This is a genomic window from Corynebacterium sp. EPI-003-04-2554_SCH2473622 (assembly GCF_001665955.1).
In the GTDB taxonomy this organism is placed as follows: domain Bacteria; phylum Actinomycetota; class Actinomycetes; order Mycobacteriales; family Mycobacteriaceae; genus Corynebacterium; species Corynebacterium pseudodiphtheriticum.
The window spans coordinates 1-96549 of sequence record NZ_LZMN01000043.1 but is presented as its reverse complement, the minus strand read 5'-3'; the positions used below and the strand labels follow the sequence as shown (position 1 = coordinate 96549).

Below are 96549 nucleotides of genomic sequence, written 5' to 3'. Positions count from 1 at the left end.
AATTTTGGGGAAAAATCCTGACCTACAAAAACCCACCGGGGTTGTGTTCCCGGCGGGGTTGGTTACCGGTTGGCCAGGTAGTTGTACACGGTGGCGCGTGTCACACCGTATTCTTTGGCTAGCGCTGTAACCGTTTCCCCTCCGGTTTTGCGTGCCCTGAGTTCTGCAACCTGTTGGTCGCTGAGTTTTGGTTTGCCCCCTTTGTATTTGCCCTGTTGTTGGGCAATTTTTATTCCCTCACGTTGACGTTCCAGAATCATGGACCGTTCAAACTCTGCAACCGCACCAAGCATAGACAACAGCATGGTGTTCATTGGGGAATCTTCACCCGTGAACGTTAGTGATTCTTTGACGAAACGTACACGAACACCGTCGGTGGTGAGCTGTTTTACGATGCTGCGCAAATCGTCAAGGTTTCTGGCCAACCGGTCCATGCTGTGCACAACCAGAGTGTCACCGTCTCGCACGTAGTCCAAGGCTGCTTGCAGCTGTGGCCGGTGACTGTTTTTGCCACTGGCCTTGTCGATGAACACCTTGTCAATGTGTTCCCCGTCCAACTGTCGGTTGGTGTTTTGTTCAACCGTTGAAACTCGTTTGTATCCGACGATAGCCATAGCGGTGGTGTTCCTTTGCTTGTTCCGACGCTGTGTGTTTAAACAAAGTCTAAGACCCGGGTGTACACGTGTCAAAACGGGTTGTTAACCACCCTGTTTTTACGGTGTTTTGTTTACCCGGTGAGTGTGCATTCTGGGTATACCCTGATTGGACACACGGTTAGACACTGGACAACCGTGGTTGGGTTGGTTCCCCGGCGCGCCGGGGTTGTAAGGCAATGGGGTCTCGTTGGTACCGCTGCTACCGGTTGCCGGACACACGCGGGGTGCTGTGGCCTCCGGTGCCCCGTGCACCGGCGGGTGCTGGGGTGCTGGGTGGGTACACGCTCCGGTGGCCTCGGTTGGGCTGTGGCGTGCACAGGCTTCGGGGTTGCCGGGTGCAGGTGCACCGGCTTGGTCCGGTTGGCTAGGCGGGTGCTACCGCCGGGGTACAGCCCCGGCTACCGGGTACAGGCACAGGGTTACCGGTTGGTGGGTTGTACCTGTTGGTCCAGCCGTTTTTAGCTGTTTTTGCGAGGCTGTGACCGGGTGTTTTGCAAAGCCGTTTTGGCTGTACGCTCGTTTAAGCGATTTTAGGTAAGCGGTTGGGGGATTGCCTTGCCACGGTGGTTTAACGCCTCAGACGGGCCTGTAGCGGGTGTTGTTGGTGTACCCCACGGGGTATACCCTCACCCCGGGTTCCAGACCGCAAGGTAATGCGGGTCTCCGGTCTTGTACAGGTTTCTAAGGTGACAAACACCACAAGCGGTTATCTTGCTTTCGCCTTCGGCTAAGAGTAACTTGGAGGGGCTAGCCTTGTCCACGGTCATGCAACGCAGCAAACGGATCAGATGGACCGGGGCAGCAAACAGCAGCCAACAGGCTGTGCTCATTGTTCAAACAACAGCGGTGTTCACGGGGTGCAAGCCCGTGGAAAAACAAACCGCTCCACAACCAAGAAAGAGGTTAACACTTGCACAAGTCAGACTACAACACCGAACGCGAACAGCTCGCACAACAGGGTAAACGCCGGTGCAGAACGTGCAACGAGGTCAAACCCGAAACACAGATGGCACCCAACAAGTCCAACTACCGCGGCTACGAAAACCGTTGCCGCGATTGCAAGCTGGCAGCCAACCGTTCAGGTGGCAAAGATCGAACCCCGCTGCAAAGCCGCCTGTACAACGGTGCAAGACAGGCTAGGCAGCTTGGACGCCGGAACTACCGGGTTACACAGGAACAGGTGCTGAAAGAGTGGACGCGCCGGGGCTTGGATCCCAACAGCTGTGCGTACTGTGGTGTTGTCCTGAGCATGGACAAAGACGCACCTGAGTTTTTCAACATTGACCATTTGGAACCGTTGTGTCTGAAAGGGTCCAAAGGCCACGCCAAAACCAATCTGATCCCGTGCTGTGCCAGCTGCAACAAGCAAAAACACAGCAAACACCTTGTCCAATTCCTGGCCAGCCGTGAACACCCGGCTGACCCAGCGACGGTGGAACAGCTCACAAAAGCGTGTTGGACACAACCAGTCAAACAGTCTAAACCTGTGGGTGAACCTGTTGAGATGCTGTTTTGCCAGTACATGCACACGTTCATGCGTGAACCAGAGTTTGAGGCCGTCGGTTAGGCCCGTCTGAGCTGTGCCAACCCCGTTGTGGCATGTTTTACGGCTGCTTCGGGGTGGCTGTGTCCATTGTTGTTGTGTGAAAGGATTTTTGTGTTAACCGCTGAAAAGCAGTCTTGTGTCTACTTTGACGATTCCACCGGCGAACTCACCAACGCCGGGGTGGCGTCGTTGGCTAAGCATCGTTTGGGGCTTAAAACATTGGCAGAGTTGGCTGATGAACCAGATGACCCGGCGCGGTTTTTTCTGATCCCTGGCCTTGTGTCCAGTTCGTTGACGTACCTTTACGGACAGTCGAAGGTGGGTAAATCGTTTGTTGTGGCCAATATTGTGGCCAGTGTGTTGGACGGTAAGCCGTTTTTGGGTAGGCAACCGCTAAAGACGGTTGACGGGGTAGTGATTGTCACAACAGACGCGGGTGATGCCTACGCGTACCATCAACGCCTGAACGATTTGGGTGTTGCCGATGATGACCGGGTGGGGTTGGTTCCGGTTGGGATTGCCCCGGAGCCTGAACAGCTTGCAGAGGTTGCAGACCTGTTTGTTAACGGTGACTACGGGTTCGCTGTGTTCGACCACGCCACCGGGCTTGTACCCGCGGATCAAAACATTAACGTGCGTGAACCGTGGGTTGGTTTGTGGCGGTTTTTGGACTCGTTGGGTGTTCCGGCGCTGCTGGTTGGTCACTCGTCGGATTCCAAATTCGAGGGGAAACCCGTTCACAGGCCCGCCGGAAACAGTGCTGCCACACAGTTCGCACGCACCCGTGTTGAGGTGCACAGGCCGGATGAGCGCAACCTGTCCAACCCGTTGCGTGAGATTGTGATGTTGGGCAACCACGGGGAAGGCGAACGGTTGCAGGCGATGCTTGCCCCGGAGGGGTTGACGCTGGTTGATGACAGCGACGATAAGCCGGAGGCTGGCAGGCAAAGGGATAGCCAAACCCTTGACAACAACGCTGCAATAGCGCGGCTGGCTGTAGGCTCCAAAGCAACCACCGTTACCGCTGTGGCTAAGGATATTGCTAGCGATGCAGGGCTAAGTGCTAAAACGTTGAGTGGCAAAAGGTTGCCTGAACTGGTTAGGTCTGGCCTGTTGGTTAAGTCCAGTAATCCACGGGCTAAAGGCTGCTACGAGGCAGGCGACAAGCTTAGAATGTGATGCACCTCATAGGTTGCACTGTTTTGTAAAAGTGCAGGTCACAGGCTTTTCGGTGCAACCCGGCGCGGTTGCACTCTCTAGCGTTTATGCAGGTCACAGCGATGCACCTGCAACCTGCACCCCCCCCCTTATATATCCCCCCACTGAGTGAACCCCTACGGCGGCTTCGCGCCGATTCTCCGGAGGGGTGAACGATACCAAGCGAAAGACTTTGGCAGCCCGCCGGGGCTGCTAAACGTCTGAGCTGTTGGACCGAAGAATACGCCTGAACCAACAGGCGTGTTCGTAGGTGAACAACCAACTGTTGTTATGGCGGCCTTCGGAGGCCGCCTAAACCATTTCTAAAGTGAGTAGCATCACAGCCGTTGGGGCTGTGGTGATACGACCACCGTAAGGCCGTATCAACGGCCGGTAGGTGGATTGGTTTGGGTGAAACCCCAACAAAGGGGTTGAACCATGTTAGAGGCAACCGGAGGGTTGCCGATGGTGTAACCAACAAGCGAACCCTGTGGTTCGCTGTGTAAACAGTTTTTCTTCGGCCGTGGACCAACACGGCCTGTGGTTGTTTATGGTTAGCCCGAAGCCACAAGAGCGTAGGGCTTACGGTTGTTTTTGATTGGTCCACAGGGGATACCAACCCCTGTGTCTGATAAGCCAACAGCGGGCCAAACAGGCCCGCGTTACACAACATTGGTTGTCCACCGTTGCCGAAGCCAACAGTGTCCAACACCCAACCGTGTGCTACGGCTGTCACCGTAGCCCAATGTGTTTTATGTCACTTGTAGTTGCTACTCATTTTTGAGTAGCTACCTGACTAACAGCCCGGTGGATTGCACCACCGGGGTTGTTGATGGTTGCCCCGTGCACAAGCCACGGGGCTTGTCTTAAAACATTCGACGGGTGCACAAGCTACCCGGCGCGGTGGTGGTCTGTGGATTCTATGCTCACAGCAGCCATAAGCTCACCCGGCCTGTGCTCTCGCACGCGCATGTACGTGTGCAAAATGGTGGACAGATCCGATTGACCAAGGATTCTGCCTATTTCGGTGGGTGTTGCCTGTTGTTCTGCCAACCGGGTGATAAGCCAGTTGCGTCCGTAGTGCGGGGTGATTTCGCTGCTAACCCCGGCTTTGCTTTTGGCACGGTGAAACACTGATCTGAAACTTGTGTCCATCACGGTGCCACCGGTGGCTGTGGTGGTTACCAGAGCCTCAGGACGGGGTTCGACGTATTCGGCCAGGTGCTTGACAACCAGGCTCCGGTGTTCTTTGAGTATCGGAACATCACGGTACCCTGCCTGTGTTTTGGGTGGTTGCCGTTTCATCACCATGCGGCCCGTGTGATCGGGAACACGAACCAGGGTTGCTTCAACCCTGACAACCCAACCGTTTGCCACGCGCACCACGTGGCGACGCTGCAACGCCAAACATTCACCCACGCGCAACCCGTGGAACAGGCACAAAGCCACGGCAAGCCGGTAGCGCGCCGGGGTGTTGTTGAGTATCGCCAACAGTTCCTGATCGGTGGGTAGCTGCTTGTGTTTTAGCGGCGCTGTACGCCTGTGTGAGGCTTTGATAACCACCGGGTTGGTTTCCAGTACCCCGGCGTCTACAGCCGCGTCTACGGCTGTTCTGAGCAGCTTGTAGGCCTTGTTGTTGCGGTTGCCTGTTTCGGGGGTGAGTGCCACCATCGCCTGCCACCACGTGCGTACGTGGTCTTTGGATAGTTTGCTGATCCTGAGCTTGTGGAACGGGGGATAGCCCTCTATTCGGGTTCTCAGAACCGTTTGGTACGTGGTGTGAGATGAATCCCGTAGCCGTGGCCTGTGGCTGGCTAGCCACTGTTGGCACCACTGCACAACGCTGAGGTCGCCGGTCGGTTGTTTGGCCGGTTTCGGTGGTTCCCACAGGTTCAGACGTATTTTGGCCTGTTGGGTTTCCACGTAGTCTATGGCTAGCGCTTTGCTCGCAAAAGTGTTTGGGGCTGTGTAGCGTAGCCCGTCCGGTCCGGTGTATCTGGCCTGCCAGTTGCCGGAGGATAGTTGCCTCACGTTTCCCGTGTTTTTTGTGCCCAATTTGTGCCCAATCCGGTGCAGAAACGGGTTCAAACCACACCCGGCGCTTGGTGGTGTGGTAAATTTTCCCCGTAAGGTGTTTTCGCCTTATCACCGGGTTAAACAACTGAAAAACAGGGTGTTAGGTTATCCTAAAAACCTGCTCTGAGCAGGGCTTTTGTCGGACTGACAGGATTTGAACCTGCGACCCCCACACCCCCAGTGTGGTGCGCTACCAAACTGCGCTACAGCCCGTTGTTGCCCAGAAATCCGATCAAGGGCTCTGCGGCAACGTTTTCACTATAGCGTTTGCTCGATATATCGCGCCAAACTTCCAGCTCACTACGGTTATTAATAAACCGTGGCGACTGCTAAACTGGCTGGTCGTGATTGTTAGCCAAGACCTCGAAGTCCGCGCCGGTGCCCGTACCTTATTGCATGCTCCTGGCCAGCATCTTCGGGTGCAGCCAGGGGATCGCATCGGATTAATCGGCCGCAATGGTGCGGGAAAAACCACCACCATGCGCATTCTTTCTGGCGAAACCCAACCCTATGCTGGTGAAGTACGCATTTCGGGAGATATCGGCTACCTTCCGCAAGATTCTCGTGAGGGAAACATCGAGCAAACTGCTCGCGACCGCGTCCTGTCAGCACGCGGGCTTGACGAGCTGCGCAAGTCCTTGGATAAGCAACAGCAGATTATGGAAACCACCTTAGATGATGACAAGCGAGACAAAGCCATCACCAAGTTCTCCAAATTGGAAGAGCGATACCACAGCCTTGGTGGTTATGAAGCGGACTCGGAAGCAGCCACGATCTGCGACAACTTAGGGCTCGAACAACGAATTTTGGACCAGCCACTCAAGACGTTGTCGGGTGGTCAGCGTCGTCGTGTAGAGCTGGCACAGATTTTGTTTGCTGCCACCAGCGGGGCAGGAAAGTCACAAACCACGTTGTTGCTCGATGAGCCAACCAACCACTTGGATGCTGACTCCATTTCCTGGTTGCGTTCGTTTTTGGCGAAGCACGAAGGCGGCTTGGTCATGATTAGTCACGACGTTGAGCTGCTTCGCGACGTCTGCAACAAAGTGTGGTTTTTGGATGCCGTGCGCTCGGAAGCCGATGTGTACAACATGGGCTATGAGAAATACCTCGACGCGCGTGCCACCGATGAAGCACGCCGTCGACGCGAACGGGCGAATGCCGAAAAGAAAGCATCGGCGCTGCAAAAGCAAGCAGCGAAATTGGGTGCCAAAGCTACGAAAGCGGCCGCTGCAAAACAAATGCTTGCTCGTGCAGAGCGAATGATGGGCAATCTGGATGAGGTCCGCCAAGACGATAAGGTCGCATCCATTAAGTTCCCAGAGCCAGCTCCGTGCGGCAAGACCCCGATGCATGCGACGGGACTGACCAAAATGTATGGTTCGTTGGAAGTTTTCGCTGGTGTCGATCTGGCGATTGATAAAGGCTCCCGCGTCGTCGTTCTTGGGTACAACGGCGCCGGTAAAACTACATTGTTGAAATTGCTTGCCGGCGAGGAACGCACCGACGGCGAAGGCGGCATCGTCACCGGCCATGGCTTACGCATTGGCTATTTCGCCCAAGAACACGACACCATCGATCCTGATCGGACAGTCTGGGAAAACACAATTTCTGCCTGCCCTGACGCCCATGAGCAGGAGCTTCGCAGTCTGCTCGGTGCTTTCATGTTCTCTGGTGACAAACTGGAACAACCCGCAGGTACACTTTCCGGCGGTGAGAAAACGCGTTTATCGCTTGCTACCTTAGTTTCTTCCCGGGCGAATGTTTTGTTGTTGGATGAGCCCACCAACAACCTGGACCCGATATCGCGGGAACAGGTATTGGATGCTTTGGCGACCTATACTGGTGCCGTCGTCTTGGTTACCCACGACCCCGGCGCGGTCAAAGCACTGGAACCGGAGCGGGTCATCATCATGCCAGACGGTGATGAAGATATGTGGAGCGACGAATATATGGAGATCGTGGAATTGGCCTAAGCTGGCACAACCACGCGGGATGTGTCTGTGTGATTTTGTGGTCGTGGAACCACAGCCTGGTGCGCACAGTCTATTGGGATAGGACACGAGAAAGGACTATCCATTGAGCCTCGATAAATATCGGAACCGTATTAAGAACTTGCTGGACCGTGCTGCTGCCTGTGAAGGCACACCGGAAGGCGATTTGTGCCGGGTGAAAGCTTTTGAGTTGGCAGCAAAATACGCCTTAGATCCCGATGATGTACGCAATCAAGCAGATGCGGACTCGGCAGGACAGACCACGTGGGAATGGGAATTAACTGGTAGCTACAAGCCGCAGCAGCGAGAGCTGCTTGCACATATCGCTAGTGCTCTGCATTGTCGGGTCCTTTATGAGCGTAGCGGCACCGGTCGGCACAACTCTTTCGGATTGGTTTTTGGTGTGCCCCGGCATCTCGAGAGGGTGAAAATGCTCTTTCCCATGCTTAACTTGCACATGTCGGCGGGATCAACAAAATACGCTGCGAATCACGGCGCGCGTGATGCCGCGCATACGAAACGCTTGAAAACTTCCTGGATGATGGGGTTTTCAAATAGCGTCTTTGATTTGCTTGAGCAGGCGGACCAGGACACCGCGTCCCAAGTTGGCCAGGGAGCAGAGGTCGCATTGCTTGATGACGCCAGCGCTGCAGAAAAACTCATGCACGACTATGTTCACGAGGCAGGTTTGGTACTGCGAAACGGCCGACAGAATTCGCGGGCGGTCGATCCAGAAGCGATGCACGCGGGCAGTGAAGAAGGTCGCCGCGTCGACCTAGGCAACTCCCGGCTTCCACAACGCAAGGAACTGTCTGCATAGTTGGCTAGTTCTGTAGTGGCGTAAGGGCCTGCCAATCTGACAGGCCCGATAAACCAACTATTAATTGCGGAATCCGTGTACCGGGGCTGGGATGAACCCACCGCGGTGGATGAACTCGCGATTGCCGACGGTGTTGACAGGAATGATCGGTGCGTAGCCGAGAAGACCACCAAAATCGACTTCATCGCCTACTGCGGCACCGGGCACAGGAATAACACGCACCGCCGTGGTCTTATGGTTCATCACACCAATTGCGGCCTCATCTGCGATCATCCCTGCGATAGTTTCTGCAGATGTGGCACCAGGAAGTGCAATCATATCGAAACCGACCGAACAAATTGCGGTCATTGCTTCCAATTTGTCCATGCTGATGCTGCCAGCACGCACAGCATCGATCATTCCTTTGTCCTCAGAGACAGGAATGAACGACCCTGATAAGCCGCCGACACGCGAGCATGCCATCATGCCGCCTTTTTTCACCGCGTCGTTCAGCAATGCCAGAGCAGCAGTTGTGCCGTGGGTTCCGACTTGTTCTAATCCCATGTGTTCGAGGATATGAGCGACGCTGTCACCGAGTTCGGCAGTCGGTGCAAGCGAAAGATCGACGATGCCAAACGGAACACCCAACCGTTGTGAAGCCAAATTGCCAACTAGTTGACCAGCGCGGGTGATCTTGAAAGCTGCTTTCTTGATTTCTTCCGCAACTTGATCCAGGCTTGCCCCCTCCAGGCTGCCCAATGCCCGATCGACGACACCAGGGCCAGATACACCGACGGAAACCACACAATCAGGTTCTTCCACGCCATGGAAAGCACCTGCCATAAACGGGTTATCGCCAACAGCGTTGGCGAACACCACTAATTTGGCGCAGGCGATCGCAGAATCGTCCTTGCTTAATTCGGCGGCGGTTTTAATAACCTCGCCCATGTGTCGGGCAGCATCCATATTGATGCCCGCGCGGGAGGATGCAATGTTCACTGAGCCGCATACCACTTCCGATTGCGACAGAGCTTCCGGGATGGACTCGATGAGTCGACGGTCTGCTTCGGTGGTACCTTTTTCAACGAGTGCAGAGTATCCACCTATAAAGTTAACCCCGACTTCATTGGCTGCTTTGTTAAGCGCGTGGGCTATATCGGCGGGGTTGCCTTCAACACCGGCTGCAATCAAAGAAATTGGCGTAACTGAAATCCGCTTGTTTACGATCGGAATTCCGAGTTCAGCTTCGATTCCTTCGCATACTTCAACTAGCCGTGACGCACGGGTAACGATTCGGTCATACACCGCATCACAGGTGGCAGACATCGTCGGACGTGTGCAACCGAGTAATGAAATACCCATGGTCACAGTACGAATATCAAGACGATATTTTTCGATCATCTCGATCGTATCGACGATCTGAGCATTCTTAAAAGAAAATGGCATAGTGTAGTTTTCCTGCGCTAGGTGGTGCTAAATTTCGTTGATCGCGGTAAACAGCGATTCAGCCTGAATGCGAATAACTTGGTGGGTTTCTTTTTCTACGGCTTCCATACGCTTTTGAATCTGCGGTATCGACAAGGCTTCATCATCGAATTCCACGCGCAGAATCATCGTGAAATAACCAGACATAAGGGTTTGTGAAACGTCGACAATATTAACGTTTAACTCCGCGAGAGCAGTACTAACAGAAGCGATAATTCCGGTGTTGTCCGCGCCGGTCACGGTCATGATGGCATACATATTACTCATCTTAACTGCCTATCCAGCATTCTTATTAGCCGGGGCAAAAAGCTTTCAACGAAGCGTAGAATTGTGTACATGACAGCAACTCAGTCGCAAGAGAACGTAACTGCCACAAACACACGAGTATTGGTTATCGGCGGATCTGGCAAAGTTGCCAGCATTGCCATTCCCCAATACGCGAACGATTACGAGATCACCGCGATGCTGCGTCGTGAAGAAAAAGCAGAGGAGGCGCGGGAGAACGGCGCAACGCCGTTGGTCCAAGACGTAACTACTGTGTCTGCGGATCAGTGGGCAGCGCTGGTCCATGATTTTGATGTTGTGGTGTGGACCGCAGGTAACGGCGGGCGTGCCGGTGCCGACGTCACCTATGCCGTGGACCGCGATGCTGCCTTGGAATGCATCAAGGGCTTGGAAAAAGTCCAGGATGAGGTTGGTAAAGATCGCGCGCCTCGGCTCATCATGGTGTCCTATATGGGGTCGTTGGACAACGAAACCGACGATCAAGGCGCATGGCTGGCATACGTGGAGTCGAAAAAGACCGTCGACAAGCGCCTGCTTGATTCTGATTTAAACTACATCATCCTGGCCCCCACGTTGCTGACCCTGGATCCGGCGCAGGGCATTGCCGTCACCGAAAACACACCAGAAAAAGCCGGGGAAAAAACGTCCCGTGAGCTCGTCGGTCAGGTCATCTTCGAGCTGGCTGGGCGGGCGGAACTGCCAAACCAGGATTTCATTGCCTTCCATGATGGCAACGATCCAGTGAGCACCATTTAGCTGGTAGCTGCGCGTGTTGCGCAGTACCGCACGAAGATAGCGAGCAACTCATTGCTCCATTTCGTGTCAATTGATGGCAAGCTGTTGACGATATCCAGGTAATCTTCGGGGGAGAAATAGCCGTAGTCATAGAAAAAATCCATGCGTTTTTTCATGGCCACGGCATCCATCTCTGCATGAAACTGGCTCGCCCATGTCGAATTACCTACTCGAATTAGCTGCACAGGGCAGGTTGGCCCGTCGGCAAGAATCGTCACCTCCCTGCTGTCGGACGCAGCTAAATCTTCGACGGCTTCAGTGTGTCCAGTCAGAGACGTGAATTCCTGTGGGAGATGACGGGCGAGCACATCCTCGGAGGCATCTGAGGTCAGCCGAACCACGGTTTGTCCAGAGGTTTCTGCGTGCGTGTGACCAACAATTCCACCTACATGATGCGCAAGCCAGGAAGCTCCGAAGCAAATTAAAAAGACTGGTATCTCTGAAGCCGTGAGAATTTCCAGCTGACGATGAATATGAAGTTGCCAGCTGTTCCAATTTTGGTTCGTGATGTTCAATGAGCTGCCGCCCACGATGACGCCATCAAAATTGCTTAGATCAGGAAGCACAACATCTGTGGAATCAATGACTAGGTGCGTAGTCTGCTCCTGGCTCAGCCCTGTGGCTTCACAGATGTCACGATACTCAGCGGCAGCAACTGCCGGTGCGGTCTCTCCATAGCGCAATGAGACCAATAGAAGATTAACCATAGTGGCTACTGTTATACCTTATGCCTTAAACATCATTGCCATCGCGTCGGATAGCTTGTTCTGCAATATCAAGGACGGCTTCATCGGTGGCCATTCCCATGGCATTACGCGTGATCAAACCGTCCATCACCATTTCCAAAAAATATTGCAAGGTATCGATTGGTACGTCGACCCGCATGCGGCCTTCCGCAGCATTTTTTGCTAAACGATCGTGCACTGCTTGATCAAGGACTGCTTGATGTTCTTCCCAGCGTGCACGAAAAGAGGCATCAGTACGCAGCATCTTGGAAATCTCTAAGCGAGTAGCCAGCCAATCGTATTTCTCAGGATTCCGAATAATATCACGCATTACCTCGACCAGCCCTTCACGGGCAACTACTTCCGCTTGCCGTGCGGCATCCTCCCGCGCTAGAGCGAGAAACAAGTTTTCTTTATCAGAAAAGTGATGAAAAATCGCACCCCGAGATTTTCCTGTTGCTTGTTCGAGACGGCGAACAGTCGCCCCTTCGTAACCATATTCAGCGAAGCACTTTCGCGCGCCGACCAAAATTTCTTGGCGACGACGGTTGAGTTCATTTTCACTTACTACTGGCATAGAGGAAGCGACCTTTCAGTCCGGAAATACGAAAACGGGGCTGCTAAGCCCCTGCCACGATCGATTTCTCCGTAACTGGGATCAATAGTCGTAGCGAGAGGTTATGCAGCCCCGCGAATCCTAATGGTTAGGGCTAGCTAGTACTAGCTAGGATTTAACCATCTGACGGAGAACGTACTGCAGAATACCGCCGTGGCGGTAATACTCGGCCTCACCAGGGGTATCGATGCGTACTTTGGCATCGAACTCGATGGTTTCGCCGTCTTCTTTGTGTGCGGTCACCTTAACAGTTTTCGGAATCGAACCGTTGTTGAACTCAGTCAGCCCCTCAATATCGAAGGACTCATGACCAGTCAATCCAAGGGATTCGTGTGACTCACCCTCGGGGAACTGCAATGGCGCAACGCCCATACCGATCAAGTTCGAACGGTGGATACGCTCGAAGGACTCAGTAATTACGGCGCGGACACCCAGCAACAAGGTTCCCTTCGCAGCCCAGTCACGCGAAGATCCGGTGCCGTATTCTTTACCACCTAGCACTACCAAAGGAGTTTCTGCTTCCTTGTAGTTCTGTGCAGCATCGTAGATGAATGCTTGTGGCTTGTCGTCCTTGGTGAAGTCCAGGGTATAGCCACCGGATTCTTCTACGAGCTGGTTGCGCATACGGATGTTCGCGAAGGTACCGCGAACCATTACCTCGTGGTTACCACGACGGGAACCGAGCGAGTTAAAGTCCTGGCGTTCGACGCCATTTTCTTCCAGGTATTGAGCCGCTGGGGTACCAGGTTTGATGGCAGAAGCAGGGGAGATGTGGTCGGTTGTGACTGAGTCACCCAACTTAACCAGTACACGTGCACCCTTGATGTCCTCAACGTCTGCTGGCTCATTCGGCATGTCGTCGAAGTATGGAGCCTTGCGGATATAGGTGGAGGCATCATCCCATTCGAAGGTCTTACCCTGCGGGATATCCAGGTTCTGCCACTGTTCATCGCCCTTGAAAACATCGGCGTAGTCAGCTTCGTACATTTCGCGCGAGATGGAAGACTGGATGGTCTCTTCAATCTCTTCTGGGGAAGGCCAGATGTCCTTCAAGAAGACATCATTGCCATCTTTGTCCTGACCCAATGGCTGTTCATTGAAGTCGAAGTCCATGGTGCCAGCAATGGCGTAGGCGATTACCATCATTGGCGATGCCAGGTAGTTCATCTTGACGTCCGGCGAAATACGGCCCTCAAAGTTACGGTTACCGGACAGAACCGCGGTCGCCGCTAGGTCTTCGGTGTTGATAGCATCGGAGATTTCTTCTGGCAGCGGGCCAGAGTTACCGATACACGAGGTACATCCGAATCCGGAGAGGTAGAAGCCCAGAGCCTCCAAGTCTTTCCACAGGTCAGCGCGTTTGTAGTAACCGTCGACAACCTGAGAACCAGGCGCGCAAATGGTCTTCACCCAAGGCTTGGAGGTCAGTCCCAGTTCGTTTGCCTTGCGGGCGATCAGACCTGCACCGATCATGACCGAAGGGTTGGAGGTGTTGGTACACGAGGTGATGGAAGCGATTGCGACCATGCCGTGGTCTAGGGTGTACTCGCCGCCGGCTGGTGACTGCACCAAGGTTGGGTGGGATGGACGACCTTCGGCACCTTCAGAGGCATCTTCGCCCTGCCCCTTACGGGAAACGTTGTGACCGTCGGTGATATCAGCATCGGCATAGCGTTGAACGCCGCCTTCGGCGTTCATGCGACGGACCTCAGGCTTCTTGCCGTCTTCTGAAACTTTGTCGTCTGTGTAGTTAACCAGGTCCTTACGGAACTGTTCCTTGGCTTTGTCCAGCTCAATGCGGTCCTGTGGACGCTTTGGTCCGGCGATGGAAGGCTTAACAGTAGACAGGTCAAGCTCGATGTACTCGGAGTACTCGGCTTCTTCGTCATCTTCTTCCAGCCACATGCCTTGAGCTTTGGCATAAGCTTCGACGCGGTCAATCTGCTCCTGTGGGCGACCGGTGAGCTCAAGGTACTTGGTGGTTTCTTCGTCGATAGGGAAGATCGCGGCGGTTGAGCCAAACTCCGGCGACATGTTGCCGATAGTTGCACGATTCGCCAGTGGAATTGACTTGACACCGTTGCCGTAGAATTCGACAAACTTCTGGACGACGCCGTGCTCACGCAGCATGTCGGTGATAGTCAACACAACGTCGGTGGCAGTAACGCCAACTGGAATTTCTCCAGTCAACTTGAAACCGACCACCTTCGGAATCAACATCGATACCGGCTGCCCCAACATGGCAGCCTCGGCCTCGATACCACCGACACCCCAGCCTAGGATTCCTAGGCCGTTCTCCATAGTGGTGTGGGAATCGGTACCGATACAGGTATCCGGGTATGCCAGACCATCGTTGTCGAAAACAACGCGACCCAGGTATTCGATATTTACCTGGTGAACGATACCGGTTCCTGGAGGAACTACCCGGAAGTTGGAGAAGTTTTCCGCACCCCAGCGTAAGAACTGGTAGCGCTCTTCGTTGCGCTCGTATTCGATAGCAACGTTCTTGGTCAAAGCGTCTGCGTCACCGAATGCTTCTGTAATGACCGAGTGGTCAATAACCATCTCGGCAGGATTCAGTGGGTTAACCTGGTCCGCGCTGCCGCCCAGGTTGGATACAGCTTCGCGCATAGTAGCCAAGTCGACGACGCAGGGAACACCAGTAAAGTCTTGCATCAACACGCGTGCAGGCGTGAACTGGATTTCGGTATCAGGTTCCGATTTTGGATCCCAGTTAGCGATGGCCTTGATGTGGTCTTTGTTGACGTTTTTTCCGTCTTCTGTGCGAAGAAGGTTTTCTGCCAGAACCTTAAGGGAATAAGGCAGCTTCTTCAGTCCGTCAACTGCATCGAGCGCGAAATAGTCGTATGACTTATCACCGACCTCGAGCTTCTTCTTAGCGTTGAAGGAGTTCAAGCTTTCAGTCACAGGGAGCTCCATTTCCTTGTTGTGCAAAATTGTAAGACCAAAAAGTCCTAGAACACGGGGTTCACTGCCCCAGTGTAGGTTGACGACCCCTCGTCCTGCCAAAAGTATAACAGTACAACTGTTCTGTTATTAGTCGGTAACCTATTCGCGTGGCTATATAACTGTAAGCTGGGCAAAACATGCCCAAGCCACTCACGTTCCGCCCACTTTGTTACCCCCGGAAAGATTAAACAGAAAGTAGCTATCATGATTCCAGCTGGCGTCGACCTAAGTGATCTCAGTGCACAGTTATCGCAAGGCAATGTGGCTATAGGGGAACATGCTGAATTCGCACGTGCGCAACAGTCACAATTGCGGCAAGCCATCGCAGAAATTAATAGCAACAGCGCGGAACTGGCGAACCAAGACACTGAAAACACAGATACTCTTACGGGCGATGGAAAATTTGGGATAGCGCTCATAGATACGCCTTATGACAAGGCTGCAGACTTGCGTGATGTGGCCCAGGAATTACAGTTGCGCACGGGAGTTGAGACAGTCATTGTGCGGACTCCACAAGGTGGAGCTGCCGTCAGCGATAGTTATTCGAGGGCAGATCTAGAGGCGGCAGAATCGGCGTTTGCAGGAGTATCGACCGATGTTGGTTTGCGTAATTACATAGAGGCGCTTTCGTCACCCAACCCCTCGTGGCTTGTGTTTGCAGTGGTGATCGCCGCAGTCATTGGTACAGCCTTGATTTTAACCTGGCACGCAGTAGCTAAATCGTTACATAATTGAGTCTATTTCCGGCGTGTCGTTACAAACTGTGACAAAAAGCACACTAAGGATTTACTTCCACCTTTCCCCAGGCCATGGCGTTAGTCCACGCTAAACACTTGACGTTACAGTCGGGAATATTGTGAATCGGTGTGTTCATGTTGCCCTTAGTGGCATATGGTTTGGCTATTGGCCCGCGGGTCATAACAGAAAATCCAGACATGGTAGTGGAACATCGCCGAGAGTCGAAAACTATGACTTTTAATCTTTGGACAACTGCAAACACGGGCATGTGGGGAAGCACGCCATGAGATTTGCAGGTACGGAGAATGGGTCATTTTGGGCGCTGCACGTATTGCGGCCGTTGATTTTCTGTGTGTCCTGCGTGTCGGTACCCACTGTCGTAGATTCTAATGTGCAGTCAAGCCATTCGGCTTGACTGCACCTGTCAGGAGCGTGTCGTGCCTTCATCGTCTCACCGGCGTACCTTTCGCGTACGCAGTTTTAGCGCAGCGATTGCCTGTACCGCATCGCTATCGTTATTTGGGTCCTCATCCATCGCGCAAGCGTCGCCAAATGGCTCACTACAGCCTGCAGTTTCCGAGCTAATTTCGACAATTACTGATGCGGAATCAGAGCTCAACAACTTGGATTTAAAGATCGGTGAACTCCGTGAATCCGTTAACGAAGCTTTGCTTATTCTGCAGGATTCTCGCACGGAGGCTTCACAAGCACAACGTGGCGTTAGCACCGCAAAAGAAGAACTTGCTGTTGCACAATCGGATATCGCAACAGCGCAGTCCGAACTAGATGAGCTCTCGCGTTCCAAGTATCGTCGTGCTGCTGGGGCCTCCGGTTTGAGGGAGATAAGCGGTGGGGATCACCGTGATGACGAGCTATTCCGGAAATCGATTCTGCGAACGCAGGCGGAAGAAAAGCTGTCTACTATTGACGAGCTCGACCGGGTGCGTACTGAAAAGGCCAACAAAGAATCACAGTTACGCAAAACTCACGAACTCGCCGAACAACGGGCTGAGCAGGCTGCCACTGCCGAGGAACAAGCCCGCAAATTATTGGAAGCAACCACTGCTAAAGTGGCCCAAGTTGAACAAGAACGTGCCGCAGTCGCACAAGACCGAGATGAAGCGCAGCAGGAACTTGCCGCAGTACGAAGCGGGGAAACCGCCTCTAGCTCGGGCTCCGTGAGTACAGAATTACGGCAAGACGACTTGTCCGTTCCAAACCACAATTCTGCTCCAAATACTGCAAGTCACGCACCAGAAAACAACAGCGGTTCAGAAACTGCGGATTCCGCGGTCGAATTAGACGAACAAAAACCATCCGGGACGACCGGAAACCGCGCCTCCAACTCAACAGAAGCTTCTCAGGACCCTGACGCAATTTCAGCTGAACTCCGTGAGTTAATTGACCAAGCTGCCGACGCTGTTGCTGAACACTTACCTGACCACACAGCCTTAGAAGCTACGCCGCGGGACACTCCCACATCGGAACAGGAATCTCAGGATCCACCTGGTCAAATCCCAGCACTACAAAGAAATACAACTAGAGAAGAAACCACAGCGGAGTCAATAACTGGCACCAATGCTGAAGCGGAAGGGGAAGCCGCTTCAGCATTGGAATCAGAGGATAGTGCCCCACAGAACAGTACTACCGTGGCAGAGACCGCGACAGACACCGCAGATTCAGTGTCTCCTGATAGCGATTCTTCGAACGCAGACGGTGTCTCAGCAACCGATAGCACACAAAGCGACGTTGTTGAGGAGCTCGGTGGCGTACTGGAAGAACTCGATACCAATGAATCTGTGACAGAAGATGCTTCAGCGGGTTTTGCTAACGTAGCTCCGTCACAGCAAGCGCAAGCCGTCTTATCTCGCGCACGGTCTCAACTCGGTGTGGATTACGCTTGGGGCGGTGGCAACGCGCAAGGTCCGACCGCTGGCATCCGTGACGGCGGCCACGCAGATAGCAACGGTGACTTTGGCAAAGTTGGTTTTGACTGCTCTGGTTTGGTCCAATATGCGTTCGCCGGTGCGGGAATTTCTTTGCCACACTACAGCGGAGGTCAATACCGGCACGGCACTCATGTATCAACAACTGATCTGCAACCAGGTGACCTGATTTTCTATGGACCTGGTGGATCACAGCATGTTGCTATCTATTCTGGCAATGGAATGATGATCGAGGCCCCACATTCCGGCTCGCACGTACGGGAAGTCCCAGTGCGACACACTGGAATGACCGAACACGCTGTTCGCCTCCTGGGATAACCAAGCAAAATAATTTATCAGGAAAATTCCCTTGCTAGGCTAAGGGCATGACTGATTTGCATCCCTTGACTGACTACGACGCGCTCCTCGTCCTTTCCTTTGGCGGCCCCGAGGGAACAGACGAGGTTGTGCCATTTCTAGAGAACGTGACTCGCGGACGGGGAATTCCACGCGAACGCCTAGAAGAAGTCGGTGAACACTATTTCAATTTTGGTGGAATTAGCCCCATCAACCAGCAAAACCGCGAGCTGATTGCAAATCTAGAGGAAGCACTTGCTCGGAGAGAGATTGATTTGCCGGTGTATTTCGGCAACCGCAACTGGCATCCATTCGCGGAAGATGCAGCTGAAAAAATCGCTCACGATGGGCATCGCAAAGTACTCGTGTTAGCAACCTCTGCTTGGGGTGGGTATTCAGCATGCCGCCAGTACAACGAAGATATCAAGCGAGTCCGCGAACATCTAGCAGCGAAGAACCTCCCGGAAATTCATTTCACCAAGATCCGCCAGTTCTTTTCGCACCCAACTTTCATAGCAGAGACCGCTGCTGCAATCGAAGCAGCCTATGAAAAAATCCCAAGTGAACGGCGTGATCACACTCGGATGTTGTTTACTGCGCATTCTGTGCCGAACCGGCACGATGACGTTGGTGGTGCTGACGGTGATAAAAACCTGTATTCACGACAGGTTACAGAAGCCGCCCGCTTGGCTGCGAACAAGGCTGGCATCCAGGATTATGATCTCGTATGGCAATCACGTTCCGGTGACCCTCGAGTGCCGTGGTTAGAACCAGACATCGTCGACCACACTGAGCACTTGGCGGACAGCCAAGGAACAAAAGCCGTCGTTGTTTGTGCAATCGGATTTATCACCGATCACATGGAGGTTTTGTGGGATCTGGACACAGAACTCGTAGAAGCTGCGCAAGAAAAAGACGTCCATGTTGAGCGTGCGCGGACTGCAGGGCTAACTCAAGAATTCGCAGAGATGGTGGTCGACATTGCTGCAGAGTCCGCTGCTGGTGAAATTATTGAAAAGCTTGGAAATGTGACGGTCCAAGGAAATACAGACAACGGGGAACCGTGTGCTCCCGGTTGCTGCGACATTTGGACAAAAGCGTAGCGCTTAACAAACTGAGTATGGCGACCCAGGTTCTAGGTTTGTCCGTTCTCGATTTTGGCGGATTAGCGCCAACTGCGCGCGAATTCTGCGCATGCCCGTTCAACCCCAGCCATGCGTGCATGCCGCAGATGACGAAACAGCCCGAATAGATAAGGATCAAGGCTGTGGTCGCCTAGTTTATCCGTCAGCATTTCGATGGTTGCGGCAACAGTATCCGCGCGTGCAAACAATTTTGCAACCCTGGGTGGAACAGAGCCGGGAAGCCCGGGGATATCATAAAAATCAGCCAGCGTACCAATGGTCATACGGGCATTGGGAAGATCTGCTGGGGCATGCCCAGATTTTTCAATTAGCTCAGCCGCAGTATTGGTTGCTTGGCTTAGATAATAATCCGCATCACCAGCAAGCAGGCCAGAGGTAGCTGGCAGTGGCAAGGCTTCACGAATCCAAGTCCATTCAGTGGTCCCGTTAATATAGCGTGGGATAAGAACGTGGTGTAGCTCTGGATCGTTGTCTTTAACCACAATTGCGCCAGGGGCAGGATCGCGCACTAGATTTTGGGCAGACTCTCCAGTAACGGGAAGAGCCGGTGGTCCACCAGGGCCTGCTAGTACAAGTTTAAGTACAGGCTCTGGCTCTGTAAGGATTGCCGAAGTGGCTGCACGTAGGCCAGACAGAAGCTCGATAATTGCGGTACCTTCCAGAGTATTAGTACCACCTAATTCTTGTAATGCATCGATCGTGGCGTCGCTTGATTCGTAGCCATAAAGCCAAGCGGCAAGCCAGACTGCGGTATTTTGCACGGGGGAATAAACTTCGGCGCGGATAGACATCGTTGGCCATCCTAATCGATACACTGACAGGCTATGAACAGTAAGCGGTATAGTGGCGATATTTTGCAGGGCCACAAGCGTAAACAAGCGCCAAGTTTCCCCGACCTAAAAGCACAACCAGGTATGGTCTTGGAAGTTGTTGGAGAAGATTTTGTTGGGGCACTTATCGATATAGACAAGACATTTTCCGGGCACTTAGCACGATTAGAAGATCGCCATGGTACCCGCCGGGTCTTCCCAATTATTCCCGGGGGTTTTCTATTTGAAGGTCAGCGGGTTAGTTTGTCGAAAAGTCTCCAGAAACCCACCCCGCAAATGCCGACCCATTCGAAGTCAGGATCTCGTCGCGTGCACAATATTAGCGCCAAGGTGGCCGCCCCATCGCGCATCTGGGTGGAAGGGATCCACGATGCAGCACTCGTCGAAAAGATTTGGGGCCATGATTTACGCGTCGAAGGCGTAGTCGTGGAGTACTTAGAAGGGCTAGACAACCTGGCAGAACGCCTTGCGGAATTTCAGCCGACGGAGCAACGCCGTATCGGAGTACTTGCGGACCACTTAATTGCTGGTACCAAGGAGGCTCGCTTAACAGAGGAGGTTGGCCCGCATGTTTTAGTTACGGGACACCCGTATGTGGATATTTGGGAAGCAGTAAAACCTGAGCGTGTCGGACTAGAAAATTGGCCGAAAGTTCCACGGGGGCAAGACTGGAAAACCGGCGTGTGTGAGGCTGTGGGCTGGTCTGACCCGAAAGAAGCCTGGCATCGGATTTATAACTCAGTGCATTCCTTCCGGGATATAGACATTTCACTAATCGGCGCAGTCGAGCGTTTGGTGGATTTCGTTACTAATCCTGAGCTGCAGAAATCTGATCTGCTTTAGACAATAGGTTGACGGCTAAACGCCAGCCTGCGGTCTCCGCAGCCCAGCCCGCGGCTTGCAAGCGCTGTGAAATTGCCTGTTTCGAAATCCCCAATTCTTCGGCTGCTTCATTCTGGCTTAACCCTCGCCGAACCAGTGCGGTAGCTTCTCTACCTTCATAGGTGCGCTTGTTGAGTACCTGCCCGAGCAATGCAAAACATGCCGCGACGTCTTCGGCAGTGGCAGGCGGTGCCGAAACCACTGCCACACGTACAGTTCCAGCGCGGGCATTCCTCGGCAGCGTGCGCTGTGCAGCAGACCGTGCGGCCTCGTGTTCTCGGGCAATCCCAATCCCCACTGACCATTCACCGTCGGCAAGCAAAGCCATGGTGATATCGCACACGGTGGATGGGTCAGTCATGGTGGAGACGATGTCTTCTATGCCCACGACGTCAAAGCCATCAACGCCATCCAAACTCGATAAAGCAGCAGCAGAGCGCTGAACCAAATCGGCACGACGGGATGCGCTCCCACGGTATCGGGCGTGGACAGCGAGCATAACGCCTCCTAGATAACAGCTAGACGGGCAACAAAACAATTAGCGGGAAGCGGGCTGGTGGCAATAAGCGTCGTGCTTTCCGAGATCAATCTGGAAGCTAGTCTATACCTCAGACTTGATTACCGTACGAGTCTGGACTGGCATGCGAGCATCTAGGATCAGCCCGCCGATACCAACAACTGCAATAGCTGCCAGCAATACAACCACGAGCGGGTTGGTACCAGCAATCAACGTATCCCCAAACAGCACCCCAACGACGGTTCCTGGTGCAGATCCGATGAGAGTCGCGATTACGAAAGGAATAAAAGGGATCGATGTTAGCGCGGCGGTGTAGTTGACGAGAGAAAACGGTACACCTGCGATGAGTCTTAAGGACGCAACTGCGAGCCATCCGCGTTTGCGCAACCGATAATTGATACCGGCAACCGCAGGGTGTTTGAGGCGAGGAGCCATCCAGTCGCCCAGTAGCCAACGAACAAGCAACAGCGAAATAGCTGCCGACGCCGTAAGAGCGGTCAATGCTATAAGCAAGCCTGTCCAGGGACCGTACAAGATTCCCGATGCCACGGTCCACACCGTCCGTGGCAAGGGAAATTGCGTGAAAAACACGTACCCCAACCAAAACAGCAGCATAAATCCATTTCCTGCAGAATCGGCAGATTCGCGTAACGAGCTCAGCGTAGGGAAATCGATCAGGATGAATAACACGAGCAAGCTGACAGCAATCGCACCAACGGTCAAGAAACGTGCCAGGGACCAGCGTCGAATGGAAGCCCATGCATCACGACGAATGGTGGTGCAAAAATGCATGAAGCTCTTGATCCACGGAGTGCGTCGTCGTGCGCGTCCGACTTTTTCTGACTGTTGCTGGAGCTGGTGCGTGTGGCTTCCTTCTGAATCCATGAGTATCCAGTCTAGTGGTTGTCCGTCAACTCTGGAGCAATGTGGGGTTGGTTTTAAGAGTGTTAACTGTGCTCAGAATGTTTAGGACACCTCTAATAATGCGTACGGGGGCGGGGGGCAGAGACAAGCCCTTAAACAGCTATATTTGTGATGTGCAACATATGGCAGGAAACATTCAAAAAGATATTGTTGAGACTCGCCTAAATAGGTAGTATAAGCCTGTCCTTATCATGATATTGGCTGAAATTTTAGTTCAAGGAGAAAAATGTCTCGCAATACCAGAAAAATCTTGACGACGATGGCGGCTGGTGTCGTGTCTGCAACGGTTCTTGTTGCCTGCAGTTCAGAAGAAGCCAAACAAGCAAATGGCGATTCTTCTACCGGTAACAACGATGGCGATAACTCTGGCGCTATCACGTTGACCGACATTGCCGGCCGGGAGGTTACCCTCGAAGAAGAACCCGAGCGCATCATCCTCGGCGAAGGACGCTCGCTATTTGCCACCGGTATTTTGAATACCGAAAACCCCTTGGACAAGATCGTCGGTATCGGCACTGACCTGAAACAGAATGTGCCAGACTACTACAACCGATTGGAAGAAAAGCTTCCAGAAGTCAGTGAAATTCCTGAAATCGGTGGCCTATCCAAAGGGGACGTCACCGTGGAAAACCTTTTGAGCATGGCGCCAGATTTGGTCGTTTTGTCAATGGATACCTACGAAGCTTCGGAAAAAGCTGGCTTGACCACAAAGATGGACGAAGCCGGTGTGGAATACGTCGTCACGGACTTCCGTGCGAAACCATTACAAAACACCACAAAATCGATGGAGCTGTTTGGCCAAATTTTTGGTCAAGAACAGCGCGCGGAAGAATTCAACAAGGACTGGCAAGAAATCGTGGACCTGGTGCAGGAACGCGCAGCCAAAGTTACTGAGAAGCCTAAGACCTTTGTGTGGCGAGCTGCGGGTGTCTTGGATTGCTGTGGCTCATGGAATGACTCAAATATCTCACAACTGGTTAATACCGCAGGCGGAGACAATGTTGGCGATCACGTGATTGAAGGTGAATCCGGTGCATTGACACCAGAAAAGGTCTTGGAATCCGACCCAGACATGATCATCGCTACCGGGGGAGATTGGTCTGAAAAGAAAGACGACCAAGGTAACCCAGTGGGCTATGCCGCTGTCGGCTACGGTATCGACGAATCCGAAGCAAAAGCTAGCATCGCTAAATTGCCGGAAGTACAGCCCGGTTTTGAAAGCCTACGCGCCGTCAAAGATAACCAGCTGCACGCATTGTGGCACCAGTTCTACAACTCTCCTTTCAACTACCTGGCTCTGCTACAGATTGCGCAGTGGATTAACCCAGAAGCCTACGAAGACATTGACGTCGAGCAGAAGTGGCTGGATTCACAAAAGAAGTACTCGCCAATCTCTGGCGAGGGTACTTTGTTTAGCACTAATTAATAATGATGAACGAGACACAGCGGATTGTGACACGAGGCATCTCTGCACCAAAGTCCCCAGCCAAACCACCTGCTGTCGACAAAATAGAGGTGGCAAACAAGGCAGTATTAGAGCTTGGTCGGCAGCATAGAAAGCTGACCTGGCAACGCATCGGTATTGTGTCTGGTCTTTGCGCAGTTGCAATCGCTGCCTTCGTTACGAGTAATTTCGTAGGTGCGATTGATATCAGCCCTGGCGAAGTCATCACTGGAATAGTTAACCCATCGAGTTTGGACGAACAAACCCACACTGTTCTCTGGCGGCTACGCCTGCCGATGGCAGTGATGGCGTTGTTAATTGGGGTTAGTTTGTCTCTCGCGGGCGCAGAGATGCAGACAATCCTCAACAACCCACTCGCAGAACCTTTTACTCTGGGAATTTCAGCTGCTGCAGCATTCGGTGGCGCCAGCGCAATTGTTCTGCACTGGCAGATTGTCGCGCAGCCGCAGCTCAACCTGGCGTTAGTAGCTTGGTTATCGTCGGTAGTCGCTACTGGCATCATTGTCGTTGCTGCCGTGCTGCGAGGCGTACGAGCAGAAACAATGGTGCTGTTAGGCATTGGGCTGGTATTTTTCTTCCAAGCCATGCTGGCATTAATTCAATACCGGTCATCAGCAGAAGCTCTGCAACAGATCGTATTTTGGTCAATGGGATCGCTGACCCGCGCCAGTTGGACCGGAAATGCGGTGTTAGCGGGGGTGTTGGTAATTGCGCTTCCCGTTCTTTGGGCTTTGTCATGGCAATTGACGGCGCTTCGGTTGGGAGATGCCCGAGCAGCAGCGATGGGCGTGAATACTTCCGCGCTAAGGGTGATCGTGTTGGTTGTGGTCTCTTTGGTGGCAGCAACCACCGTGGCCTTTGCAGGGATCATTGGCTTCATCGGGCTCGTGGGGCCACACATTGCCCGCATGCTGGTTGGAGAAGACCAACGGTATTTTATACCTGCCTCCATGGCTGCCGGTGCAGCAGTGATGTGTACCGCACATGCGTTGAGCTTGATCGTCAAACCTGGGCTAGCAATTCCAATTGGCATCGTAACTTCGCTGCTAGGTGTACCTTTCTTTATCGCGATCGTTATGGCTAAGAGGAGGGCGCTGTGGAGCTAAAAAATGCAACACCAACGCCTGCGAATCATGCGCCGATGGAAGTGAAACTCGCAATTACTGGACTGAGTGCTACCTACGGGGCACACCGAGTACTGCATAATGTCAATGTTGAAGCATTGACTGGAGGTCAAGTTGTTGGGCTGCTAGGACCAAATGCTTCGGGGAAAACAACGCTGATTAAAACACTTGCCGACGTTCACCGTAGTTATGCGGGCGACATAGATTTTCTAGTCGACGGAATCGCGCCACGTGGAAAGACCAAGAGACAGCTGACTGGCTACGTGCCACAGGATCTGCCAACCACCGCAGCCTTACGGGCATTCGAAGCCGTGCTTATCGCTGCACGACGAGAATCATGCGAAGATCCGGTACTCCGAACTGGAGAGGTGATGCACGAGCTAGGTCTCGACGACATCGCCACCCGGTACCTCAATGAGCTGTCGGGGGGCCAACGCCAGCTAGTTGCCCTCGCGCAAATGCTGGTGGGGCGGCCGGGGCTAATGCTTTTAGATGAGCCGACTTCCGCTTTGGACCTTCACCATCAACTATTTGTCCTTTCTCAGGTACGCGCAAAAGCACAGAAAGAGGGGAGTCTAGGCCTGATTGCCATCCATGACATCAACCTTGCTGCGCGAATGTGTGACACGCTTATGGTGCTTAAAGACGGGTGTATCCGCGCACAGGGAGTCCCGAAAGACGTGCTGAACCGGGAGTTAGTTGAATCCGTATATCACGTCGAGGCGGATATTCTACTCCACGGAGACGTTCCACTGATTGCACCATTGCAGGCTGTGCGTTACTAACTTCCTCACAGGAGGGCCCAAGATGGGCTCTCCGAAAAGCAAAGTGGAGTAGATAAAAAATCTCGAGGCATCCTAGAAAAAGATGCCTCGAGATTAAAAGTGTGCCCGGAGCGGGACTTGAACCCGCACGTCCGTTAATAGGACACTGACACCTCAAGCCAGCGCGTCTGCCATTCCGCCACCCGGGCAGGGTGCAGTAAAAACTCGAGAAATTGAACTTCCAGTTGAAGCTTCAACAGAAGTTAATATTTTCCCGATTTTTAACTCGGCAACGTTGACTTACTATAGTCATCCGGACAAACAAGCGCAAATAGGCAGGTTAAACCTACTAAATCACTGTTTATTTCCGGTCTGGATTCCGAAAAGGCGCTTGTGTCTGGCAGTGACTCACCCCGTTAGGTGCATGGCGGTTAGCCACCCCACAGAGATTTCTGCTGCATTCAGGTACAAATAGTGTCATGACCGATTACGCAAACGATTCCCGTTTTCCTGGACCTGACCCTTACGCACCGTTGAATGATCTTCCTTCATTCACCCTTACTTCCACTGATCTTGTCGACGGTGACGAGATTCCCGAGAAGTTTCGTGCGCCCAGCAGCGAATCACCGCAACTTGCATGGTCTAATCTGCCGGAAGGTACCAAATCATTGGCAGTTACCTGCTTTGATCCTGACGCACCGACTGCGTCCGGTTTTTGGCACTGGGCTGCATTCAACATTCCTGTTGACGTCAACGAGCTCCCAACCAATGCTGGGGCCGCGGAAGGTTTGGGGATTGCTGGTGTACAGTCGCTGATCAATGATTCTGGCGAGCGCACTCACTTCGGTGCACAGCCCCCAGAAGGCCACGGACCACACCGTTACCTCTACGCAGTACACGCGGTAGACACTGAAGAGCTAGACATCCCTGATGATGCAACACCTACCGTGCTGGGCTTCAATCTGCATTTCCATGCAATTGGGCGCGCAATCTTGTGGGGCTGGGCCGAAACTAAGTAAGAAGGGCACTATGCTGTTGATCTATGGCAGCAAAAAACTCTTCTTCAAAAGAATCTAACTCCGCTAAACGCGAAGTTACAGTGCCGCTGGCTTTAAGAGCTGGCGGCGCTTTTATTGCGTTGGCGGTGGCACTGGCGATCTTCGGTATCATCGCCTGGTTATCTGATGGTTGGGCAGTGCCATTCGCCATCACCCCCGCATTTTTAGGAATCTGTGTGGCGGCAGTATTATTTGGCGCTTTTGCCACTGTTAACCGCGCACAAAAGCCTAGTGTGGCTCAGGTCGTCGCACTGTCCATTGCGGTCGCATTCATTGTTGTCAGCCAGTTCCTGCCCAAAACACCGCTTGGTTTCATGGGGCAGCATTGGCTGTTCATGTATGCGATATTATGTGTCATTTGTGCACTGGTTTTAAGGCGTTCGGTCATGCCGAAAATTTAGTTTTCCCGCCACTCTAAACCAGATCCTACGGCCGCAGAGATATTGTCCAGTCCGTGTGCCTCAAGCTGATTTAGCAGCCCCCGGTGGATACTGGTAATCCAGCCCGGTCCACCATAAATCAAGCCAGTGTACCCTTGCAGAAGTGTCGCGCCCGCGGTAATCCGCTCCCAAGCTTGCTGTGGCGTGGTAATACCACCAACCGAAATCAACACCAACTCGTCACCAACGCGGTTATGCAGCCTGTGTAAGATCTCTAACGATCGCTGCGCGACAGGCGGACCAGATATGCCTCCTGCTCCTGCAGCCTCGACCTCAGAAGCTGGCGTCTGTAAACCTGCACGCGAGATTGTGGTATTCGTGGCAATGATCCCTGCCAGCCCAAGTTCCACCGCGAGATCCGCACAGGCATCGACATCAGCATTAGAAAGATCCGGTGCAATCTTTAACAACACCGGGCTGGTACATACCTCTTGTACAGCTTGCAATATCGGGCGCAGTGATTCCACGGCCTGCAGATCGCGCAGTCCAGGGGTGTTCGGCGAAGAGACATTAACCACTAAATAATCTGCCGCTGATCCAAGCACAGAAGCAGACCGTCTGTAGTCGTCGGCCGCATATTCAACGGGAGTTGTCTTCGTTTTTCCGATATTGATACCGATGATGCCGCGCTGTGCAGCATCTCCGCTAGTGATGTGCCCGCGGAGATTCTGTGCTGCCTGGGCTGCGCCGTCATTATTAAAGCCCATACGGTTCAGAATTGCACGATCTTTTTTCAAGCGGAATAAGCGCGGCTGTGGGTTTCCTGGTTGCGCGTCAGCGGTGACAGTTCCTAGTTCCGCGTAACCGAAGCCGATAGCCGACCAAGCTTTAGCAGCTCGCGCATTCTTATCAAACCCGGCTGCCAATCCGAGAGGACGTGGGAATCGCACACCGAACACTTCCTGAGCCAGTCGGGGATCATTAGTGCTCAGTACCGTTGCTAGCGCTTTTCGAAGCAGCCGGGAAGAATTCACTAAAGCCATCACGCTATCAGCGCCGTGGTGTACGCGCTCCGGATCGAGGCGAAACATCACGCGCAATGCCGCGCTATAAGCCTTGTTGTACGCGGTCGATCGGAAACTCGTGACCCCGGATCGCATGGTTTTCTGCGCTTGCCGAAACTCTGGTGCCATGATTATCCGTTCTCCTCGGGTTGTTCGGAAAGTTCTGAATTAGATAATTCCGGGTCAGTTATTACCTGAATACCGTGACCTGTTGCGGAGGCGAGCACGACCGTTCCATCATCAGCTACCACCAGCGACTGAGCATCGGGAATGGTCTTAAGCTGCCCTGTTTGCTGTGGGACACCACTAGAAATGCGGAAAGCTGTCAACAGATTTTCTTTTGTCGATGCCGTCCAAGCGACATCCCGTTTACTATCCCAGGCAACAGCCCACGGACCTGCAGGTGCTGGAACCGTCTGATGCAAACGGATGACGTCCAACGCAGTATAGACAGCTAGCTGTTCACCACGTGCGTCGGTGGCTAAAACAAGCCCCTCATCACCCACAGCAATTTCGCCGACTCCCAGTCCTACGCGCAAGGTTCCACCGCCGCGTTCATTGCGCCAGTCCAAGTTTTGAATGGTCGTGTCCTCACGCCAGGTGCGCACTAGCTGCTCGCCGTGCGATTTCGATTCCACATGTACTAACTGATCAGTCGGAGCAGCCGCAGTAAACCTGCTGATGACCTCTCCAGTTGGGGCCACCATTGCCACTTCTGCTGACTTTTCAGATGCGACCACTAGATCACCATTATTCATGCGGGTTGCAGCAGTAATTGGAAAATCAACCTTCGGGGTAATCCTCTCTGCTTTCGCCGCGCCAGCTGGAATAACTTGCAGAGAGTCACCACAGGCGAGGATAAAATGCTGCTCAGTAGCGGTCAGTTCACCGCATTCTGCAGCGATATCGATGACGCTGCCAGCGTCGGCAAGCTCATCAACAGTGCCCAGCCACAGAGAATCAGGCATGCGCAGGGCCAAATTTTTGCCCGTAACAGCCATGTCAGAAACCTCGCTGAACTCTGGCCGTGCAATCAGCTCGCCAACAAGCCCTGAAGCGTCTACCTGAGTCGAACTTGGGACCGGGGTAGCGTTTCCCATTTCTGGAACGTCTGCACCCGGTATCGCCGGATTGTCCGCGCAAGCAGCCAAAGCGGCACCGGTTACGAAAACAAGGGCAGGAATTGCGTATGGACGAAAATGCGTCGACCGAAATCGAATATTCACAACTACATAGCTTATCAGTGCAGGCTAGCGCCGCCGAACGCTACAACAAGCACGTAATGCTTGCCTATGGGTATATTCTAGTAGCCGTGATTACGACCGATTTAACCTCCGGTACCACAAGCTACGCCGCGGAAGTCACAGCGAGTGCAGATGCGTTGGACATGACGTGGATACAAGTGATCGTATTATCCATCGTTCAAGGTTTAACTGAGTTTCTTCCGGTTTCTTCGTCAGGGCACCTCCGGATTTTTTCTGAGTTCTTCTGGGATGCAGATGCCGGAGCGTCGTTTACCGCGGTAATTCAGCTCGGCACAGAGATTGCCGTGGTGATATTTTTCTGGCGCGAAATTGTGCAGATTGTGCGCGGTTGGTTACGCGGGCTCATGGACAAAAACTCGCGCGGTGCCGACTGGAAAATGGGCTGGATGATCATCGTGGGCTCTATCCCGATCGGCGTAGTTGGGTTTTTAGCAAAAGATTTCATCCGAGACTCCCTACGCAACCTGTGGATTACTGCAGCCGTGCTGATTTTGTTTTCCTTTGTTTTCATCGCCGCAGAGCGCTGGGGGAAAAAGACTCGTGAGAGCGGTGAGCTGAATTTCCGTGATGCCATCATCATGGGACTGGCACAATGCTTGGCGCTGATTCCCGGGGTGTCGCGTTCCGGTGGCACGATTTCGGCCGGCTTATTCTTAAACCTTGACCGAGAAGTGGCAACCCGTTTCAGCTTTCTACTGGCAATTCCGGCGGTGATGGCATCCGGGTTGTTTTCGCTTCCCGACGCCTTCGGTCCAGCTTCTGGGCAGGCTGCAAGTGCTGCGCAGCTAGCCGTAGGTACGTTAGTAGCGGGCTTGGTCGGTTATGCAGCGATTGCTTGGTTGCTGAAGTTCGTTGCTAATCATTCCTTTGCCTGGTTTGCGGCCTACCGAATCCCCCTCGGACTGCTGGTCATGCTGCTATTGGGGCTTGGAGTTCTACAACCAGTCTAAATGTCGTTACAGTAAGACATTATGAAATCTTGGCCTTCTCCAGTTGTCCCCACCATTCCAGCGCGCCACGGTAACCCAGTGCCTTTGCGGCTTTATGACACCGCTGATCAACGTATCCGCGAAGTCAGCTTTCAGAACTCAGAGGGCCCCGCGGGCATGTACGTCTGCGGGATCACTCCATATGATTCGACGCACCTGGGACACGCGGCCACCTATTTGACGTTTGACCTCGTGTATCGCGCACTATTGGACAATGGGCGCTCGGTACATTTTGTGCAAAACGTCACGGATGTCGATGATCCTCTATTTGAGCGTGCCGAACGCGACAACCAGGACTGGCGCGAACTGGGCACAGAGCAAACCGATTTATTCCGCTCTGATATGGAGCAACTAGGAGTTATCCCACCGCAGCATTTCATGTCGGTATCAGAAACCGTCGATGAAATCATAGATATTGTGGGGAGTTTATTAGACCAGGGCAAAGCTTATATCCTAGATGGTGAATATCCCGACATCTACGCCCCGATTACCGCAACCAAACAGTTTGGCTATGAATCAAACTTCACACGCGAAGAAATGCTAGAAGTCTTCGCAGAACGTGGCGGTGATCCTGAACGCCCAGGAAAACATGATGAGCTGGACGCTCTGATTTGGAAAGCAGAGCGGAAAGGCGAGCCGGCATGGGAGGCACCGTTTGGCCGTGGGCGACCGGGGTGGCATATCGAATGTGCAGCTATCGCTGCTAATCGTCTAGGCGCACGCTTTGATATCCAGGGTGGCGGATCGGATTTAGTTTTCCCGCACCATGAATTTTCTGCAGCCCACATCGAAGCAGCTTATGAGGTTGATCGCATGGCTGGGCATTATGTTCATGCGGGAATGATCGGTCTAGATGGCACCAAGATGTCGAAATCCCTAGGTAACCTAGTCTTCATCCACAAACTGACCGCCAATGGACACGAACCGTCGGCAATCCGCTTAGGCGTTTATTCCCAACATTACCGAAGCGACCGTGATTGGTCCGAGGAGCTTTTGGTTGAAAGTGAACAACGGCTTGCCCTTTGGCGAGCGGCTCTGCAACAGTCTGGCAGCCTGGGGAAGGCGGAAGAATTGGTGCGCAGCATCCGTGAATGCATCGCCGATGACTTAGATTCACCAGGAGCTTTGCAGGCTGTTGATACCTGGGCGAAACACCCACGCGGCGAGGATGATCCGGAGGCCGCTGCACTCGTCGTATGCGCACTAGATTCACTGTTTGGAATTTCTCTCCAGTGACCAGGGTTATGCCCTAGAATGGCGGTCGTGAAGAATTTTGACGAGTTGCATGCAGAATTAACCCAGAAAGTACAGCAGCGCCCCGAAAACTCGGGAACTGTGCAAGCCTTAGATTCGGGTGTACATCACATCGGCAAAAAAATCATTGAAGAGGCCGGGGAAGTTTGGATCGCTGCGGAATACCAATCGGATGAGGAACTCTCTGAAGAAATTTCGCAGTTGTTGTATTGGACCCAGGTCATGATGGTGGCCCGTGGCCTTAATCCAAATGACATTTACCGTTATCTCTAGACAACCGCTAAGCCAGGTATTTTTATGATTAAAATTGCCATCCCTAACAAGGGCTCACTCTCTGAAACCGCGCAGTCCATTCTCAAAGAAGCAGGGTATAAAACTCGCGGTTATAGCAAAGCACTGGCGGTTGCTGATACTGAGCATGACATTGAGTTTTTCTTTCTCCGGCCGAAAGACATCCCCATTTATGTGGCAAATGGCCAACTCGATCTCGGTATCACTGGCCGTGATCTGGCAGTAGATTCTCGAGCAGCCGTAGACGAAGTATTGCCACTGGGGTTCGGCGACTCACGCTTCTTTTTCGCAGCTCCGGCTGACGAGCATTGGGAGGTGGAGCAACTAGCGGGTAAACGAATTGCGACTTCGTACCCAAACTTGGTTCGCGACTATCTCGCGAAACGTGACATTTCCGCAGAAGTTATCCGCCTCGACGGAGCAGTAGAAATCTCCATTAAGCTCGGCGTAGCTGATGCTATCGCCGATGTTGTATCGACTGGCAATACCTTGCGCCAACAGGGGCTGCAAGCTTTCGGTGAGCCGATCATTGAATCTGAAGCAGTAGTGATTTCCCGTCGCGGGACCAGGGTCAGTGATGAGCAGCAAATCTTGCTCTCTCGCATTCAGGGAATTTTACACGCACAAAACTACGTGATGATCGACTACAACATTTGCCGGGAAAACCTAGATGCAGCCGCCAAGTTCACTCCGGGTCTAACCGGACCAACGGTGTCGCCATTGGCCCGCGATAATTGGGTAGCAGTACGTGCACTCGTCCCTAGAAAAGAAGCCAACAATCTCATGGATAAACTCTCCGCTGTTGGCGCAGAGGCCATTTTGGCTTCTGATCTTCGCATAGCCCGTATGTAGTAATCCAGGTATTCTGGAAAATGGAAACGATTAACGACCTCACGGTGCCGTTAGGCGCGAAGGAGTGACTTGTAGATGGCTAAAAAGACCGACGAGAATTCTGCGGATCAGACGCAAAATATCGACGCGAAAAAGAACGAGGATTCGAAGAAGACTACAGCTAGCAAGTCAACCAAGAAGACTCGCACTGAACGCGACCTGCTCGGCGAGATGGAAGTTCCAAATGACGTCTACTACGGTGTCCACACCATGCGCGCCATCGACAATTTCCAAATTTCCTGGGTGACCATCAACAACGTGCCTGAGTTTATTCGTGGCATGGTGATGGTGAAAAAAGCAGCAGCCATGGCCAATCGCCGTTTGCACACGCTGCCCAAGAAGAAAGCTGAAGCTATTATCTGGGCCTGCGACCAGATTTTGGAAAAAGGTCGCTGCATGGATCAGTTCCCACTGGACGTGTTCCAGGGTGGAGCGGGTACTTCGCTGAACATGAACACCAATGAGGTCGTGACAAACCTGGCATTGGAATACCTGGGCGAGGAAAAAGGCGCCTACCACGTCCTCAACCCCAATGATGACGTGAACATGTCTCAATCGACCAACGACGCATACCCAACCGGCTTCCGTCTTGGGCTGTATGCCGTCCTGGACCGCTTGATCGAACAAATCGGCAAGTTGGAACAGTCCTTCACCAAGAAAGCACACGAATTCGCCGACATTCTGAAGATGGGCCGTACACAGCTGCAGGATGCTGTGCCGATGACTCTTGGCGACGAATTCCGTGCATTCGGGGCTAACCTGGCCGAAGAGCTTTCGGTGCTGCGCGAAGCGCAGGAACGCCTGTTGGAAATCAACCTTGGCGCAACAGCGATCGGTACGGGAGTCAACACTCCTGCTGGCTACCGGCACCAGGTTACCGCAGCGCTATCGGAAGTCTCGGGCCTAGAGTTAAAGACCGCGCGTGACCTCATCGAAGCTACCTCTGATACCGGCGCCTACGTACTGGCACACTCGGCGGTTAAACGCGCGGCCTCCAAGCTGGGCAAGATCAGCAATGACTTACGTTTGTTGTCTTCCGGTCCTCGTACCGGGCTAAACGAGATCAATTTGCCGGAACGACAAGCTGGTTCGTCGATCATGCCGGCCAAGGTCAATCCGGTTATTCCCGAAGTTGTCAACCAGACAGTATTCAAGGTTTTCGGCAACGACTTGACCGTGTCCATGGCCTCAGAAGCCGGACAGCTGCAGCTTAACGTCATGGAACCTGCGATGGGTGAGGCCTTGTTCCAATCCGTTCGTATTTTGGGCAATGCTGTGGATGCTTTGCGTGAGAAGTGCGTCGACGGGATCACGGCAAACGCGGATGTCTGCCGGGAGTACGTAGAAAATTCCATCGGTATCGTCACCTATTTGAATCCACTCATCGGCCACCACCAAGGTGATCTCATCGGTAAGGAAGCGGCTAAAACCGGTAAATCTGTCCGCGAACTAGTGCTAGAAAAAGGCTTGCTGGATGAAGAAACCGTCGATCGTATTCTGTCCAAAGAAAACCTCATGCACCCAGAATTCCGCGGTAAACTTTACCTGGACGACTAATTAAGGTGTGCGCCCGTTAAGCTAGCTGTTCATCCTAGGGATGAACTATCGCACCAGACTATTAGTGCGAATATTATGCCCATCACTTAAGCCTAGAAGGGCTAAAGTGGTGGGCATGAGTTCTTTTCCTACTGACGTAGAAATCGCAAACAATCACCAGCTAGAGCCAATCGCAGAGATTGCACGCAAAGCTCAAATTCCCGCTGAGGCTCTGATTCCTTACGGTGAGAAGAAAGCCAAGATCGATACCAGTAAGCTCGACTGGAGCCGAAAAGACGGCAAGCTAGTGCTGGTCACTGGAGTATCGCCGACACCAGCTGGTGAAGGAAAATCCACCACGCTGATCGGATTGACTGATGCATTGGCACACGCCGGCAAGAACGCAATGGTGGCAATTCGGGAACCGTCGCTGGGCCCAGTCATGGGGATTAAAGGTGGGGCTGCTGGGGGAGGCTATTCACAAATCGTCCCCATGGATGAAATCAACTTACATTTCAATGGTGATTTCCACGCCATCACTTCAGCGAACAATACGCTCGCTGCGCTTATTGACAATCATATTCACCAGGGTAATGACTTGGCTATCGACCCACGTCGCGTGACTTGGCAACGTTGCGAAGACGTGAATGACCGTTCATTGCGCTCAGTAGTCACGGGCTTGGGAGGTCCAGGAAACGGGTCCCCGCGGGAGTCTGGTTTCACCATTACCGCAGCATCAGAAATCATGGCGATCGTTGGCTTGTCTACGGATCTCGCAGATTTGCGCAGGCGACTCGGTGACATCACCGTCGGGTACACCTACGACAAACAGCCGGTGACAGCACGCGAGTTGGGTGCTGATGGCGCTTTGACAGTGTTGCTGAAAGACGCTTTGCAACCAAACTTAGTGCAAACCTTAGGCGGTGTTCCGGCCCTTGTGCACACGGGCCCGTTCGGCAACATTGCTCACGGTTGCAACAGTGTACTGGCGACTAAAGTAGCGCTGAACCAAGCCGACATCGTGCTAACAGAAGCCGGCTTTGGTTCTGATCTGGGGGCGGAAAAATTCTTCGACATTAAGGCCCGCCACGCAGGCCTGAATGTTGATGCCGCTGTCGTCGTGGCAACCATTCGCTCCTTAAAGTTTAATGGCGGAGTAGCTAAAACAGACCTGGAAGAATCCAATGTTGACGCATTATCGGCTGGGGTCGCAAACCTGGAACAGCACGTCAACAACATTCGCCAGTTTGGCGTCACACCAGTTGTAGCACTCAATATTTTTGGTTCAGATTCACCTGCAGAAATCGATTTCATGCACGATTGGGCACAAAAATTCGGTGTAGAGCTGGCAGAATCCACTGTATTCGCAAATGGCGGCGCAGGTGCAAAAGACTTGGCCGACAAGGTCCTAGCGCATCTTGACGGGCAATCCACGACACTATATGACCCGTCCAAGGGAGTCGAAGATTCCATAGCAACGATCGCTTCCAAGGTCTATGGCGCAAGTAATGTGGAATATTCTGTTAGCGCACGGAAGGATCTGGATTATCTCCGCGAGTGCGGCTGGGATCAGCTCCCAGTATGTATCTCAAAGACACAATATTCGTTTAGTGATGATCCTTCCCGGCTCGGTGCACCGAAAGGCCACACCCTGCATGTGCGAAAGCTACTTCCGCGTACTGGCGCAGGATTCATCCTTGCCCTCACAGGTGACGTCATGACTATGCCAGGATTGCCAAAACGTCCTGCTGCAGAAGCAATCGACATCACTGACGACGGTGTTATCAGCGGGTTGTCTTAATCGCTGACGGGCCGAGACAGCATCGTCGATCCCGGCCCGTACGGTGTTTGTAAGCTTAGCTCTGCTAGCAGCCCATTGCGCTGAGAACACTATGCAGGATCTGCTGCCGAACCAGGCCACCCGGGGTACGGGGGAGGAGTTCCCCCAAACTCCGGGCATAATTTTTGGTGTGGGCACCATCCACATAATTTCGAGGTTTTTGTGGGGAAGTGCCCGGTTTGCCCGTCACGTTCGATCTTTGCCCATAGTTCGCCGAGATCTCGTTCAAAAAATTCCAGTTCTTCTTTGGACGGAGCCAGCACCATATCGTCAATCACTTTTATATACATCAACCTCAGCTGATGCGGAATGATTTCTTGTAAGCGCCAGTACACCAATGCGTAAAATAGCATTTGGAATCTTGCGTTATGGGAAAAACGCGGGATAGGTTTTTTGCCTGTTTTATAGTCGACAACCCGCACCTCTCCGGTGGGGGCTTTATCCACGCGGTCGATAAAGCCCCGCACAGGAACGCCGTTGGGCAGTACCGTATCAACGTACATTTCCACTGATTCGGCATCGAAACCCTGTGGATTTTCCATCTGGAAATAGCCCTTGACAAGGCTACGACACTGCACCAAGAAATCGTAGGTGTCGCTATCTGGGACTAACTCTATAAGTTCCTCGTCGTCGGAACGCATTTTTTCCCAGTTTGGTTTCAGCATTTTCACCGCGGCAGGGTATGTGCGTTCACGTGCTGGAAGTTTGTGCATTTCTTCGAGAACTGCGTGCACCAGTGTCCCGCGGATTTGCGCGAGAGTTTTCGGTTCCGGCAAACGATCTATGGCCCGAAACCGGTAGAGCAATGGACATTGTTGATAATCACCGGCACGCGAAGGGGAGAGGGCTAGCGGTTTCGGGCGCCGGGGAGCGTCGGTGTTTGAGGTATTGCGCGAAGTGCTCATAATGCTATCCAGCTTAAACGCCTCTACAGGGTTAGCACTAAGCTGGGTAGAACCGAGTTATCGATGAATTTGAGTGGGAAAGTGAGTTGTGATGAACGAAATTAACCAGTTCATGGATTTTTTGGACGCCGCTCCGAGTTCTTTCCATGCCGCACATGCCGTTGCTGATCGTTTGTTTGCCAGTGGTTTCCAAAAACAGGTAGAAGATCAACCGTGGGATGCCAGCCCCGGCGGGCATGTGATTGTCCGTGATGGTGCTGTATTGGCGTGGTTTGTGCCAGATGATGCTGGCCCACATTCTGGTTTCCGGATTATCGGCTCACACACTGATTCACCTGGCTTCAGCCTCAAGCCGCAGCCAGACAGCACGCAGCATGGCTGGCAGCAGTTGGGGGTGGAAATTTACGGTGGCCCGATCATTCCCTCATGGTTTGATCGTGAGCTTACTTTAGCCGGTCAGGTGATCTTTTCCGATGGTTCAGAGCGTTTACTCAATACCGGTCCGATTCTCCGGATTCCACACTTAGCTATTCATCTGGACAGTTCGAAGGAATTTTCCGTTGATAAGCAACAACATCTGCACCCAGTCATGGGACTTGCCGACGCCACCGCCGACGCTGTGAGAGCGCAAGCGCAGCAAGTAGGAATCGCATCGATAATTGCGGGGCAGCTTGGAGTTGCGGAATCTGACATTGCTTCCTGGAGCCTTATTACTGCACCGGCACAACCAGCCAGTTTGTTTGGCGTGAATGCGGACCTCTTGGCTTCTTCGCGCATGGATAATCTATCCAGCGTATTCGCCAGCATGGTCGCGCTCGAACGTGCTGTGGCATCGGGCGATTTTAGTTCTGATATTGCAGTTTTAGCTGCGTTTGACCACGAAGAGGTCGGATCTGCTTCCACGACGGGGGCACAAGGGCCGATTTTGGCCGAGACACTTGAGCGCACAGCAACTGCACTTGGAGCTGACCGCGAAAGCTACTTGCAAATGCTACGACGCTCATCATGTGTGTCTGCGGATGCAGCTCACTCGATCCACCCGAATTATGCCGAAAAACACGATCCACATAATCCACCAATCATTGGTGGTGGTCCTGTCACCAAGATCAATTCAAAACAGCGCTATGCCTCGAATGCGCGGACTATCGCTATGTGGGAAAACGCCTGTCGCGCAGCGATGGTTCCGATCCAGAATTACGTGAGTAAGAACTCGGTACCCTGTGGGTCTACGATCGGCCCGGCAACAGCTACAGCGCTAGGTATCGATACTGTTGACGTCGGAGTACCAATGCTATCGATGCATTCTGCCCGAGAAATGATTGGTGTCCACGACCAATTATGGCTCTCCCAAGCACTAGAGTCCTACCTGATCAATTAAGACTGCTAAGACCACGGGTTCATCTGTGACGAGACAGGTCGTGCATCCGCCCAGTCTAGTGTTGGTCAGACACCAGCGATTTTACGATAAGAAAGGCTATTTAATGGCATATTCTGGCCCGTTTCAGTACGGAGACCGCGTTCAGCTTACCGATGCAAAGCGTCGGCATTTCACTCTGTATCTCAAAGAGGGCAACAAGTTTCACTCTCACCATGGGATCGTCGAACACGATGACATCGTTGGTATGGAGGAAGGCTCCGTCGTTAATTCAAGTTTGGGCAGCCCCTTTCTTATGTTTCGTCACTTGATGGTTGATCACGTGCTTTCTATGCCGCGTGGTGCACAAGTGATTTATCCGAAGGATGCGGCCCAAATCTTGATCGAGGGCGATATTTTCCGTGGCGCCAAGGTTTTAGAGGCCGGAGCGGGATCAGGTGCTTTGTCAATGGCTTTGCTTCGGGCGGTAGGACCCGAAGGTCATGTCTATTCCTACGAACTTCGCGACGATCATATTGGCTATGCCATTGATAACGTCAAGGAATATTTTGGTGAGCAGCCGGAGTGGTGGAGCCCGCGGCTCGGCGATTTCCGGGAGCTTACACCGGAAGCAACCGACGGCCCAGTTGATCGAGTAATTCTGGACATGCTGGAGCCTTGGGAAATGCTCCAGACTGTGAAAAATATGCTGGTTCCCGGTGGAGTGTTTATTACCTATGTCGCCACGGTGCCCCAGCTAATGAAGGTGATGGAGGGCATCCGTGAGCAGAAGTGTTTTACGGAGCCACGTGCCTGGGAATCATTGGTGCGTGATTGGAAGGTAGAAGGGCTCGCAACGCGTCCGGAGCACCGAATGAATGCACACACGGCATTTTTGATCATGACGCGCCGACTTGCCGACGGCGTCGTCCCGCCACGCCCGAAGCGTAAAGCCCGTCGTTAAGGCTGTGCTTTATCCAGCGCTTTTACACTCGTGCTACACCGGTATAGTGTTCGGGTTTACTAGCCTGGCCTAACGTAGCTATCACCAGCCTTGTTTGTTAGCCTTAACTCAAACAATAACCGCGGGGTCACACACTAGAGTGGCCGCCGTTTTGCCATCTCGACAGCACAAACGCTGCTGATAAAAACACCCTGAACACGCAGAAGGGAGGTTCGGAGTTTTTTATGACTAAGACTACGCCGGACCCACAGCTACAGCTCCGACGCGACGTACGCGAATTACGTAAGCGCAATGAGCAATTGGCCACTCTGCTAAAGACTTCACGAGACAAACTCGCCCAGTTAACCTCTGAGATCAATGCTCTGCAAGAGCCAGTCTCTACCTACGGCGTGTTTCTGCGTTACGCACCAGGTAACCCCCGCGAAGCTGACGTGTTCACTTCAACTCGGCGATTGCGTGTCAGTGTCTCGCCATTAATAAGCCATGAGATCCCAGTTGGTGCGCAAGTGCGAATGGGCGACGGCAGCGTCATTGTCGAAGATTGCGGCTTCGCTTCCGATGGCGTATTAATGCGGGTCACTGAATTTGTGGAAGAGTCTGCACACGGTGATGTTCGTGTGCTTGCTTCCGCACCCCAAGGTGATACCCACGTGCTGCATTTGGCAGCGCCGCTGGTGGGACATGTTCGCGCGGGTGATAGCGTGCTGGCCGACGTGAAATCCGGCTTCGCATTCGAGCGGATTTCCCAAGCGGAAGTTACCCAGCTTGCACTCGAAGAAATCCCGGACGTCACTTACGACGACATCGGTGGCTTAGATGCGCAGATTGAACAAGTTCGCGATGCTGTCGAGATGCCGTTCGACCACCCCGAGCTCTACCACGATTACCAATTACATCCACCAAAGGGGGTATTGCTCTATGGGCCACCAGGTTGTGGGAAAACCCTGATCGCCAAAGCCGTAGCTCATTCACTGGCATCTCGCGTGGGGAACGGCTCAGCTTCCTATTTTTTGAATGTAAAGGGCCCGGAGCTACTGAATAAATACGTGGGCGAAACAGAACGCGTGATCCGCCTGATTTTTGAGCGCGCCCGAGAGCTTGCTTCTGAGGGTGCGCCCGTCATTGTATTTTTTGATGAGATGGAATCCATTTTCCGCACACGAGGTACCGGAGTCTCCTCAGACATCGAAACCACTGCAGTGCCACAGCTACTTACCGAAATTGATGGCGTAGAAGGCCTGGATAACGTCATAGTGGTCGGCGCGACCAACCGGGAAGAACTCATTGACCCCGCGTTGCTGCGTCCTGGGCGACTGGACATCAAGATCCGAATCTCTCGTCCCACCAAGCACGAAGCACCAGACATCATCAGTCGTTATCTCCACGAGGGGGTTCCACATACTGATCCACTCGAAGTACTTATTGACGGAGCGGTAGATGCGTTGTTTGCACCACGTCCATTCGTCGAGCTAACTCTTCGCGACGGCAGTACCGCTGTACTGCATTACGGTGATTTCGTCTCTGGCGCCCTGATTGCCAATGTGGTTGATCGGGCCAAAAAGCTCGCGATCAAAGACTATATAGCCGCTGGTTCTACCGGTGAGCACGGAATCTCATTGCGACACATCCAAGCTGCGGTGCGTACAGAGCAAGATGAGAGTGAAGACCTTCCAAACACTGCAAACCCAGAAGAATGGAACCGCATCGTCAAACTGTCTCAATCTGTAGTCTCAGCACGGAGCTTGGCGTAGTCGAAGCAATATCGAATCCGAATTTTTACCTAGCTGGGGCAGACTACAGTTTGGGATTACCAAACTGCATTAACGAGTTCATCGGAGTAGCGAAGATGAAGAGCACACAGAAATTTCGACGGTTCATGGGCACCGAAACAGAATTCGGCATTGCCACCCCAACTCAGCCGAAACTGAGCCCAATTGTCACTTCAACCCATGCTGTCGTGAGTTATGCACTCCGGAACATCGGTACCCGGTCGCGGTGGGATTTCGCGGCAGAGCACCCAACTCGAGATACTCGTGGCAGTGATCGGCGACGATACCGAACCGGGGCGATGGTGGATCCGGAAACTCTTGGTGTTGCCAATGCCGTTACCCATAATGGCGCACGGTTTTACGTGGATCACGCACACCCCGAATACTCTTCGCCTGAATGTGCAGATGCGTGGCAGGCAATGGTCTATGACCAGGCCGGAGACCGCATTGCGCTGCAAGCAATCAACGACGTCGCGACTTTTTCGCAAAGTGGTACCTCTGCTCTGGCTAATCACGGCGCGTGCCCACCTCTGAAAATCTACAAAAACAATGTGGATGGAAAGGGTGCCTCATATGGTTCGCACGAGAACTATCTGTACCCTCGCAGTACCGAGTTTGCTGATATTGCGGACGGGCTCATCCCGTTTTTCGTGACCCGAATCATCATGATCGGCGCCGGTCGAGTAGGTCTGGGGCAGCATGGCGAAACCCCAGGTTTCCAAATTTCACAACGCGCGGATTATATCGAACAGGAAATTTCGCTCGAAACCACGCTCAACCGAGGATTGATCAATACTCGTGATGAGCCGCACACGAACCCTGAAACACACGGTCGATTGCACGTAATCACTGGCGATGCCAACATGTCCCAGACCTCAACACTGCTGAAATTAGGTACCACAGCACTGGTTTTGGACGCGATTGACGCTGGCGTTCGCTTCGACGATTTGCGCCCCAAAGATCCGGTTTCTGAAATTTCGGCCGTAAGCCACGACCTGAGCTTGACGCATAAAATTACTCTCGCCAATGGATCCTCGGCTACGGCTATTGAGATTCAAAAAGAATACCTTCGACGCGTCACTGAAGCTGTCGTAAGTCTCACAGAGAGAGAGCAGAAGGTACTTGCACTGTGGGAGGAAGTTTTGGACTTGCTTGCCGACGACCCCCTCTCAACGGCTCACCTTTTAGACTGGACGGCAAAATATGCGTTGATCAAGGGCTTTCTGGACCGCGGTGTTGCGGTTAGTGACCCCAAAATCGCGTTAATCGATTTGCAATATACCGATGTTGATCCCTCGAAGTCGCTGTATCACGCCTTGGTACGCAAGGGCCGTATGCGGACGTTGGTGACAGACGAAGAAATCAACATGGCCATTGCTATGCCGCCTGCGGAGTCGCGGGCTTGGACTCGTGGACGCATGATTGAACGCTTCGCTGATGAGCTAGTGGCCGCGAACTGGCAAGAGCTACATTTTGCAGATCCAAATAGCCCAGGAGGTGAGATCTTTGTGGACCTAACCGAAGTCGATGGGTTGAATAAAGCAGCTGCGGAAGACATCATCGCTAGTTCACCAAGTGCAGCAGAAGCGGCTCGTAAATTCCTTGACGCAAAGTCCAGGACATAAACAACTCCAGAGTATAAACGCAGTAAACTGAAGAAATAAAGGCTTCACTCACTCGACTTACTCGATATCGAGCTCAAAAACTAGCCTAAAAATAATCCACGAACGATACCAAGGTAAGTGTTAATCATGGCGACTAATTCACCGTACAATTCCAGTTCGCAAGTCTCCCAGACGAACGGTGGAGCCGACAATGGCACCGCTGACGACGAATTTGCAAATGGACAGGCACAGATTTCTACTGCAGGCACTGACGACTTACTCGATGAAATCGACGGGCTGCTGGAATCGAACGCAGAAGAATTCGTCCGTTCCTACGTGCAGAAGGGTGGACAGTGACTGAAGTTTATACGCGCCGTATTATGGGCGTAGAAACTGAATACGGCATTACCGCGACATCTGCAAACGGGACGCATACCCTTGGTGCTGCCGATGTTGCTCGCTACCTGTTCGCTCCTGTAGTCGAGGAGCACGGCAGCTCCAATATTTTCAGCGATAATGGTTCACGGGTATACCTCGATATGGGAGCTCACCCGGAAATTGCCACCGCAGAATGCGACAGCATTACCCAGCTGTTGAATTATGAGCGAGCAGGGGATCGAATCCTCGATGCATTAGCGCGCCGCGCGGAACTAGTACTGGAGCGTGAGGGCGTCGGCAAGCATATCTACTTGTTTAAAAATAACCTGGATTCGCATGGTAATTCCTATGGTTGCCACGAAAATTACTTGATTTCACGGTCGATGGTATTGCGTGCGATCGGTCGCGCACTCGAGCCCTTACTGGTAACGCGCCAGTTGGTCTGCGGGGCTGGCCTCATTGAGCGAGAAACTGACGATCACCCTGCGCGGTTTGTGCTTTCACAACGTGCAGATCAAGTCTGGGAAGGCGTGTCTTCTGCAACCACAAGGGCACGTCCAATGATCAATTCACGCGATGAAGCGCACGCAGATTCCCAGCGGTACCGACGACTGCATGTAATCGGTGGAGATACTAATTTGTCTGAACCGACGTTCGCTGTGAAGGTGGGCTCTGCGTTGTTGGTATTGGAAATGATCGAGGCAGAGCGGGAGCTGCCTGATTTCGAGTTAGAAGACCCGATTGGACAGATCCGCGAGATCTCGCGTGACTTGAGCGGCAAAACACAGCTACGGCTTAAAAGCGGCGGCACCGTCACTGCGCTTGAAGTACAGCAGTCATTGTGCGAACACGCTGCCCGTTGGTTAGAGGTACGTGATAACTACCGTGTGAATGAACTGCATTCCGGATCATCAACTTCCGAAATGCATCGCGTAGTGGATTTGTGGCGCCGGACATTGCTCGCTATCGAGACTCAAGATTTTTCCCAGGTCAATCAGGAAATCGATTGGGTAATCAAAAAAGAGCTTTTCGAAAACTATCGTGACCGACTCGATGCAGAGTGGTCACATCCGAAGCTCGCGCAGATCGACCTCGCTATGCATGATATTCGTCCCGGTCGTGGTATCTTCCCGGTACTCGAAGCTAAAGGCAGGGTAAAGCGATGGACTACTGACGAAGCCATCGCTGCTGCGATGTCTACTCCTCCAGCTACCACTCGAGCACACCAGCGCGGGCAGTTTTTGGTACGGGCACGGCAAACCAATACTCAATTCGCTGTCGATTGGTCCCGAATGAAGATCACAGAACCGAAGCAACTGGAATATACTTTTGGAGACCCTTTCGCGACCGAGAGTCCTGAACTTGATGAGTTGCTTGCTCTGATGGACCGGGGCACCAACGATACGGAGTGAGCTTAATGGCGGCAGCCGCAACACCTGCACAGCGACCGAAAACCGGCCCACGCTATGATGCTGCTGTCGAACGGTTGACTAACCTCACGTTTGCGCTGCAAGGAGCTGCCCAATCGGGTGGTAATCCCAGCCGTAGCGCGGAGTGGATTCATGCCAACGTAGCGGGTTATCACGAAAACAAGCACAGTTTCCGCATGCAATTACAGCGTGATGTAGCAACGCTTGCTCGAGCGGGCGTACACATTGATAGTTCCGCGGGGGAGAATGGGGCGAGTTATCGGCTCAACCCGGAGTCCTATCGGCTGCCGGAAGTGTCGTTTACGCCAGAAGAAGCGACCGTCCTGGGAATCGCCAGTGAAGTCGGACGAAACAGTGGGTTAGGTGCGTTAAGTGCCGCTGGGTGGACGAAGCTTGCAGCATCTGGCGCTCGCCGCGAGATCACCCCGGGGGCCGGATACCTCGCAATTAACGACATCACAAGCTTGGACCCAGAGGTTTTACGGGCGATCTTGACTGGAGTGGCACACAAGCTGCGCATTTCTTTTAACTACCAGCACCATTCCGGTGCAGAAATTCAACGACGCACCATGGACTTATGGGGAATTGTCCCGCATCACAACCGGATATACGTCGTGGGATGGGATGTAGACCGGCAAGCTGAGCGGTCTTTTCGTTCTACGCGGATAAGCGACATCCGGCGCTCACGTGAAGTCGCTACACACACTGAACCGAGTGGCTCACTGCGCGAAATCGTCGAAAAGACCCTGGCTGTTCGCGACGTAGCCGACGCTACGATCCGCAGCCGTCGACAAGCAGCACCGCCGCTAGAAGAAGCCGCAGACGAAACCCAGGAAGTAGATGCCTCTGACGAAATCCGGTTGTTTATCAAAGGAGCCGACCGTGAATGGTTGATACGCACATGTGCCGCTTATGCTGCAGAAGCTGTCGTAGAACAACCAAAAGACATTCGTGAGCAGGTCAGCCGTTTGCTGCAGAAAGCAGGTGCCCGATGAATACAGATTCACCAGAAAAACTTGTGGCACTGGTCCAATCGCTCAACTTGGTGCCATACTTCAAAGCACATCCCGAGCGGAGTATCTTCGAAGCGGCGAAAGATCTCGGGCTCAGCCCAGACGAACTGGTACGAGCCTTAGAAAGGCTGCACTGCAGTGGAATTAGCACGCAAACACAGGATCTCATCGACCTAAGCTACGAACTGACCAAAGGCGTGGTGATTCACGATGACCAAGGGATGGATTCATCTTTGCGTCTCACACCGACCGAAGCGGGGGCCCTTCTGCTAACCGTTGAAGTGCTCGAAACAATGCCCGGGTTGGTGGACCGGTCAGCTGTCGCTTCAGCAGCAGAAAAATTGCGATCAATTATGGATGACCGTTCCCGTGCAATCTACGACGGTATTGCAGAACATTCTTCTGCAACAGAAGATGTACAATACCGCATCGCGCAAGCGCTACACACGAAAAGACGAGTGCAGTTTGATTATTGGTCAGCCTCGTCAAATAGTACGAGTACCAGAACAGTGGACCCAGCTCGGATTTTTATCCGAGGCGATGTTGCGTACCTGACGGCATTTGTAGAACAGTACGGTGAACATCGCAATTTCCGCGTGGACCGAATGAGAAACGTGGAAATTTTGGCAGAACCAGCCCGTCCACGCACGCGAAAGCTGCAGTTCTCTAGCGAAGACCCCTTCGGGTTTCGGGACAGCACTACAGCCACGCTTGCAGTTTCTCCAGACGCGCTGTGGATGCTCGATGAATACGATATGAAAAGACAAGACGAAACGCCCCCGTGCCCCGCTGCCGATGACCAGAAAGCTTGGGTGAAAGCCACCATGCCTATTGGCAGCACCTCGTGGTTTACGCGTTTCGCACTCAGCCACGCCGACCGAGTTCGAGTGCTAGGCCCGAAAGATCTTGTCGACGCAGTCCACGAACGCGCCCAGGTTGGAATACAGCGTTATAGTATGGTTGATACGAATAAATCTTAAATACTCGCCTGACTATCGCACGACGTTCAAGCGATAGTCGAGACGTTGAGAAAGGCGCGATTCATGACTATCAGCCCCACACAAATTTTGTTGATCCTGGTCATTATCCTGCTGCTTTTTGGCGCAAAAAAATTGCCTGACCTGGCGCGCTCGGTTGGCCGCTCTACACGCATTCTGAAATCAGAAATGCGCGAGATGAGTAATGACGACGCTCAGTACCAGAACACGCATAACGCGCAGCAACACCAGCAGCAGGCCATTAACCAGCAGAATTTCCAGCAACAACAGCCGCAGCAAAACTACCAGAATCAGTCCCAGCAGCAACCGAATACAAACGCTGAAGACTTTTGGAACAAGCCTGAAAACCAACCACGGTCGCAGAACTAGAACGGCACTAACTTTATCAGCGCCAACACAGCGCTGTTCAAATCATTCGACTCACATACGGGTCTCTTACTGGTGAGGTCATGACGTCTCCGCAATCTCAGCCACAACCGGCTCGCCCAAACACGCAGCCGCCGGCAGGCACTAGCCTGCCGGGGCGATCTCAGCGTGCCTCGCGCGCCAAACGCAGCGGATTGCTGCACGGCAGAGCTAGCTTGCTATCCCGAGTACGCGCGAAACGCAAGAAAAAGTCTCCGACGGGGGACATGTCGCTCGTGGAGCATCTCAAAGAGTTACGCCGGAGAGTGATTATTTCCACACTCGCGGTAATCGTCGGAGCCATCATCGGCTTTATCTGGTACCAAAACGCGCCGGGGCCGATACCAGCACTCGGCGAGATTTTACGCGGCCCATATTGTGGTGTTGACCCGGAGCTACGCGCAGATTTTACTGCTTCTGGCGAGTGTCGTCTTTTGGCAACAAGCGCGATGGAAATGTTCATGTTGCGTCTGAAAATTGGTGCGCTCGCAGGCACTGTTTTGGCTGCTCCGGTGTGGCTCTACCAGATTTGGAAATTCATTACTCCAGGGTTGCTGCGTAATGAACGGCGCTGGACTTTCAGCTTCGTGACCATCGCGGTTATTCTGTTTTTGGCTGGTACCGTGTTGGCTTATTTTTCTTTGTCCCTTGGCCTGAATTATCTTCTTACCATTGGATCAGACTTCCAGACAGCGGCACTGACCGGTCAAGAATATTTTAGTTTTGTAGTCGCAATCATGGTGATTTTTGGGGTTAGCTTCGAAATCCCGCTGGTCATCGTCATGCTGAACATTGTCGGCATTTTGCGCTATGAAGCAGTGCGGACGAAACGCCGCCATACCATCGTGCTGATCTTCATTTTTTCTGCGCTCATCACCCCTGCGCAGGATCCATATTCGCTGACGATTCTAGCGGTCGCGATTATTTTACTAGTTGAGATTTCCTTCCAGTTCTGCCGAATCAATGACAAACGGCGGGCAAAAAACGAGCCAGATTGGTCGCAGCTGGACGACGAAGAAGCTTCCCCGCTGGATTATCAGCCAGAACGCACCCCTGCAGCAGGTTCTGTTGCCACCCCGGAAGCAGTGGTTGATTCCAGCAGTCAATCACGGGGCAATCTGCAATACTCCCGGGGCCACGGTTCTAGTTTCGACGATATTTTGTAGCCTAGGTAATTATGACAAGCACCCATTTTGAAACCTTCCGCAGCCAACTCACTTATGAGCTCGATCCATTTCAAGTCCAGGGGTGCAGGGCAGTCGAAAACGGGCGCGGTGTCTTGGTATGCGCACCCACTGGTGCTGGCAAAACTATCGTCGGAGAATTTGCCGTCTCGTTGGCGTTGTCGCGCGGCACAAAATGCTTTTACACAACGCCGATTAAAGCCTTAAGCAACCAGAAATTTCACGATCTAGTAGCGATTCACGGTGAAGATGCGGTCGGTTTACTTACCGGCGATGTCTCTTTCCAACCGGATGCTGACATCGTCGTAATGACTACCGAAGTCCTGCGCAACATGATCTATGCGAAATCACCAGCGCTTGATCGACTCACGCATGTGGTGATGGACGAAATCCATTTTCTCGCAGATCAAGCCCGTGGTGCTGTCTGGGAAGAGGTGATCCTCAACCTTGAGGAGCATATCTCGATCATCGGATTATCAGCCACAGTATCGAATTCGGAAGAATTCGGTCGCTGGCTTTCTACCGTACGGGGCGATACCGAAGTCATCGTTTCTGAACACCGCCCAGTGCCCCTCGAGCAGTGGATGCTAATCGGACAAAAAGTCTATCCACTATTCGCCCCGGGAACACCAGCTATTGAGGGGCCGACGACGAGTGAACCAGCCGGAGTAAACCCTGAGCTACAGCGACGCGTTGCTCGCCTAGAAGCAGGCGATGCGGCCGACGGTCGTGATGATTTCCGCCCAGGACAGGGCTTTCGTTCTCGTTCTACGGCAGGCACGGGAAATTCTCGCAGCGGAAACGTCCGCCCACAAGACCGTTACCGCCCGTTGGGCCGACCAGAAGTACTCCGGATCCTGCAGGGTCAAAATATGCTACCCGCGATCATTTTCATCTTCTCTCGAGCCGGCTGTGATGGTGCTTTGCACCAGTGTTTGCGGTCCAAGATGGTTCTGACTGACGAAGACGAGCAGCGTATAATCGCCGAGGTCATCGATGCAGGCGTCGAGGGTATTCCACACGAAGATCTGGAAGTTCTCCGTTTCTCACAGTGGCGCAAAGCATTAATCCGAGGTTTTGCAGCTCATCACGCCGGCATGCTGCCAGCATTCCGGCATATCGTCGAGAAGCTATTCGTCCGAGGCTTAGTCCGCGCGGTTTTTGCCACAGAAACCCTTGCGCTAGGCATTAACATGCCCGCCCGCAGCGTCGTGCTTGAAAAACTCGTGAAGTTTAACGGTGAAGCACACGTCGATCTCACCCCAGGACAGTACACTCAGCTGACCGGTCGTGCTGGCCGGCGAGGCATCGACACCTTGGGTAATGCCATCGTGCAATGGGCCCCGGCAATGGATCCACAACGCGTAGCAGGGCTGGCATCTACACGTACGTACCCATTGATTTCCACGTTTGAGCCTGGCTACAACATGGCAATCAATTTGCTCAATAATCTGGGTATGGATGATTCTCTGCGGCTACTGGAGAAGTCTTTTGCGCAGTATCAGGCCGATGGCTCCGTAGTGGAAGAAACCCGCGAAATTGAGCGCGCTGTGCATCGCGTCGAAAAGCTACGCGAGCAACTTAATGAGGCAATCGCTGCCTTCGCGCCGCCGTCAACCAATGACCAAGATCCGGCGCAGTTGCTGTCTGAATATGTTGAGCTACGCAAGCGACTCAGTATAGAAGAAAAATCGCTGAAATCACGCGCCAAAGACGAACGAGGCGACGAAACCCGGGCTATTTTGGCAAAGCTGCAACCCGGCGATGTCATCGCACTACCGAGCAAAAAGCGTCCCGTTCTGGCGGTGGTCAACACCCCAGCTAACCAAACCGCAGACCCGCGCCCCTGGATCACCACAGAAAAGGGCTGGTCAGCTCGCATCGATGTGAGTGGCTTCGACAATCCTCCCGCACTAGTAGGAAAGATGAAGCTACCTGGCAAGGCTTTGAAAAATCCGCGACGCCACAACCACATCGTCGTCGACAAGTTCGCCAGGGAGGATTACCCGCGGCCAAAGAAAATGAAGCTACGCGCCCGGATCCGCGACACTGAGCGCATCAAGGATCTACGCACCCAGATGAAGAAACACCCAGCGCATGCGTGGCCGGCGATGGAACGCGAGCAACTCACGCAGTTGGCACAAAAATGCTTGCGCAGAAAAGGTGAGCTCGACAAACTACGAGCCACCGTAGACAAAGCCACAGAAACTTTGGGCGATATGCTTCGGCGCATTGTCGATTTGCTGACCGAACTCGACTACGTCGATATCGTCGACGGCGAGCCGGTGGTGAGTATTGAAGGCGAAAAACTGGCCCAGGTGCACAATGCTTCCGATTTGCTGATTGCGCAATGCCTTAAACGGGGCATTTGGCAAGAATTAGATCCAGCAGAATTAGCTGGCGTGGTTTCTCTGTGTACGTTCGAGAACCGGAGAGCCACCGGCGGCCAGCTTTTCGACGGCGTCACCGATGCCATGACCAACGCCATGGAGAACACCATGCGGTTGTGGGAAGAACTCATTAGCGACGAATCTCGGCATGGGCTCCCGCACACTCGCGAACCAGAACCAGGCTTTAGCATCGCCATCCACCAATGGTGTGCAGGAGCACCATTGGGATACTGTTTGGCTGCGGCTGCTGAATCCGGCGCAGAGCTAACCCCGGGTGACTTTGTACGATGGTGCCGGCAGGTCATCGACCTGCTTCAGCAGGTAGCGAAGACAGGTTATAGTTCCGAGATAAAGCGGACAGCGGGCCAAGCCATTGCCTCGATTAACCGCGGCGTGGTGGCTATTGGAAGTTAAGAACTTGCAGGTAGGGTAGTGAACATGCCATTCGTGATGTTCTTTTTCTACATGCTTGCCGAAATCTTTGCTTTTTGGGCAGTAGCGAGCCTAATTGGCTTTGGGTGGGCGTTGATCGCGTTGTTCGGCACCGTGGTGCTTGGAGTTATCATCACCCGGATCGAAATTCGCCGTATCGCAGCCACGCAAGCATCATTAGTGCAGCGTCTGCACGCTCAACGTGATGCTGTTACCGACGATGCGCAGAACATGAGTGCGCATGGTCAGAACCGAAAATCTGCCGGAGATATTGGCCTGACCTTAGCTGGTGCGTTATTGCTCAGCATTCCGGGGTTTGCTACTGCAATCCTAGGTTTATTACTGGTTTTTCCACTGACCCGACCAATTATCCGCGGCTTTTTGCTAGGCCGGATGTATCGCAGAGTGGAAAAACTCGGAGTGCGTTTTTTCCAAGCTTCGCCCACTGCTCGGAAACACTCTAGCTACGGTAGCTTCGGTTTTCCTAGGGGAGCTGCTGCTAGCAATCAACAATCAGCAGCTTCCTCCGGTGTCTCGTCGACTAGCAACGATGATGTGCTTGATGAAGATGAGCTTCGCAAATGGTCAGAGTCGATGAACCCAGAGGATTTTTCTGACCGCCGGGACGGTGGGGAAGAATCTAGTGCCTCCGGCGATAATAAGCCGAAATAAACCTTAACGTCCATCACTGTTAACACTGTTGACTAGGCCCGAAACTCACGATGCTCGCATTCGTTTTCCGCATATTGTTGGCCGCGCTATCCGGTGCCGTGGCTTATACGTCCTATGAACCACTTGGTTGGTGGACCGCCGGCATAATCGCTGCTAGCCTGTTTTATTTTGTGCTTATGCCCTGGCCGGGAAGTGCTAGTCGGGAAAACCCCGGCCGGTATCCAAGCCGCATACCCCAAGCGACAAGCCATCGATCACAACGCCCGAGCATGGCGCAAGGTGCATTGTTCGGTTTTGTGCACGCGATGGCCTGTTATTTGCTGCTATTGCCGTGGATCGGAGAATTTGTCGGCAGCCCACCGTATATCGCATTAGCCGTGGTGTGTTCGCTATACGCAATTCTTACTGGTCTTGGCGGTGTCGCTCTTGCACGTTCAACCTGGGGTTTTCTGGCATTCCCTTTTTGGTATTTGGCTATTGAATTTGCTCGCAGCTCATTTCCGTTTGGTGGGTTTGCCTGGGTACGTCTTGCCTGGGGGCAGGTCGCCGGCCCACTAGCCGGGCTGGCGCAGTGGGGTGGTCCGGCGTTAGTAACCGTCGCAACGTTGTTCATCGGTGTGGGAGCAACCCAGCTCACTTTCTCAGCGCGATTACGTACATCACCTAGTCGAACTACCTGGTTGCGCACCGTGAGCGTCGCTATGGTCATTGTGCCTTTATTTAGTGGTGCGATTGCCACCTTTAATTTGCACCGACCTGAAAATACTTTTGCTGAGATCAAAGTTGCAGCTGTGCAGGGAAACGTTCCTCGGTTAGGCCTTGATTTCGCGGCGCAGCGAAGCGCAGTTTTGCATAACCACGTGCGGGAAACCAAGAAGCTTGCAGAGCAGGCCGACCAACTTGATCTCGTGATCTGGCCAGAGAATTCTTCCGATGTCAATCCTTTTAGTGACCGGGAAGCTTACGAGGCGATTGCTAGCGCTGTTTCAGCTGTTGGCACACCTGTGGTCGTCGGCACTATTACTCATCGCGAAGGGCGCCCATATAACACGATGCAGACCTTTCTACCGGAATACGATCAATCACCGGAAGAGACTCGAGCAGATTCTTCAGAACCAACGCGCACGCATCAAGTACAAGGCATGAAGCCAGGGGAGTTCCACGATAAGGTTTATCTGCAGCCTTTCGGTGAGACATTGCCCATGCGTGGTTTCTTCGAAAAACTATCGGAATACGCCGAGATGGCCGGCAACTTCGCCCCTGGTGATGGCAATGGTGTGTTGCAAATCCCTACTGGCGGCGCTGATATCACGACGGACCACGGCGATGTAGCGGTAGGTGTGGCCACCTGCTACGAAGTAGCTTTTGACGAAGCTTTTCGTCGGTCCATAAATAACGGTGCAAGTATTCTGACGTCTCCGACAAACAACGCGACTTTCGGTTTTACGGATATGACTTATCAGCAATTGGCGATGTCGCGAATGCGAGCAATTGAAACCGACCGGGCGATGGTTGTACCCGCCACTAGCGGAGTTTCCGCATTAGTAGATCCAGCGGGAAACGTGCTGGCTGACACGGAGATTTTCGAAGCGAATCATCTCGTCGCTACTTTACCGTTACGCTCAGGGATAACGCCAGCAGTGCGCGTGGGGCAGATGCTTGAACTGGCGATGGTTCTCATGGGAGTAGTATTGGGTATTCTTGCTGTGATACGTCGTCGCGTGAAGGAGTAAACCCGCCATGGCTGAGTCCGCCGCACCGTCTGCGAAGACTCTCGTAATCATTCCGACCTATAACGAAAAAGAAAATTTACCTCGGATTGTCGGTCGATTACGCAAGGCACAGTCTAGCGTCAACGTGCTTGTAGTCGACGATAATTCGCCGGATGGAACGGGCGAGCTTGCAGACAAACTCGCCAGCACTGATGAACAAGTGCATGTGCTGCACCGCGCAGGCAAAGGCGGCTTATGCGGTGCCTATGTGGCGGGATTTATCTGGGGCTTAGAGCGTGATTACCAGGTTCTGTGTGAAATGGATGCAGACGGCTCGCACGCTCCAGAGCAACTTCATCTACTTCTGGATGCAATCGATAATGGGGAAGACGCAGTCATCGGTTCTCGCTATGTTCCAGGCGGGAAAGTAGTTAATTGGCCGAAAAATCGGGAATGGCTTTCTCGCGGTGGCAATGCGTACATTTCTCTGGCGCTCGGCGCCGGCTTATCTGACATGACAGCTGGCTACCGCGCATATCGCCGCGAAGTGCTCGAGGCTATAGACCTAGAAGAGCTCTCGAATGCCGGTTATATTTTCCAAGTGGATCTCGCTCGTCGTGCTATCCAAGCTGGCTTCGTGATTGCTGAAGTTCCTATTACTTTTACTGAGCGTGAATATGGCGAATCCAAGTTGGATGGCTCGTTTGTCACGGATTCCCTAGCCGAGGTCACGAAATGGGGTCTTGCGCACCGCAGCAAACAAGTGAAAGAGATGAGCTCGACACTGGTCTCTTTTGGGTCGCACAGCCTACGGGACTCTGCTCTGGCAGAACTACCGGAGCGGGTTTCCTCCACAGCAAGTAGTTTTTCTACAGTTTTACGCGATCTGGCCAAGCAAATAAAGAAATAGCTCCGCTAGCTAGACTAGCTAGCGGACTACCACGCTATAAACGAAAGGTGCCAGCCCCACATTCTTTAGTGGGAGACTGGCACCTTAAGAAAAACTTTAAACAGTTAAGCCTTAGCCAAGAAATTTATTTTCCTTCGGCTTCTTGCTGTTCTTTTTGCTCTTTGAGCAGTTTCGCAGCGGTACGACGGCGCTTACGCAAATTTTCGATACGCTCTTCAAGCAACTTATCAAGCTCTTCGATGCTACGGCGTTCGCACAGCATATCCCAGTGGGTACGAGGCGGCTTCACCGGCTTCGATTCAACGCCTTCGCCTTCTACTAGCGTTCCCCATTTACCGTTTTTGCACAGCCACTCTTCTGGAATCTCCGCATCATCGGCAAAAGGTACCTCGTAAACTTCACCGTCTTCGGTGCGGTATTTCACCATTTGGCGTGGTGCCAGGTCATGGTCGCGGTCAGTTTCGTAGCTGACAGCACCCATGCGGCTGCCGCGCAATACGCGATCTGCCATAAGTGGGACACATCCTTATATTATTCCGGGGGCATCGATAACATTCATGGCGCTAATTAAGCACCAAAAATTCATCGGGGATAACGATCTACCACTATAACGCACGAACCCACTGTTTTGTTCCCGATCATCCTATAAGGATTCTCGATTTGGGCTTCGCCATCTGCTTCCTCGCGTTCTTAGACCCACGCTAAGAACATTTCACGGAACATTTCACGACTTTTCGTCAATAGACTAAAGTCACTAGAGTGTCTGCCTACCAACAAAACCGCCCCAAACCGTGCCAATGGTGTGGTACAGCAGTCGCAACCCAAGGACGTGGGCGCCCACGCAAGTACTGCAGTACGTCGTGCAAGCAACGAGCTTATGAGCAACGCCAAAATTTATCAGGAACGGAAATTTCTCCCGATGCCGTAATATTGAGCAAAGCTAAAGCCGATATGCTGCATGATTCATTATTCCAGTTGCGCTGCGCAGCCGAGGACATTGCATGGGCAGCAGCCGAAGAAGCTTCAGCGGAGGAGCTGGGGCAGTTGTGCACGGAATTAATTGATTTGGCGCGCTCCATAGAGAAGTTGAGGTAATGATGAAAAAATCCCCCATGAAACGCCGTAAATCTGTCATCGCGGTTTTCGTCGTACTCATTGTTCTTTTGGCACTGCTTAGCATCGTTCCTTTGTTATACCGGCTCATCACTGGGCCAGGCGTCAAGACTGAAGCCTTGAATGATTCAGGCGCGGCAGCAGCCTCGGTTCCAGTGGATGGCGCTTGGGAAATCGTCGAAGGAAAGAATCCAAATATCACCTCGGTAGGCTTTACTTTTTCGGAGATTTTGCCTGGTGACGAACGCGTAACTTCCGGCTCTACAGGTTATGTCACGGGAGCGGCACAAATTAGTGATGACACATTAACTTCTGCAACCGTTGAGGTAGACATGAATCAGCTGACCACGGATCGTGATGTCCGCGATGTCAACATGAAAGACAAGCTCTTTGAGACCAGCAAGTTTCCGATATCCACATTTATTCTTACTGAACCAGTAGACGTCTCACAGCTACCAGAAGATGGCACTGCGGGAGAGATCGATGTCGCCGGCAAACTAACAATCAAAGATCACTCCGAACCTGTTGAGGCACGATTCCAAGCTCTGCGCGATGGCGAGCTGCTCGTCGTTTCTGGCACGGTAGAGATCAACCGCGAAGACTTTGGCGTGCATTCACCAGATTTGATCGCTGCGAAGATTGCGGAAACAGGCACGGTGGATATTCGATTGAGTTTCGCAAAAACGGGCAAATAAATAAACGTCCCACTAGACAGCGGACGATTTGGTTGCGGTCCGCAATAGTTCGGCTCGCAACCTGCGGGTAAAGCCCGCTTCTACAATTGTCCGATAATTGACATTATGTCACTTTAGCGATCGATACTCTCCTTCACTCCCGACTATTTTCGGCAGTCTTCGGCATCATTGGTGGTTCAGCTACCACGGGTATGATGACAAACATGGCTGAACGAAAGATTGACGCACTTGCCCTGTCCGATGCCTCCAGTTACGAGGATTACCTCTCTAAAGCCCAAGCTCGTGGCTTTGATTTCGAACTCAAGAAATCTGGTTTACAGGATGAAATGCTACGCCGCGGCTGGTCAGTCGTCGCTCCATATTTCTTGCGTCCCAACATCGCTCCGGATGGACCTTTGCCAGCCATGCCGAAAATTGAGCGTGACGAAGAAGGCAACATCATCAAGGCGACCGCAAACCCGCAGCTCGCACAATTTTTATCGAAGGCCTGGAACATTAATAGCCGTGAAGATCTGCTGAAATCAGCGCAACAAGCCTCTCAGCGCACCCACGACCGTGCTTATGAAGTGGCTCGAAGCACTTTGCAACAGATCCGCGATTTGCCTTTAAGCCAGCGTTCCGGGCAAAGCAGTGTGCTCGTTAACGAATTATCCGGTGCACTTCCCGAAGTTCCCTTCGCCACTTTGGAAACCGAGGCGCAGCGTCTATTAAAACCCCTGCTTAACCCCGAGGCCGAACTCTTAATTCCGCAGCAACTACCTCGCACCTTAGCCGGGTTCTATTTCGCTGCTGCGGTGCGCCAGCTCAACTTGGGCGCAGGTGCCGGCTTAATTAAACCCGATGAGGTTCGGCCAATCATCGTGAAATGCGTACTCGGTATCGCGCGCGCTTACGACACCTGGGAAGAATACGTCGCTGCCCTCGTTTATGGCGAAGCCATGATGGCCAGCAAAATTGGTGAGCACTTCCGCTTCATTTTCCATAATGCAGCTGCGATGCTTACCGACCCGGGTTCGCCATGGGTGGAACTCCCCTTGCACACTGAGTCTTTCCCACCGATTAAATCCAACAGCTATGAAGAGATCTTCTCGTCAATGCAAGCTAATGCGCAACAGCTTCCTGTCGCAGTTATGGGTAAGCTTGCCGACGATTTGCGCCTGGGCTGGTCGCTACAAGCACCGTATTTGCTTGGCAGCAAGATTCCCCTGGATGCCCCGGCTAGCTACGGTGAGCAACGCGTACAGGAGATTTGGAAGCACTTAGAAAACCAGCACCAAGTCTCGGATGCCCCGAGCTTGCGCGCTGCTATTGGCAAATATCTCAATGATCCAGATCATGAGGCTTACCGGGCAGTGCGTACTGTGTTGCAAGAAATCCGAGGCTGGGAACTCGACAAACGACAGGCACATGGATTAGAAAAAATTACCACTGCCCTGCGAGACGAATATGCCCACGCCGCAGACCCGCAGAGCGCCGACAAGGAGATTAGCGCAGCCGCTGGACAGTTGGCCGTCTTATTATCACTCGAAGACATCGACCTTTTCCTGCCGAAAAATCTACCCACCTCGCTAGCAGGCTGGCGAATTGCACAGGGGGTACGTCTAGCAGCTATGGGCTATGCCACCGAATTGTTCACAGAGGACGAAGCCAATGCATTCGCCGCAGAAGGTGCAAAACTAGCGAAGGCGCATCACACCAACTGGCGTGATTATGGCGATGGTTTCTTAGTTGGCCGTTTATGTGAAAGTGGCCAGGTGGACGGTCTACAACAACGCATGATGGCTTCCACCGCTGGAGCATTAGCGTCAAAGCAATCACCGTGGAGTGAATTACCGCTACACTAATGCCAACCGCAACCAGTGGCCGATGCGCCAAATATTTAGCGTCGACCACGGCGATGCCGGTGGGTTGCGGTTAACTGCACAGCGTCAAGCATGCCCAAGTCCAGCAATGTTTCACGCAGAGCTAGCTGGAATATCCACAACCGCCGGTATACGGCATCGAATCCACTTGCCGCCGCTTCACGCACATGCCCTTCAAAAAAGCTGCGCTGCAGCTGTAATGACTTCCGGTAGTGTGAGCCAAAATGGCTTTGCTTAATGATGCGCAAACCAGACTTTTGATCGAAGAGTTTGTGATGACCATTGATATCGAAATAACTCAAACCTGGCCAAATATAGGCCCGCAAGGCCAATAAGGCATTGCGTGCAGATGCGGTCATACCATCAGTCGCCACCAAGGTTTGTATCCCCAGCTTTCCGCCAGGAGCCAGTAGCCTGCCCGCATGCCGCAAGAAATATACCCGATCTGCAGGTGCCAAGAATTCGAATGCTTCCATGGATACAATAGCGTCATAACGCCCTTGCCAGTCACTCGGCGTCGGTAAGGGATGCGCGATATGTTGTGTGTGCACAAAGTCTTCTACCCCGGCAAGAACCAAATCTTCGCGCACCGCCGCCAAGTGTTCCGCGTCATTGCTGAGGGCATCGACGACTGCTTTACGTCGGCCAGCAACTTCCGCCGTGACGGATCCATTAGCAGGAAACTCCAGCACGTGGCTGGAGGCAGTCACGCCAAGATCGTCAAGCAAAAACCGTGCGGCGCGTGCCTGGGCGTCCTGGAAGTCATCGCGTTCCACATTCTGCGGCTCGGAAATCTCTGTAACATCCACAAAGTGCTGCTTTGACTCACTCCCGCGGTGCTGGGAAGGAACATAACTGGGTACGGACTCCCGGACCGTCGTCGCCACGCCCGTCGAAAAGATTCCGGCGAAACCACTACTCTTTTCATCGGAATATAACCGAACTAGCTCCGCCGGAATTTGCCCGCCGTCAAACAACGTAACCGGGATTTTTTGCTTTGCACGTGGGGCATAGCCAGTGGCGAGCAGACGAGTGAGCACCCGAACCAAGGCGGCTGAGTCTGGGGTCCGCCACTCTCCTGCCATATAGGATTCTGCAAAGCCCAACCAACCAGCGTGCGCGATACGATGAAACAAAAGCTCGTGGTCAATAATTAAATCCGGTGAAGCATCTGGATCGAGCTCAAGGCCGGCGATCCGGCAGGCACGAGCAAGGTGCGCTTCCGCGACACGTGCGCGTAGCGACAGTAAGGCCCCACCAGGCGCAGAGGCGATTGACGGCCACGCCTGTGCATCGATCGCTGCAAGATGAGCCCAATGTTGCTCGTGCACACTTACTCCTTGCCAACGATTCGGGACGGTAGGCGGAACTGTTCAGCCCCAATGATTTTAGCAAAGTGTTTCTGGCCACTAGAGTGTGTAGGCGTATATTTAACTGTGTACTTAATCAAATAGACCACACATTTTCTACGAAGAGGTATCTATGTCTCAAGCACACCGCCCCGCAGGTGATCGTCACCATGTCGTCGTCATTGGATCCGGCTTCGGTGGCCTGAACACGGTCCAAGGTTTGGCCAACGCTGACGTCGATATCACCTTGATCGACCGCACCAACAGCCACTTGTTCCAGCCGATGCTCTACCAAGTTGCCACCGGCCTCGTCTCCGCGGGTGAGATCGCCCCGTCAACTCGCCAACTGTTGCGTAAGCAGAACAATGTTGATGTAGTGCGCGGTGAGGTGACTGCAATCGATATTGCGAAACAGACCGTGAGCGCATCCCAGGGTGACATCAAGAAAGATTTCGCTTATGACTCCCTGGTTATCGCCGCTGGTTCCAAGCAGGGATACTTCGGTAACAACCACTTTGCACAGTACGCACCAGGCATGAAGAGCATCGACGACGCTCTGGAGATCCGCTCACGCCTTTTGGGAGCATTCGAACGCGCAGAATTGACCGATGATCCCGAAGAGCGCGCGCGTTTGCTGACTTTCGTAATCATTGGTGCAGGACCAACCGGCGTAGAACTGGCTGGTCAGCTGGCTGAACTGGCAAAGCGCGGCCTTAAAGGTGCCTTCAAGAATATTTCGCCGGAATCAGCGAAGATCATCCTTCTCGACGGCGCACCTCAGGTGCTTCCACCGTTCGGTAAGAAGCTGGGCAAGAAGGCACAGCGCACCTTGGAGAAGCAAGGCATCGAAGTGCGTCTGAATGCCATGGTCACTGAAGTTGATGACGACAAGGTCGTGTACAAGAACATGGCCGACGATTCCGTGCACACCATCGAGTCCCCAACCAAGGTCTGGTCCGCTGGTGTGGAAGCTTCCCCGTTGGGCAAGATGGTTGCGGAACAGGCTAATGTCGAGTTCGATCGTGGTGGCCGCGTATCGGTCAACGAAGACCTCACCGTTGGCGACCACGACAACGTCTATCTCATCGGTGACATGATGTCACTGAATCGTCTGCCTGGTGTGGCTCAGGTTGCCATCCAAACGGGTAAGCACGTAGCCAAGCTCATCGACGCCAAGACCAGCGATAATTCCGAGCAGGATCCGAAGGAAGCTTTCGAATACTTCGATAAGGGTTCGATGGCGATCATCAACCGCGGTAATGCTGTGGTGAAAATGGAAAACAGCGAGATCACTGGCTTTGTCGGCTGGCTAATGTGGCTCGTTGTGCACGCCCAGTTCCTCACTGGTGTGCGTAACCGCCTGTTTACCGTCTTGAACTGGACCAGCAATGTACTTTCCCGCAACCGGGGCAACCTGGAGATCACCGAGCAACAGCGTCACGGCCGAAACGCTCTACTGAAGCTGGGCGAACTTAGTACTGATGAGAAAGACCAACCGGTCGAAGTTAAAGACACCAAGCGCATCGGCTAAAACTCCGCAACGGAATAACGCCACAAGGCAAAACCCAACGCCCGCATAGCACAACCAGAGGCTATGCGGGTACTAAATGCTCTGAACTCCATGCTAGGAACATTCCTTAGACACTGCTGCGCAGATTGTTGAGCGCATTCTTGAACAATATTCCGGTCACAATCACTGTGCAGGCCTAACAATTCCCAGTATTTTCGCTAGCCTGGTGAGCATGAAGACGAATGCTCGTATCTTATCCATTGCTGGCACTGATCCCACCGGCGGTGCTGGTGTTCAGGCTGATTTGAAATCTATTGCTGCTGCCGGCGGTTTCGGCATGTCCGTAGTCACCGCCCTGGTAGCGCAAAACACACAGGGTGTACGCAGCATCCATACCCCGCCACAGGAATTTCTGCGCGAACAACTCACTAGCGTTTCTGACGACGTCGAAATCGATGCCATCAAGATCGGCATGCTTGGTGATAGCGACACCGTCGATACCGTTTCTGAATGGTTGCGCGGCCGAAACAAAACTACTCTGGTGCTTGACCCGGTGATGGTTGCTAGCTCCGGCGACCGGCTGTTGCAGCCAGAGGCTGAAGCAAAAATCCGCGAGCTGTGCACACACGTTGATGTCATTACTCCGAACCTGAAGGAACTCGCCGTTTTAGTCGAAGACGACGAGGCTGCAGATTTCGATGCCGCGGTGGCACAAGCCCAGCGTTTTGCGGAAAAACATGACGTCACTGTGATCGTAAAAGGTGGCCATCTCGACGGCACGATCGCTGACAATGCAGCAGTAAGCGCTGATGGTGCTGTTCACCGGGTACCTTCTGCTCGAGTAGATACAAAAAACACTCACGGAACCGGCTGTTCGTTATCATCTGCCCTGGCTACTCGCTTAGGCGGTGGAGCAGAACTCAACGACGCACTCGACTGGGCAACCCACTGGCTGCACGAAGCAATTACCCATGCAGACGAGCTTGCCGTCGGCAAGGGAAACGGCCCCGTAGATCACTTCCATCAGCTGCGTCGCTGGGCGACCAACGCGGACACTACCCCATGGACTTTCCCAGTCCATGACAAAGCACCGGCCCCAGCAATCGCAGCGCAAGGCCCACACACTACCCAATTGTGGGAAAAGACCGGCACTCTCTGGCGTGAAATCACAGAGCTACCGTTCATCACCTCGCTGACCAGCGGCGATCTTTCCGAAAAAGAATTCATGTTTTACTTGGCCCAAGATGCTTTGTATTTGGAGCTTTATTCCCGTGCATTGGCGCGCTTATCGACGATTGCCCCAACGCCAGAAGAACAAATTTGGTGGGCCAAAGCTGCACAGGAGTGCCTGACTGTGGAAGCGGAACTACACCGCTCTTTCAATGTGCCAAAAGTCGATCCCTCACCGGTTACTGCCGCATACACTGATTTCTTGGTTGCACGCACCTTCACCGATGACTACGCCGTCGGGGTAGCTGCAGTCTTGCCCTGCTTTTGGCTGTATGCCGAGATCGGCGAAGCGCTGACTAAACATAATCACGACGAGCACCCGTACCACTCGTGGTTGGAAACCTATGGTGATCCAAACTTTGCAGAAGATACGCGGAAAGCACTCAGGATTGTGGAAACGGCTTTCGAAAATGCCAGCGAATCAACCCGCGAGCGCGCAACCCGTGCTTATTTGATGGCATCGGCGCACGAACGTGAGTTTTTTGCCCAGGCATCACGTATGCAGCAGTGACTTCAGATGCGCGGCTGACACGCACCTTTACTGCTGATCTGCTCGTGCACGAAGCTCAGCAATAGGCGGCCCCACCACCATTGTGCGCAAAGTGGTGCGGGCCACTAATTTTTCGTGGTTGTACATCTCTACGTTCCACAATTGCGTGCGTTTTCCGTTTTGTATGGGCTTCGCAATAGCTTCAATACGTCCTTCACTTACTCCACGGATGAAGTCCGTGCTGTTATTGACCCCAACACAGGGGCGTTGTGCACTAATCATAGAAGCCACCGAGGCAACTGATTCCGCAATCGCGCAAAACACGCCCCCGTTGACGCTGCCTGCATACTGCAGGTGCCTCGAATTGACCTCAAGATAAGCGCGAACTTCAGTAGGGGCAGCGTATGAATAAACCAACCCGAGGAGGCTGTCAAGGCCTAACTCGGATCGGTTTAGCTCTTCCAGCTCAGCCTGCTGTAATTGTCTGGTTCCCGCTGCCATCACTGCTTCCAAATAACCCATGTGTCAACTCTATCGGAATTCAAACCATCTATTTGTTAGCCCCAACACATTCCAAGCATTCCAGCTATTCCTCGCTCTCAGGCCTACTGCGGTAGAAGGTAGACTGATCAGTCATGAATAACCAGCAGTCTTCGCAGCAATTGGCAGATATCGCAATCGTCGGGGTCGGAGTCATGGGTTCGAGCTTGGCCCGTAACTTTGCACGCAATGGTTACCGCGTCGCGCTTTACGATCGGCGCACGGAAAACGTCAGCAAACTCATTGCGGAGCATGGCGGAGAAGGAGAATTTGTCGGTTGCAACGATTTGCAGGAGCTGGCAGTTAACTTATCTAAGCCACGCCGCGCGCTACTGATGGTGCCCGCCGGAACTGCTACTGATGCCGCTATCGATGACCTAGTAGAAGCCTTCGACGAAGGCGATATCATTATCGACGGAGGCAACTCACTGTATACCGACACCGTGCGGCGCGAGCGCGCAGTAGCACTCACCGGACGCCATTTCGTTGGTGCAGGTATTTCAGGCGGAGAAGAAGGCGCACTCACTGGCCCCTCAATTATGCCCGGCGGACCACAAGAATCTTGGGAGTCCATCCGACCGCTTTTGGAATCGATCGCGGCCAAAGTCGATGGCGCCCCGTGTGTACGCTATATCGGCGCCAATGGGGCCGGACATTTTGTGAAGATGGTGCACAACGGCATCGAATACGCTGATATGCAGCTCATTGGAGAGGCTTATCATTTGTTACGCCACGGCGCAGGCTTGGAGCCTAGCCGCATTGCCAAGATTTTCCGGGAATGGAACGACGGAGACCTAGCCTCTTATTTAATCGGTATCACCGCAGATATTTTAGAAACCAGTGACCCAGACACCGGCGCACCGATGATCGATGTCATCCACGATGCTGCTGGACAAAAAGGCACCGGGCGCTGGACCGCGAAGGAAGCTTTGGACCTGGGTATTCCGGCGACCGCGATTGGGGAAGCAGTTTTTGCTCGCGCCCTGTCTTCGTCCACAGAGCTTCGCGCTGCCGCCCTGGACCACTTCCCTACCGGCAACCTCGCAGATTTCGCTGCACTGGGAATCAGCGTTGAGGAGTTCATTGAGCATGTGCGCCGGGCGTTGTACGCCTCCAAACTGGTGGCTTACGCACAAGGCTTCGATCTGATTGCCGCTGGTTCAACAGAATACAACTGGAACATTAATCCCCGTGATCTCGCAGCTGTATGGCGTGGTGGTTGTATCATCCAAGCAGCGTTTCTGGACCGCATTGACAATGCCTACGAGAAGCTTCCAGAGCTACCATCGTTGTTACTTGATTCCTATTTCACCGGGGAGCTCGACGGTTTGATCGATTCCTGGCGCACTGTTGCAGCCTCTGCGATCCGCTTGGGTCTTGCTGCTCCGGTATTCAGCTCCTCGCTCTCCTACTATGATTCGCTGTGCTCCAAGCGACTGCCCGCCGCGTTGGTACAGGCACAGCGCGATTATTTCGGTGCCCACACCTATCGCCGGGTTGATAGTGATGGTGTATTCCATCTGGACTGGACCGGAGACAAATCGCAGGAGCAGAAGCGTTAAAACGCCCACCCCTGCTAAGACGGACTAAATAAGGCCCATCCAGTCCCAATAAGTAGCCGAAAACAGCAATACCAGTAGGTAAGCGACGATGGTAAGCGGGATTCCTGTTTTCAGGAACTCGCCCCGGGTAAATGCGCCCGTGCCATAAGCCAGCATGTTTTGCGGCGCAGAAACCGGCAACAAGAAGCCGAAACAGATGACGAACTGCTGGATGACGACAAATCCGATGCTGGCATCACCAGCAGCAATCGTCGTCGACAAGGCGATAAAGACTGGAATCAGTGCGGATGCCAGCGACGTGGCAGAGGCAAATCCGAGGTGGATGAGGATGTTAAACAGCGACACCAACGCAATGGTGGCCAACAATGGCATCGAGTCCAAGCCCATAGCACCAAAAGTTTGCTCGGATAACCAGCTAGCTGCACCCGTATCGAGCAGGAATGTGCCCAGCGAGATACCGACGGCAAAGACGATCAGCGTACCCCAGGACACCAAATCTTGCGCTGTTTTCCAGTCGAAGACGCCGACTTTCGGAAGCAGCATGTAGCTCACTGCAATGACGGTCGCCACTGGTGCAGAAACCGGGTGCAGGATATCGCCAGTCGCCCACACGAATAGCAGCAGTACGGCGACAGCCACCAATCGTTTTTCGCGTCCGGACATCGGGCCGAGCTCTTCGAGTTTTTGCTCAATGAGTTCTCGACCACCGGAAATCGAGTCTGCCTCCGGTTTGATGCTCGCGCGCATTATGAAAAACAGCGCAATGGACATCAGCACCGACCATGGCGCTGCCCAGATAAACCATTGGCCCCAAGAAATAGTCTGACCGAATTCATCCTGGATGAAGTTCAAAGCTACAAAGTTTTGGGCAGCTGCTGTTTGGATACCGACATTCCAAATCGAGACTGCTTGTACTGCGGTGATAACCAATAATGAGGCCATCTTCGAATTTGTCGATAGTCCAAAGGCTGCAACCATACCCAGCAGAATCGGAACCACGGCACCCGCGCGGGCGGTCGCCGAAGGCACGAAAAACGCCAGCAGTGTCGCGATCACGATCGCGCCAATCAAAATATTCGAGGTTTTATCACCGGCGAGCTTCATCACCCAAAGCGCCAAGCGTTCATGCAGGCCAGTTGCCTGCATCGCACCGGCAAGCAACAAAGCAGCAGCTACCAACGCCAGCGCAGAGGTAGAAAAGCCCTGCAAACCAGTGCCCAACGCGGAAGATGTACCGACTATATCGCCAGTCTCTGGGTCTGTCGACAAACCCAGTAGCAACGCAATCAAACTGATAATCAAAAACGCGCTAACCGGGTAGGATACTGCCTCTGTTACCCATAAAACGATGGCGAAAGCCAAAACCGCCAGTGCGACCTGGCCTTCCCATGCCAGGCTTTCGATCGGCAATAGCAAAACGCCCACCAGAGCAGCTACAGCAAGCAGGAACCATATCGGCTGTAGTACGAATCGCACATCACGTTTTTTCTGCGATTGTTCCGGAGTAGCAACATCAGGAACAATATCACCTTCTGGAGTTTTGACCTTCGATCGCGGGAGAAAGTGCTCGGCCACTGTAAGTTTCCTTTGCACGTTGTAGGTGTAGATGAATGGATGGTGGATAAATGGATGTTCAAGAAGGCATTCCTCTCACTTTTCACGCTACAACTCCACAGGCACCGCGGAAGCAAAATTTACTGTAAGTTCTCGCACAGTCGTGCAGTTCACACGCTTTCTCGCATGAATCACGAACCAACTACCACGACGCGCTAGACTGAAGGATAATGACAACTAAACCTGCACAAGAACCATCTTTCGCCGACTTGGGCCTGGCCCGGCCCATCGTGCATTTCCTACGCCGCGAAGGCATCTCCACTCCGTTTCCGATCCAGGCGTTAACCATCCCTGACGTGCTGTCTGGCCGCGACGTCCTCGGCAAAGGCCCCACAGGATCAGGAAAAACCTTCAGTTTCGGTTTGCCCATGCTGCATCGCTTGGCGACGTCCGGCGTCTCGCGCCCGGGCCATCCCCGCGCGCTCATCCTCGCACCAACCCGCGAACTAGCCGCGCAAATCAGTGCTCGTTTGGAAGCGCCTGCTGCTTCCCTAGGATTGCGCGTGTTCAACGTGGTCGGTGGCGTCAATATCAATCCGCAAATTCGTCGCCTCGCCGCACCGGTGGATCTGCTCGTTGCCACCCCGGGACGTTTGCAAGATCTGCTTGATCAGAAAAAACTCAAACTAGATCAAGTGCAGATCGCCACCCTCGATGAGGCCGACCAAATGGCGGACATGGGCTTTTTACCGCAGGTAACCAAACTATGGAATAAATTACCCTCCGATTGCCAGCACTTATTATTCTCAGCAACGCTGGACAAGCAAGTCCAAGCTGTTGTTGACAGGTTTTTGCATGACCCACGTACACACGAAACTGCTCCAGCACAAAGTTCGGTAGACACGATGGAGCATGTTGTGGCACACGTGGGTACGCGCGAAAACCGTAACGAATTGGTAGAAAAAATTGCCGCCCGTGACGGAAAAACGATTATGTTTATGCGCACCAAGCATGGTGTTGACCGGCAAGTGAAAAAGCTGCGGCGCGTCGGGGTGCACGCTTTAGGTTTGCATGGAGACAAATCGCAAGGCGCTCGCACAAAGGCAATCGATGGTTTTAGCGCCGGAACCCTGCCTGTATTGGTCGCCACGGATATTGCGGCCCGCGGCATCGATATTTCAGATGTCAGCTTGGTGGTTCACGTCGATCCCCCAGCAGAACACAAAGCGTATCTACATCGCGCCGGGCGCACCGCGCGCGCTGGAGCCAGCGGCACCGTGATCACATTGGTTTTGGAAGACCAAGAAAAAACCGTGAAATCGTTGCTCAAAAAGGCAGGGGTCACCGCACGTACTATCGTCGCGCGCGGGCCAGGTATACCGCAGGAGCTTGCGGATCTTAGTGGAGCACGCGAACCTTCCGGAAGAGCCTTGCAAGAAAAACCAAGCTCTGTTCAGAACCAGCGCTCAGAAAAAAGAGGATCAGCAAAAAACGGCACTGCTAATAAGAAGGCGCAACAAAAAGCTGCACCGAAAAGAAAAGATCGTCGGCATAAGACCGACAGCGAAGAAGGACGAACCTCGCATTCCCGTGCTGGACGTGGGGGCAGAAAATCTAGCGCATGGGGTGGAAATCCTACTGCGCCGCGCAGTCGTTCCCGTAAGCGCTCGCATTAATTAACCTCGCATTAATTAGTACCGTTTTCGTTAGATTACTAGCACCATGATTTTTACTGAGCAGGAATGGACAGCCCAAGCCGATGCCCACCTCGCGCGTGCTGAGGAACGTCTGGCCCACTATCGGAACCCGGGCATGAAACATCCAGTTTATGATTTCTTGTTTGAGTATTATCCCGTTCGCCCGACACATCTGAAACGCTGGCATCCCGGCGTCGGTTCGGCTATGCAGGGCGATCCGCCACATGCGCACTGGCGTGATTACCACCACACCGAGCGCGGTGTGGAATTGAACGTGCAATCGCTATGGCAGCGGCGTGGTTCGGCAATCGGCTATATCAGGGATTTGCTGACGCGAACAGCTGAACGCCCCGCCAGATTTGACTGTTTTGGTCTACACGAATGGGCAATGGTCTACCGATCTGAAGCCCCACGCCATGATTTACCACTCCGCCTCGGGGCTAAGGGGACGAACGAAGTCGTAGAAAAGCATGATCTCCGTTGCACACATTATGATGCCTTCCGTTTTTTCACTCCCCCAGCACGCCCGCTGAATATCACGGTGCTAAATCGCGAAGATCAGCTCGACTGCGACCAAGGCGGATGCGTGCACGTGACAATGGACTTATACAAATGGGCTTGGAAACTGGGCCCACTAGTCCCAGGTGAGTTATTACACCAGTGCTTCGATCTTGCGGTTAGCGCCCGCGAGTTGGACATGGAGGCTTCACCATACGATTGCCGTGATTGGGGCCTTGGCGTCGTAGCCATTGAGACCACAGCGGGGAAAAACGAATACGTTGCGCGTCAACGTCAACTAGCTGCCCGAGCCGAGCCGCTCCGACACAGGCTGATAAATATTGTGGACCATGCTCAGCGGGCTAGACTAGGTAGCTATGGGGCGTCATTACACACCTGAACAAAAGACTCAATTTTCCGGAGGATTCATTGCCTCCACCATTGCAATCTTGCTGGCAATTATCGCTGTGCTTGCATGGTTATTCTTGGGAAATGGTTCTGAAGACACCGGTTCCAATGCGGATAGCGCCGAAGGTGAATCGTGCATCGAAGGAAATATACAGCTTCCCGTTGCCAGCGGTGACGCAACCTTAACGCAGTCGCTATTGGCCTCCTGGAATGCCACGAAACCAGTGGTGCGTGATCATTGTGTGCAGGCCGTCGTCGCCGAAGATATCGCGAAAGCCGCTGTCTATATCGACGCAGATTCCCCGCGTTTAGCTCAGGCCGTTGCGGCTGCTGGTCGTACAGCAGCCGCAAGCGGTGAACACCCGAAAGTAGCTGGCCAAGCAGCTGGTATTTACGATAAACACGCTGCAACGGATGCGGACGTCGATCTCAAGCTTCCGGCTGACTCCGTCACCTATCCTGGCGACTCAGCAGCATCTGCGGTGGTTGCTTCCGCTCTTGCCGACGGTCCAGAATCTGGCGCGGAGCTTCTTTTGCGGGATGAAAACAAAAGCCTTGCCGACGCTGACGGTCCGGTTGCCGCGGTGCAGGCTATAAGCGCTCAAGATGCAGGCTCGTTCCGTGCCTTGGAGGGCGCATACGTGGAATATGCGGCGGTGGTGTTGAACCAGTCTGACGAAATTGATGAAGAACAGGCCCGCGCCGCGCAAGCTTTCGCCGATGATTTGGCAGCGCAATACCACGGGTTTGAGGCAAATCCGGAAGTAGAAGGCCAAGTGGAGGCTGATACTGATGCTAAGCGATTGGACGCTAGCCCGGTCTGGGAAGCTTACCTAGCACGTACCGCACTGGATTTCGGCAACACCGGGAGTAAGCATCAATCCAACGATGATGCCGCAGCCCAGGACCATAATAAGGACGACGCGAAACACGCCAACGACGCAGCCGATGCTCTGACTGCAACGGATACCCTGTTTTTGTTGGATACCTCCGATGCTATGTCCTCGGGTTTTCCCGGGATCGCAGGACCGTCGCGTTTCCAGGCCTCTGCTGATGCAATCGCAACCCTTGCTCCCGAGTTGAGTGCTCACGGACATTCGGTGGCATTGTGGAATTATTCGTCACCATTAAACCCTGGGGTTACCCAGGGTTTTCGCCGAAATATCGATTTTTCTGATGGCGCAGAGACCGCTCGTTCTGTACAGCTCTTAGGTACTGGTGGAGTACCGCAAACTAACGAAGCGCTACTCGCTGCTGCCCACGCGGTTCGGGATCATTCTGGTATCGCGCAATCGGAGTCTCAGCCATCCCGTATCGTGTTGATTACTTCTGGTACGGCGGATGGTTCCCCAGATTTCCCCGCAAAATTCCGGGAGGCACTGGGTGCCAAGGCAAAACTCAGTGTTGTACATGTTGGTGATGGTGAAACAGATCCAGCTCTACGCGAAGTAGCGAGTCATATCCAGACAGTAAAAAACGCCGCAGAACTCGAAGAGAAGCTGCGGCGTGTCGTTGGACTCTAAAATGAGTCGAGCAAAAACTAATCCAAGATGTTAAGCCGAGTGAGATTTGCGCACACGCAGCGCAGCCAGCTCGTCAATACCAGAAGCAGCTTTAGAGTCGTCCGCAAGGGCTGGGTCAATACGCTCCGCTGGGAACGAACTAATGGTTCCGCTAAGTTCTTTCATAATGCCTGGAATCGCTACACCAAAGACGCCTTGTCCTCCCGAAAGCAAGTCGATGACCTGTTCATTGCTGTGACATTCGTATACCGTTGTGCCATCAGAAACAAGGGTAATCTCCGCGATATCGTTCACGCCACGTTCACGCAAAGACTCGACTGCCAAGCGGATATTCTGCAACGAGATTCCGGTATCAAGCAAGCGCTTGACGATCTTCAAGACAAGAACGTCTTTGAAGGAGTACAAACGCTGCGAACCGGAGCCACGCGCATTTCGGATCGACGGCTTCACTAGATTAGTGCGCGCCCAATAATCGAGCTGACGGTAGGTGATGCCTGCAACCTGGCACGCAATAGGCACGCGGTAGCCAAGTTGTTCATCTGGCCCGAGGTCAAACAGGGACTCCTGGACGTACGGTGCGTCCGTGTACTGGGAACGGGATGAGTTGATAGTCACGTAATTACTCCGATGGAAGTTTGGAATCCTTAAATTATTTAAGGTCAATCCTATTGCCCTTTTACGAAGAATCGGCGCGACACGCCCTAAAGTCTCAATTAAGACTTTAGGGTTCTTCCGTCTCGCGAATCCCAACTGTTAACATGACCCCCATCACTATACTCATATTGGTCGTATCAGCCACAACAGACTCATCATGATGACAGAAAGAAACCGACACCGCAGACGTGCGATGCCGGTTCCAGACGAAAGATCTCCGTGAAAAACCCTAAAATAATGGGCTAGGCATTGAGTTCCTTAAGCATCGAATTCCTCACGCAGGGTGCTCTTAAGCAAACTTGTGTGCAGGGAAACCACCAACGCGGAAATTTGTTGTGATAATTCTTCCGCTTGTTGTTGCGCATTATCTGATTTTCCATGCGTCAACGGGCCTGCAACCTGGGTGATCAGATCTGCATGTCGACGCGCACCATTACGCAGTGATTTCAGCAATCGCGTGTCAAAACCCAACTGCTGCAACGACCGCGCTGTACTCACAATATTTACGTCATCAATGGCAAAAAATCCAGCGGCATCCGGGCGGATCAAACCAGCTCCAGCAAGTTCGGTCACGAACTCAACATCGACGCCTGCTTGGTGTGCCACATCTGAATCCGTGAAACTCCTCGGCCCGGTGGTGCGGAACGTATCCGCAGACATCAAACCCTGTGTAGAATTCGCCCCCACCAAGGCAGTAACTTGCCCGGAGTCCATAGCTTCGAGCTGTTCACGAATGACTTTCAGCGGAAGATAGTGATCTCGCTGGGTAACCAAAATATAGCGCAACCGTGCGACATCTTCTTCGGTGAAACGACGGTAGCCGGACTTTGTACGCTGGGGGGAAATTAATCCCTCCGATTCAAGGAATCGGATCTTAGAAACCGTAATATCCGGAAACTCAGGACGCAAAGATTCCAAGACGACACCGATGGACTTCGCCTTACGGGTCTTGTACGCGCTGCCTGTCCGAGGCGTCGACTGCGCTGCTGCTTGAGATACTGGACTCACAATTACCTATTATTTCTTGGTGTCAGCCAAAAAGACCAATCGGAACTTACCAATTTGGATTTCATCGCCCACAGAAAGCACCTGTGAATTCCGTGGCTCGCGGTTGACATAAGTACCATTCAACGATCCTACGTCTACCACTTCGAATTCCCCATTGTTCAAACGGAATTCTGCATGACGACGAGAAACGGTGACGTCATCCAAGAAAATATCCGCCTCTGGGTGGCGACCTGCGGTTGTGGTTTCTTGGTCCAGCAAGAAACGCGCGCCCGCGTTTGGCCCCCGCTTGACCACCAACAACGCTACGCCTTCGGCGAGGTTTTCGGTATTTTCGGCTGCGGTAGAAGCACCAGCACCGGATTCCATTTCCTTAATTAAATCCGCACGGAAGACTGAGGTTGTCTCCGCCTGTTGCTCCGGAGTACCGGTGTTTTCGCTCATTATCTATCCTCCGCATTGTCGGAAATATTGCCGTTAGTAATCCATCATAGCGCTTAAACGGCTACGACGAGAGTCAAAGTTATTTTCTTTAGCATTTTTTCAACTACGAAAACCCCGCCAAATACCATACTCGTAATTCAAACCGCGGGGCTTTTCGGCTAGTCACCTGCCTAGAAGATCGGGTCGCTAGTTAAGCCTGCGTTCATTAGCGGAATAGGTTGCCGATTCCGCTCAATGCAGAATTTCCCGAGCCAGCGAGCGGATTGTCCGAGACCATATACGTCCAAGTCGCAGATGGGCGAGCTAGGCCCCCTTCGGAAAGATGTGCACCGGCATTATCGATAACTACCTCACGGAAACTTTCTCTAGCAGCCTCTACACCACGACGCACGATTTCTTTAAATTCGCGCACCGCAATCCGGTGATACTCATCGATCGGGGTTTCCCTGGCGATCGCGCGCAGGTGAATCGATTCACGAACATCATCCATATGTTCAAGGTGATCCGCCCAGGCGAGATCAAGATGGTAAAGCATGATCTCGCGGCTTGCTTGCACCAATACGTCGTCGGCAAGACCCGCGGCAACCAATTCGGCGGCACGCTCTGGTTCATACTTACGGAGTTCCGTCCAGGCTTTATCCGTGTCGAGCAAACTACTCCTGCGCTCATCGATGATTTCCCGTTGATCTGCCAACAATTTGTTGTATTTCCAGGTCTGACTATGGATTTCCAGCAATTGAGCTTCTGTCACCCTCTGGCAATGAGCGATAAAATCTACGATACGCCCAGAATCAATCCGGCCGTTCCCGTCCGGCTGGGCTTCTACGGATTCACCTGCCCCGCCGGAAATGACCACATCGTCTTCCAAAGAGACGAAAAACAGACTCAACCCCGGATCCCCCTGGCGTCCTGCACGGCCCCGCAATTGATTATCTAAACGCGAGCTCCGGTGGCGCGTGGTTCCCAGCACTGCCAAGCCACCGGCGTCTTTGACTTCTTGATAGTGGGTTCCATCGGTGCCCCCTAATTTGATATCCGTACCGCGGCCAGCCATCTGCGTTGATACAGTGACCCTGCCTGGCATACCAGCTTCGGCAATAATCGCTGCTTCCTCGGCATCGTTTTTCGCGTTGAGCACCTGCGCATTGATTCCACGTTCTGTTAGAGCGGCGTCCAGGCTTTCTGATTCCGCAACATCCTGAGTGCCAATCAATACTGGCTGTTTCTGTGCATGCAGCAATTCAATTTCGTCTAACAAGGCCTGGGTTTTCTCAGCCACCGTGGCATAGACGCGATCTGCTTCGTCGAACCGCTGCGGCGCTTTATTCGGAGCAATTTCGGAAACGTACAAACCGTAAAATTCGCGTAACTGGTCTGTGGCTTCAACAGCGGTACCGGTCATGCCACACAACTGCGGGTAGCGACGCATTAGTTCTTGAATGGTCAGCGTATCGAGAATTCGGCCGCCTTCTGTGACTTTCAGTCCTTCTTTTTCTTCGACTGCGGCTTGCAATCCGTCCGGCCAACGCTGCAGGTCAGCAACCCGACCTTTCGCGGTATCAATCAGTTTCAACTCGCCATCATGAACCAAATAATGGATATCACGGATAAGTAGGGCTTTTGCATGCAAAGCGAGGTTCACCCGCACCAAAGTACTTCCGATATGTTCATCACTATAAAGCGAATCGATTCCTAGTTCCTTTTCCACCGTCGCCGCACCATCGTCAGTAAGGAACACCGTGCGACCGTCAGTGCCGATGGTGTAGTCGCGTTCCTGCTTTAGGTTGGCTACCACGGTGGTCACGCGTGGGTCTGTAGCTTGGTCGGCTCGGGTTCCTGCAAGCACTAGCGGCACCAGGGCTTCGTCCACCAGTACAGAATCTGCTTCATCAACTAACGCTACGTCAGCTTGTTGAAATACAGCCTGCTCACGAGAAGTAATTTGGTTGTCCCGTAGTACATCAAACCCTAGCTCTTTCACCGGTGCATAGACCACATCAGCGGCATACGCTTGTCGACGCTGCGCCGTGTCCATGGACTCGGTCACTGCAGCTACCTCTAGCCCAAAGCTCTCTACGAGCGGGCGCATCCATTCGGCATCGCGGCGTGCAAGATAATCATTGACTGTGACCACATGCACTCGTTTTCCGCTGAGCGCAAAACCAGTGGCTGCCATCGCGCCAACCAAAGTTTTACCTTCGCCGGTCGCCATATGGATGACATCGCCCGTCAACAATCGCAGTACAGCCTGAGATTGCACGTCGTACGGGCGCAGCCCCAGCTTGCGAGAACTTGCCGTAGCAAGTGCCGCCAAAAACGTGGACTTATCGGTGATCTCACCACTGGGATTCACTGAGCTACGGGCATGCTCACGTAGTTTATCGTCGCTCAGTGAGTCAAAATCCGCGGCCTGTTGCTGGGCTTGGCCGACGATTTTACGCGATTGCTTCTCGTGCTTCGCCGATTTTGCACCCATGGCGTTCCAGAACCAATCGAATTTTCCCACGCTTGCTCAATATCCTTCCGGTCGTGAAATAATAGACGCTTAGTCTACTGCTTAGTATGCCATCGGTAGCGCTTAACTTCCGCGGTTCAAGGACGCCCCGGAATCCGGAAGAAGTCCAAGATCTTATCGGTAGCGAAATTCTCTGGCATCGCATCATTACGGTTTGCGCTATAGCCCGGCCACCAATGCTTGCCGCCTTCGATACGAATGTGATCAACTGGCGCTGCGCAATCCGTATAACTAGTTCGTTTGGCGCCACCAACTAACCATTGCTGTTCAATACTATGCCCGCAGTGGTTTCGGCGCGCAGCCACACCCATGATTTCGGGCACCGATAAGAACTTCGTGTTATGCCGGGTTCCGCCGTCATAACTCACAATCTGATCTGCAGTGCCGTGGATATCCAAATGCCCCACGGCTCCCGGGGCACATTTTTCTACGACCGCAGTGTAATAAGCAGCCGACACCGTGGCTATAGCTTGGAACTGCGCCGGCCGTTGACACGCAAGATATTGTGCAAAACCTCCGCCATTAGAAAACCCCACAGCAAAAAGTTGGCTATCGTCTATATTCCAGGTACGCCGCGCGGAGTTGATAATTTCGTCAACGAACTCGAGGTCTTCGCCCCCGCTGGTATTCGCATAAGGTGCCGGAGCCCAGGCCTTTTTATTCTGGTTAGGAGCTTTGCTTGGGGCCCCATCCGGATAAATGGAAATAGCACGAGCTGCATCGAAGTGTGTGGCAGTCGCCAAGGACTGGCCGTTTTGCCCCCACCCGTGGAAGGTTAAGATCAATGGCCACGGCTCCGACGGATCGTAGCCAGCAGGCAGATGCACCAAATAGCTGCGACCACTCGGCAAGTTAATTCGAGTAGTCTCACCGGGCAACGCTCCTGCCACCGGGGCGCCGGTGGGGTGTGGAAACGTCTGCATCTCCCGGTCCAGTGCCTGCGCATGCTCGGATTCAGGGACATGTTGGGTCGATTGCGTGCCATCGTCCATATTGCTGCAACCGGCAGCAGCTATGGCAAAAGCGCAGAAAACCCCGGCTAATTGGGTACGAACGCTACGCCTCGAGTACATCTGCAGTATGCCTGGTAGCAAACCAGCTAGTGTCATTCTTGCTCGTGCCAATGTCACCTACCCCAGCCTGGTGCGCAGCGTGCTACCACATGCATCTATCTAATTCATCGGTTACGCAAATAGTTTTACCACATAAAACAAATATTGCCTTAGCGACCCGAACTCCAGGCCTCCCACAGCTCAGTATAGCGACCATTTCGAGCAACCAAATCTGCATGAGTTCCCCGCTCAAGCACTCTACCCTTGTCCATGACGACGACCTGGTCCGCAGATGCCGCCTGATCTAAACGGTGTGCCACTATCACCGCTGTGCGACCAGCGGCAACCGCACCTGCACCAGCTTCCAGCTTCTCGGCCCCAACCGAACCAGCTTCTGCAGTAGCCTCATCCATGATCACCAATGCTGGATCCGCTAGCCACACACGGGCCAACGCAAGCTGCTGCGCTTGCACCGGGTTAAGCTGTTGCCCCCGCGCACCCACCACGGTCTCCAGTCCGTCGGCAAGCGATTCCACCCAATCTGCATGCACGCTATGCAAGGCTCCAAGCAATTCTTCATCGCTAGCGCCAGGACGCGCCAAGGTAAGGTCATCGCGCAGACTGCCAGAAAACACATAAACATCCTGCGAAATCATCGCTAAACGGCCCGCTCGTTCCCGATCAGAAAGCTGTGCCACCTCGGTTCCGTCGACAAGAATCTCGCCCGAATCCGGAACACGTAACCCGGCAGCTAACGCAGCTAAAGTCGTTTTTCCTGCCCCAGATGCTCCCACGACAGCAACCGTGGAACCAGGTGGAATCGTCAGCGAAACGTCATCGACAGCGTTTGTAGAACCGCTCGACTCGTCCACGTTTTCCGGGTTTACAGCACCACTAGATCCCGCTGAATAAGAAAAACAAACATTCTTTATGGCGAGCTCGCCACGCGGTACGCCAGCTCCCGAATCCGGCACCGGCTGCGGCGGGCAGGCTATGACTCCTGCAATCCGACTCAACGAAGCATATCCGGCCTGCAGCGTATCCAGTACTCGCATCAAAGCCATTATCGGGCCGCGAAGACGAATCAACATCAACATCGCCGCTGTCACGGCTCCGACAGTGAGATATCCGTTATCAACTACGAAAAAACCAACCAATAGCCCCAGCGACAAAAGCAAAAACTCGGCCAACCAAACCCACAAACCAAGGGTCATCATCGTGCGCCGCGCAGCAAAACCATAGGTCACGACCTGCGATGAACTCTCCTGCACACGCGCATGCATGGCATCTTCCCAGCCGTAGGCACGCACCGTGGGCCCACCGTGGATAGACTCCAATACGCGCCGGGCACGTTGCGCCATTGCTTCACGTTGCGCGATGTAGCGCGGCGGAGCCACCCGCAGATAACGACGCACAGCACACCAATAGATCGGCACCACGACCGCAATAACGACGAAGAACTGCCAGTCAATAGCTATCAGCGCAATTGCCGTTGCGCCGACCATGAACACGGATTTCGACAACACCGGCACTGTCTCACTCACTGCAGCGGAAAGTTCTGCAACATCATCGGTCGCGCGTGATACCAAATCCCCCGAACCGGCTTCTTCCACCTCATGCGCCGGCAGACGCAATGCGGTACCGACCATCGTTTCTCGAAGATTTGATATCACCCGTTCGATCAACGCACCGATAACGTACAACCCGCCCGCCGAAAGCACAGCGGAGGCTAACGCCAATGCCACCAGCCACACCGCGATTACGGTGATACTACCGTCTTCAGCCACAACCTCATCAACAATCTTCCCTAGTTGCCGGGGCACTAGAACATTCGCCAAAGCGCCAGCGCTTAGCAGCAGCATTGCACACCAAAACTGGCTGGCTGCCCGCGGGATCCGGCGTAACTGCGTACCGACAATACGGCGAACTGTGGAAAATGAGGCGGTGGCAAATGCAGCACCCTGCGGCACACCAGACGCGTTCGACATGATCACTCACCCGCCTGCACAACATCTGCTACCTCGCGCCAAGCAGGTGAGGAACTATAAACCACTGTGGTTTTCCCACGACGAGCCTGAGCGACCCGCTGAGCGATGGTGTGTTCCGTGACAGAGTCGACGGCGGTCGTAGGATTATCTAAAACTAGTACCTCCGCGTCACGAGCAAGCGCACGAGCTAGAGCCACCCGCTGGCGCTGGCCACCAGAGAGATCACCATCCGATTCGCCTACCCGTCGTTGTGCACCACCAGGAATATCATCGGCAGCTGCAGCTACTAGTGCTGGCTCCACCCGATCAAGAATCTCCTGCGTACTCATGGTGTCCGTACGATCCAGAATATTTTCAGCGATGGTCCCGCTAAATAGTTGCCCGTCGTGTGGGGCCACCAGTACTTGTTCGCGTGGCAACAACTCCAGACCAGCCGGCACCGTGCCGACGATAACTGTTAATACCCCTGGTCTCGGACGCGCGTTTTCTGGGAAAAGTTCCCAATTGACGCCGGCCTGTGCCTCCGCTAGCGCATAGGGAGCTGCGAGCACAGACCTAATGCGATCGCCTGACCCTTGCGCGGTAGCCCATTTCGAAGAAATATTTTTCCCGAGCATCGTCATCGGGGTAATGATGAATTGCGTCAAACCGATAACCGTAATTAACTCTCCCACGCTGATGACCTCCCCCAGGGCCAGCCCACCAGCAGCAATACCAATGACGATGATATAAACCGACCCGATGGTTTCCGTAATAGCATCGAGCACCGAACGTGCACCGTGGGCCCGAACGGTCGCAGAATACGCATCATCAGACACCTGCTGATAACGCTCATACACTGTGTCTACTGCGCCAATCCCTTTCAAAATCCGCAGGCCATGCACCACATCGGTTGCCGTGGCTGCGGCCTCAGCCAGCCAGTGCTGGCGTTTCCCGGAACGTCGGCGTAATGGGCCAGAAGCTGACAGGGAAATCCACACCATCACAGGACCGCCCACCAACACCGCAATGCCGAGGGGAACACTAATCATGCTCACCATTACCCCGACGTAAATAATCGAGGCAAATTCCGCAAACGGAAACACCGCCATCAAGACTGCATCAGCAATCCGCTGGGTATCGCTCGAAGCAATAGACAGCAACTCGCCTGCTGTTCGTCGCTGGCCACCAAGCCCCCGGGGATGAGAGATCCGGTCGGTCACCGCCATACGCAATGAATGCCCAGTACGCAGCATTGCGAGCACCAGGTACTTGCGCCCAAACCATCCACACGTTGCATGCACCGCAGATACCAAGACCAAGACCGCTAACCAGCGCAACAGCTCTGCAAATTCACCGTCGGCAATGGCATCATCAATCGCGTACCCGACAATCACTGGAGTCAGACCGGTGCACAAAAACATGATTACTGTCATTGCTGCAGCAGGAATTGTTAGACGCGGATGCAGAAAAATCGTCTTCAACAACCACAAGCGATCATTTGAACCCGGCAACGAAGGGGTCGAATTTCCGGGCAATCTCTCGGCCGGGGTAACCATTAAAGGTGCTGGCTGCTGCACGCCAGCTTTTCGTGTATTAGTTTGTGTACCGATGACTTCTCCTGTGTTTTTCAAGGCATCTGCCAAAACCAGCCCCACCTTTGCAAGCGCAGAGTTGCGCCGTGCAGCGGGCGAGGCATTTTCGGCGGAAGCCTACGATGCAATCCGGCCCGGATACCCAAACGAACTCGCCCACTTGGCCACGCGTAACCAAGCAAACGCACGCGTCGTCGACGGCGGTGCTGGAACCGGTCAGCTCAGCGCCGTATTCGATGCTGCCGGCCACCAAGTTTACGCCTTTGATCCGTCAGCAGGCATGGCGCAGTTCCTGCACCGAAAACTAGGCGTGCCGACGTGGCAGGCCAGCGCGGAAGCCACCGGCCTGGCACGAGATTCCGTAGATTGCCTGAGCTACGCACAATCTTGGCATTGGTTCGATGTCGCAGCTGCAAGCCAGGAAGCTGATCGTGTGCTCGCGCCGGGCGGCAGGCTGCTATTGGTATGGAATACTTTGGACGTCTCCCGCCCAGAAATACTCCGGCTGGCACGGATCATGCATTCTGGGGATATCCAACCAGCCGGGTTCTTCCCAACCGTCCATGCTCCGTGGCAGCTGGTAGATACGCTACGGACCACTATGACGCAAGAACTCAGCGTTGCCGGCGTGCATGAACTGATGCATTCGCGCAGCTATTGGCAGCGTGCAAACCAGCGAATGCGCAACCGGTTGACCGGGAATTTAAATTGGTACCTGTTAGATTTCTGGGAGAAATCACGTACAGATACCATAACGCTGCCCTATCGCACAGACGCCTTTGTTTATGAACGAGGCCCGCACACGGGCTAAGGCCAGAGCTGCCAGGCTAGCGCCGGGCATTGACTGTTAATTTCTGACTAATGCCCAGCTAAAGCTAGTTTCGACTACTTGCGCTTAGTTTTGCGCTCACGCACCCGGACAGCAATGCGCACTGGGGTGCCGTGAAAACCAAAGCGCTCTCGGAATTTACGCTCGAGGTAGCGCCGGTATCCGGCATCCAGGAATCCGGTCGTAAACAACACGATGGTCGGCGGCTGCGTGCCTGCCTGGGTAGCAAACAGTACCTTAGGCAAACGATTGTTCTTCATAGGCGGTGGGTTCGCCGCGATAGCCTCGCGGATCCAGTTATTCAACTGTCCCGTAGTCACACGCTTGTCCCAGCTTTCCAAGGCTGCGATCATCGCTGGTTCCAGCTTGTTGAGCGCACGGCCTGTTTTAGCCGAAATGTTCACGCGCGTCGCCCATGGGATATGCCGAAGCTGTTGTTCCAGCTCGCGTTCCAACAAGAAGCGGCGTTCTTCTTCCATCAGATCCCATTTGTTGAGCGCGAGGACTAGGGATTTCCCAGATTCCAAGATCATGGCGAGTACGCGCTGGTCTTGTTCACTGATCGGCTCAGAGGCATCGATCAACAGCACGCAGACTTCTGCAGCATCGATCACGCCACGGGTACGCAGAGACGCATAATATTCATGACCTTGCGCGTTTTTTACCTTTTTGCGCAGACCTGCGGTGTCGATGAAACGCCACATCTGCTCATCGAGTTGCACCATGGAGTCCACTGGGTCCACCGTGGTACCAGCAACGTTATCGACCACCGAGCGTTCTTCGTTGGCGAATTTGTTCAGGAGCGAGGACTTGCCGACGTTCGGCTTGCCCACCAAAGCCACTTTGCGCGGTCCAGAGGTAATCGAGGTTTGCCGTGGGGTTTCTGGGAACAAACGCAACATCTCATCGAGAACGTCAGCGGAACCGTTACCGTGCAGCGCCGAGACCGGCCATGGATCGCCCAATCCCAGGCTATAAAACAGCGAAAGATCAGCATATTGCTGCGGTGAATCAAACTTGTTGGCCACCAGCAGCACCGGTACTTTCGAGCGTTGCAGCTTGCGCGCCATCATGATGTCAGTCTCAGTGGCTCCGACGCGGGTATCAACGACAAAAATGATGACATCTGCGGTATCCATCGCCACTTCTGCTTGGCGTGCGATATGCGCGTTGAGGCCTTTGACATTGGAATCCCAGCCACCAGTATCTTGTACCCAGAACCGCTGGTTTGCCCATTCGGCTAAGTACGAGTTCCGGTCGCGGGTGACACCAGGTACGTCTTCGACAACTGCTTCACGACGACCCAAAAAGCGGTTCGTCAGCGAGGACTTGCCAACGTTGGGCCGTCCCACGATCGCTACGGTGCACAGGGCTTCTTCTACTTGGGTGCCGCCCAGTGCAGACAGGAATTCTTCTTCCAAAGCGTCCCAGTCTGGCTCGCCGTCAGCGCTCGAAGCGCTGGTTTCCTGCGCAGCAGAGACAGCTTCGGAAAATTCCGCATCGTCAAAATCCGCGCCGGTGTATTCACGGTATTGCGTCGCGAAGTCATTCGGATCCTTCGGATCACCGGAATCGGTCAAGTCTAGACCCTGGATAATATCAATAATCTGTTGTTGGACTTCCTCCAGCGACAGTTCCGAGGTATCAACCAGCACCGCATCATCAGCTGGGCGCAGCGGCGAGGCAGCACGCGCGGAATCGGCCGCATCGCGGCGTTGGACGTCGGCAAGCACCGCAGAAAACGACGATTCCCGACCGGCCGCCAGGTTCTGGTCGTGCCGACGCTGCGCGCGGATTTCCGCAGAAGCAGTGAGAAAAATCTTCGTCGGCGCATCCCCCAGCACGACGGTGCCAATATCACGGCCTTCCACAATCACGCGGTGGGCGGCAAAAGCGAGCTCACGCTGCAATTGCACCAAGTTTTCCCGAACCTCCGGGATGGCCGAGACAGACGAGACATGCGTCGTCACGGCTTGCCCTCGGATCGGTTCCGAGACATCCTCACCGTCGAGAAGCACCGCGCTGGATTCCGGGTCATCGCTAATCTCAATCGGCAGATCGCGGGTCGCCTCAATAACCGCATAGCTATCGAGCGGATCCACCTGGGCACGAAGTACGGCGAGGGTGGCTACCCGATACATTGCTCCGGTATCGAGATATTTGGCATCCAGTTGTTTCGCCAGCGCACGGCAGGTGGAGGATTTCCCGGTTCCGGAAGGTCCGTCGACGGCGACAAGTAGGCCGTCGTCAGGCATGTTTGTAATCATAAATTCGTTTCTATCGTTTCTGTCTAGTCTGTGTGTATTACTGTGTATTAACTGCTGGTGTTTTCTACATGCCCACTGCTTTATACAGCGAAGTCAGCTCAGAGGAATTCAACGCCCGCAGGACACCGGGTTTTTGTTCACCGAGCTGCACCGTGTGCACCTTAGTACGCACCAGACGCTGGACCGGATAGCCGGCTTCTTTCAGCATGCGACGCACGATGTGCTTGCGACCTTCATGCAGCTCTACCTGTACCAACGAAAATCCTTGGTTTTTATCGATGATGCGAACGAAATCCGCTTTCGCCATACCATCTTCCAGCTCCACTCCTTCGCGCAGCGTAGAAATCAACTTCGGACCTGCCTCACCGAGCACTTCCGCCAGGTAAGTCTTGGATACCTCGTATTTCGGGTGCATCAGGCGATTCGCAAGCTCGCCGTCGTTAGTCAGGATCAGCAAACCTTCGGTGTCGGCGTCCAAACGTCCGACATGGAACAGCCTTTCGCCAGCATCTAACTTGCCGAGGACTAGATCACCGACGCAACGCCGGCCCATCTCGTCCGACATGGTGGATTGCACGCCACGTGGCTTGTTCAGCACGTAATAAGCTTTATCCTCGTCCACGTTAATTCGAGCACCGTCGACGTGAATGATATCGTGCGACGGGTCAACCTTCACGCCTTGTTTCGTGATGGTCTTGCCATTGACTTGCACACGCCCATCACGAATCAAGATTTCCGAGTGTCGGCGTGAAGCTACGCCTGCCTGAGACAACACTTTCTGTAGCCGCACGGCTTCGCGCCCTGCATCATTGTCTTGGCCATTGGTCGGCTCATCGGCAAAAATCCAATCTGCGCCTAAATCTTGGGCAATGGATTCTGCGGTTGCTTTACTGTGGTTTTCGGTCACGATGATCACGGTCCTTTAAGCTGTTATCGTCTGCCGGGTTAAAAGTCGTCGTCAATGCTGTCGAGTTCTGGCAGCAATGGCGCAAGATCAGGCAGTGCAGCGAGAGAATCTATGCCCAATTGTTCCAAAAACAGCTCGGTGGTGACATAGAATCGGGCTGTGCCGGACGTCTCCTCCGTGAGATCGGGGTGCTGACTTGCCTCAACCTCGCGAATCATACCGCGAATTGCCAGCGTGCGCATAACACCATCGACGTTGACCCCACGGACTGCCGAGACCTGAGCCCTAGTCACCGGTTGTCGGTATGCGATGACAGCCAGGGTTTCTAGGGCAGCGCGGGACAATTTGGTCTGGCTTCCATCAAGCAAAAATTCCTCGACGGGGGTGGCGTTTGCAGTGCGCGTATACAAACGCCAGCCTTCTGCATTCTCGCGCAACTGCATGCCTGAACCACGACTGTCGAATTCGTCGCGAATTTCTTCCAATAGTGCAACGACCTCGGGCTTAGCGACGCCGAGTGCTCGAGCCAGGTGCGCAGCGCTCGCTGGTGCATCGATGACGAGCAAGATGGACTCTAATTGGCTGCGCAGCTGAGAAATCAGTGGCAGATCGGTAGATTGTGCCGGGTTATCGTCCATGCTCATCGTGTTCCTTTACGCCTATTCTTGCTAGCAGCCATTCTCACAGTCACCCATTTTCGCTGACAACCGCTCTTATTGACAGCCACTGGTATTTGTTCCCGACTTATTCCCAATTTGCCGCACCAACGACGGCTGGGTCCACGTCCAAGCCAGTCCATGCGACAGATAGTTTTTCCAAGGCCTCGGGTTGTTCTGTATCCACCGCACGCGCCTTGTACAGCTCCAACAGCGCCAAAAATCGACCCACGATATGCATGGTATCTGGGCAATCACGGGTCAGGGTTGCAAATGTCGTCCATTCACTGGATCCGAGCAATTTCAGCGAGTTCAGCATCACACCTGCTTGTTCGGGCACTGAAACTGCCACCCGGTGTACGTGATCGGTGCCGACTTCCTCGGGAGGTTTCGGGCGGAATACTCCTGCCGCTAATTCTGCGAACGATTCCGGGCTATGCCCCAAGTGCAACGGAGGTAGTAATTCAGCAAAGCGTTCTTCGATGGCCACGGCCCGCGGGTATCGTTGCTGTGCGTTGCGTTGCCAGTCTGCAAATAACTCTGCAACTTGTTTGTATGCGCGGTATTGCAGCAACCGGGCGAACAAGAGGTCTCGCGATTCCAGCAATGCGAGGTCTTCTTCGTCGTCGACTTCTCCACGCGGAAGCAAACGTGCTGCTTTCAGGTCCAGCAAGGTTGCTGCAACAACAAGGAATTCTGTGCGTTCGTCTAAGCCAGCGCTGGCGTCAAGAAAACGGGTATACGCTAAAAATTCGTCGGTGACCTCGTGCAGAGCGATGTCTGTAATATCCATCTTTTTGGAATGGATAAGCTGCAGCAGCAGGTCAAAGGGCCCCTCGAAATTCGCCAAAGCCAGGCGAAAACCAGTGATCTCTGGTTGTTCTGGGTTTCCCGGCTGGCTCTGCTCTCTCTGCTTTTTCTGCGCAGTGCGACTGTGCGTCATGCCTGAGCGTTAGCAGTGCGCTCCATAACCTCAAGCGCTAAGGTTCGATATTGCTGGGTGGCCTGTGAACTTGGTGCCCAGCTAGTGATGGGCTCGCCAGCCACGGAGGTCTCTGGGAAGCGGACGGTGCGTGTGATCACGGTATCGAAGACTTTTTCATCAAAAACCTCAACGACGCGATCCATTACTTCCCTGGCGTGTTTGGTGCGTCGGTCAAACATCGTGACCAAAATGCCCAGAACTTCCAGGTCAAAGTTGATGCGTTCAGAGACTTTTTCGACGGTGTCGGTCAACAGCGCCAGCCCACGCAAGGAAAAGTATTCGCATTCCATCGGAATGATCACGCCGTGTGAACACGCAAGCGCGTTTACCGTCAGCAAGCCCAAGGACGGCTGGCAGTCGATGATGATGAAGTCGTAATCCCGCATTACCGGACGCAGCGCACGAGCCAGAGTGTGCTCACGACCAACTTCGTTGACCATCTGGATTTCAGCAGCAGAAAGGTCAATATTCGCAGGAACGACATCGAGGTTTGCGGTATCGGTATGCAAAATTGCGGAGTGGATGCTGGTGTGGTTGTCCAACATGACGTCGTAGATGGTGTCTTCTAAACGGTCATGCGAAATGCCCAAACCCGCCGACAATGCCCCCTGCGGGTCCAAGTCAACCAACAGGACTTTACGGCCATGCTCTGCGATACAGGCACCCAAATTGATGGTCGTGGTGGTCTTGCCGACGCCACCTTTTTGGTTGCACATGGAGATAATCGTGGCCGGGCCGTGTTTGTCTAGTGGCTTCGGTTGCGAGAATTCACGTTTTGCGCGGCCGGTGAGGCCGGTTGTTTCCGCCTCAAAGAGCCCGTCGTCACTCATGTCCTCGCCTTCCTGCATCAAGACTAAATCCAGAGATGCTCGTCTACACCGACCTCCGGCGGTCAGCAGAATACCTCCGCGTTGATACACCAAACTTACAACGCTGTTATTAAAAAAGTCCACCTGCTTGACAAGCGAACACAATAGACAAGGATAAAGCCTTGAACTAATAACTGCTCAACCCGGCTACGACGTGGGTCCAAAGTTCTACATACCGAAGGGTTCCCCGTTCCACATGGCCTCGATGAAATCCAGCATAAACTCTTTGTCCAAGTATCTTACGGCGACGTGGACATTAAGCATCGATTCTAGGCTCGGTGAGCACAGCAAAGAATCGACCACAACATGATGGTCTTTTTCCAAATGGGACCCGAAATACCAGAAGGCATCACTGTGCGCGCGGAAACCACCCGCCGCGATATAGAGAAAAAGATCATGCTCAGAAATTCCAGCATCGCGCACGAGTAATAGATTTGCCCGCGAATAGAAATTGTCTTCGGAAAAGCCCTCCACAGGTGGCGTGCGCTTCCACTTGTCTTCCAATGCAAATGCGCGTTCGGTAATGGTTTTCTGGCTATACTACAGCGCCTCCTGTAACGGGCTAGTCTGAGTTAGCTCTTCTTGCAAGGTCATTGCTCCATCAGAAACCATATGCCATTATCCCTTTCGTAGTCATACAAACAATAGACTTTCATGTGGTACCACCCTTGGTCGTTGTAATAATTAGCCTTTGCATTACATTCATTCTCAGAGGGATACGAACGCAAAATTTTTCCGGAGTCTATAGGCGCTACACCTGTCGTAGTGTCGACTCCATGCGAGTCTTGCGTTGTTGAGGCAGCGAATGCCGCCCCAACAAGCAGCGCTAGCGCCACAATGACAGTGAAGATCACTCTGATTGGGGCTTGTCTCCAATAAAACCTGAAACTATTTAGCATAGTATGACTCCATCAATCGGTATCCCAGGATGTATCCCAATGTTTTTCCCGATTCGATCTCAAATTCTTACGGGGCTCAACCAGTAGATTCTTGACCCATTGCCTCTCGTTGCACGAGCAACAATGATCAACACAAAAACTGCAACCATGATTTTTTATAAATAGTCACCTCAGCCCTCAGGCAGCTTAGCCCTCTTCATTGTGATCTTAATCACTTACATTACATGGAATTGCTGAGTATGTATAGGGTTTTCTAAAAACTTGTTCCTGATTACCGTTGACAAACCGAGCATTGCCGCAATTTTCGTCTACCCCCTGCGTCCATTCCCTTGAAGTAACCTGGGGTTTGTTCCTAGGCATTTGCCTTGTTTTCTATCTTTCTCGGTCCGGTTGTCGGTTCCACAACTCTGATTCAATCTCCGTTGGTGTACGGTAGCCAACGCTCTAATGAAACCTTGCGTCGTTCCACCAATTCACCCAGTCGAAGGTCGCACTCTCCACGTCGACGACATCACTCCAAGTACTGGCATGGATGAGCTCGTTCTTGTGAAGGGCCGTTGACGTTTTCGGTCAGGGCATTGTCATAGGAATCGCCAATAGTCCCAGTGGACGCAGTTATCCCATGCTGGGCACCTCGCTCGTTGTAGACAACGCTGACATACTGCGACCCGTGGTCACAATGGTGAACCAACCCTGGAAGTTTCCTTAGCACTGACAATCGCCCGGTGGAGCGCCTGGAGCGACAGCGCCTGAAGTCCGCATCGAATCAGACAGTGCCCAACCGACGATCTCTCCGAGAGAACACATCGGTGACAAAAGCGGTGTAGACGAATCCTTTTCCTGTCCGTACATAGGTAATGTCAGCCACCCACAGTTTTCCTGGTCCCGGTGCTTTGAATTCACGATTAACGAGGTCAGGTCGTAGATCCGGCCTCTTGTGTGTGCGGGTGGTGACAGGTCTCCCGCCTTTGCCTCTACCAGACAGGGCAGCCATACGCATCAACCTGGCAGTCTGCTCACGACCGATAGCGATACCTTCACGTTGAAGGGTATGCCGCATTGTCCACACGCCTGAGACACTGTAATTTTCAGCATAAAGATCGTGAGTATGTTCCATGAGGGCTTCCGTCGCGAAGAGCCCGGGCACGTAAACCCCGGGCTTCGGACTGCCGGTAACCACGCGAGGTAATGAAGCCACTTTCACGATTATTCTTCACCGTTGTAGCAGATGAACTCGATTGTGAAACGATTCCGGTATTCATCGATGAATCGGATCATTTCTTAACGTGTCGGGTCGAGTTCCGATGCGAAAAAGCTGAGGCAGCTTTCAACAACTCATTGGTGTCGCGTAGCTTGTGGTTTTCACGACTCAGCTTGGTCAACCTCTGCAACAAAATCTTCAGGCACAGGATTAGTGACGCGTCCTTCGCGACGAGCCGCCTGTGCCCATTGCCGGGCAGTATGCCACGAGACACCTAGTTTCGGTGTCACAATCGTGCATGCTTCCTGCATCGACATGTTCTTCGCCAAGATGCGGTCTTCCACAAGGCGGACGACTCAATCCTTGGCATCTTGGTCAAATTTCTTTGGCATTCTCCAGGTTTTCCCTTCTACTTAGACGGAACAAAACCTAGAGCACCTCAAACCTCACAAAGGCAAGCATAACCTTGTTTTAGAAATAGTCAAGAGTAGCCCTCGCCTCATAAACTGTACGGAACGGGTAATTTCCTTCCCGTCGCCGGATCTTCCAGCAACAAACAGTTAACCGCAAAAACATCATATATCAGTTCTTTAGTCAATACATCTGCAGTATTTCCGGCACGTACCACTACACCATCCTTCATCGCGATAACATGATTCGCATATCGTGCAGCTTGGGTGATGTCGTGTAAGACCATCACTACAGTATGCCCATCAAGATGCAACTTCTTGACCAAATCGAGCGTCGATAGTTGGAATGCGGGATCAAGATACGTTGTTGGTTCATCCAGTAACAGCGTCGACGCTTGTTGAGCGATCGCCATTGCGATCCATACCCGTTGCTGTTGGCCACCCGACAAATTTGTTGCATCGTGATCCAATAACTCTGCGATTCCAGTTTGTTCGGCTGCGTCTTCGACTGCCAAATAATCCTCGTGCGATAAATTCGCAAAAATTCCTGTATAGGGATACCTTCCAAAGCTGATTAAGTCACGGACTGTAAGTCCTTCAGAGACTGTTGGCCGTTGGGGCAGATACGAAACCATTCGGGCAAAATCGCGGGAGGAAAAGTTTTCTAGCTTAACGTCTCCGAGCTTAACTACTCCTGAAGACCGCGACAATTGACGTCCGAGCACTTTCAATAACGTTGATTTACCAGAGCCATTCGGTCCTATTATCGCGGTGACCATGTTTTTCGGAATATCTACGCTAACATTCCGTAAGACCGGTGCATCGCTATACCCTGCGACGATATTGTGTCCGGTGAGTGCATCAGTATTTCCGGAATTCATCTCGGCCCCTAAAATTTGTATCGTATATTTGAACAAATTGTACCTACTCAGTTCAGGTACCTTTTGATGTAATTCGCATGAGTAAGAATACGAAGTACGGTGCGCCTATTACCGCAATCAGCGCACCAACTGGTATCTCAGTCGGGCTGAACATCCACCGTCCCAGCGCATCAGAACCAACAACTAATGCACTCCCGATGACTGTTGCCATTGGTAATTGCCGTAATAAATGCGGGCCAACCAATAGACGTGCTAAATGCGGTACGATTAACCCCGCAAATGCGAGTACACCAGCTGCCGCCACGGCAGCCGCGCCGCTAACGATCGCACAACCAACGGCGAGCAGCCGCCAGCGCAACGGCACCGCTCCGATTCCCTTCATTGTGGCGTCATCAAGCAACAAGACATCAAAATGCTTCGCGATGATCAGGCTCAAGCAAAATACGGTAACGACAATCGGACCGACAACAACAGCATCCGAAAGCGAACGTGCATACAACGAGCCTTTCAGCCACGCCATTGCGGCCCCAGCTTCGGGTGCAGTACGAACAAGTAATAACTGCGTGACTGCGCCAAGTCCTACAGAAACTGCAACACCGGTCAATGCTAAGCGAATCGGATTATTCACGCCTTTTCCGGAAGCAACTATAACTAAGCCTGCACCTATACAAGCTCCGACTAGCGCGACCGGGGTGAGAGCTTGTGCCGGCAATGCACCTGCGCCGAGCAATGCGACTACCGCAGCAAGCCCTCCTCCTGCAGTAATGCCTACGGTATCTGGGGCGGCAAGCGGGTTCCGTAGCCCTAGCTGCAGTAAGCAACCAGAAATCGCCATCCCGGCACCCGCAAACACGCCAACAAGCGCTCGCGGGACGCGGAATTTCCAGATGAGGTTATCGGCCTCCATCAGGCGTAGTACGACTTCACTAGGAGGTACAGCTACAGCTCCAATTCCCAGGGCAAGCACAATCGTCAAGAGTAAAACCGCATTCGCGATAACAAAGGCAACGATAAACCGCGTTGTCGATTGGGCGCCCATTATTTCATCCTCCACCAGTAGGCCTAAGACTTTTTAGACATGTGGTTTATTCCCCATAGCAGCACAGGGACACCAGCAATGGCGGTAATGATTCCTACGGGAGTCTCAGCCGGAGCCCATACCGCTTGACCGACAATATCTGCGAGCAACAGCACGAATGCACCAAGTAACCCTGCCACGGGTAACGCCCACCGGTGGTTAACACCACAAACCCGGTGAGCAGCCGTAGCAGCCATAAGACCTAAAAATCCAATCGGTCCAGTCGCAGCAACACAGGGAGCTATAAGAATAATCGCACCCACGATCGCAAGTAACCGCAATAACGCCGGTTTTGCACCAAATGCAGTAGCGACTTGCTCATCCGCAGTCAACGTATCGAGTTGTTTACCGCTCATGACCATCAGTGGCAACAGGATAATTAGGCAAATTAGTGCAGTCCAGATTTCTGATAGCCTTACACCGGCAAGTTTGCCGGAAAGCCACGATAGTACAGTCGCTAACTGTGCCTCATCAAGGACCAAAGCAATCGATGTTAAAGCGCTAAATAGTGCACTCACCGCAATTCCCAGCAAAACCATGCGCTGCACAGATATTTGCTGTGACTGGGTAGCGGAACCGCGTAGCCCGAAAAAAACCGTAATCGCACCCGCGACTGTCGCGCCGAGTAATGCCCAAGGTAATAGAGTTAAACTACCCGAATTCCCTGAAAAGGCACTTGCTGCTACCGCTCCAAATGCCGCGCCAGAATTAACACCTACGATATCCGGATCTGCTAGCGGATTTTTTGTAGCTGTCCGCAGAAGAACGCCTGCTACCCCAAGGCACATCCCGACAACAACTGCAACGATAAGGCGATCGCGGTTAACCGCGACAACTTCGGCGAGCAACCATTCAGCATTCTGGGGAGCTTCAACCTGTAGCATACGCCAGCAAACTATCACTGTAATGCCAATAAGCGCTCCGACCACTGTTACGAGCGCGCGAACTTGTATTGTTCGCGTCCTGGCACGGACGTTGGTACTAGTCTTAGCTTCCGTTTCTACGTTCACTTCTGTAGCGCGTGGTCGATAATTTTATCGAGCATAACCTCGGCAGCTATCGGTCCGCGTGAGCGCGACCAGGTATCTTGTTCGACGTCAACCACGTCATCGACAACGTCAGCCCATGGACTGTTGTGGAAAGCTTCTTGATCGTTATAAAGAAACAGAGTGTCTAACTCCATTGTTGACAGCTTATCACCGGTGAGCTCAGCTACATCTGTCTTTGATTCGATCGCACTCTTTTCTCCCTGGTAACCGTATTCGTAGCCTGCAGCAGTTAATAACGAAGCTGGGAATGAAGGATCCACCCAGGTATACAAGGTGTCCTTCGTCCAGCCAATCAGTGCAGAACGAGTGCCGTCCGGGACTACGTCTCTAGCCTTTTCCACTTTAGTTTCAATACGGTTACGCACTTCTTGTGCCTTGTCTTGACGATCGTATTTAGCTGCGATTTCGTCCATTGCATCCAAAACATCGACATAGCTATCGTCTGAATAAGATTCCGTTGGAGCAATCTCAGCTAGTTGATCCATTATCGCAGCATGACGCGTTGGGCTTGCCAGAATCAAGTCAGGTTCGAGCGATTGAATCACTTCCAAATTTGGTTGTTTCGCTTGCCCAACAGATTCAATGCCGTCAAGTTTACCTTCCAGGGTAGCTGGTGCCTTTGATTGTCCGATTTCCACAATTCCGACTGGCTCCAGATCAAGCGCATGAAGGATTTCTTCGTACCGCCAATCGAGCGCCACAATGCGAGGATCTTCAGTTTCAGCAGCAGAAGATCCACCTACAGAAGAATCATCGGCAAGTTTCTCATTACTGCATGCTACAAGAACAACAGCAGAAAAGAGTGCAACCGAAAAAATAAGAATTGCTCGCAGGTTTATCGTATGCCGATAAACCGAAACTTCAGATTGAACACGCCGGGATAAATATTGCATGAGGTTCACCTTACACAGATTGCCCAGAAAATCAATATCTAAGACTAACCTATTTAATCGATAATTCCACAAACGATTTTGGTAGAATTATCTGATCTCTGCGAATCTTTTGTTTGCTTTGGCACGACTTTTTACTCCCTCTTTTATGTGCACACCCAGCAACTACGCCCGGGGGTGCGACTGCGCCCAGACTTCCCGCATATCATCCGCACTCACGTGGGTATAAATTTGCGTAGTAGCTACTGAAGAATGACCTAGCAATTCCTGTACGGTACGCACATCAGCTCCGCCGGAGAGCAAATGCGTGGCGAATGAATGCCGCAGCGTGTGCGGGGAAATCTTGGTGCTAATCCCCGCCTGTTGCGCAGCTTCTTGTAGCACCTTCCACGCTGACTGTCGCTTCAACTGCGCGCCACGCGTATTCAAAAACAAAGCGTGGCTAGTTCCTTTCGCCAGCATCGGCCGGGCCCGCACCACGTACTCGTTACACGCGTCGATCGCAGCCTGACCAATGGGAACGATGCGTTGTTTCGAGCCTTTACCGGTTACCCGAAGGATCCGTTCCCCATCAGCAGCATGACGAAAATCATCGAGCGTAATATCCAAAGCCTCCGAAATGCGGGTACCTGTGGAATACAACAATTCCAATAAAGCCCGGTCCCGAATATTCACTGGGGTTGCCGCCTGCCCAGTCGGGATTGCATCTAACAAGCGTTCAACGTCAGCAATGGACAAGGCATCCGGCAAATTTTGTGCAGCACTCGGCGGCGCAATGCCCGCGGCCACATCTTCTGCCAATTCGCCCTCACTCAAAGCAAACTTGTGCAATCCCCGCACCACGATGAACGCCCGGCTCGTCGATGCCACTACCAAAGGTTTATAGCCTGCAAATCCAGTCTGCAGATCACGCAAATAACCTTCCAAATCTGCCGCAGTTACCTGGCCTAAGTGCGTATATCCCAGTTGCTCCAACCACGTGAGGTAGCGCCGGATATCGCGTCGGTAACTCTGCAGCGTGTTATCCGAATGTCCTTTTTCCACCGCTAGGTGGTCCAGCCAAGTATCTGCAATCTCTTGCGCTGTAGCAGCCATTATTCGTGGTTGTCTGTCTCGGTTATCTGGGTCAACGCTGCACCCGGTTGCAGCGTTCCAGATGCTTGCCGACGCTGCGCCAACGCAGTCGGGCGCAATGCGAATGGAGCTTCCACACTGCGCAGCTGCGTGCCTGTTACCACATGGTGGTGCGCCAACAAGATGCCCGTCACGGCAGAAGCATTCATGATTTCACCAGCGCAAACCTTGGCGACGGCGTCGTCAAGAGCTATCCAGGCTAATTCCATATCGGCTTCTTCATCTCCAGAATCACCGATCTGAGCTCCTAGACCGGATGCACCCTGCTCAGCTGGATCCCGGGCTACTGTGCTGATATTTCGCGCGAGAAAAATTCGGGTGGCTTCATCCGATATCCCCGGGCTAGGAGCAATATCGCCGAGAACCGCCCACCGTGCTGCCTGCGCCCCGGTTTCTTCCAACAACTCACGCTGTGCGCATTCGAATGCCGTCTCACCTGCCTGATCTAATAACCCGGCCGGGATCTCCCACAACCGCTGCCCGAAAGCGTGGCGATACTGATGGATCATCGCAATCCGGTTGTCTTCGTCCACCGCGACAATCGCCGCGGCACCGAAGTGTTCCAGGATTTCCCGCGTGGCCTCGCCCCCGCCCGGCATCGAAACAGTATCCCGGCGCAGCCCAACGATGGGGCCTTGCGCAAGCAGCTCCGAATTGAGCGTGGAAAAAACGTGCTCGCCGCGCTGCTGTAGTTCCTGGTTTTGCTCGTTATGCACGCTTAATGCTCCGGCAAAACCTCATCGGCGTTTTCGGAAAAGCCATAAGCGCCGCTGCCGCCTTCTAGTTGTTCGGCGACGGCGAGAACCGCCGCCAAGCGTCCCCATGTCTGATCCACGGCTTCGACAGTGCTTACAGCTCCGGCGGTGCTGTCGCTTCCACGCAATTGAGTAATCACGTTGCTCGCCTCGTCATGGCCTACGCGACCGGCAATTACAGTGGCCCCGCCCGCTTCATCCAGGGCTTCGGCGAAAGCAGCTTGGTTTTTTGCCACAAAATCTGCACCGCTAGCCGTAGAGCCGGATCCGGTGACCATTACGATAGCCTGCCCGGGAAGGATAGTGCCGGACTCATACTCTAAATACTCAGCGTCCGCTAAAGTTTCCAGCAGTAACCCTCGGTCTTCCGTGGTGGAATTCGGTGTATCCGTGCCTTCGGCAAAGGTCAGAGCCGCGCCCAACGCTTGTCCTGCATGGGTGCCAGGATCCCGATTATCGGCAGAAAGTTCAGTACCCGCAGGCAAGGTATTTGCCACTATCGTTTTAAGCTGGTCTGCACCGTTTTGAGTAAAAAACTTCTCGGAAAGTTTAATTAACCCCGAATCAATCGCACCAGCTCGTTGCAATGATGCCCGCAGTTTTTCTACATCCTCGTCGCTGGCATCGGCTGTTGCTAGCACCAAAACAGGCTGTTCATCGAGTACGCCATTAATGATATCTTGCCCGGCGGCAGCAACGACCTCATCAGCGGCTTCGGCTTTGCGCTGCGCGAATTTTCCTTCGGCTTCCAGCGACTCATATTCAGAACTCGCCACAGTATCACTGGACGCACCAGTATTCATCGCACCCGGGATATTAGGGCTAAGCAAAAATACCCCCAGCCCCGCACCTAGAGCTAGACCGATTCCGGCACCAGCGATTCCGACACCTGCTCGTGGAGTACCAGCCATTAGCTAAACCAACCTTGCACAGTCGCGAAAATATTATCCCACGTAGAAGCAATGTTCTCAGCGAAATTACCGCTTCCCGCGATACCAACAATCAGCACTAACGCAGCTAGCGCCACCAAGACCCCAAGTGCTGCCCAAAGCCAACCTGCAGCAACACCTCTGCCAGTCTGGTACAAGCCAATAACCGCATTAGCATCTACGAGTTTCGAACCTACTTTGGTCCTGGTCAACAACGCCGCGGGGCTGGCATATTCTGCTTGTTGGAAGATATCTCCTAAGTCCAATGTGCTGCCGGCGTTCACAATGAAGCTTGCGCCGTGGTAATCAGCCAAAAGCAATGCTAGATCAGTAGCATTATCAATCGCTGCCGGGAAAGTCATGGCTCCAACGCCGAGATCCTGGATCCGCTCCAGACCTGGGGCATGCCCATCTGGGTCTGCTGGCAACACAACCTGCGCACCACAACGCAGTGAATCGGCCTCCATTGCAGTGGGGTTACCAACGATAATATCTGGGGTATACCCCATTTCCAGCAAAGTATCAGCGGCTTGTTCCACGCCGATAATCGATGGCTGATATTCGCGAATGAAATTGCGCAAATTCTTGATTTGCGCACGATGGTGCACACCAGGACTAACCACGAGGACTTTGCGTCCTGCCAGACCAGTTGGAACATCAGGAATGCCTAAGCCGTCAATCAACAGCGGCCCTTCCGAATGAATAAACTGGATTGTGTTGCCGAAATATGCCTCCATATGATCAATGAGGGATTGTTGTGCTTCCGCAAAAGCCTTTTCCGCGGATTCACGATTCACCGAAGGCGGCGTGCCAAATTATGGCCCGCACATGTTGCTAGACGAAGATGTTGTGCTGTTGGAAAACGCCGGGGAGGGCTTTGCCTCTGCAATGCGCGAAGGCAAAAAAGCGCGCGTGACCGAAGAAGGCGAAATCTACCTAGGGGATCGTTTCATCGGCAAAGGCGATCCGGTGAATCGTGAATCCGCGGAAAAGGCTTTTGCGGAAGCACAACAATCCCTCATTGATCATATGGAGGCATATTTC

84 protein-coding genes, 2 tRNA genes and 3 pseudogenes are annotated in these 96549 nt (G+C 53.2%); 45 read left to right on the top strand and 44 right to left on the bottom strand.

Features of this window, described 5'->3' with window-relative positions; translation table 11 throughout:
- Positions 1-62: 62 nt before the first annotated feature.
- Positions 63-614: a recombinase family protein gene (locus A5774_RS05285; protein ID WP_064833688.1), complete on the bottom strand. Its 552-nt coding sequence runs from the start codon at positions 612-614 to the stop codon at positions 63-65.
- Positions 615-1662: 1048 nt separating this feature from the next.
- Here A5774_RS05285 and A5774_RS05280 point away from each other — a divergent pair.
- Together A5774_RS05280 and A5774_RS05275 are read left to right on the top strand one after the other, a co-directional pair.
- Positions 1663-2223 (top strand): HNH endonuclease signature motif containing protein, encoded by a 561-nt coding sequence (locus A5774_RS05280; RefSeq protein ID WP_156519549.1) that lies wholly within the window; start codon positions 1663-1665, stop codon positions 2221-2223.
- 90 nt (positions 2224-2313) lie between these two features.
- Positions 2314-3381 (top strand): AAA family ATPase, encoded by a 1068-nt coding sequence (locus tag A5774_RS05275; protein ID WP_064833684.1) that lies wholly within the window; start codon positions 2314-2316, stop codon positions 3379-3381.
- Positions 3382-4290: 909 nt separating this feature from the next.
- Here the strand turns inward: A5774_RS05275 and A5774_RS05270 are convergent.
- The 3 genes and pseudogenes from A5774_RS05270 to A5774_RS05265 form a co-directional block, all read right to left on the bottom strand.
- Positions 4291-5070 carry a tyrosine-type recombinase/integrase gene (locus A5774_RS05270; RefSeq protein ID WP_231892351.1) on the bottom strand — a complete coding sequence of 260 codons (780 nt, stop codon included), beginning with the start codon at positions 5068-5070 and terminating at the stop codon, positions 4291-4293.
- Between the two features lie 9 nt (positions 5071-5079).
- Positions 5080-5238: pseudogene (locus A5774_RS11945) on the bottom strand (hypothetical protein); the annotation flags it as partial.
- 376 nt (positions 5239-5614) lie between these two features.
- Positions 5615-5688, bottom strand: a tRNA-Pro gene (locus A5774_RS05265).
- Between the two features lie 131 nt (positions 5689-5819).
- Between A5774_RS05265 and A5774_RS05260 the strand changes: the two genes are divergently transcribed.
- Both A5774_RS05260 and A5774_RS05255 read left to right on the top strand, forming a co-directional pair.
- Positions 5820-7451: an ABC-F family ATP-binding cassette domain-containing protein gene (locus tag A5774_RS05260; RefSeq protein ID WP_034646078.1), complete on the top strand. Its 1632-nt coding sequence runs from the start codon at positions 5820-5822 to the stop codon at positions 7449-7451.
- A gap of 103 nt (positions 7452-7554) precedes the next feature.
- A complete protein-coding gene (locus A5774_RS05255; protein WP_064833682.1) occupies positions 7555-8289 on the top strand; it encodes a hypothetical protein in 735 nt (244 codons plus the stop codon).
- A gap of 60 nt (positions 8290-8349) precedes the next feature.
- Here the strand turns inward: A5774_RS05255 and A5774_RS05250 are convergent, their stop codons facing one another.
- Together A5774_RS05250 and A5774_RS05245 are read right to left on the bottom strand one after the other, a co-directional pair.
- The gene (locus A5774_RS05250) at positions 8350-9714 is read right to left on the bottom strand and encodes a PFL family protein (protein WP_021353934.1); all 1365 of its coding nucleotides are present in this window, start codon (positions 9712-9714) and stop codon (positions 8350-8352) included.
- Positions 9715-9741: 27 nt separating this feature from the next.
- A complete protein-coding gene (locus A5774_RS05245) occupies positions 9742-10011 on the bottom strand; it encodes an ACT domain-containing protein (protein WP_027017955.1) in 270 nt (89 codons plus the stop codon).
- A 78-nt stretch (positions 10012-10089) separates the two neighbouring features.
- On the opposite strand from A5774_RS05245, the gene A5774_RS05240 reads away from it, so the two are divergent.
- Entirely contained in the window at positions 10090-10794 is a 705-nt protein-coding gene (locus A5774_RS05240; RefSeq protein ID WP_064833680.1) for an NAD(P)H-binding protein, read from the top strand.
- Here A5774_RS05240 and A5774_RS05235 read toward each other — a convergent pair.
- The 3 genes from A5774_RS05235 to can all read right to left on the bottom strand — a co-directional run bounded on the left by A5774_RS05235 (position 10791) and on the right by can (position 15102).
- A complete protein-coding gene (locus tag A5774_RS05235) occupies positions 10791-11540 on the bottom strand; it encodes a homoserine O-succinyltransferase (protein WP_027017956.1) in 750 nt (249 codons plus the stop codon). The two genes, A5774_RS05240 and A5774_RS05235, sit on opposite strands and share 4 nt — an antisense overlap.
- A gap of 25 nt (positions 11541-11565) precedes the next feature.
- Positions 11566-12135, bottom strand: coding sequence for a TetR/AcrR family transcriptional regulator (locus tag A5774_RS05230; RefSeq protein ID WP_023019467.1), 570 nt, complete (start codon positions 12133-12135; stop codon positions 11566-11568).
- Positions 12136-12282: 147 nt separating this feature from the next.
- Positions 12283-15102: an aconitate hydratase gene (can, locus tag A5774_RS05225; protein ID WP_021353929.1), complete on the bottom strand. Its 2820-nt coding sequence runs from the start codon at positions 15100-15102 to the stop codon at positions 12283-12285.
- Positions 15103-15348: 246 nt separating this feature from the next.
- Here can and A5774_RS05220 point away from each other — a divergent pair, with 246 nt between their 5' ends.
- The 3 genes from A5774_RS05220 to A5774_RS05210 all read left to right on the top strand — a co-directional run bounded on the left by A5774_RS05220 (position 15349) and on the right by A5774_RS05210 (position 19267).
- A complete protein-coding gene (locus A5774_RS05220) occupies positions 15349-15879 on the top strand; it encodes a DUF6676 family protein (protein WP_064833678.1) in 531 nt (176 codons plus the stop codon).
- A gap of 440 nt (positions 15880-16319) precedes the next feature.
- Entirely contained in the window at positions 16320-18146 is a 1827-nt protein-coding gene (locus tag A5774_RS05215) for a DIP1281 family NlpC/P60 protein (RefSeq protein ID WP_021353927.1), read from the top strand.
- A gap of 47 nt (positions 18147-18193) precedes the next feature.
- The gene (locus A5774_RS05210; protein ID WP_021353926.1) at positions 18194-19267 is read left to right on the top strand and encodes a ferrochelatase; all 1074 of its coding nucleotides are present in this window, start codon (positions 18194-18196) and stop codon (positions 19265-19267) included.
- Between the two features lie 62 nt (positions 19268-19329).
- Here the strand turns inward: A5774_RS05210 and A5774_RS05205 are convergent, their stop codons facing one another.
- Complete coding sequence (locus A5774_RS05205; RefSeq protein ID WP_021353925.1) at positions 19330-20100, bottom strand: hypothetical protein; 771 nt, start codon at positions 20098-20100, stop codon at positions 19330-19332.
- Positions 20101-20133: 33 nt separating this feature from the next.
- Here A5774_RS05205 and A5774_RS05200 point away from each other — a divergent pair, with 33 nt between their 5' ends.
- Positions 20134-20982 (top strand): DUF3097 domain-containing protein, encoded by an 849-nt coding sequence (locus tag A5774_RS05200; protein ID WP_023019471.1) that lies wholly within the window; start codon positions 20134-20136, stop codon positions 20980-20982.
- Here A5774_RS05200 and A5774_RS05195 read toward each other — a convergent pair.
- Positions 20948-21520: a helix-turn-helix domain-containing protein gene (locus tag A5774_RS05195; protein ID WP_023019472.1), complete on the bottom strand. Its 573-nt coding sequence runs from the start codon at positions 21518-21520 to the stop codon at positions 20948-20950. The two genes, A5774_RS05200 and A5774_RS05195, sit on opposite strands and share 35 nt — an antisense overlap.
- A gap of 102 nt (positions 21521-21622) precedes the next feature.
- A complete protein-coding gene (locus A5774_RS05190) occupies positions 21623-22330 on the bottom strand; it encodes a TVP38/TMEM64 family protein (RefSeq protein ID WP_081703847.1) in 708 nt (235 codons plus the stop codon).
- Positions 22331-22688: 358 nt separating this feature from the next.
- On the opposite strand from A5774_RS05190, the gene A5774_RS05185 reads away from it, so the two are divergent.
- From A5774_RS05185 to A5774_RS05175, 3 genes are read left to right on the top strand one after another with little or no spacing between them, the layout of a single operon-like run.
- Positions 22689-23888, top strand: coding sequence for an ABC transporter substrate-binding protein (locus tag A5774_RS05185; protein WP_023019474.1), 1200 nt, complete (start codon positions 22689-22691; stop codon positions 23886-23888).
- 2 nt (positions 23889-23890) lie between these two features.
- Entirely contained in the window at positions 23891-25033 is a 1143-nt protein-coding gene (locus A5774_RS05180; RefSeq protein WP_023019831.1) for an iron ABC transporter permease, read from the top strand.
- Positions 25034-25068: 35 nt separating this feature from the next.
- Positions 25069-25836 carry an ABC transporter ATP-binding protein gene (locus tag A5774_RS05175; RefSeq protein ID WP_034646082.1) on the top strand — a complete coding sequence of 256 codons (768 nt, stop codon included), beginning with the start codon at positions 25069-25071 and terminating at the stop codon, positions 25834-25836.
- A 102-nt stretch (positions 25837-25938) separates the two neighbouring features.
- On the opposite strand, the gene A5774_RS05170 is transcribed toward A5774_RS05175, so the two are convergent.
- A tRNA-Leu gene (locus A5774_RS05170) sits at positions 25939-26024 on the bottom strand.
- A gap of 270 nt (positions 26025-26294) precedes the next feature.
- Here A5774_RS05170 and A5774_RS05165 point away from each other — a divergent pair.
- Together A5774_RS05165 and A5774_RS05160 are read left to right on the top strand one after the other, a co-directional pair.
- Complete coding sequence (locus tag A5774_RS05165) at positions 26295-26834, top strand: YbhB/YbcL family Raf kinase inhibitor-like protein (RefSeq protein ID WP_021353918.1); 540 nt, start codon at positions 26295-26297, stop codon at positions 26832-26834.
- Between the two features lie 23 nt (positions 26835-26857).
- Positions 26858-27274: a hypothetical protein gene (locus tag A5774_RS05160; protein ID WP_064833676.1), complete on the top strand. Its 417-nt coding sequence runs from the start codon at positions 26858-26860 to the stop codon at positions 27272-27274.
- Here the strand turns inward: A5774_RS05160 and A5774_RS05155 are convergent.
- Positions 27271-28446, bottom strand: coding sequence for a quinone-dependent dihydroorotate dehydrogenase (locus A5774_RS05155; RefSeq protein ID WP_156519548.1), 1176 nt, complete (start codon positions 28444-28446; stop codon positions 27271-27273). The genes A5774_RS05160 and A5774_RS05155 overlap by 4 nt on opposite strands.
- 2 nt (positions 28447-28448) lie before the next feature.
- Positions 28449-29543, bottom strand: coding sequence for a hypothetical protein (locus A5774_RS05150; RefSeq protein WP_152514662.1), 1095 nt, complete (start codon positions 29541-29543; stop codon positions 28449-28451).
- A 161-nt stretch (positions 29544-29704) separates the two neighbouring features.
- On the opposite strand from A5774_RS05150, the gene A5774_RS05145 reads away from it, so the two are divergent.
- The 6 genes from A5774_RS05145 (at position 29705) to A5774_RS05120 (ending at position 36344) form a co-directional block, all read left to right on the top strand.
- A complete protein-coding gene (locus tag A5774_RS05145; protein ID WP_024272915.1) occupies positions 29705-30532 on the top strand; it encodes an undecaprenyl-diphosphate phosphatase in 828 nt (275 codons plus the stop codon).
- Between the two features lie 21 nt (positions 30533-30553).
- Positions 30554-31807: a cysteine--1-D-myo-inosityl 2-amino-2-deoxy-alpha-D-glucopyranoside ligase gene (mshC, locus tag A5774_RS05140; RefSeq protein ID WP_064833674.1), complete on the top strand. Its 1254-nt coding sequence runs from the start codon at positions 30554-30556 to the stop codon at positions 31805-31807.
- Positions 31808-31825: 18 nt separating this feature from the next.
- Positions 31826-32098 (top strand): phosphoribosyl-ATP diphosphatase, encoded by a 273-nt coding sequence (locus A5774_RS05135; protein ID WP_197490258.1) that lies wholly within the window; start codon positions 31826-31828, stop codon positions 32096-32098.
- Between the two features lie 24 nt (positions 32099-32122).
- Positions 32123-32968, top strand: a complete 846-nt coding sequence (hisG, locus tag A5774_RS05130; RefSeq protein WP_027017360.1) for an ATP phosphoribosyltransferase — start codon at positions 32123-32125, stop codon at positions 32966-32968.
- 75 nt (positions 32969-33043) lie between these two features.
- Positions 33044-34564: an aspartate ammonia-lyase gene (gene aspA / locus A5774_RS05125; RefSeq protein ID WP_021353911.1), complete on the top strand. Its 1521-nt coding sequence runs from the start codon at positions 33044-33046 to the stop codon at positions 34562-34564.
- Positions 34565-34679: 115 nt separating this feature from the next.
- The gene (locus A5774_RS05120) at positions 34680-36344 is read left to right on the top strand and encodes a formate--tetrahydrofolate ligase (protein ID WP_021353910.1); all 1665 of its coding nucleotides are present in this window, start codon (positions 34680-34682) and stop codon (positions 36342-36344) included.
- A gap of 89 nt (positions 36345-36433) precedes the next feature.
- Here the strand turns inward: A5774_RS05120 and A5774_RS05115 are convergent, their stop codons facing one another.
- Positions 36434-37288: a RecB family exonuclease gene (locus A5774_RS05115; RefSeq protein WP_023019484.1), complete on the bottom strand. Its 855-nt coding sequence runs from the start codon at positions 37286-37288 to the stop codon at positions 36434-36436.
- A 91-nt stretch (positions 37289-37379) separates the two neighbouring features.
- Here A5774_RS05115 and A5774_RS05110 point away from each other — a divergent pair, with 91 nt between their 5' ends.
- The 14 genes from A5774_RS05110 (at position 37380) to A5774_RS05045 (ending at position 54503) form a co-directional block, all read left to right on the top strand.
- Positions 37380-38666, top strand: coding sequence for a M18 family aminopeptidase (locus A5774_RS05110; protein ID WP_021353908.1), 1287 nt, complete (start codon positions 37380-37382; stop codon positions 38664-38666).
- 103 nt (positions 38667-38769) lie between these two features.
- Positions 38770-39606: a tRNA (adenine-N1)-methyltransferase gene (locus tag A5774_RS05105; RefSeq protein WP_021353907.1), complete on the top strand. Its 837-nt coding sequence runs from the start codon at positions 38770-38772 to the stop codon at positions 39604-39606.
- A 224-nt stretch (positions 39607-39830) separates the two neighbouring features.
- A complete protein-coding gene (gene arc, locus A5774_RS05100) occupies positions 39831-41357 on the top strand; it encodes a proteasome ATPase (RefSeq protein WP_021353906.1) in 1527 nt (508 codons plus the stop codon).
- Between the two features lie 95 nt (positions 41358-41452).
- A complete protein-coding gene (gene dop, locus A5774_RS05095; RefSeq protein WP_024272914.1) occupies positions 41453-43000 on the top strand; it encodes a depupylase/deamidase Dop in 1548 nt (515 codons plus the stop codon).
- A gap of 126 nt (positions 43001-43126) precedes the next feature.
- A complete protein-coding gene (locus A5774_RS05090) occupies positions 43127-43336 on the top strand; it encodes a ubiquitin-like protein Pup (RefSeq protein ID WP_021353904.1) in 210 nt (69 codons plus the stop codon).
- Positions 43333-44769, top strand: a complete 1437-nt coding sequence (pafA, locus tag A5774_RS05085; RefSeq protein ID WP_021353903.1) for a Pup--protein ligase — start codon at positions 43333-43335, stop codon at positions 44767-44769. The genes A5774_RS05090 and pafA overlap by 4 nt, the downstream gene beginning before the upstream one ends.
- Positions 44770-44774: 5 nt before the next feature.
- Positions 44775-45782, top strand: coding sequence for a YafY family protein (locus tag A5774_RS05080; protein WP_064833672.1), 1008 nt, complete (start codon positions 44775-44777; stop codon positions 45780-45782).
- Positions 45779-46780: a YafY family protein gene (locus tag A5774_RS05075; RefSeq protein WP_021353901.1), complete on the top strand. Its 1002-nt coding sequence runs from the start codon at positions 45779-45781 to the stop codon at positions 46778-46780. The genes A5774_RS05080 and A5774_RS05075 overlap by 4 nt, the downstream gene beginning before the upstream one ends.
- A 63-nt stretch (positions 46781-46843) precedes the next feature.
- Positions 46844-47167 carry a Sec-independent protein translocase subunit TatA gene (gene tatA, locus A5774_RS05070; protein WP_021353900.1) on the top strand — a complete coding sequence of 108 codons (324 nt, stop codon included), beginning with the start codon at positions 46844-46846 and terminating at the stop codon, positions 47165-47167.
- Between the two features lie 263 nt (positions 47168-47430).
- Positions 47431-48369 carry a twin-arginine translocase subunit TatC gene (gene tatC, locus A5774_RS05065; protein ID WP_021353899.1) on the top strand — a complete coding sequence of 313 codons (939 nt, stop codon included), beginning with the start codon at positions 47431-47433 and terminating at the stop codon, positions 48367-48369.
- Positions 48370-48380: 11 nt separating this feature from the next.
- Positions 48381-51191, top strand: a complete 2811-nt coding sequence (locus tag A5774_RS05060) for an RNA helicase (RefSeq protein ID WP_021353898.1) — start codon at positions 48381-48383, stop codon at positions 51189-51191.
- 24 nt (positions 51192-51215) lie between these two features.
- Positions 51216-51881, top strand: coding sequence for an FxsA family protein (locus A5774_RS05055; RefSeq protein ID WP_021353897.1), 666 nt, complete (start codon positions 51216-51218; stop codon positions 51879-51881).
- A gap of 50 nt (positions 51882-51931) precedes the next feature.
- Positions 51932-53614: an apolipoprotein N-acyltransferase gene (gene lnt / locus A5774_RS05050; RefSeq protein ID WP_064833670.1), complete on the top strand. Its 1683-nt coding sequence runs from the start codon at positions 51932-51934 to the stop codon at positions 53612-53614.
- Positions 53615-53621: 7 nt separating this feature from the next.
- A complete protein-coding gene (locus A5774_RS05045; protein ID WP_021353895.1) occupies positions 53622-54503 on the top strand; it encodes a polyprenol monophosphomannose synthase in 882 nt (293 codons plus the stop codon).
- 124 nt (positions 54504-54627) lie between these two features.
- Here the strand turns inward: A5774_RS05045 and A5774_RS05040 are convergent, their stop codons facing one another.
- Positions 54628-55014 (bottom strand): RNA polymerase-binding protein RbpA, encoded by a 387-nt coding sequence (locus tag A5774_RS05040; protein ID WP_021353894.1) that lies wholly within the window; start codon positions 55012-55014, stop codon positions 54628-54630.
- A gap of 419 nt (positions 55015-55433) precedes the next feature.
- On the opposite strand from A5774_RS05040, the gene A5774_RS11940 reads away from it, so the two are divergent.
- From A5774_RS11940 to A5774_RS05025, 3 genes are all read left to right on the top strand, one after another.
- On the top strand, positions 55434-55598 hold the full coding sequence (locus A5774_RS11940) for a hypothetical protein (protein WP_311198274.1): 165 nt from the start codon (positions 55434-55436) through the stop codon (positions 55596-55598).
- A 17-nt stretch (positions 55599-55615) separates the two neighbouring features.
- Positions 55616-56311, top strand: coding sequence for a YceI family protein (locus A5774_RS05030; RefSeq protein ID WP_231892350.1), 696 nt, complete (start codon positions 55616-55618; stop codon positions 56309-56311).
- A 203-nt stretch (positions 56312-56514) separates the two neighbouring features.
- Complete coding sequence (locus A5774_RS05025; protein WP_064833668.1) at positions 56515-58155, top strand: DUF1266 domain-containing protein; 1641 nt, start codon at positions 56515-56517, stop codon at positions 58153-58155.
- A gap of 35 nt (positions 58156-58190) precedes the next feature.
- On the opposite strand, the gene A5774_RS05020 is transcribed toward A5774_RS05025, so the two are convergent.
- The gene (locus A5774_RS05020) at positions 58191-59504 is read right to left on the bottom strand and encodes a class I SAM-dependent methyltransferase (RefSeq protein ID WP_064833666.1); all 1314 of its coding nucleotides are present in this window, start codon (positions 59502-59504) and stop codon (positions 58191-58193) included.
- A 151-nt stretch (positions 59505-59655) separates the two neighbouring features.
- Between A5774_RS05020 and A5774_RS05015 the strand changes: the two genes are divergently transcribed.
- Complete coding sequence (locus tag A5774_RS05015; protein WP_064833664.1) at positions 59656-61053, top strand: NAD(P)/FAD-dependent oxidoreductase; 1398 nt, start codon at positions 59656-59658, stop codon at positions 61051-61053.
- Between the two features lie 211 nt (positions 61054-61264).
- The gene (locus tag A5774_RS05010; RefSeq protein ID WP_064833662.1) at positions 61265-62773 is read left to right on the top strand and encodes a bifunctional hydroxymethylpyrimidine kinase/phosphomethylpyrimidine kinase; all 1509 of its coding nucleotides are present in this window, start codon (positions 61265-61267) and stop codon (positions 62771-62773) included.
- A 27-nt stretch (positions 62774-62800) separates the two neighbouring features.
- On the opposite strand, the gene A5774_RS05005 is transcribed toward A5774_RS05010, so the two are convergent.
- Positions 62801-63274 carry a PaaI family thioesterase gene (locus A5774_RS05005; protein ID WP_021353886.1) on the bottom strand — a complete coding sequence of 158 codons (474 nt, stop codon included), beginning with the start codon at positions 63272-63274 and terminating at the stop codon, positions 62801-62803.
- Between the two features lie 113 nt (positions 63275-63387).
- Between A5774_RS05005 and gndA the strand changes: the two genes are divergently transcribed.
- The gene (gndA, locus tag A5774_RS05000) at positions 63388-64854 is read left to right on the top strand and encodes an NADP-dependent phosphogluconate dehydrogenase (protein ID WP_064833660.1); all 1467 of its coding nucleotides are present in this window, start codon (positions 63388-63390) and stop codon (positions 64852-64854) included.
- Positions 64855-64878: 24 nt separating this feature from the next.
- On the opposite strand, the gene A5774_RS04995 is transcribed toward gndA, so the two are convergent.
- Positions 64879-66429, bottom strand: coding sequence for a DASS family sodium-coupled anion symporter (locus tag A5774_RS04995; RefSeq protein ID WP_156519547.1), 1551 nt, complete (start codon positions 66427-66429; stop codon positions 64879-64881).
- A gap of 209 nt (positions 66430-66638) precedes the next feature.
- Here A5774_RS04995 and A5774_RS04990 point away from each other — a divergent pair, with 209 nt between their 5' ends.
- The 3 genes from A5774_RS04990 to A5774_RS04980 are packed head-to-tail and all read left to right on the top strand — an operon-like array spanning position 66639 to position 70534.
- Positions 66639-68084 carry a DEAD/DEAH box helicase gene (locus tag A5774_RS04990; protein ID WP_051619152.1) on the top strand — a complete coding sequence of 482 codons (1446 nt, stop codon included), beginning with the start codon at positions 66639-66641 and terminating at the stop codon, positions 68082-68084.
- 46 nt (positions 68085-68130) lie between these two features.
- On the top strand, positions 68131-69003 hold the full coding sequence (locus A5774_RS04985; RefSeq protein WP_064833658.1) for a hypothetical protein: 873 nt from the start codon (positions 68131-68133) through the stop codon (positions 69001-69003).
- Positions 68981-70534, top strand: coding sequence for a vWA domain-containing protein (locus A5774_RS04980; RefSeq protein WP_064833656.1), 1554 nt, complete (start codon positions 68981-68983; stop codon positions 70532-70534). The genes A5774_RS04985 and A5774_RS04980 overlap by 23 nt, the downstream gene beginning before the upstream one ends.
- Positions 70535-70564: 30 nt before the next feature.
- On the opposite strand, the gene A5774_RS04975 is transcribed toward A5774_RS04980, so the two are convergent.
- From A5774_RS04975 to A5774_RS04945, 7 genes are all read right to left on the bottom strand, one after another.
- The gene (locus A5774_RS04975) at positions 70565-71149 is read right to left on the bottom strand and encodes a MerR family transcriptional regulator (protein ID WP_021353880.1); all 585 of its coding nucleotides are present in this window, start codon (positions 71147-71149) and stop codon (positions 70565-70567) included.
- A gap of 297 nt (positions 71150-71446) precedes the next feature.
- Entirely contained in the window at positions 71447-72196 is a 750-nt protein-coding gene (locus tag A5774_RS04970) for a MerR family transcriptional regulator (RefSeq protein WP_064833654.1), read from the bottom strand.
- A 9-nt stretch (positions 72197-72205) separates the two neighbouring features.
- Positions 72206-72637, bottom strand: coding sequence for an oxoglutarate dehydrogenase inhibitor Odhl (gene odhI / locus A5774_RS04965; RefSeq protein ID WP_021353878.1), 432 nt, complete (start codon positions 72635-72637; stop codon positions 72206-72208).
- A 205-nt stretch (positions 72638-72842) separates the two neighbouring features.
- Positions 72843-75143: an accessory Sec system translocase SecA2 gene (gene secA2 / locus A5774_RS04960; protein WP_064833652.1), complete on the bottom strand. Its 2301-nt coding sequence runs from the start codon at positions 75141-75143 to the stop codon at positions 72843-72845.
- Positions 75144-75229: 86 nt separating this feature from the next.
- A complete protein-coding gene (locus A5774_RS04955) occupies positions 75230-76225 on the bottom strand; it encodes a PHB depolymerase family esterase (protein WP_231892349.1) in 996 nt (331 codons plus the stop codon).
- 149 nt (positions 76226-76374) lie between these two features.
- Positions 76375-78192, bottom strand: coding sequence for an ABC transporter ATP-binding protein (locus A5774_RS04950; protein WP_064833650.1), 1818 nt, complete (start codon positions 78190-78192; stop codon positions 76375-76377).
- A gap of 2 nt (positions 78193-78194) precedes the next feature.
- Positions 78195-79607, bottom strand: coding sequence for an ABC transporter ATP-binding protein (locus A5774_RS04945; RefSeq protein WP_231892348.1), 1413 nt, complete (start codon positions 79605-79607; stop codon positions 78195-78197).
- Positions 79608-79782: 175 nt separating this feature from the next.
- Between A5774_RS04945 and A5774_RS04940 the strand changes: the two genes are divergently transcribed.
- Positions 79783-80577 (top strand): class I SAM-dependent methyltransferase, encoded by a 795-nt coding sequence (locus A5774_RS04940; protein WP_064833648.1) that lies wholly within the window; start codon positions 79783-79785, stop codon positions 80575-80577.
- Positions 80578-80651: 74 nt separating this feature from the next.
- On the opposite strand, the gene der is transcribed toward A5774_RS04940, so the two are convergent.
- The 17 genes and pseudogenes from der to steA form a co-directional block, all read right to left on the bottom strand.
- Entirely contained in the window at positions 80652-82862 is a 2211-nt protein-coding gene (gene der, locus A5774_RS04935; protein WP_023019513.1) for a bifunctional cytidylate kinase/GTPase Der, read from the bottom strand.
- Positions 82863-82926: 64 nt separating this feature from the next.
- Positions 82927-83778, bottom strand: a complete 852-nt coding sequence (locus A5774_RS04930; protein WP_064833646.1) for a pseudouridine synthase — start codon at positions 83776-83778, stop codon at positions 82927-82929.
- Between the two features lie 29 nt (positions 83779-83807).
- Entirely contained in the window at positions 83808-84407 is a 600-nt protein-coding gene (locus A5774_RS04925) for an SMC-Scp complex subunit ScpB (RefSeq protein ID WP_021353132.1), read from the bottom strand.
- Positions 84408-84513: 106 nt separating this feature from the next.
- Entirely contained in the window at positions 84514-85368 is an 855-nt protein-coding gene (locus A5774_RS04920; protein ID WP_231892347.1) for a ScpA family protein, read from the bottom strand.
- The gene (locus A5774_RS04915) at positions 85365-86240 is read right to left on the bottom strand and encodes a ParA family protein (RefSeq protein ID WP_018119497.1); all 876 of its coding nucleotides are present in this window, start codon (positions 86238-86240) and stop codon (positions 85365-85367) included. Before A5774_RS04915 ends, A5774_RS04920 begins: the two co-directional genes overlap by 4 nt.
- A gap of 207 nt (positions 86241-86447) precedes the next feature.
- On the bottom strand, positions 86448-86702 hold the full coding sequence (locus A5774_RS04910) for a hypothetical protein (RefSeq protein WP_156519546.1): 255 nt from the start codon (positions 86700-86702) through the stop codon (positions 86448-86450).
- Between the two features lie 920 nt (positions 86703-87622).
- Positions 87623-87712 (bottom strand): hypothetical protein, encoded by a 90-nt coding sequence (locus tag A5774_RS11935; RefSeq protein WP_156519550.1) that lies wholly within the window; start codon positions 87710-87712, stop codon positions 87623-87625.
- A 232-nt stretch (positions 87713-87944) separates the two neighbouring features.
- Complete coding sequence (locus A5774_RS11930) at positions 87945-88295, bottom strand: hypothetical protein (RefSeq protein ID WP_369815526.1); 351 nt, start codon at positions 88293-88295, stop codon at positions 87945-87947.
- A 245-nt stretch (positions 88296-88540) separates the two neighbouring features.
- Positions 88541-88723, bottom strand: coding sequence for a hypothetical protein (locus A5774_RS11675; RefSeq protein WP_231892346.1), 183 nt, complete (start codon positions 88721-88723; stop codon positions 88541-88543).
- A gap of 155 nt (positions 88724-88878) precedes the next feature.
- Complete coding sequence (locus A5774_RS04890; RefSeq protein ID WP_082936110.1) at positions 88879-89670, bottom strand: ABC transporter ATP-binding protein; 792 nt, start codon at positions 89668-89670, stop codon at positions 88879-88881.
- Between the two features lie 52 nt (positions 89671-89722).
- Positions 89723-90709: an iron ABC transporter permease gene (locus tag A5774_RS04885; RefSeq protein ID WP_064833640.1), complete on the bottom strand. Its 987-nt coding sequence runs from the start codon at positions 90707-90709 to the stop codon at positions 89723-89725.
- 23 nt (positions 90710-90732) lie between these two features.
- Positions 90733-91701 carry an iron ABC transporter permease gene (locus A5774_RS04880; RefSeq protein WP_064833690.1) on the bottom strand — a complete coding sequence of 323 codons (969 nt, stop codon included), beginning with the start codon at positions 91699-91701 and terminating at the stop codon, positions 90733-90735.
- Between the two features lie 53 nt (positions 91702-91754).
- The gene (locus A5774_RS04875; protein WP_064833638.1) at positions 91755-92690 is read right to left on the bottom strand and encodes an ABC transporter substrate-binding protein; all 936 of its coding nucleotides are present in this window, start codon (positions 92688-92690) and stop codon (positions 91755-91757) included.
- Between the two features lie 162 nt (positions 92691-92852).
- The gene (gene xerD, locus A5774_RS04870) at positions 92853-93782 is read right to left on the bottom strand and encodes a site-specific tyrosine recombinase XerD (protein ID WP_064833636.1); all 930 of its coding nucleotides are present in this window, start codon (positions 93780-93782) and stop codon (positions 92853-92855) included.
- Positions 93782-94537, bottom strand: coding sequence for an NUDIX hydrolase (locus tag A5774_RS04865; protein WP_064833634.1), 756 nt, complete (start codon positions 94535-94537; stop codon positions 93782-93784). The genes xerD and A5774_RS04865 overlap by 1 nt, the downstream gene beginning before the upstream one ends.
- Positions 94538-94539: 2 nt before the next feature.
- Positions 94540-95487 carry a copper transporter gene (locus A5774_RS04860; RefSeq protein WP_035000404.1) on the bottom strand — a complete coding sequence of 316 codons (948 nt, stop codon included), beginning with the start codon at positions 95485-95487 and terminating at the stop codon, positions 94540-94542.
- Positions 95487-96302, bottom strand: a pseudogene (gene steA / locus A5774_RS04855) (putative cytokinetic ring protein SteA); the annotation flags it as partial. The gene A5774_RS04860 and the pseudogene steA, both read right to left, overlap by 1 nt.
- 10 nt (positions 96303-96312) lie before the next feature.
- On the opposite strand from steA, the pseudogene A5774_RS04850 reads away from it, so the two are divergent.
- Positions 96313-96549 (top strand): annotated as a pseudogene (locus tag A5774_RS04850) (thiamine pyrophosphokinase); the annotation flags it as partial.

Bases quoted from the DNA above. Each gene is read 5' to 3' on its own strand.
- A5774_RS05285 (WP_064833688.1), bottom strand. From the start codon at position 614: ATGGCTATCGTCGGATACAAACGAGTTTCAACGGTTGAACAAAACACC.
- A5774_RS05280 (WP_156519549.1), top strand. From the start codon at position 1,663: ATGGCACCCAACAAGTCCAACTACCGCGGCTACGAAAACCGTTGCCGC.
- A5774_RS05270 (WP_231892351.1), bottom strand. From the start codon at position 5,070: ATGGTGGCACTCACCCCCGAAACAGGCAACCGCAACAACAAGGCCTAC.
- A5774_RS05250 (WP_021353934.1), bottom strand. From the start codon at position 9,714: ATGCCATTTTCTTTTAAGAATGCTCAGATCGTCGATACGATCGAGATG.
- A5774_RS05245 (WP_027017955.1), bottom strand. From the start codon at position 10,011: ATGTATGCCATCATGACCGTGACCGGCGCGGACAACACCGGAATTATC.
- A5774_RS05240 (WP_064833680.1), top strand. From the start codon at position 10,090: ATGACAGCAACTCAGTCGCAAGAGAACGTAACTGCCACAAACACACGA.
- A5774_RS05235 (WP_027017956.1), bottom strand. From the start codon at position 11,540: ATGGTTAATCTTCTATTGGTCTCATTGCGCTATGGAGAGACCGCACCG.
- A5774_RS05230 (WP_023019467.1), bottom strand. From the start codon at position 12,135: ATGCCAGTAGTAAGTGAAAATGAACTCAACCGTCGTCGCCAAGAAATT.
- A5774_RS05220 (WP_064833678.1), top strand. From the start codon at position 15,349: ATGATTCCAGCTGGCGTCGACCTAAGTGATCTCAGTGCACAGTTATCG.
- A5774_RS05210 (WP_021353926.1), top strand. From the start codon at position 18,194: ATGACTGATTTGCATCCCTTGACTGACTACGACGCGCTCCTCGTCCTT.
- A5774_RS05205 (WP_021353925.1), bottom strand. From the start codon at position 20,100: ATGTCTATCCGCGCCGAAGTTTATTCCCCCGTGCAAAATACCGCAGTC.
- A5774_RS05200 (WP_023019471.1), top strand. From the start codon at position 20,134: ATGAACAGTAAGCGGTATAGTGGCGATATTTTGCAGGGCCACAAGCGT.
- A5774_RS05195 (WP_023019472.1), bottom strand. From the start codon at position 21,520: ATGCTCGCTGTCCACGCCCGATACCGTGGGAGCGCATCCCGTCGTGCC.
- A5774_RS05190 (WP_081703847.1), bottom strand. From the start codon at position 22,330: ATGCATTTTTGCACCACCATTCGTCGTGATGCATGGGCTTCCATTCGA.
- A5774_RS05185 (WP_023019474.1), top strand. From the start codon at position 22,689: ATGTCTCGCAATACCAGAAAAATCTTGACGACGATGGCGGCTGGTGTC.
- A5774_RS05180 (WP_023019831.1), top strand. From the start codon at position 23,891: ATGATGAACGAGACACAGCGGATTGTGACACGAGGCATCTCTGCACCA.
- A5774_RS05175 (WP_034646082.1), top strand. From the start codon at position 25,069: ATGGAAGTGAAACTCGCAATTACTGGACTGAGTGCTACCTACGGGGCA.
- A5774_RS05165 (WP_021353918.1), top strand. From the start codon at position 26,295: ATGACCGATTACGCAAACGATTCCCGTTTTCCTGGACCTGACCCTTAC.
- A5774_RS05160 (WP_064833676.1), top strand. From the start codon at position 26,858: ATGGCAGCAAAAAACTCTTCTTCAAAAGAATCTAACTCCGCTAAACGC.
- A5774_RS05155 (WP_156519548.1), bottom strand. From the start codon at position 28,446: ATGGCACCAGAGTTTCGGCAAGCGCAGAAAACCATGCGATCCGGGGTC.
- A5774_RS05145 (WP_024272915.1), top strand. From the start codon at position 29,705: ATGACGTGGATACAAGTGATCGTATTATCCATCGTTCAAGGTTTAACT.
- mshC (WP_064833674.1), top strand. From the start codon at position 30,554: ATGAAATCTTGGCCTTCTCCAGTTGTCCCCACCATTCCAGCGCGCCAC.
- A5774_RS05135 (WP_197490258.1), top strand. From the start codon at position 31,826: ATGGCGGTCGTGAAGAATTTTGACGAGTTGCATGCAGAATTAACCCAG.
- hisG (WP_027017360.1), top strand. From the start codon at position 32,123: ATGATTAAAATTGCCATCCCTAACAAGGGCTCACTCTCTGAAACCGCG.
- aspA (WP_021353911.1), top strand. From the start codon at position 33,044: ATGGCTAAAAAGACCGACGAGAATTCTGCGGATCAGACGCAAAATATC.
- A5774_RS05120 (WP_021353910.1), top strand. From the start codon at position 34,680: ATGAGTTCTTTTCCTACTGACGTAGAAATCGCAAACAATCACCAGCTA.
- A5774_RS05115 (WP_023019484.1), bottom strand. From the start codon at position 37,288: ATGAGCACTTCGCGCAATACCTCAAACACCGACGCTCCCCGGCGCCCG.
- A5774_RS05110 (WP_021353908.1), top strand. From the start codon at position 37,380: ATGAACGAAATTAACCAGTTCATGGATTTTTTGGACGCCGCTCCGAGT.
- A5774_RS05105 (WP_021353907.1), top strand. From the start codon at position 38,770: ATGGCATATTCTGGCCCGTTTCAGTACGGAGACCGCGTTCAGCTTACC.
- arc (WP_021353906.1), top strand. From the start codon at position 39,831: ATGACTAAGACTACGCCGGACCCACAGCTACAGCTCCGACGCGACGTA.
- dop (WP_024272914.1), top strand. From the start codon at position 41,453: ATGAAGAGCACACAGAAATTTCGACGGTTCATGGGCACCGAAACAGAA.
- A5774_RS05090 (WP_021353904.1), top strand. From the start codon at position 43,127: ATGGCGACTAATTCACCGTACAATTCCAGTTCGCAAGTCTCCCAGACG.
- A5774_RS05080 (WP_064833672.1), top strand. From the start codon at position 44,775: ATGGCGGCAGCCGCAACACCTGCACAGCGACCGAAAACCGGCCCACGC.
- A5774_RS05075 (WP_021353901.1), top strand. From the start codon at position 45,779: ATGAATACAGATTCACCAGAAAAACTTGTGGCACTGGTCCAATCGCTC.
- tatA (WP_021353900.1), top strand. From the start codon at position 46,844: ATGACTATCAGCCCCACACAAATTTTGTTGATCCTGGTCATTATCCTG.
- tatC (WP_021353899.1), top strand. From the start codon at position 47,431: ATGTCGCTCGTGGAGCATCTCAAAGAGTTACGCCGGAGAGTGATTATT.
- A5774_RS05060 (WP_021353898.1), top strand. From the start codon at position 48,381: ATGACAAGCACCCATTTTGAAACCTTCCGCAGCCAACTCACTTATGAG.
- A5774_RS05055 (WP_021353897.1), top strand. From the start codon at position 51,216: ATGCCATTCGTGATGTTCTTTTTCTACATGCTTGCCGAAATCTTTGCT.
- lnt (WP_064833670.1), top strand. From the start codon at position 51,932: ATGCTCGCATTCGTTTTCCGCATATTGTTGGCCGCGCTATCCGGTGCC.
- A5774_RS05045 (WP_021353895.1), top strand. From the start codon at position 53,622: ATGGCTGAGTCCGCCGCACCGTCTGCGAAGACTCTCGTAATCATTCCG.
- A5774_RS05040 (WP_021353894.1), bottom strand. From the start codon at position 55,014: ATGGCAGATCGCGTATTGCGCGGCAGCCGCATGGGTGCTGTCAGCTAC.
- A5774_RS05030 (WP_231892350.1), top strand. From the start codon at position 55,616: ATGAAACGCCGTAAATCTGTCATCGCGGTTTTCGTCGTACTCATTGTT.
- A5774_RS05025 (WP_064833668.1), top strand. From the start codon at position 56,515: ATGGCTGAACGAAAGATTGACGCACTTGCCCTGTCCGATGCCTCCAGT.
- A5774_RS05015 (WP_064833664.1), top strand. From the start codon at position 59,656: ATGTCTCAAGCACACCGCCCCGCAGGTGATCGTCACCATGTCGTCGTC.
- A5774_RS05010 (WP_064833662.1), top strand. From the start codon at position 61,265: ATGAAGACGAATGCTCGTATCTTATCCATTGCTGGCACTGATCCCACC.
- A5774_RS05005 (WP_021353886.1), bottom strand. From the start codon at position 63,274: ATGGGTTATTTGGAAGCAGTGATGGCAGCGGGAACCAGACAATTACAG.
- gndA (WP_064833660.1), top strand. From the start codon at position 63,388: ATGAATAACCAGCAGTCTTCGCAGCAATTGGCAGATATCGCAATCGTC.
- A5774_RS04990 (WP_051619152.1), top strand. From the start codon at position 66,639: ATGACAACTAAACCTGCACAAGAACCATCTTTCGCCGACTTGGGCCTG.
- A5774_RS04985 (WP_064833658.1), top strand. From the start codon at position 68,131: ATGATTTTTACTGAGCAGGAATGGACAGCCCAAGCCGATGCCCACCTC.
- A5774_RS04980 (WP_064833656.1), top strand. From the start codon at position 68,981: ATGGGGCGTCATTACACACCTGAACAAAAGACTCAATTTTCCGGAGGA.
- odhI (WP_021353878.1), bottom strand. From the start codon at position 72,637: ATGAGCGAAAACACCGGTACTCCGGAGCAACAGGCGGAGACAACCTCA.
- A5774_RS04955 (WP_231892349.1), bottom strand. From the start codon at position 76,225: ATGTACTCGAGGCGTAGCGTTCGTACCCAATTAGCCGGGGTTTTCTGC.
- A5774_RS04950 (WP_064833650.1), bottom strand. From the start codon at position 78,192: ATGTCGAACGCGTCTGGTGTGCCGCAGGGTGCTGCATTTGCCACCGCC.
- A5774_RS04945 (WP_231892348.1), bottom strand. From the start codon at position 79,607: ATGACAGTAATCATGTTTTTGTGCACCGGTCTGACTCCAGTGATTGTC.
- A5774_RS04940 (WP_064833648.1), top strand. From the start codon at position 79,783: ATGACTTCTCCTGTGTTTTTCAAGGCATCTGCCAAAACCAGCCCCACC.
- der (WP_023019513.1), bottom strand. From the start codon at position 82,862: ATGATTACAAACATGCCTGACGACGGCCTACTTGTCGCCGTCGACGGA.
- A5774_RS04925 (WP_021353132.1), bottom strand. From the start codon at position 84,407: ATGGACGATAACCCGGCACAATCTACCGATCTGCCACTGATTTCTCAG.
- A5774_RS04920 (WP_231892347.1), bottom strand. From the start codon at position 85,368: ATGACGCACAGTCGCACTGCGCAGAAAAAGCAGAGAGAGCAGAGCCAG.
- A5774_RS04915 (WP_018119497.1), bottom strand. From the start codon at position 86,240: ATGAGTGACGACGGGCTCTTTGAGGCGGAAACAACCGGCCTCACCGGC.
- A5774_RS11930 (WP_369815526.1), bottom strand. From the start codon at position 88,295: ATGGAACATACTCACGATCTTTATGCTGAAAATTACAGTGTCTCAGGC.
- A5774_RS04890 (WP_082936110.1), bottom strand. From the start codon at position 89,670: ATGAATTCCGGAAATACTGATGCACTCACCGGACACAATATCGTCGCA.
- A5774_RS04885 (WP_064833640.1), bottom strand. From the start codon at position 90,709: ATGGGCGCCCAATCGACAACGCGGTTTATCGTTGCCTTTGTTATCGCG.
- A5774_RS04875 (WP_064833638.1), bottom strand. From the start codon at position 92,690: ATGCAATATTTATCCCGGCGTGTTCAATCTGAAGTTTCGGTTTATCGG.
- xerD (WP_064833636.1), bottom strand. From the start codon at position 93,782: ATGGCTGCTACAGCGCAAGAGATTGCAGATACTTGGCTGGACCACCTA.
- A5774_RS04860 (WP_035000404.1), bottom strand. From the start codon at position 95,487: ATGGCTGGTACTCCACGAGCAGGTGTCGGAATCGCTGGTGCCGGAATC.